A 113,045-nucleotide genomic window follows, 5' to 3' on the forward strand; every position below is an offset into this window, starting at 1 on the left:
CGGGGGGGTTTGTTTCGCGGGGGGGCTGGTGGTGCCGGCCCCGTAGGGCGCGCCCACCGGGCCCGCCCTCGACCGGTTCGCCGCGTCCGCCGCCGCCGACGGCGCCACGCTGGTGGCCTTCCCGGAGTACGCCACGTACGAGAAGAAGATCGTGGACGCCTCGTTCCCGGCGATGGCCGAGCCGCTTGACGGCCCGGTCTGCCGGGAACTTGCCGCCACCGCCGCCCGCCACGGCATCACGCTGGTGGCGGGCGTGGTGGAAACGTCCGACGAGGAGGGCCGGGCATACAACACCCTGGTGGCCTTCGGGCCTTCCGGTGCACGGCTGGCCGTGTACCGGAAGATCCACCTGTTCGACGCGCAGGGCTTCGGGGAGTCGACCTACATCAAGCCGGGGCCGTCCACCGAGCCCGTGGTATTCGAGGCCGGGGGAGCACGGTTCGGCCTGATGACCTGCTACGACCTGCGGTTCCCGGAGCTGGCCCGGTCCCTGGCCGACGCCGGCGCGCAGGTGCTCCTGGTCTGCTCGTCCTGGGTGCCGGGCACGCACAAGACGGAGCAGTGGCTTTCTTTGAATGCGGCGCGGGCGATCGAGAACAGCGTCTACGTGGCCGGCGTCTGCCAGGCCCCGCCGGTGTCCGTCGGCCGCAGCCTGCTGGTGGATCCGATGGGGTACGTCGAGGCGGACCTTGGTTTGGAGCCGGGGGTGCGGGCGGTGGAGGTTTCTTTGTCGACTGTGGCGCGGGTGCGGGAGCAGTTTCCCATGTTCCGGCAGCGGCGGCTGGGGTAGCGCGGAGGCCACCGGGAGGGTTACGCCGCCTTCACGGGTGTCTTGCCGCTGGATGACGTCGCGGCCAGGTTTTCGCGGGCCAGGAACGCCGAGAGTTCACCGATGGTGCTCATCAGCGGGGCGGGGAAGACGACTGTGGTGTTCTTGTCGACGCCGATTTCCACCAGAGACTGCAGGTTCCTCAGCTGCAGGGCCAGCGGGTGGGCCATCATGGTGTCGGAGGCGTCTCCGAGGGCCGCCGCGGCGATGGCTTCGCCTTCGGCGGCGATGATCTTCGCCCTCTTTTCGCGTTCGGCTTCAGCCTGGCGGGCCATAGCGCGCTTCATGCTGTCGGGCAACTGGATGTCCTTGAGCTCCACCAAGGTGACTTCGACGCCCCATTCGACGGTGAGTACGTCGAGGATTTCACGGATGTCGACGTTGATCCGTTCGGTCTCGGCCAGGGTCTGGTCAAGGGTATGCCGGCCGACAACTTTCCGCAGGGTCGTCTGGGCGATCTGGTCGATGGCCGCGGCCACGTTTTCGATCGCGACGACGGACTTCACCGCGTCGACCACGCGGTAATATGCGACCGCTGAGACATCGACGCTCACGTTGTCCTGGGTGATGATGCCCTGGGACTGGATGGGCATGGTCACGATCCGCAGGCTCACCAGCGGGAGCCGGTCGATGACAGGGATGATCAGCCGCAGGCCGGGATCCTTGACTCCGATGACCCTGCCGAGCCGGAACAGCACGCCCTTCTCATATTGGCGCACGATCCGGATCGACATTTTCGCAACGATGAGCAGCAGTACGACGAGGACGATGACAACGATAGTGGTGGTGGGGTCCATCAGGATCCCCTCCTGGTCTTTTGAGCGGGACGTGCCGGTGCCGGGTCCGGCGCCGTGACAAGTGTCCTTGCTATATTTTCCCATGCAAAGGGTGGAAACGAGGGTCTTGAGCGTATCTGCTGGAGGATCGCAAGCTGGTGCACAGCCTCTTCAAAGGGCTTTTTGTCGTTGCCTTCATGTTCGTGGGTAACGATCAATCAATGGGGCTTTGGAGAAGGGCGGTTGCGCCCGGAACAGCAGCTTTGGCAGTCATTTTCCTGGGCGCGGCCAGCGCGTCGGGCATTGACCAGATGGCAAACGCCAAAATTCATGGTCCGACATCGGCCACCGTGTCCGCCGTCGTGGCTGACGGTCAAACCTCGCTGCATCACGTGGTCCTGCGCGGCCTTGCCAAGGGGGCGCTTCCCGGTGGCTATCCGTACGATGAACCTCGGGACGAAAGGTCGGACGAGGACTATCAGGAGACCCTGCACCAGCACCGCTCGTCGGTGACCCCTGCGGAGTAGTAATGTCCGGCAGAAGCAGGTTGCTCCGCCGCCCACATCTTCACTAGTGCAAAATGGCGCTGATCTCTGCCCTGACCAGCCGCTCGGCCAACTGGCCGAGGTCCAGGTTCAGGACGGCTTTGAGGGCGCGTGCCATGTTGGGGGCTGCGGCCAGGAATTCGGCCAGGCCCGGATCGGCTTCCAACTCCCGCCCGAGGTTGTCTCGAACCTCATCAGCGGTCCAATGGCTGTCGGTGTGCTGACTGCTGAGTACCGTCCTGGCGTTCATGGCCCTGTCCTTCCCCTGGCGGCCTGAGCTGTGGCTTTGATGTAAACCGACTATGCCCGGCTGGACTCAAGAAGCGGTCAAGCATTCAGCCAAATTTGTGCAGGATTTGTTCAGGTTTTTATGGGGACGATGGGCGCCGTGCAGTAGGCGAAATAGGTCGGTCCGCTCTGGGAACTCGCAGCCAATGCGGCCCGCCGCGGGATAACGCGGGTCGTGCGTGGTGAAACGGAGGAGAAGGAGGGCTGGCAATCGCGCTGGTTAGTCGAGAATCAAGAAAAGCGCAAGAAAGCAGCAGGTTTGGCTGAAGTAGGAAGCTGCGGTACACGGCCGCGATTAGACTTTTTGGTGTTGGCGATGTTCCTTCGCGATCCATGAGAAAGAGTCCCGAGAGTTGGAAGAGTTGTACCCGAACGGCAGTTGGGGCCCACCCCTATATCGTGCTCCCCGCCGCTGGCCCTTCATTGTTTCGATCGTCATTCTGGCGCTGGTTGCTGCAGGCTTGGGTGCTGCTTTCGCTTATTCCACGTACTCCGCCCAGGAATGGCGGAGCACCGCTAATAAGACCTCCGATGATCTTGCAAAAAAGTCCGATGACCTTGCAGCGATGACGAAGCAACGGGATAGCTTCAAGAGCGACGCTCAAGACCTGCAAAACCGCCTCGACGACGTAAACAGCCAACTGGCGGAGACGCAGAGCAAGCTCACCGGCGTTACAACTGACTACAACACGGCAACAGAGCGGGTCCGCTCCCTGGCCGACGAAAAGGCCCAGGCGGGGGATGACGCCGCTTACATGGCGACGTTGGTTGCGATGTCGCAGGGGGTGACTGCGGAAATGGACACTTGCATTAGTGACCTGCAAAAACTCCAAACGTATTTGGTGGATTTCTCGTCATATGATCCCGACGCCCTAATCGCATACGCAAGGCAGATCAACGACGGCTGCAATAAGGCCCGGGCCGACAGCGATGCACTCTCCAAGAAGTTGGCGGGTTGAGAACTCGCTCTCGCCTAGCTGGCAGGCTGCTGCTGCTGGTCACGCTCTCATCCCCAGTGCTGGTGGGCTGCGGGCTTGTGCCGGTACCCCCACCCGCTGCAACTTCCGGTTCCGCGCCGGCCGAGTCGGTGAGCGAGACATCACCGGCAGGCAGCGCGCCGGTGACGCACACGATGCCTCCGACCCACTCGGTTGATCAGGTGGAAGCGCATGGCTTTACAGATTACGAGCGGGCGGCCCTGCGCGTGCGCAATGTCGGGTGTGGAGGTGTTGCGAGGGGCTCCGGTTTTGCAATTTCCGACCACGTATTCGTTACTAATCGCCACGTCATAGGTGGCGCGGCTGTCATCCAAGTCAGTACTTATGACGGGCATGACATTGAGGTCGCCACAGCCGGCGCCGCGGTCGTAGCCGACCTAGCCTTGGTCTGGACGAAAGAAGCCTTGCCCGCGACGATTGCTCTAGCCACCGCGAACCCTGATGAGGGGACAAACGTTACCGCAGTTGGCTATCCCCTGGGTGGCCCGCTGACCACGACTCACGGACGGGTCTTGGGGTATGCTCCCGACCCTGTCGGGTGGTCGGCTATTCCCATGCTCGTGAATGATGCCCCGATCGAGCATGGCAGTTCGGGAAGCCCACTCATCAACGATGCTGGGCAGCTGGTTGGTGTCGTCTATGCGTCCGATGGCGACCGATATGCGGTGCCTGTAGAAACTCTGATACAAGTCCTGAACAACCCAGACAACTACGCCAGTTCCGCAAATTGCGATGGCGTTCTTGCCCGGTAGACCCGGAATCGTTTCTCCCGTGGAGTGCTGCCAATGAAGAGAGGGCCCGCTGCACGTAGCAGCGGGCCCTCTCCTCGGCCGATGCCGTGGTCGTCAGGTCGGATGGGCCGATTAGGCAACGAGTTTTGCGAAGACGACGTAGTTGTCGTCGAACAGTCCTGTCGCCGGATCGTAACCGTCACAGGTAATCAGCCGAAGTTCCGGCCCCTCGGTGTTCCCGTAGACGGTCTGTGTCGGGAATGCGTCCTTTGAGTACGCGTCAGCGTGATCAAAAGTGAAAACACTCGTCGTGCCATCCTGACGGGCAACCCTGATGAGGTCACCAGTCTTTAGTTCGCGGAGGTTTGCGAAGACGCCCGGACCGCCGCCGGTTGCGTTTACGTGGCCCAAAAGGACCGCCGGTCCAAGCTCACCAGGTGTCGGAGAGCCGTTGTACCATCCAGCCGGAGCGCCCGGCCCGTCCGGCGGCACTTCCACTGAACCGTCGGCTTTAAGGCCGAGGCTCAGAAGTTCAGAGTCGATGCCGGCAGATGGAACGCTGACGGAAACGGGGTCCGAAGCTGGCAGAACCTTCTGCGGCGCAGAGGTAGGCGATGATGAGGGCGCCGCAGTTTGTGTGGCAGCCGCGGTCTGGACTGGAAATGCTGGCGTAGCAGCGGCTGCCGCTGGCGCGGCGACCGACTGCGCCGAGGTGCCTGTAGCGCAGCCTGTGAGAAGGAGCACGGCGACCGCCGCAGACGCCAGTAGGTGTCTGCGGCGGGCGCTGGTTGAGCTAGTCATACGACGGCGTTGTTTCCGATCCCGCAGCTTACGCGCGGACGGACGCACGGCGGCGTACGATCATCGACCCAGCCACAGCGGCGACGGCGAGGCCGCCAAGGGCAAGGAAGTCAGTGCCCTTGTTGACAGGCTGGGCAGCGCCAGTCGCGGCTCCACCTACGGGCATCTGGGCCACCTGCGCCGGAACCTGGTTTCCCACTACCGGAGCCGGAGCGACATTCGTGGTTCCGCTGCCGGCACCGCCCCGCTCACACGCGACGCCGTCGCTGTTGCCATCGAGGTGCGGAGCATACCCCGGTGCGCCTGCCGGGATATTGACGTAGCCCGCCGCCGCTGCTGCATCGCAGTTCGGGAAGGAAAGGGTCGTTGCGTTGGCCGGGGCAGCTGTCATCGCTGACAGTCCCAGAACCGCTGCTACTGCAAGGGCAGATACACTCTTCTTCATTTTTTTGTCCCCATTCTTCTGCTGCGTCACACGGAGCGAGTGCAGGCCATCAGTGAAGGGGGAAGGCTGCAGCACGCCCCGCGGGCGAGTGATATTGGCATCTGCCTAGCAAGTTATATCAACCAAAATGGTTGAAGTGTCAATGTGACGCGGGCCTCAAAACCCTGTTTGCGCTCCAGTGCTACGCTGAGCGTTTTGCCGTCGAAGTTGTAGACCTGGCTCGGCGATGCGGAAGACTGTTGCCGTGAGCAACTCTCCCCGCACCGGCAACCGCACCGGCCTCGCCGTCGCCGGCCTCAGCCTGGGCACGTCGCTGAACCCGCTGAACTCCTCAATGATCGCTGTCGCGCTCGTGGTGCTGCGCGAGGACTTCCGGCTCGACGTCGCCACCGTGACCTGGGTCATCACCGCCTTCTACATCACTTCCGCAGCGGGCCAGCCGCTGATGGGGCGCCTCGCCGATCGGTTCGGCCCGCGGAAACTCTTCATGCTGGGCATGGCGCTGGTGATCGTGTCCTGCGCGCTGGCGCCCTTCTCGCCCAACTTTGTGTTCGTCTGCATCGCCCGGGCACTCATGGCACTGGGGACGGCGACGGCGTACCCGAGCGCCGTCGTCATGGTCGGCACCCTGGCCAGGATGGCCGACACAACCTCCACCCGTCCCCTCGGACGCATCCAGATGGCCAACACCTCCGGGGCAGCGGTCGGCCCGGTGGTCGGCGGGCTGCTGGTGAGCCTGGTCGGCTGGCAGGCGCTGTTCCTGATCAACGTGCCGCTCGCACTGGCCGCGCTGCTCATCGTCCGGAAGGTCGCCCCGCCAGACGAGCGCAGGGAACAGGGAAAGATCGCCACCCTGCTGCGCGACTCGGACATCCCCGGCATCCTCGCGTTCACGGGCGGCCTGGTGCTGCTGCTTATGGGCCTGCTGAACGCGCTGCCCGGCTACCGTTGGTGGCTGCTTGGCGGAGCGATGGTGCTGGCCGTGCTGTTTGCCTGGCGAGAGCTGCGTTTCGACAGGCCGTTCCTGGACCTGCGGCTGCTCGGCAGGAACCGGCCGCTGCTGCTGGTGTACCTCGGCTTCACGGTGTTCAGCGGCGTGTACTACTTCGCGTTCTTTGGCCTGCCCCAGCTGCTGCAGGAGGCCGCCGGCTACAACCCCGGCGTGGTGGGCGTGCTGATGCTGCCGCTGGCGGCCATGTCGGTGGTGGTCACCCCGCTCGCCGTGCGCGCGATCGACCGGTTCGGCGTGCGGCGGGTGCTGCTGGCCGGCGTCGTGCTTCTGACAGCGGCGGCAGCGGCACTCTGGCTCCTGACAGCGTCGTTCGCCGTCCTGCTGGTGCTGGCGCTGACGGCCCTGATGGGCGTGCCGTACGGCTCCGTGAGCATCGCCGCCAACCAGGGGCTGTACATCTCTGCCGCGGCGGAGGACAGGGGCGTGGCCGCCGGGATTTTCCAGACCTGCCGGTACGTCGGAGCTATCAGTGCCACGGTGATGATTGGCATCTTCTATGGCACCGGCGTGAACCAGGAGAACTGGGGCCGGGTGGTGCTGGTGATGCTGGCGCTGAGCGCGGTGACGTTCGTGGTGTCGCTGCTGTGGCGGGAGCGGAAGGCGGCGTAGGAGAACGACGGCGGAAATCGCCGTCGCCTATTATCTTTAGAGGGTTGTTGGTCCCCACACCGAGCGCGAGGCAGAGGCCCTGGCCGTATTCAGGTAGTTGAGCCGCTTGTAGGTGGCAACAGCCCGGATGAACTTGTCCCGGTCCGCCGCGGTCAGCCGGTAAGTCGACGCCGTTGCTCCTGCGATGGGGCGGCCGTCGCGCTGCCACTGCCAGGTGATTGACGTGGGGGCCGGGTAAGGCAGGGCTGTGGACGCCCTCAAGGTCTGTCCGGCGGTGAAAGACCCCCGGACTGTTACACCGCTAACGACCGGGGTGGGCAGCTTGGTAAACACTGCGAGTGGCCTGATCGCCCGGGAGGTCTGGGTGGCATTGATGGTGCCTGCGCGCTTGAACGTGACCTTGAAAGTGATCTGGTGCAACTGGTCTGCGGCGGTGAGCCGGTAGGACGTACCTGTTGCCGCGGCGATCGGTTTGCCGTCCCGGTACCACTGGTATGCGACGGCAGTGGCTGTGGGACTCGTCGGGCTAGTGCGGGCGCTCACGGTGTAGCCGGTCGCTGCGGTGCCGATGATCAGGGGAGTGGCACCCAGATAGAAGTAACCCGGCGGGGCGACAGCCGCTGAGGCAGGGCTAAGGGCGCGGTCGTAATTGGTCTTTTCATACTGGACGCGAGCGGTGATCTTGTGGCCGGCGTCATCCGTGGTGAGGCGGTAGGTGGGGTCCCCGCTGGGACCACTGATCTGGCCTCCGTCGCGGAACCAGAAATAGGTCACCGCTTCGGGAGCCGGTGAGGGGACCGGGCCGGGGACAGCAGTGAGCAGCTGGCCGGCCAGTGCCGTGCCCTTGATGGTGGGGGCGCTCATGGCGGCAAACTTGCCAAAGGCGAACACCCAGTGTTCGCTCGTCATTGGGGCGCCGACAAAGTTGGCGGAGACCGGAGTGGCGTAGACGCCAATGCGTTTGCCAACGTCCTCGGTTCGCACGGTGTAAGTAGATCCCGTGGCTCCGGGAATGGAGCCTATGCCCCGGGCCCCCTCGGCCTGCCACTGATACACGTAGGTCACAGAGGACGGTGCCGGAGCAAACGGGGTGGGAGCGCTCGTAGTTACCGCCGGCGCCGAGGCCTTCAGCACCTGCCCGGGATAAGCGGCGTAGGGTGTCTGCGTGCCGCTGCCCATCGTGATCATGGGCGCCGAAGCAGGCTGGATGTAGCCGCGGATCACAGTCCCGAAGCTGGCCGATCCGGTCCAGCTGCGGTAGCCCGGCTCGGAAACCGTTGCTTCGGCGGTGATCTCCGCGCCAACATCGGCCTCGGCCACGGTGTAGCGGTTTGCGGCACCGGCGATGGGTGTCCCGTTCCGGAACCAGGTTGTTGTGATCGTGGGGGCGACCAGGGTAGGCCGGGAATAGGTGGTCCAGACTGTCAGACCGAGTTCGGTTCCCAGAACGGGCCTGGTGTTGGGAGCGACTGATCCGGTGATGTAGCCGAGGACAGGCTCCGTCTCCGCGGACGTCAGGGCTACAGGCTCAGAGTCGGCGCTCGTGGCGGTGACCCGGACGGAGATGCGCTTGCCGAAGTCTGCTTCGGCGAGGGTGTAGTACGGCCACGTTTGTGCCGGCACCAGGGCCTCGCCGTCGCGGAGGTACTGGTAGCTCAGGATGCCGGCCAGCCGGATACCAGAGAACACCGCACTTACCCCTCCGCCGACCACCGGGGTGCCCGTCAGAGCCACTGTGGTTGCGGGTGCTGGCGTTTCCACCACCGCGCTGGCCGGCTCGTCGGCGGTGGCCGTCTGGATGGGCGAGATGAAGGTCAGCAGGCCCAGAAGGGCCCATAAAGCCGCCATGGAGCGGCGGCCTGCCCCCGGCAGGCCCGATGAAGATATTGTCACGCGCTGTTCCCCCAGCTCGGTGTGGGCCAAGCTGTGACCGCACGATTTTCCGCTGAGGATATCCGACGGGTGCCCTGTACTCCAATCATGATTGTTTTGTCAGTCGTTGCGTGGCCGGCCATCCGGTCGATTCCTCCAAATTGAAGCAGTACTGGGTGCTGCCGGGCGGCTACTGCGAGGAGCACCGGGACCCGACCAGCCGCACCAGTCGGCTGAACGCAGGATTAAGGCCACCTCGATCAGCACCATCAGCCAGTGCCCCTGGCGATGAACACGACCGCGCCGGTGGGTACCCGGATGCTAGCGAGGGCGAGGGCGTAGACCGCGAATCCGAGGGCCACCCTTGCGCTGCCCACGCCGTGCGGAGGCCAAAACCCTGCGGCAAACGCCAGGCAGTCCCTGGACGCGGTCGGTCATGATGTTTGTGGTTTCGCTGTGTGGCGGGAGCGGAATGAGGCGTAGGCGAACGACGGCGGCAGTCGCCGTGAGTGCCCTGCTCAGCTGAGGGGGGCTGACGCCATTGGGCCCGGATGTCCGAGCTTTCCTGCTCCGAACGTTAAGCACTGAACTCCCTTTGCGACGGGCATTCTCAAGATTGGCTCAAGACTGAATCAGCGTTGGCCCAAGATCAACGCACTTTCCGTTGTCCCGGTGCGGCGAGAAATAGGCTTTGAGTAGCAAGATTTCGGCTTTAGACAAAGGGCCCGGCTATCCGCCGGGCCCTTATTTAATTGGGGAAAACGATGTCGCGGTATGGAATACCTTTCGGGTCACGGGGGCCGGGCGCGGAGCCCGCTTCAGGACGGCCTAAGACGCCACGCGCTTCCACTTTCATTGTTGGAAGCATCACCGCGCTCTTCATGATCGTCGGGGCGTTCAGCGGCGGCCTTGGTGGTGCGCTTGTGTTCCTGGCCACCACGGTGGCCCTCACCGGTCTCTATGTCCTGGCGACCGGCCGCCGTTCATGGGCCTGGCTTCCGGCCAAAAGGAAGGCGGGGGCCATCACCCTCGCAGTCTCCTTTGCCCTGTTTGTCGGCGGCGCAGCCGCATTGCCGCGGACCGCTGCGACGGACATACGGGCCGCTGCATCGGAGGAAACCGCATCGCCAACGTCCGCCGTCGCGGAAGCGACCACAACTGCCACACCGACGCCGACACCGTCGGCCGCTCCAACCGTGCAGGCGACGGGCGCTCCGCTGGACCCTGGTAGCCCCTACCTCGTGGCGCAGGGCGCCAGCGTTGCGGCGCCGAAGTCGCAGCCGGCCTACGCCACCAAGGCGATCGACCTGCTGGCCACCCTTCCCGTCAAGGGCCGCGCTCCCAAGACGGGCTATAGCCGGGCAATGTTCGGGCAGGCGTGGGCTGACGTTGACCGCAACGGCTGCGACACCCGCAATGACATCCTCAAGCGCGACCTTAGGGGCATCAGCTACACCAACAGCGTGCCCTGCAAGGTGCAGTCCGGGACACTGGCGGACCCCTACACCGGCACCGCCATCAACTTTCTGCGGGGGAGTGCCACCAGCAGCGCGGTGCAGATCGACCATGTCGTTGCCCTCAGCGACGCCTGGCAGAAGGGCGCACAGCAGCTGAGCTCGGAACAGCGGACAGCCTTTGCCAACGACCCGCTGAACCTCCAGGCGACGGACGGCCCCACCAACATGAGAAAGGGCGACGGCGACGCCGCCACCTGGCTGCCGCCGAACCGGGCCTTCCGGTGCGAATACGTTGCCCGGCAGATTTCGGTGAAGGCAACGTACACCCTCTGGGTTACGCGGGCGGAACACGATGCCATGGCGCGGATCCTGGCCAACTGCTCGGGGCAAATGGCACCAACAAAGGAGAAGGCGCCAGCGGTGGCGGCACCCGCACCGGCACCCGCCGCCACGAAACCCGCACCTGCTGTGGCCGCTCCTGTCCCGGCAGCACCAGCTCCGGCTGCTGCTGGGCAGGCCCCGGCTCCCGTTGTTCCCGTACCTGTGGTGCCTGCACCGCTTCCTGCTGTGCCGGCACCGGCGGCTGTCTACTACGCCAATTGCTCAGCAGCGAAGGCCGCAGGTGCCGCACCGCTGTACGCGGGCTCACCGGGTTACCGCCCGGCGCTGGACCGCGACTCCGACGGCGTGGCCTGCGAACGCTAGACCCATTCCATCACTCCACCGTTTCAATCTTTTCCAAGGGGAAAAATGAAAAAGACACTCACACTGCTTGTGCTGACCGGCCTCATGCTCACTGGATGCGGCGGCAACCAGGCGGACAAGCAGGCGGCACCGCAGCCGACAGAGACTGCCACGGCCACGGCCACTCCAGAGACGGTCACTGTTCCGGGCGTGGTGAGCCTGACCCTGGACGAGGCCACGGATCAACTGGAAAATCTCGGGTTCGTGGTCGACTCCGTCGACATCATCGACGGCAAAACGATCATCCTGAAGAAGAACTGGCAGGTGATGTCCCAGGACGCCGGGTGTCATTTTCCGAAGCTGAATGCACAAATGTCCGAAGTCACCTGCACTAGGTGCCTGAAGGAATTTTGAGCAAACCTGACGTTCATTGCAGAGGACTACCGGGCAATAGTGATGCCTGTGCACAGGAGTAGTGACAGCCAGAGTTCAGAAGTCACCTGCGCAACCAAGCCCAGGCGTCTTTAACAGCAGCCCCGAGCCTCTGGGCTGTCTCCCTGCGGCTGGTACGACGACCCTCCCCCGTGTCGTCCCGGCTGAAGAAACTACTGCGACACGGTTGGTCGGCCCGCCGGAATGCCGTTTTGCGGCCCCGTCAGCGGACAGCCCACCGGATCGGGCTTACGGAATCCTGTCTCAAGGCGGTAGGAACTTGGACTCGGTAGCCGAGGGTAGCCAACTTCGGTTGGTGGACGCCCTGAGGGTCGGCTTACCGGCAGGCCACTCGCAGATCCATTGACAAGGGAACGAAAGCTCGTCGACAGTGGTCCATGGACACATCGGCCCAGGATAGAAGAATCCGAATCTGTGCGGGGCTGATCATGGTCGGGCTCGCCGCCACGTCGGTGATCATTGTTTTTGCCTCCGCCCCGGACATCCGAACCCAAGTCGTTACGATCATCGTCGCCTGCGTGCAGGCGCTCCTCACATTTGGCCTCGGGGCCTGGCTTGCCTCCGGCAGGCGCGGCACTGCGGCCCTGGTTCTGGTCCCTGGCATCTGGAGGAGAATCTTTCTCCTCATTACTCTTGTGCTCGGCCTTTTGCAGTTTGTGTGGCAGTCAATCGATGATCCCCGCCATGTGATGTTAACCGCGTTCTGGCCCAACTTGGTAGGCATAGGGATCGTCCTCCAGTTCGGGCCCGGCCGACATCACTTCCAGAGCGAGGAGCAATGGATCACTGCTTTGTCCCGTCAAAACACGGTGGACGCTTTGACCCGGGTGTTCGACCAGCCCGGATTGACAACGAAAGTCATGGGTTCGGACGTTTGGGTGGAAATCAGTCGAGAGTGGCAGGGCGATTGGCGCCACCGGGATGCTGCCAAACACCTGAAAGTGCGGCCCCATATCCGTTTCGTGATCGATGCCACCAACAACGGAACGCGGGTCACTGCCTTTAGCCGCGAAATCCGACTGGGGGCGTACGACGTGCTGAAGCTTCAGGAGGAAATGAGCGAATCCGGTGTGGCTCTAGCCAGAGAGGCCACATCATGAATTCCGCTTATTTCGACCGCCCGCGGCGTCGACCTGGCTGATGACCTTTCAGGTCCGGACAATGGAGGGACCTCGTTCTCCTAGCCGGATAGCAACGCCTATGTTCCGTATTAGGTTCCTTGATTAAGGCTCAAGTTGATAGCCCTCCACGTCCTCGCCACCTGTTTGACCGTGTTATGGGGCCCGGAATCGTATTCGAGCTGGACGCTTCGGAGGTCGTTGGCCAGGGCGGTGATTCTGGGCGTGGGTTTTTTGCTGTCGCCGAACCACTTGTGGCAGACGCCGGCGACTACCTCCGGAGTCATGGGTTGACCTTTGGCGATTAGGCGCGTGAAGTCTTCGATTTCAGGGTCGTATTCGTCGGGAGGTGCATCGTCCAAAACCCCGAGCAAGTCGTGGGCATTGACGCACTCAGTGACCGCACGCCGCAGACGTCGGTAGTCCTGCGTTCTGGCGTCCATTCGGTCATTCTAGGGGCAGACAGGTCCGGTGGAGGTTCCCGAATGCACCCAAGAAGGCGAAGTTCTCGTGCTTCCCGCCGCGTTAGCGGCCACTAAAAAGACGCTTGAGCCATGAGGGTCGACGGGCGCCGGCCATTCGCGGCGCCTCAACTACCTCGGCGCCCCACCCGTCATAATCACCGCCATGGCGCTCCACTATGGAGGACACCTCCTGAACGAACTTCTTCACGCTGTCAGGGTCGAGCGGGCTCAAGTGTTGGGCTTCCAAGAGGAAGTAGTCATCCTCTTCGTGGACTTCTGCAGAGTAGCCCAGGGCAGCAAGTTCCTCGGCGGCCTGTGATGCCCCCTTCACATTTGGGAAAACAGCGCTGTGGTCCACCGCGCGTGAACTTTCGAGGTCGTCGCCAATTTCAAGGCGCTGCTCGATTTGTTTTGCGGAAAGCGCTGTTGGGTCGACGAGCTTGTCCAAGGGGTCTGTCATGGACACAGTCTAGGACGTCGAGCAGCCGGCACTTCGCCGTCAGTAAGGGTTCTCGATGGGCGACATGGACTAGACCGGCGAACTGTACCGTGAAGGGTTCCTAATTCCGGCTATGCGGTTCCACGCCGTGATCCAACTGCGCCCAGAGGCGATCACGCGCGGGTCCGGTTACGACGGCTGCGTCGAAGGTTGCTTCCTGGCTGGTTGAAGGATCGGTAGTGACAAAGTGCCCGCGTCGCAGTTCCTCTGCGACATGCCATTCAGGACCGTAGTCCTCTTCGAGATAGTCGTGCTCACCGCTCAGCCAGTGTACTTGCGTCCACATGCGCTCCTCCTTGAGCCAGAGGAAGGGGAACGATCGCATGGGAGCGACCCCGGTAGTCACCCAACCCAGGGGCTCGCCGTTCAGGGACAGTTCCCACGCGGCATCCCTAAACTCGTCCAGGCGCGGGTCCTTTGGCCAATCCGTGTCGTCGAACCACTTATTCAGCCCTCCCATGAATTAGTTGTACCAGCCCACAACGACCCCGAACGACCGATGGCCACGCGAGCTAGCTGATTCCTCAATCCAGCCTGGTGGAGGTGCTGCTCAGTGAGCTGACTTGTCCGTCTTCACTTTTGGAGTAGACCAAGGAAACTGGCCCGGTTGAGGTTCGCCACCTGGGTCGAAGTCCCCTCCTGCCTACGGCTCACGAATGAGAACCGGAAGTCTGGCAGCGGGGGCGCCCGGCCTTCCCATCCGGGTCAGCGCCGTACCCTCCGGGCCTCGAGGATCAGATCGGCGATGATCCCGCCGATGAGCACGAGGGTAAACGGGGACTTGGCTCCTTCAGTGAACATGAACAGCATGAGGGGACGCTGTTCCTCGTCCAAGGGGAGTCCAGATCCAACCGGACTGCCAATGACGACGAAGACCACGAAGATTGTCAGAGCCACGAGACGAGCAGCGGTCGTCCGAATCAGTAGTCGGTGGACCAGAACTGCTGCCACCGCAAGTAGAACGAAGCCCAGGCGCCAGACGTACGGCAACCACTCTCCGGCTACTCCGACCGGACGGAAATTGAAACCAAGAAAACCGCCGGCATAGGCGGCCTGAAGCTGCATGGACAGATACCCCGTGAGGAGAACAGCGAGCACCGAACCGGCCGCCGCTGCGACGACAGAAATTATCGACTCCAGTTCGGGCTTTGAGTCCGGGGAGTTCTTATCCGTGCTGGCCAATTTATCCATAGCAAATCCCCCAATTTGATTGCTATGACTGTAAGCCTCCAGGCGAGATTCGGATAGGGAGCGCCGCCGTGGTTCCTGGGATTTTCTAGACGGCATGTTCGGGGCATCTGGAACTGCTGGTCCACAGAAACGGAGACAGTTCCAATAACTGTTCCGAGGGGAAACATTGGACTAAACCTACCGAACTGTGCCGTGAAGGGTTCGCCACCGTTCCGGCCGCCTGTAGCAAGAGCGCGTATCACCGCCGGCCGGGCACTGAATGGAACAATATGATCGCATGCTAGATCGGAGGCGCGCACAGCAGATGGTAGATCGCCATGATGACCCACAAGGGTGGATTTCGGCATATTTTGCAGCTGCGACCGGTCAATCTGGTTCCCCAGTTCTTTTGGAGTGGACCGATAAGCACACGGGTCTCGTGAAATGGAAGGGAACGGTCTTGGCCGAAACTCGGTTCGTAAATGGCGATACCGACTCGACCGAAGGACCGGGATTCCCGATGCGCTTGACTGTTGAAGTCGAGGGATCGGCCTTTACTTACGCTGTTGCCTTTGACGACGATCTCGCCGCCTTGGATTGGGCCCTTCTTGGCCTTGGTGAAGAAGAAGAGGTTGATGTCGACATATTGCGAGCAAGCCTTAGGAAAGGGTGGGAGAAGAGGACCGATCATTCGCGTTTGTGGCGCGGCGACGGTGTGTTCCCCATGCTTCAGAATTATGCCGAAAGCGTGGCCTCACTACCCGAAAGCAGACTGACTTTCCGGGCGGACCCTCCTTACGAAGTCCGTCTCTCGTACCAAGACAACTTCGTCCGGATGTCGACGTCAGAGCACGATACCGTAAATGTTGAGTTCATGGGCTTGCCGGTCCTTCTTGAGTGCCCAGTTTGGGTCCGTGGCCTGAACTCCTGGGTCGATGACTTTTTCCGACGTCTACGGACCGAGGACCTCTGGCTAGTTAGGACGATGCTTTTAGGGATCCCGGTTCGCAAGGACTTTCTCTTCGAGGAAGACTTGCCAGCGTTGCGCACCTGGGGCCTGGTCACGAAGTCTTCTCAACTCTTCCTGCCGGCAGTCCACAAGGAGCGTTCCAACCCGTAGAAGTTCTCGGCGCCTGAGTGATTCGTTCCGATTGGCCTAGTCCAGCGGAATCATCCCGCTTGGGGTTCGTCTCGGGACGTTTGAATTCCGTCCATGAGCATCGGAGCAGGAGAAGGACGGTAGTTCGCGGCGGATTTGCCGGGCTCTAAAGTGCCCGCCCCCGCCGGTCCCACTCGGCTCTGCGGGCTTCTTCTTCGTCCCAGAAGGGCCTGTCATTCCGGCGTACATAGAGCAGAAATGCGAGCCCGCCCAACCCGACAAGAATCATGGCGAGCCAAAGATAGCTGGCCAATTCCCACGATTTCCCTGCCACCCAAAAGAGGATCAGCACTACCAGCTGAAACAGAGCGGTGGCCGTCCAAACGGCGAATAGGAAGCGAAAACCGCCGCGGGTCATCCTGGGCTGCAACCTCCTGGGCCCCTTAGCCTCGGTCATGAGCTGAGGCTACAGTCCGTGACGATGCTTGGGAACCTGGTTGTCAGCCTCCCCCATCGCCGCATTCATTTTGCCCAGATCTCCTCGTGCTTCTTCACGGTCGGATCTGGTCCGGCTGACGTGGCGGGTTATTTCCGCTGCAGTAACTTCTGGCCGTCGGGTCGTAGTTCCCCCGTTGGTGAGACGTGCCGGTAGAGAGTTTGGCGGGTGATGCCGAGTTCCTTGCAGAGGTCGCCGACCTTGGTTCCGGGCTGACTCATGGAGGCCATGGCCAGGCGGAGTTTGGCGGGGGTCATTTTGTAGGGCCGTCCGCCGCTGCGGCCCCGAGCGCGGGCTGAGGCTAGTCCTGCGGTGGTCCGTTCGGAGATGAGTTCGCGCTCGTATTCTGCGAGGGCGGCGAAGATCCCGAAGACGAGCTTCCCGGAGGCGGTGGTGGTATCGATCGCGGCGCCCTGACCCGTGAGGACCTTCAGTCCGATGCCACGGCTGGTCAGGTCATGAACGATATTGACCAGATGGCGAAGGTCGCGGCCAAGCCGGTCGAGTTTCCAGACGACGAGGGTGTCCCCGTCTCGCAATGCTTTCAGGCAGGCAGCGAGTTCGGGCCGGTCATCCTTCTTCCCCGAGGCTTTGTCTTCGTAGAGGGAGTCCTGCTGCATGCCGGCCGCGAGGAGAGCGTCACGTTGCAGGTCGGTGGTTTGGGATCCGTCAGCCTTGGATACGCGCATGTAGCCGACCAACATGATGGCCCTCCGAAATGTCATTTATACGTTCGTTTAAATGACAAGATGCCCGGATTTAGTTTCGCTGGGCAGCATCGTCACTTTACCCGTTGTGACTGTTAGCCGAAAATGGCGGTTAACTCGTAGGTAAGGATGGCGGTTTCGACGCCAGGTTGCGAAGTCATCGGCATGGAAAGTCCGAAGTCGTCTGCGCCTGGGCAGGTCCGGCGCCGCGGCATTTGAGTCCACAAGGATCCCGCCGGGCCCGGCTTTTGACGGGGGGGTGCAATGCCGGGCCAGGCGGACTGGCCGGAGGGCGCCTCGTCGGCCAGGTAACACAGATCTTTTCGCTACGACCTTGGGGAAACCCGTCCAACCCTATAACCGATACCCCGCCCTCAGAAAGCTCTCGGGCGGCTAATCCCCGAGAGGGCCCTCCACGCCCGTACTCGCACCCCGCACCGTTCCAAGGTCCACAGGGTATTCACCATGAAGTAATGGCAGAGTCCTCAGACAGGACAGGCGGAACGAAGCGGCTCCATGGTGGTCAACATGAACTGCAACACCGCCGGTAGCGAGTGCGTATGGCCCTCGACAGGAGCGGGCGAAAGGACAGGGACGACGATGATGCTTCCCGAACCTCTCCCGTGGGCTATCCACCAGCACACCGGGCCGCCGGCCGGGCATGCCACGGCTCAATCTGTCCCGTCGAGCCCGGCCGGACCGGGCGAGCTCCTGCGGTTTCAGCTCAAGCGCCTGATTGTCGAAATCCTCGCTGCCCCGGACCTTGATCCAATCATGTACGTCTCCTTGCTCGGTCGTCTGGCCGAGTATCCCGGGCATCCCGAGCAGGCTCTGCTGGCCCATCTCGCCGACGTCCAGGGCCCGGAAGACCTGCCACCGTACAAAGCAGGCAAGCGGCCAACGGTGCAGCCGTCTCATCCCTAGTTTGCTTTCCGGGTGGGCTGGCGAAGCCGTGCGGTTCCGAGGCGAACCCGTGTTCCGCCGTATGTCGGCGGCGTAAAGTTGGAACCGGCCGGCGGCGGACCGTCGCGCTGGTGTCCCCCATGCCAGCCGACGCCCAGCTCCGTCGTCGGTCCCACGACTCCCGGCCGCTATCTGCCCTTATTCCGGCATAGTGATGGGCTCCGCGTTGGACGGGGATCAGGTGCTCTGATTCCGGCCGTGTGCGCTCAGGGGCCCAGCAGGGCAGAGCTGATTGACGGCCTCGGTGAGCTGCCGGGGATGGAATGGTTTAGTCAGATACGCTGCGGCCCCCGACGCCATACCGGCCATCTCGTCCTCGAGTTCGGCCCGCGCGGTAATGAACAGCATCGGCGCTTCGGACCTTGCCCGGATGTACCCGGCGACGTCCAGGCCATCTATGTCCGGCAGATTCAGGTCCACCGTTATGAGGTCCGGGTGGTGTTCCCATGCCGCGGCGACACCTTCAACGCCCTTGCCCACGGCATGAACCGCAAAACCCATTTGTGTCAGGATCAGTGTGAGCAGATCTCGAATGTCCTGGTCATCCTCGATGACCAGGCAAAGTCCCCGTGAACCCAAATGTGCCCCCCGGCCTTTAGTTGGTGTGCCCAGTGTAGGCCGGAAACCTCAAGCCCCTCAGGACCGCATGTCGGGGGGCGGGCCGGAACCTGTGCCGGGAGGTTGCCGGAAGAGTGCGCCCGTCAGCTGGCGGTTCGGACGGTGACGGTTCCGATGACCAGTGTGCCCAAGCCCGCGGCGGCGGTGATGTCCAGTGAAGATCCGGTGATGACCAGGTTGTCACCGCCGATGAGCAGGATGCTGCCGTTTCCTGCGGCCCGCAGCCACTCGGCATCGTCCGGACTGTCCGGGTCAAGCTGCTCCCGGTAGATGGTTTCCCCGCCCACGTCAAGGGTGAGCAGGCCCCTGCGGGTCAGGGTGAAGCGGCAGCCGTTCCCCGTTTGGCGGGCCTGGTTCAGAATGTCGGAGTAGTCGCCGCTCATCGCCAGCTGGAAGCCGTGGGAGAGTAGAATCGCCACGAGCGCGGAGGTCAGTTCGCCGCCGGTCTCCCGGAAGCTCACGACCGGTACCAGGGTGTATGCGAGCATCGGAACGGTCCGTGCCGGGCCGGTACCGCTCCTGTCGACGAGGATCACCCGCGCGGCAAGAGGCGCCAGGCCTTCGGGCCTGTGAGGGGAATCGTGCACCGTCACCGTGGGGTCTCCGCAGTGACGGTGGCAGACCCAATCAGTGAATGTCAGGTACTCGGTCCCGTCGGGGGCCGTGCTTTCTGTGATGTCCACAATCAGCGAGAGTGCTTCTTCGGCCCGCAGCGGGCGGCGGCAGCGATTACAGGTCGTGGCCACGGCGGCTGCGGTAGCCACATAAAGCGTCGTATCCCTGCCTTTGAAGGATTCCAGACGTCCGTCCCAGGCAACATTGTGTGTGACCGGCATTACATAATTCTACTCGCCGGTAACCGTGTCACCAGAGCTGGCGGGAGGATCAGGGCTGCGCTGGCCTGCCAGCCGGTCTTCCTCAGGTGTCGCGGGAGCCGGCGCCGGATCGGGATTCCGGGCGCCGGCTCCGGCAGCTCTGGTAAGTATCAGCTCCCCAGCCACGGTGAACCAGATACGCACAGTATGTCCGGCCGGACTTGGCAAAAGCAGGGACCGCCCTCCCCTTAAACGGTCCCCCTACCCGAGGAAAGCAGCGATGGTTTGATGCGCCCAAATGCCGCGCAGATCGCCGCTGGCACAGGCAGTCCGTTGCCTCACCGACCCGCCGAGCTGGCGAATTTTGTCTGACTCCTACAATGTCCAGAACCCGGCCCAGATCCTAGGAATTGGGACACCCAGTGCAGGATCTTCGAAAAATGGCGACACGCCATCGGATCCCGTTCCAAAATTATGTTCTCTTGGGCGTCCCGATCGGAGCGTGCAGGATAAGTATCGGTACAGTGGTCCCATGGAAATTGGGTACGCCCGTGTTTCGACCGCGAAACAGGACCTCGACCGGCAGATCGACGCGTTGCGCGAGCAGGGTATCCCCGCCCGGCACATCTACGTGGACAAGAAATCCGGGTCCACCACAAACCGGCCCGGACTTCATGAAGCACTCGACCACGCCCGCGAGGGCGATGTCATCGTGGTGCACACCCTGGACCGGTTAGGCCGGACGGTGAGGGACACCCTGAACCTGATCCACGACCTGGCAGGCCGCGGCGTCGGAGTCCGGAATCTGGCCGACCCGATCCGCGTTGATTCGGCCAATCCGGAGGATCCCATGTCACAGCTGGCAGTGGTGATGCTCGCGCTGTTCGGACAGATGGAACGAACCTATGCGATCGAACGCGCAGCACACGCGCGTGCCGTTGCTGCTGCCAAGGGCAAAAGAATAGGCCGGCCCAGCGTGGTCGATCCGGCGAAACTCGCCTACGCCGCACACCTTCGCGACCAGGAGGACCTATCCATCTCCGAGATTGTCCGCGCCACAGGCATCGCCCGCTCCAGCCTCTACCGTCATCTGCCGCCCCGGCCCCCAGAAACGCTGACAGCCCCAGACCAGCAGAACGCCTAAGCGAAGGCCTCAACAGCGTGGCGGTCGGCGCAGTCGATCGATTGCGGCGGCCCGCCCGCGCGGTTCCCTTGCCCACCACTGACCGCCACCATAGGTTGGAGACCAGCGGAAGATCACTTCCGCCCGGGCCCTCGTGGCCGCGGCGAAATGATGAGTTCTGTGGGAGCAACAGGCGCACATGGCAACAGGCACAGTGAAATGGTTCAACGCGGAGAAGGGCTTTGGCTTCATCGCCCCTGACGACGGGTCCGGGGATGTCTTTGCCCATTACTCCGCGATCGCCTCCGGCGGCTACCGCTCGCTCGAGGAGAACCAGAAAGTCCAGTACGACGTAGTCCAAGGACCGAAGGGTCCCCAGGCGGACAACATCCGCCCGCTCTAGACCAACACAGCGTTTAGCTGTAGGCGCCAACGGGGTGCAGGTCAGAGACGTGCGCGCAAGATCGATGCCAGTGCGGAGGCGGGCTCACTCCCGGCCTCCAGGCGGGTCTCGACCGAACCAGCTGACATTAGAAAGCATCAGGAACCTGCGGGAGGATAACCACGGGATCTCCTGCCAGGAACATCCTGCGCGGAGACGGCCCATGGAGCGTTACCCACACGATCGAGCCATCCGGCGTTAGATCGTCTATGACACCTGCGCCGCCAGCCTGGCCCGGTTCTCGGACTTCCACTTCCTGCCCCGGTTGCAGGCTCTCCCACCCAGCCCACTGCTCAGCAGCATGATCGTCAGCATCCATGCACCAATACAACCAGAGAGGCATGGACGCCTACTGCTGAACCTCGCATGTGGGCACCGGATTTGCCCAGCGCCAAAACCCACGCCTTGCGAAACCGCCATCTTGAACTGCGATTTAACCGCCATTTTCGGTTAACAGTCACAACCCGTTCCTTATTCTAAGTCCTGCAAATGCTGGCTGACCATGATTGCGTGACAGTTCCGGTGGCTATCGTCCAAGCCCAGCTGCAAGACGTACACCACCGTAGTTAGGCAGCCGGCGATCTGACTGGAAGAAAGCGGTGTCCGGACCCCGTCCGACGAGAGCGTTGGTTTCGAGCAGGCGGATGGCCGTCGCGGTTGCTTCGAGGGCAAGGATCTGTGAGCTAGGTTGGTAGTCCTCGTGGGTGTGCCAGCTCAGCGGCCCCATGCGGAAGAGATGGCCTGCTTCTACCCAGGCTTTCATCATGGTGCTTCTCGCGTTCCCGCATTCGGTGAGGGTTGCTCCAAGCTCATCAATGATGGTCCTGATAAGACGGAACCAGGTTCCAGCGCTGATCGGTAATCGAAGCAAGTCGACCGATCCTGTGGCCAAGCCTTGCCAGGTTCTGATGTCCATCGCCAGCAACGTTGGCGAGACAGTCGTTGGTGGCGGTGGTTTGCGGCGCCAGTCCCGGAAGTCAACGACCGGCCATGCATGGGCTACGAGAAGGCATCCGTGCTGAGGACAGCTCAGGGTCACCGGAAGCAGCCACAGCAGTTGGTACGGGTGCGGCGGTGTTGTCGTGGCGATGCATTGCGGGCAGGCTCTCATTGCCGGCCGCGATGGGCGCCACGGCAGCCATGGGTAGATATCGCGGATCCGGCGCCGTCCGGCCGGTAGCAGCACGGAGAACTGCCGGGTGTAGTTCGTAAACATTTGCGGGTCGGGTTCGGTGGTGTCCAGGAGCAAGGGTGACCAGCCGCTGAGGCTCATTCTCCGGATCCGGTGGGCGCCGACGCCGGTTCGATTCGAGAGCTCCTGGGCAAAACGACCGGGCGGGCAGATGTCCAGGTCAGCGGCGCTGCCCGGCCAGAACCCGAGGTCGGCCACGAGATCTTCAACCGTCGCACCGTAGGGAAACGCGACTCTGCGGAGCCAAGACGACAGTGCCTCACCCGGTAGCGGGGCCGGGTGCACGGGCCATCGTCCTGGAGTCACAGGAGTTGTTGTTCGAAAAGTCTTCGCCGCTCGGTAGGTCCTACGTAATCGGCCAGGGTCAGGGTCCGGTGGTTGATCCGCTCCTCGCCAGTCTCGACCGCGACGACAGCGGCCGCGGTCAAAAGACGGGCGAGTTCGCCGATAGTTCCTTCGCTGCGGGCGAGCAGGTATCTGGCCATGTCCTCGGTATCGATTACGGATGGCGAGTGCAAAGGGAACGAGGTAGCGAAGCTGGCCAGCAGTGATCTGGCTTCAATGCCAACTTCCCAGAGCGGCAGGATGAACGGCTCGAACCTGTTTTCAAGCTGATCATCGGACCTGACGGCGAGGTAGGCCTCCCGCGTGCCGACGCCGACCAGTGGTATGCGGAGCTCGTTGCCGAGAAAGCGCAGGAGGTTCAGGAACTCGCGCCGTTTCTCAGCACGGCCGGCCAGGACGTTGTGGAACTCATCCAGAACCAGGATCCGGACCCCCACCTGGCGCAGGAGTGAGAGCGCCAGCCGTTCTGCCTCGGGAAGACGCAAGCTGGGCCTGAAAGGCGCACCGATTGCTGACAGCAGTGCCGTGTAGAACCGCAGTTCCGCCGGCTCCGAAGGCATCTGCATGCACACAACCGGGATACTTTCGCCGTCCGGTCCCGCCACGGGCGGATGTCTCCTGCGGAACCGTTCGACAATCATGGACTTGCCGTTGTTGGTTGGACCAACCAGCAGGAGGTTGGGCATACGCTGCTTTCTCGGCCAGCCGAAGAGAACTTCCAAACGCTCAACCGCGTCCAAGGCCTTTGGATAGCCGATCCACCGGTCAGCACGAATGCGGTGCAACCGGTCCTCCGGTGGAAGCTTTGCCAGTTCCCGCGAGACGGGGTGCAGATGACTTAGGTCCGGCCAGGGGCTGTTGTCCACGGTCACCACTCCTCAATCTGTTCAAAGGCTTGAACCGGCACCCCGTCCGGGACCACGTCCCTTGGCGCATCGGGCGGCGGTGAGAGTTGTGGAGTACGGGCTTTGGGTTGGATGGGGTCCGTGGCGTGTTTGCGGCGTTCCGCTTCCCTGCGGACTCGTCTGGTTGTTTTCACCGCCGTCTCGCTGACCTCGTGCATTTGCCCGATCATCCGGAACAGCGCGGTCTCGTCAACCTGGGCGGCACCTTGTGCGCGTAACCGGGCGAGGGCTTGCCGATGTTCCCACATGCTGATGGGTGGATTGGCGATCGACCGGTACGGGACTTCCACGTAGTGACGCCCGTCAGGTTCCAAAACCCAGATCCTGCTGATGTCCCGAGGGTCCCGTCGGATGAGGAAGGGCTCCAGCTGGTCGCGCCGGCTGATCCAGGGTTTCAAGACGTTGGCAAAGTAGCGAACATAGTCGATGACGAAACCGGTGCGAGTCAGCGTGCGGCGGACGACCGGGAGGAAGTCCACCAAGAACCAGGTTTGGTTCGCGATAATTGCAGGCGTCCCGGTGGCAGTGATCCCGGCGGCCCACTTGGCGGCTGGTGTCTGTCCCAAAGTCTGGTGGACAGTGCCGTGGTAGGTGGCGACTGCCAGCACCAGCCACTTCTCCAGTTCAGACAGAGTCAGGGCGGCCAGCTTCTCCGAGTCGTAACGTCCCCGCTCTGCCGGGTTGGAGAAAGTTGTTCCGGGAAGCTCGTGGATTTTACGCATGGCAGTGCCGATGACACGTTCAACTATGCCGCCGTAGTGCGGTTGCCCGTGCGGCCTGTACGACAATCGGATGTCGTGCTGCTCGCACCCGCGCCGCAGCGCCTCACTCTTAAACTCGGCCGCGTTGTCCAGGAACAACGATTTGGGTTTGCCGCTCATCGGCCATTCCACAGCCACGCCAAGCCGTTCCAACCAAGGACGTTTGTCCCCAATGGTGTTAGCGAGGCACAGTCCCACTGACACGGCAGACGGCGGTTCCAGCGTGAGGACCAGACCCAGGATTGTCCTGCTGAAAACGTCTATGGCAACGGTCAGATACGGACGGCCGATCGACCGACGTTCACGTTCGTCCACGATGATGACGTCGATAACAGTGTGATCGATCTGCACTTGATCCAGGATCGACCGGATCACCGGCACTTCACCCCCGGCCGCTTGCAACGTCCTCACCGCCTCCTTGCCTTCTCTGCGCCGTCCGACTTCGACGGGGTTGAGCATGGAGATCCGTCGCGCCACGGTGTTCCTTGTTGGAGGCTTCACTCCCTGTAATCCGCAGGCGCGGACAATCTCGCGATGGAGTGCGGCCACGCTAAGTCGTTGTCGTGTCAGGAACCGCCTGCGGATCAGGTCACGCATGATTGCCTCGACCGGTTCTGGCAGGCGGTGACCGCCTTTACCCCCGGTCGAGCGCCGGACAGCAAGGTCCGTGACAAGACCTGTCCCTTGGCGGAATCGGCCCAGCAACACATAGATCTGGCGGCGGGAAACGCCTAGCTCCTTGGCTGCCTGTTCAACATCGCCGGCTCGTATGGTGCTTCGCTTCGCCAACGAACTGATCACCGAAGCACGGTTCTTGGCCTGCTCCCATAAGGCTTCGGACATCGTCAGCTGCCCGTCCTCAGCGATGCGACCCGGATCAGCTTCCATGCCTGCCTCCTTTGAATAGGAGTAGCGAACAAGAGCACCATAGTGCAGGGCGCTATCGACCAGCCAGTGTTCTATAGTCCTCTGCACAACTCCCGTAACCACGCGGAATTCAGTGCAGTCAGCTTCTGAAACCGACACCGGGGAAGGTGCGCTGGTGGCAAGGGGCTCCACCGTTCACCTCGGCGTCAAGTCCCTGGAAAAGCTCGCGGCGGAAAAGGCGGCCGCAGACAAGGCTGCGGCTGACAAAGCTGCGGCAGTGAAGTCGGCGGCGGTGAAGGCGGCAGCAGCCAAGAAGGCTGCGGCGGACAAGGTCGCGGCTGACAAAGCTGCCGCGGCGAAGGCTGCGGCGGACAAAGCTGCGGCAGATAACGAGGCAGCAGCTGCTGCTGCAGCAGCTGCGAAGCAGGCAGCGCAGCAGGCGGCCGTACAGCCGGCGCCGGTGGCTCCCGCCGTACCTGCCGCGCCGGCGGCTGCCTACTTCGCCAACTGCACTGCCGCCCGGGCTGCCGGCGCCGCACCGCTTTATGCGGGGCAGGCCGGCTACCGGGCCGGTCTTGACCGCGACCACGACGGCGTGGCCTGCGAGTAGTTGCCAAAACTTGTAGGGCAGTGGATGCCTCAGTCATCGGAAGTATCCACTGCCACTGCTTATTGCGTGGGTCCCGCAGAACGAGAACCGGATCCACGGCAGAAGTCCATGGTTCGCGGCCCTAACGCCGGTGCGAGCCCCGCTGAATACGGAGCAGCGGGTTCGGGACGCAGATCGACTCATTGGGCGAGCACCGGAACCGATCGGACAACCAGCTAGGCCAAGCGACAAATTCCAAGGCACCTGCAACTAGACTTTCGCTGCCGCGCCAGCGTGAGCCAATGCGAAGTGCAGTATCTCCTCGCCCGCTAGGATGCCAGATCTCGAGGTCACGCTGAGGTGATCTCGCTTGTAGGCCATCTGCTCGAGCTCACCGTGGGAGGGTCTGATGGCCCGATCGGCCAATTCGAGTATGCCTGCATCGAGTTTCGAGTCGCCCGCAGCGACCAAAATGTCGACCGGCATCCGGCGTCGGATTTCCGCCACAGCCGACTCTTTCGTCACGGGAGAAGGCACACAGTACAGTTTTCTGCCCTGGAGCGACGTACTCCATCCCCGTTCGTGGCACCAACCGGTTAAGTTCTCGAGATACTGGGGGGATAGGTCCTCGCGGTTGACGATGCTGTACACAAACACATCTTCCGCGCTTCGGACTCGAAGTATTGCCTCAACTGCACCGGCGCCGGCGAGGTGGTCCAGCACCTCGGTAAGGGGAGCGCAATGTGCTTCGACAGTTTGCCGGATGTGGTCGCCCCACTCCCGGTCCGGCCCTCCATTGTGCAGGAGAACGGCTCCGTTCGTAGTGACTGCGTAGCCTCGGCCTCGGCCGGGAATGCGCACTCGATGGAATTGCTCCTTCGTGCGCGTCGTGACTGGTACGAACATTGCTTCCCGTACAAGGTCGCCCAGTAGACCTTCAGCGGCACGGGTCATGAAGGAGAGCGGAACCCCGCCGTATACCTCGGACACCACCATTGACGGTGCGTCGTGGTCAGGAGCATCGAGCTTCATGGCGTTGGCGGAGTAGATCAGCGTGCGGTCAAGATCGCAGGCCACCATCACCGAAGGCTCGGCTACCGGATTCTCGAACAAGTCCGTGGCCTCCTCTGTCGTTGCCGTCATGATCCGACCGCTGCCGGCATGGCGGTTGCCGCGGAGTCGGATATAACTTGCAAAGGATGGATCAAGCCAACACAGCTATACGGCAGATCCGGTACATAGACCACCTCCACGTGGCGGAGTTCGGCTAACAACAGGACGTGGGCAATATCCTCGCGCGCGTCAGGCCGGGCGAGGATCTTCCACGGTACGCGCCGCAGCAGGACTCGAGTTGTTTCCCCGACGCCGGGCTTCACAAGGTTTGTGTTGTTGATACCAAATTCCTGGCTGATACGTTCGACTGCCGCCCATCCTGACCAGTTGGCCTCGGGAAGGTCCCGGCCATCTGCACCGGTACTAATCCACCCGGCAAGTGCGTCGGCCCGCACCTCGGAAAACTGTTCCGTTACCGCATCCAAAAACCTGCCCGAGACGTCCTGGTCAGCAAGATGGTCGTAGAACTTGGCCCCGTGGAAATCGTTCGGAAGAATCAATTCGCGGTTGAATACGGTCCTCGAAACCAGACCGGAGACTGTGGAATTCAGGCAAGCCGAGGGTATGAGGAAATCTTCTCTCGTGCCGAATATCTGAACGCAATGCCCCGGGTCTGCCAGCACTGCTAGGTCTGCATGGAATCGGGCGCCATCAGTCCTTTCAAACAACTCGACCGCTGATGCTAGCTCTCGGGCAATGGCACCTTTGCCCGTCCACCCGTCCACGAAAATGATGTGCTCGGGTCGGTGGTGAGATGCAAGGTAGCTCAATGCGGTTTGATCTATCCCCACGCCGCGCACAATACTCAAGGTGTAATGGGGCAAATCGATGTTGAGTGTTGCCTTCGCCCATCGTTTCATCAAGACTCCGATGGGCGTTCCGGCGCGGGCTAGTGAGACCAAAACGGGTTCGCCTCCCCGGAGGGCCAGGACTTTTTCTGTGACAGTTCCGACGGCGCGTGCCACCCTGGCCGACGAACGCATCAAGGCTTGGTGAAACAGCTCCTGATACGCCGCCGGGGGCTCATATTCTTGGGGGAGAGATTCCGCATAGTGGGCCGCGCCGGATTGGATCGCTGCCTCTCGCTCCGCTGTTGGGGCCTCCAGCTGGGCGAAGCTGATGTCCTTCAGCAGCCATTGGACCTCGTCCTTCGAATATGAACCAAAGGCGGGGCCCAGCTGCGGCTCCGGAAACGGATGATGCGCGCGTAGCAGTACGATGCGAACGTTGGTGCCCGTACTCGCGATCGCGTGAGAGATGCTTGCCGGTCCGATCAAGGCTTCCACGGCGGTGCCGGGTTCCGCCATGATCACGACTTCGTCGAAGCGTCCCGCAGGGTGAGCGAAGTTATAGGCGAATCTGGGGCCAGGACCGTCCACGGCTTCGTCGTGGCTGAGAAATCTGACCGAAGACCGTATGGCATACCCCGCTTGGTCAAGGACGGCTATGGGAGAGCGGGTACTTGTGGAATACCGAATGTCAGCGTTCGACAGGCGCGATTGAAGGCGATGGGCCGTGGCCAACGGCAAGGCCATGAACTCCTCTGTAGCGAGGACAAGAATGCGTCCGCTGCCAGGGGCTACGGCGGCGATTTCATCGGCTATGCACTGCGCTAGCTCCGATGCCTTGCCGGCATCGACGCCGAAACGGGGACTGCGGACACCAGGAACGATGTCTGAAAGGTCGAGCACCGACACGAGCCCCATTGGTAAAGGCGGGTTCTCACCGGATGGGAACTGCGCGATCATCGACGCTGCGTTACTGGGCAAATCGTCCGGAAGATGAATGGCGCCGTTTGCAAGCGCGACGACACTGATCCGGCAGCCAAGTTCGGTTGCCAGCGCATCCAGTCTTCCTTTGTCCGTTTCTGATCGCAGATCTACGAGGGAAGCCACCACGTAGTGACGATGACGAGCGACCTTATGCAGCGCGACGATGGTGTTGACAATCGTGACCCCCGTACTGAACTCGTCGTCGACGAGCACAAGAGTGCCGGCTTGGCTGACTGCCGCATGCCTCGTGGGAAGGAGCTGGTGTGAGGGTGCATGCGAATGGGGTTCTTCGAAGGTGCCGTACGGTCGCACTGACCCCTCACCAAAAGCTGCATGGCGAGTTGAGTGGATGTAGTAAGTTCCGAGCGTCTCGGCCACGAGCTGTCCCAGCCCAGTTGCTGTTTCGGCGTATCCGATCGTCGCGACTTCGGGCATGATCGAGGAATAGCTTCGGAGATCGCGGCACAGACCGTCGACGGCGCGCGTTCGGTCCGGTCCGATCCGGTCAGGCTCGTCGGGAGAAGTCAGGAACCCATGCAACCTTATGGCGGCTTCATGAATGACCTGCTGCAACTCTTCACGATGTGCGTCCATGGAGCTGCCGTCCCAAATTAGCTCTTGCCGAACGACCAGACCAAGGAGGAGGCCGGCAGCAATGGCAATTCCCGGTTCAGTGGGGACGTGCTTTGCCAACACCCGTGAAACGAGCAGATGCGCACGCTTGGGGTTCCGGCGCAATGCCAAATCCACGAGTTCTTCCACGGGCAGCAAACTGGAAAGGGGATTTGTGGTGACAGTAATTCCGAGCTCGCTGAAGACATCTGTACCACGGACGTTCATGGCGGGTCTGTCTACTGTCATCTCATGCTCGCTTCCAGAAGTTCTGCAAAACTGATGCCTGCGTTCGCCACACCGAAAGCCCTGGCCCGGAGCAGCGTGCGCTCAGCCCAGGAGCGGTGAGGTTTCAGCTCATTCATTTTGTTTCCGTACGACGAGGCTTTTACGCCTCCCGAGAGACCTGCCATTATGTCCAGCGCATCCAGGTACTCTTCGTGGCTGACAACAGACATTGAGTGGACGATCGGGACATGACTCGGATGAATGACGGTCTTGCCTACTAGGCCGTTCGCTTGGTCGAGTTCGATTTCGCGAATCAGCCCGTCAAGGTTGTCCATGAGTAGCCGCTGGCGCAGTTCGGCTTCATTGACCGTACTAAAGGGCGTCGCTCGTAAGAGCGGACGGAGCACGCGCTCACTGTTGCTGAAGTGTTCCCACACCGGGCCCGTGATGACCCAGCCCTCGTCTGTGCGCCCAAAAATGTTGACGACGTCGCCGATAGCGTTCGCGACCACGTTCACGTCATAAATGGTCAGGTCCCGTGAGCGGCGGATGCCAAAGGTGCTGGACATATCTGTAGCCCCGATCCTGACGCAGAGCACGGTGTCCCGGAAGGAGGTCATGAGGAAGAATGCATTGGCCAGTGCGCGCTGCCGAGTCTCAACGTGCATCATGAGCTTGTCTTCGATGATCGGCATTGCCAGCAACGGTGGCGCCCCGCACCTGATTTGTTCATCAGTCTTGGTGGCGGCTTTGACGGCGGCCCGAGTTACCGTGCGGCCGGTCTCCTGATTCAGTCGTTGCAGCGCTTCCAGAAAGGCGCGTCCGCGGCCCGTTTCGTTCTCGAACTTGGGCAGCACGAACCCTGTCACGACGTCGAGGCCGCTGCCAGCCCTGCGCCCGATGTCAAGCAGCTGCTCGGGGGTGCGGCACCGGACAAATAGAAACGGCAGTGATCCCTCTGGGTCGGGCAGGGAGTGTAGTTCCGCCAGCGCCGCGAGAAGGTTACATTCCGCCGATCTCACGTCGTCGTCCGGAATGGAGTCCTCCAAGCAGAGCACGATGCTGACGCAGCCTCGTTCGGTTTGTTTGAGGACGCTTTTCGCCAGGTCCGAACGACTCGCAGGTGAATACAGGGTTGCCCCCAGGGCCACCGCTAGGAGCGAGGAATCGGTGCGAACACCCAGCTTTTCCGGGGGAACGAGGAACAGCCGGTCTCTCTCGGTCTGGCTTATGGCCTTGAAGTGCTGCACGGTCCCCCAAATTTTCCAGTCATAAAGCGTCAATGCCCTGCAGGGTGGACGTGCACCGGAGTGGTCATCCGGAAGCCAAAAGTAGCCCAGGTGGCCTCATCGGTGGCATCCGCTACGTACTCGGCTCGCAGCTCAACCAGTTCACCGATTCGGGATAGGTGCAGAATAACCTTTTCGCTGTTTGACGTTGGGGCAGGGACGGCTGCGGCAGCTCCATCGAAATGTCGGATTATTAGCGGTTCGTCTGCCCCAACAAAAATGGCGCGTCGCAGATGCCGGACATGGCGAAGAGTGACGGCGACCGCACCTTCGTGAAATGCCACGAGTGGGCGGTTTCCCCGCGTAACGATGACGGTGCCCGCTCTTTGCCCGCTGGAACTTTCAGCACCCGTCGTCAGATCGGTCCCCTCCCAGGCCGTTGAACGCACGCCGGAGATGAGGAGCGTGCCGATTCCTGCCTGCCGCGAGTTCAAGCGCGCCACGGGAGTCTCCTTTGACAGATGGCGAACGCTCGTGAAACTTGGAGCCGGAAACAGGAGCGACGAAACACTATGCCGCTGTGGGGCTTGTGGTCCCACTGTCGTTCTATTGAGGAGAGGTTGTCCGCTGCTGTGCCTTTGCAGACTTACGGAATTCGGTGTTCCGGCAGTGTAGTCGGCAGGAGCCGAAGGTGCCGCACCAGCGGGCGTTCGGCGAAGCGTTAGCCCGATTTCAGGAGAAGACGATGCAGGGGTGGGGGCACTGCTGGGCGCTGCGGATCGTTCGGCGCTGCGGTGCGGGCGGGTCAGATCAAGTCCTTCGACCGCTGGGCTGCTGGGTGTACGGAAACCAGGACGATCGTTCGACTCCGGATGTCCCCTGTTCGCATCGTTCTGGTCGATGCCGGGGGCTGGCTGTTCCGGTTTTCTTCGTCGGGAAATGTAACTAATGTCTGGGCGTGGGGACCGTCGGCCAATGTCCAACTCAGAGGCTCAATCCGTAATCGGTGGCAACGCCGGCCAGCCCATTTTGATAACCCTGCCCGACAGCTCTGAACTTCCATCCGACGCCGTGTCGATAGAGCTCACCGAACATCATTGCTTTGATCTGACTTTGATTACCACCGGGAATGTCGAATCGGAGGAGTTCACGGGTCTTTTCGTCTGCCAAGCGAATGTACGAATTCTTCACCGCACCGAAGTTGCCCGGTCCGCGGACATCCGGATCGACATAGACTATGAACGCGATCTTCCGGACAGCCTCGGGGACGCGGTCCAGATCAACGTCGATTTGCTCCACATCCTGAGTACCGGCAAACTCCATGCCCCCCTCCGGGCTGGAGAGCTGATTGAAGAAAACCAGATGCTCGTCGGACAACGCTCGGCCGTCGCTGCCGCACATGATTGCCATTGGAACCAGCTCCGACTGCGGACCCCGGCTAGGTGTGACGGTCCATCCGAATCCGACGAGGACTCGACGAAGTTCCGGGTTCTCGGCTGTCAGCGGCGCGTTACTGCCGGGGATCATAGATGGCAACTAACTTCCTTCCAGATGAAGACTGCTGAGATCGAATTTGTCCTGCAGGAAACGGCCATGGACGGCTAGTTCCGTCGCGGCCCCGCTGCGGACCTGTTTGTCGAGGTCCACGGCAGTTGCATGGAGCGTGGCCAGTTGCGCAAACAGCGCAGCGGATTCCGGCGAGTCCTCGCGGCGGACCGATTTGGCAAGCTTCAGGTAGGTGCTCAGCGATGTCGGCAGATAGTCGCTCACCATGGCACCCAGCAGCACAGTCTGTTCGACGGAAGCGCCGGATTCCTGGAGATACACAGTTAACGTGGCGAGCAGGTCGTCGATCTGGCGGAACTGCGAATAGGCGAGGGTCGGGAGTTCTGCACCGTTAGCGCGCAGTATTTGGCGCAGCGCACTCAGTGCAGCTGCACAGTTCGCTAGCTCATCCTCACGTTCATCCACGTCAACGAATCGCTGTTCGGCAACAGCATGGCTTGTGGGGCCATTACCGAACAGCGATCCGAGGAACTTACCGACCATCGAAGCGCCGGAGTCGACTCACGCGCGTCATCAATTGCCTTCTTGCTGGCGCACTCGTTCAAGGTAGGGCCGGGCGCGTTCCAAGCCAGACTCAAGGGCCAATACTGTGCCCTCCATGCTCTTGTTGGCCTGTGAACGGAAGGTGTCAATCGCGTCCATCGTCTGGAAAACATTGTCGAAGGCCCTCTGCAGGGTCTCAACGCTGACGCCCGAGCTGGCTGCCTGCTGGTGAATTCTTCCGGTCTGTTCCTTCAGCATCTCGCTGGTCTTCAGGATCATATTATTGGTGGTCGTGTTTATGGCGTCGATCTGGTCGAGCACCATCTTTTGATTTGCCAAGGCCTGGGCCACAATTACAGCGGTCCGCAGGGCGGAAATCGTGGTCGTCCGCGCCCGTTCCACACCCTTGATGAGCTCAGTATTGTTCTTGCGGATCATGTCAATTGCCAGGTATCCCTGGACAGAGACGGCCAGCTGAGTCAGGATGTCTTGGTGTCGCTGGCGGATGGGGAAGAGTACATCGGAGTTCAATTTGTTGGCTTCCTCGATTTGTCCCCGAAGCTTCATCGACTCGATCTTTTCGGCTGTGGCCGTGTCAAGCGCTTTTGCGAAAACAGCATACTCGCTCAGGCCCTGCATCGTTTCCCAGAGCGTCGCCTTTTCCTGCGCAAGGCTGGCGTTATCCTTTAGCAGTTCGTCCTGGCCAGCCAGGAGCGACTTGATGATTTTATCCAGCTGCTTTTGCGAGGACTCGTACTTTTGGAAGTACTTGGCCATCTTGTTGCCGCCGGGAATCATCCCGAGAATCTTTCGGCCGACAGTAAAATCTGCTTGATTAGGTGTGAGGTCCTCGACAGTCGACCGCAACTCACCCAGCGTGGAAGCCACGTAAACCTGGGCACTGTTTCCCGACTTCTTGGCACCAGCAAGTGATGTGGACGACCGCTCGAGGAGCCGACTCGAGGTGTTCGAAGAAGCCACGAGCTGCTGACCGGCCAGCCTGTTTATGCCGTCGATCTTGCTCGTATATTCCGGGCTGAGGGGGTTTAGGGTAGCTACTTCTGCGATGTATTCCCGGGCCTGTTCGTTGATTTCCGCCTGACGTTCAGCAGGTACAGGGACCATGCCCGGTGCGTCAGCTTCCTTGACGATCTCAGGCGCCTCGGGTGCTTTTAGAATAAGGGTTGACTCTGATGCGTCCGGCGGCGTGAGCTGAATACTCATTTTTGGATCCTTCTCGTAGTGGTGTGGCTAGCTGAGTTGGACGCCGAAGTCAGCGGCCACACCCGCCAGGCCGGAAGCGTAGCCCTGTCCGACGGCCTTGAATTTCCACTCGCCATTGTGGCGGTACAGTTCAGAGAAAATCATGCAGGTTTCGGGGGCTGCATCTTCGCTGAGGTCGTAGCGAACGACTTCCGCATCCGACTCCTGATTGACTACGCGGCAGTAGGCAGATCGTACCTGGCCGAAGTTCTGACGACGGGTGTCTGCCTGATCGATCGAAACGACGAACACGATCCGGGCAACGTCGGCTGCCAGCGCCGCCAGATCCACGGTGATGACCTCGTCGTCCCCGGCCCCTTCGCCGGATCGGTTGTCCCCCTTATGGACGACCGAACTATCGGCGGTCGCCGGCTGGTTGTAAAAAATGAAGTCGGCGGAGGTTCGGACCTTCCCATCGGAGCCCAAAAGCAGGGCAGATGCATCGAGATCGAACGCATCACCCGTCGTCGTCCGTGGGTCCCAACCCAGTCCCACGTGAACCTTTGTCAGGCTCGGGTCCGACTTGGTCAAAGAGAGGTTGCTGCCCTTGGTGAGGGTGAGACCGGCCATACCCATGCTCCTTAAATTGCCTATGTCAGTGACGGAAGGTCTGTGGAACCCAAAGGAACATCCACGGACCTTACCGAAGAGTTAATTCAGAACAATACCGAAATCAGATGCAATACCGTGCAAGCCAGAGGCGTATCCCTGACCGACAGCACGGAACTTCCATTCGCCGCTATGCCGGTAGATCTCGGCGAAAATCATGCAAGTTTCAGCTGCAGCATCTTCCGACAAGTCATAGCGGACGATCTCGTTGTCAGTGTCGACGTTTACTACCCGGCAAAACGCGTCCCGAACTTGGCCGAAATTCTGACGCCGTGCCTCGGCCTGATCGATCGAAACGACAATGACGATCTTCTCAATGTCCCGCGAAACAGCGGCAAGATCGATGATGATTTGCTCGTCATCGCCTTCTCCTTCGCCCGTGCGATTGTCGCCCTGGTGCACAATAGCGCCATCCGCTGACTGCAGTTGGTTATAGAAAATGAAGTCGTCATTCGACCGGACCTTGCCAGCTGCCGTCAGAAGCAGGGCCGAGGCGTCAAGGTCAAACTGTTCACCGGCCGTCGTGCGTGGATCCCATCCAAGGCCGATTATGGCCTTTTGGAGCGCCGGGTCGGCTTTGCTCAGAGAGAGATTGCTTCCCTTGCTAAGGGTCAAAGTTGCCAACGGAATTCTCCTTAAGAGTTGTGGTTGAGTGCTAAAGGGTAGCGGCCGCAGGCCCGACCACGTCGTGCGCCGTCTTGCCGTTTGCGGGTGAACCAATAGCCTGGAAGTTCCACACGCCGCCGACGCGGGACAGCTTTGCCATAACCATGGCGGTGTAGCGACCTGATTCCGCAAGTTGGTACTTGGCTACTTCGGGGCTGCCGGGGACAGAGTCGTCGATCACACGACAGAACGCGTTTTGAACCATGTCGAAGGTTTGCTGGCTGTAGCTGGTGATGACAAAGACTATGTGCTGCACCACGGGGGAAACGGCTGCGAGGTTGACCATGATCGTTTCGTCGTCGCCGTCGCCCTCACCGGTGAGGTTGTCGCCGGTGTGTTGGATGGACCCATCCCGGCTGCGCAGTTGATTGAAGAAGACAGCCTCCAGCGGCTGCTTGTTTCCGTCGAAGAGGATTGCCGAGGCATCCAGATCGATATCAACAGGTTTAGCGTTGCCGAAGAATCCACGCTTGGCGGGAACAGCGGAGTCCCATCCGAGTCCGAGCCGGATGTGTGTCAGGGACTCACCGTTTTGTTTGGTAAGAGATAGCGACTGGCCTTTTTGCAGACTCAAGCCCATGGACTTACTCCCGTTCTTCTAATGGTTACTTGCTGTTTGCTGAAACTGGTTCTGGCGATTCCGCACCTTGGGCGGCAGTAACCTTTTTCTTGTTCCGCCACACCGAACCGGCGAACGCTGCGCCGATGAAAACAACACCGATGAGACCGGTTACGACTTCGTTGACCGGCACGGAAATAGTCACTAGGAGAATGACCGCCAGTGCACCGATGGCCCAATGTGCGCCGTGATCCAGATACTCGAACTCATCCAGCGTTCCTTGACGGACAAGGTAAACAGTCAGGGAACGGACGAACATGGCGCCAATGAGTCCCAATCCAAGAGCGATGATGATGGGATCGGCTGTGATTGCGAAGGCACCGATGACTCCGTCAAAGGAGAAGGAGGCGTCAATGACTTCAAGATACAGAAAGAGCATAAAAGCTGCCTTGCCAGCGACTTTCGCAGCGCTGCTCGGGCCTGAATGAGTAACGGCGGATGCGTCGTCGAAATCAACATCATCGTCATCGTCGACGTCGAAAAGGTTACCCAGACCGTTGACAAGGAGATAGGTGACCAAGCCCAAGAGACCTGACAAGAGGACGATGCCCTGATGTTCTCCGGACAGGAGCCCGGCGACGGCGAGTGCAACGAGGCCGACCACCATCGATGCGCCTTCGAGCTTGCCCAGCTTGGCGAGGGGAATTTCTAGCGCCTTGATCCATTTGATGTCCCGGTCCTCGAAAATGAAGTCCAGGAAGAGCATAAGCAGGAAGAGGCCGCCGAAGGCGGCGATCTGTGGATGTGCTTCATGCAACAGGTATCCGTAGGTCCCTGGCGTGTGCGGGTCACCCTTTTGAAGTGCCAGATTGACAGCTTCTACCGGATTCAATTTGGCAGTGATTCCCACGATAAGAAGAGGGAACAGGACGCGCATGCCGAATACGGCAATGACGATGCCGACGGACAAAAACATTTTCTGCCAGAACGGATTCATTCGTTCCAGAATGCGGGCGTTGACGACTGCATTGTCGAAGCTGAGGCTGACTTCAAGAATGCCCAATATGAGGCAGAGTATGAGTGCCTGCGGGCCTCCGTAGACCATTGCGATGAGGAGGGCGGCGGCGGTGACAGCGAAAGACCAGCCAAAATTTTTAAGAAACACTGTGTATTAACTCCTGTAAAACGGAACAGGCCGTGAGCCCACGGCCCGATCCAAAGGTGCGACCAGGAGTAAGTCCCCCCCTGACTTGTAGACCATCTTAGCGGGCTGCTGCCGCTTGAACACTGTTGCTGGGTCCTTAAACCGCACCCTTTGGTAAACCTTCCCCGATCTTGAGCAAATCTTGAGGAACGGGCCATTAACTCGTAACTGTCGCTTCTTCTATTGGCACCTGATGCATCGCATCGGTCGTACAGCGTCGGGTTGCGCTGCTTGGAACTGGCGGGCTGACAAGAACTCGAAATTCATGGGGGTACCAAATGTCGGAAATCGGTCGGACTATCCACGAAGTGGCTTCCACCATCCGCCGGAAAGCGCGCAACTCTGCTCTGATCAATGGCGCTATTTTCGTTGCCGGGCTCGTTGTGAGTCTAGGGACACTGTCGTCCGCGACGAGAGCCGGCGGCACCTACGTTGTTTTCTGGGGAGCGATCGTGTTTGGGCTCTACGGATGTATCCGGGGGATTGTCCGCTACGCACGAGCTGATGGAGAGGCGGCAGCTCTCGTGGCTGTGCACATGCAGCTAAACAGCCGGAACTAATGCGGCCTATCGGCCGGAACTAGACAAGTCGACTACTTGGCCGAATACATAGACGGCTGCCTCGGCAATGCTGCCGCGGGGAGCCTGTCAGATTCGTCATGGTCGACGGCTTGCAGTCTACACTCTACGAAAAGGACTAGTGATGGCACTTTCCCTCGACAAAATTAGCACCCAAGCGCCGAGTCTCCTTTCTCTGGCGAAGACCGCAGCTCATGCGGTCGACCTCTCAGGTCTGAACGGCCAGACGGCGAAAGTTGCGGTCGCCCTGGACTTCTCAGGCTCCATGAGCCCTGTCTATGGCTCAGGGGCTATGCAGCGCCTGGTCGAAAAGGTCTTGGCCTTGGGAACCCAGTTCGACGACGACGGAGCCATCGATTTCTTCGTCTTCGACTCCAGAGCCGCGTATTTGGGCGAGATCGGCATCGGTGACTTCGCGGGCTCCGTGAACCGTCTCACCAAGGGGAGGCATATGGGCACCACGAACTATGCCGATGCGTTCCTCACCATCCGCGACCACTTCGGGTTTGCACCTCCAGCCCGGCCCAAAAGAGGGTTCTTCGGGCTCGGTAAGGCACAACCAAGTCTGACCATTTCCGCAGACATTCCGGTTTATGTTCTGTTCCTAACCGACGGTGCCCCGGATAACAAGAACGCTGCTATCCAGGCTTTGACCGAAGTGTCCACCGCTCCGATCTTCTGGAAGTTCCTCTCGATCGGGCGGCAACCGATGACATTTCTCGAGCAGTTGGACACCCTCACGCAGCGCTTCGTGGACAATGCCAATTACGAGCCCATCGGAGACGTGGACTCCATCAGCGACGCCCTGCTGTTCAAGAAGATGCTGGAGGAATTCCCGGACTGGCTCAAGGAAGCGCGCACGAAAGGCCTCATCAAGTAACCCACTTAGTGAGCCAGGACGAGCCTGAAAGTGCTGTGGCGGGAGCGGATGACGGTATGGGGGAGCGCACGTTCACGCCGGGACCACCGGCGCACTCAGCCTCCCGTCCCGCATCGTGGCCACGGCGTCGGTGGGGGCGCGAACTCGGTGTCGTGGGTGACCATCACCGTCGCCACCCGGAATTCGTCCGTGACCTTGCAGGAGACGGCACTCGCGCCGAGGGTCGCCGTGCTGCTCATGGGCCGGATCGGCAGCCCCGCCCCGACGCTCACGCCGCGGGAGGTACAGCTGCTCGAGCGGCTGGCCACGGGGCTGCCCAACCGCGCCATCGCCAGGGAGATGTTCATTTCCGAGGCCACGGTGAAAACCCACCTGGTGCACATTTACGGGAAGCTCGGCGTGGACAACCGCACAGCGGCCATCGCCGTGGCGACGGAGCGGCGGATCATCCGCGGCGCGGTTCGCGCTGACCGCAAGCCCGGCAACCGGGCTTCGGGGGCGGCTACTCGGCCGAGCGCCGGTTGCGGGCCAGGCGGGCCAGGCGGCGGAACGCCAAGATAAAGATGGTCTCGATCAGCACCATCAGTCCGAGCAGCAGCCATTGCCCGCGGCTGATGAAGAAGACGGCGCCGGTGAGGACCAGCACGGTTCCCAGCGCCAGAGCGTAGACGGCGAACCCGAGGGCCACCCGTGCACTGCGCACGCCGGTGCGGAAGCCGAAGCCCTGGGGCTGCCCGCCGGGCAGTCCCTCCACGCGGTCGCGGCCTGCGGGCGGGAGCCGGTCGAACTCCTGCCACAGATCCTCGTCATGATCCCGATCGGTCATGCTTCCATTATCCCGCCTGCTTGGGTGGTGGCGGCGCCCAGTGATCGAGCGCCGACCCTAATTGGGTCGGCGCCGTCAGCCTACCGCCGGCCGCCCTGGCCCCGGCCGTTGTTGTGCTGGCCGGCGTGGTGCCCGCCGCCGTGCCGGTTGCCATCCTGACCGGCCCAGTCGTGGTGCCGTTCCCTGCCCTTCGCGTTCCCGTTGCCGGGGACCCAGCCGCCGCGCGTCCCGTCCACGGCTGGCCTGTCCGCCCGCGATGCCTGGTCACCCGAGCGGGCAGCGCCCGGCCCGGCCGGCTTTCCGCCGTGCCGCGGCACGGCCGGGTGTGGTCCGCCATTCTGCTGCGACCGCCAGCCGCGCTCAGCTCGGGGGGAGGACGCATGCCGTTCGCTGGGGGAGGGTCCCGCCGTCGGAACCGTAACCCTAACCGGCGCCGGAACGGCGGGAATGGTCCCGCCCGTCGGCGCGGCGGGGGAGGGAACGACGGCGGGACCCGGCTCCGGTGACTTCGCCGGCGGGGCGGGTGCCGGCGTCGTCGGTATTGGGGTGGTGAACGAACTGAAGATGGCCCGGACCGTCTCTTGGGCCTGGCTGCGCAGCCCGTCGTTCCCGGCGGCGGCCCCGCCGGCGATGCCGAGCGACGCTGCCACGGCCAGCGACGTGAACACGGCCCGTTTCTTCCTCCGGTGCCGGCGCGGCCAGTCCGCCAGACTGACCACCTCCGCGTCAGCGGGCCCACCCATCAGCGCGGCCACCTCGGCAGACGGCTGCGGAACCTCCGTGCCCCGGACGCTCCGCAGCTCCAGCAAGACGGCCCGCAACTCGGCGTCGTCCGGAATGCCCGACTCGGCGAGCAGCGCATCCACGCACCGCTCATCGGCGAACCGGCGCTCTGACTGCCTTCTGTCTTCAGTGGTCATGACGCGCCTTCCTTCCCTAAGGAACGGAGTTTCCTGAGCCGGCACAGCGCACGGCGTTGCAGCTGCTTGATGGCTCCCGGGGATTTGCCCATGATTTCCGCCGTCGTCTCCAGCGAGAGGTCCGCGACGATCCTCAGCGACAGGACGTCCTGCTGGTCCTGCTGCAGCGTGCCGAGCATCGCCTGCACGTTCGCCGAGCTCTCCGCCGCCAGCACCTGCTCCTCGGCCGACTCGGCACGGCGCGGATCCGCCTCGGGGTCGTAGCCGGTGGTCAGCGGGGCCTTGATGCGGTGCCGGTGCTCGTCCACGTACCGGGCGTGCGCGATGGAAAAGACCAGGTTCTTGATCCCCTTCGCCCCGCCGCGCACCCGGCCGAGCTGCGGGTACAGGGCCAGGAAGACCTCCTGCGTCATCGCCTCCGGATCCTCCACATCCCGGGCCCGGAGGTAGCTCAGCACGGCGGGCGAGAACTCCTGGTAGGCAGCGCAAAAGGCGCCCTCATCAATCTGGCCGGGCGCCTTCGCCTCATTCTTGACTTTGTGCATCCGCCCCCCGTGACAGATGCCCAGCCTCGGGCACGTTGTGGATGGCCGCCGGGCCGGGATCCCCCCCAGATCATCCCGGCCCCAGCGGTACTCCTGCTGTCAGGTTACCGGTGACCGCGGGAATGGTGATGCGAGTTTCCGGAATGGTTTCCCTGGTTGTGCGACTTTCCGGGGTTGTGCGAGTTTCCCGGGTTGTGCCAGTTTCCTTCGCGGTGCGAGTTTCCCTGCTCGTGCGTGCGGCTGCCGCCGTTGGTGGCGGGCGCCGGGCGCTGCTGTTGTTGCTGCTCAACGCGCTGGGCGCGGGAATCGTCCGTCGGGGCCCCGGTGGACCGGTGGTCCGCCCGGTCCCTGGTCCGGTCGCTGTCCTGCTTGTGATCCCGGTCCCTGTCCTCGTGCCGGTTCTGGTCCGCCCGGTCCTGGTGCTTGTTCTTGTCCCGGTCGCCGTCGTGGTCCCGGTCCTTGTCCCGGCGGTCGACGACGGCGGCGCAGTAGGTCACGATGTTGCTCTTACCGCCCGCTGCCCTCACCAGTGCGGCGTACGCCGTCGACGTGGTGTTCAGGCCACCGTGCCTGAAGGCGTTGCAGAGGCCGAAGGCCGCCGGGCCGGTCGCGTCCGGACCCTTCGCTGCGTGGGTGGCCGATGTTTTCGGTTCCTCGGACGCGGTGGGGGACGGGGCCGGCGTCGGCGTTTCAGTCTCGGTCGGCGTCGGGGTTGGGGAAGGTGACTCCGTTTCCGTTGCTGTCGGGGTTGGCGACGGCGACTCGGTTTCGGTGGCCGTCGGGCTGGGCGACGGTGATTCCGTTTCCGTCTCTGTCGGGGTGGGAGACGGCGTTTCCGTTTCGGTGGCCGTGGGCGTTGGCGACTCCGTCCCCGCGACAAAGGCCGCGGAACCGTCGGGCAGCGACAGCGTGAGCGCGGCCATCGCCGTGCCGCCGGACACCAGCGCCCCGGCGGCGAGCATGGTTATTGCAACCTTGTTTCCAGTAAGAGTGAATAACATGAGACCCTCCGTTGACGAATTTGTGGATTGCGTTCAACTTGCGGTTTCCCCCCGCACCTACTGGATCGAAATTCCGGTCACAAAGGTTACGGGTTTTGTAAAACTTTTTTTGAGCCCGCTCCCAGGCAGGGCAGGCACGCCACAAACCCATCATTGCTGCCGCGCAACACGGGTGGGAAAATGGCCCCTATGACCGAACGGCCTTTGAAAGCCCGGCGCCTCCGCGTCTCGGACATCAACATAGTCAACCACCGCACGCTGCGGAAAGCGCTCGGCGGGACCATCGTCGGGAACACCATGGAGTGGTACGACGTCGGCGTGTTCGGCTACTTGATCACCACCATGGGCCCGGTCTTCCTGCCCGAAGCGGACAAGGCCGTACAGAACCTGTTCCTGCTGGGAACGTTCGGCGCCACGTTCATCGCCCGGCCCCTTGGCGGAATCTTCTTCGGCTGGCTCGGTGACAAGATCGGCCGGCAGAAGGTCCTGGCCATGACCCTGTTGATGATGGCAGGGGCGACGTTCGTCGTCGGCCTGCTTCCCGGGTACAACGTATTGGGTATCTGGGCGGCGGTGCTGCTGGTGGTCACCAAGCTGGTGCAGGGTTTTTCCACTGGCGGCGAGTACTCCGGCGCCACCACGTTCGTGTCCGAGCACTCCCCGGACCACCGCCGCGGCTTCTTCGTCAGCTTCCTGGACATGGGCAGCTACCTGGGCTTCGCGCTGGGCGCCGCACTGGTATCAGCGCTCCAGCTGATCCTCGGGCAGGGACAGATGGAGGCGTGGGGCTGGCGCATCCCGTTCCTCATCGCCGGTCCGCTCGGCGCCGTCGCCATTTACTTCCGCATGAAAATCGAGGAGTCGCCCGCCTTCAAGGCCACCCAGGCGGCGGAAGCCGTGGCCGCCGCGCACCACGAGACCGACGACGACCTCCGTCCCGTGGGCCCGGTCGGAATCTTCAAGGACCACTGGCGCCGCATCCTGCTGGCCATGATCCTCGTGGCGGCCGGCAACACCGTGGGTTATGCCCTCACGTCGTACATGCCCACCTACCTCACCACCAACAAGGGCTACGACGAGATCCACGGAACGCTGCTTACCGTTCCGGTGCTGGTGGTCATGTCGCTGTGCATCCCGCTGACGGGGCGGCTCTCGGACAGGATCGGCCGCCGCCCCGTGCTGTGGATCGGGGCCATCAGCACCGTGGTCCTGGCGCTCCCCGCGTTCCTGCTGATCTCGGTGGGCACGGTTCCCGCCACGCTCGCCGGGCTGGCCATGGTCGCGTTTCCGGTGGCGTTCTTCGTTGCCATTCTGGCCTCGGCACTGCCGGCGCTGTTCCCCACGGCGCACCGCTACTCCGCGATGGGCATCGCCTACAACTTCGCCGTGGCGATCTTTGGCGGCACCGCCCCGTTCATTATTGCCGCTCTCATCCAAGTAACAGGCAACGACCTGATGCCGGCGTTCTACCTCATGTTGACGTCGGCCATTGCAGCGGTTGCCATCTACTTCCTGCCGGAATCCGCCCAGCGGCACCTGCCCGGCTCCATGCCCAGCGTGGACTCCGAAGCAGCCGCCCGTGAGCTGGTGGCGACGCAGGACCACAACCCGCTGCTGGAGATGGACACTCTCCCGTTCGACAGCAGTTACGAGGAGGCACAGGCGGCGCATGGGGACCGCCCCAACAGGCCGACGGTGATGTGAACACGACGGGTAACCGTCCCAATTCGCCCCTAGCAACTGAGCGTTGACTACAGCCTCGAACGGCCTACGATGTGGCGCATCGGGACATTTCGAGGAGGAGATGTGTGATGTCACGCGCTGAAGTAGAGCAACTCGACGACCGAGGCATGGCGGCCTGGGACCAGCACGACACGGCGGCGTTCGCCGGCCTACTGGCCGATGATTTCACCTTTGAGGACGTGATGGCGCCGGAGCCGTTCCGTACGCGAGAGCAGGTGAAGGCCTACATGGAGGCATGGTTCGAGGCGTTCCCGGACATGCACGCCAGAACCACCAGAAGGGTGGTCAGCGACGACGAGGTGGCGGCGGAGATCGAATTCACCGGCACCAACACCGGGCCGCTGCACATGGGAGACAAGGAAATTCCGGCCACGGGTAAGAAGGTGGTCGGCTCGGGGACGTATTTCGCCTCCGTCAGGGACGGAAAGATCGTCTCGTTCCGTGCCCATCCGGATGTCGCCTCCATGATGGGGCAGCTCGGGCTGATGCCGGGGATGTGAGCATGTGCACTAAGAAGGAGGCCGGAATACCGGCCTCCTTCTTAGTGCTTCAGCGCCGGCTCTCTTGCTTCCCGCTGGGACCATCCGTGCTCCCTGCGGCCGGGCGGGTAGGCGTGCCGCTTCCCACCCAGCGTGATGGCAATGGCGACGACGACCGGCAGCGCCGCGGCGACGGGAACCATGAGCGGCCCGGCCAGGACCAGGGCGGCGGAGCCGTAGAGGGCGCCGACGGTGATGCCGAGCTGGATCGTTAGGACGGTGAGCCCGTTGGCGGCGTCCCGGTATTCGCCGCCGGCGCGGAGGATGGCGGCCTGGTTGAAAATGCCGATCGCGCCGAGCCCGGCGCCCCAGACGGCCATCAGCACCATGGCGACCGGGAAGATTCCGCCGCCGAGTGGGAGGAGGAGCATCGCCACGGCGATGGCCGTCGTCGTGATCAGCAGCGAACGGCGGGGGCGGGTGTCCACGGTGATGCCGGCGATCCAAATGCCGATCAGGCCGGAGGCGCCGAGGACGGTGAGGGAGAGGCTGATGGCGTAGTCCGGCAGGCCGGCCTCGCGGATGAACGGCGCGATGTAGGTGAAGAGCGCGAAGTGTGCCAGGACCAGCAGCGGCCAGGCGATCGCCACGGACTTCACCCCGGGCTGGGCGATAGCCGTGCGCATGGAGGGGCGGACGGCGTCGGGGGTCCGACGGACGGCGGGCAGGAGCCAGAGGGCCAGCCCGGTCAGCAGCAGGCCGAAGCCGGCGAGGAAGAGGAAGGCCGCGCGCCAGTCGAAGAAAGTTCCCAGTGCCGTGCCCACGGGTGCGCCGATGGCCATGCCGAGGCTGTTGCCGCTGAAGACGATGGCCAGGGCTTTGCCCACTTTGTCGGCCGGGACCACCCGTGAAACGAACGGTGCCACGGTGGTCCAGAGCAGCCCGTGCGCCAGGCCGCCGACAAGTCGCCCGCCCATGGCCGCCGCGAAGTCTGGTGCGAGGCCGACGAGGACGTTGCTCAGCGCGAAGGTGAGCACGAGCGAGACGAGCAGGGTCTTCCGCGGGATCCTGGCCAGCAGCCGTGCGGCCGGGATCACGGTGACCACGATAACGGCGGCATAGGCGGCGGCGAGGTAGCCGGCCACAGGTTCGGAGACACTCAGGCCTTCGCTGATCTGCGGGAGCAGGCCGGAGGGCATGAGTTCGGTGGTGATGGCCGTGAACGTGATGGTGGCAAGGACCAGCATCGCGGCGAGCGGGAAGCGTTTGGGCGCAGGCAGGGGCAGGGCGGAAGACATGGGGGAGCGGATCCATTCAAATGGGGAGGAGCGGAAGGGACGTCGCTGGCCGGAAGTTCCAACCACAAAGGTACCCGGTTTATTCGCCGTGAGGCAGGCCCTGCCAGACCCTGTTTAGGGGCATGCCATTTAGGGCACGTAGCGAGTTAACCCGGTCGGTGATCCGCCGTGGACGCCGCGCCCGCTCGCTTACGCGCGGCTCCCTCAAAATCTGCGGCACTTACAAAAAGTGTTTAGAGTCTGCGCAATTTTTGTAAGTGCTGCAGATGTCGGTGGTGGGGGATACATTTCAGCCATGACCACAGAAGCGAAGTCCGCAAAGAAGCGAACGGCGGTCCGCAGATGTCCCGTGTGCGGGCAGGAGGCCTGGCGGATCGCGTACGGTATGATGATGCCCGACGTGGCGGAGCACCCGAAGACGGAGTTTGCCGGCTGCTGCCTGACCGAGGAAGTACGCATCTACCCCGCAACGGTCAAGGTTGAGTCCGGCGTACCCAAGTGGGCATGCCAGAACCCGGAGTGCCGGCACCGCTGGTGGTGACGGCTGGAATGCTGTTCAACTAGGAGGCCGGGACCACCCAGAAACCGGCAACGGCAGCGCGACCCGGCTCGGTGGTCATACGAGTGAAGTGGGCCGACACCGGTCCCACCTGAAGATCCACTTTCACGCTCGTTCTGGTTCCGCAGTCGAGGGCCAACTCATGCGGTGTTCCTCCCCGTCGGTCGGGCTGCGAGATGGTGAGCGATGCTTTGACTACTCCAACGCATGCAGCCGTAATTGTGTAACTACCCTCTGGTATTCCGGCCGCCGATGTCCGGAATCCGTCGTTGCCGAGCCCGCCTGATCCGGCCAAAACAAGACCGCCAGGCTGGGGGCCCAAGCGGGCGTCCAGTTGCCTCTGGTTTCTTGCCTGCGCCTTGGCAATGCCCGCGTCCGCCTTCGGCAGGGGAGGTGGTGCTGGCGGGAAGGTTTGGGTTGGCGTGCTACTCGAAGCCGGGCTATCATCCTGGTACTCACAGGCACTCAGTGCGACTCCGGAACCGGCCAAAACCAGCAAAAGCGCAATAGCCGGTGACCAACGAATTCCCCCAATTGTTGCAATGCCCCAACCCTATCGGGATCGAGGGCGGGGACGTCTGGGCCGTTCTTCAACGGCACGTCCAGCTTCGCCATCATCTCGGCGGGCGCTGCCATCGCGGCGTACTCGTTCCGGGGGGTCGACGCCGTCACCACCCTCGGGCAGCTGGAGTCCGGGACGGACATCGCAGCGAACCTTGCCGCCATCGACCGGTTCACGGCATCGGCCGCCAGCGACGGCGCCACGCTGGTGGCCTTCCCCGAGTACGCCACGTACGAGAAGAAGATCGTGGACGCCTCGTTCCCGGCGGTGGCTGAGCCGCTGGACGGGCCGATCTGTCGGGAACTCGCAGCCACCACGGCCCGCCACGGGATCACGCTCGTGGCGGGTGTGGTGGAAACGTCTGACGAACCTGGCAAGGCCTATAACACGCTGGTGGCCTTCGCGCCGTCGGATGAGCGGCTGGCCGTGTACCGGAAGATCCACCTGTTCGACGCGCAGGGCTTCGGGGAATCCACGTACATCTAGCCGGGCCCGTCACCGAGCCTGTGGTGTTCGAGGCCGGGGGAGCGGTGTTCGGCCTGATGACCTGCTACGACCTGCGGTTCCCGGAGCTGGCCAGGTCCCTGGCGGACGCCGCGCGCAGGTGCTGCTGGTCTGTTCGTCCTGGGCGCCGGCACGCATAGGACGAGCAGTAGCTGGCTTTGAATGCTCCGCGGGCGATCGAGAACAGCGTGTAAGTGGCAGGGGTGTGCCAGGCCCCGCCGGTGTCGGTGGGCCGGAGCATTCTTGTGGATCCGATGGGGTACGTCGAGGCGGACCTCGGGCTGGAGCCAGGCGTGCGGGCGGTGGAGGTTTCGCTCGGGACGGTGGCGCGAGTCAGGGAGCCGTTCCCGATGTTCAGGCAGCGGCGGCTGGAAACTTCAACCTCAAATACGGGGATTGCGCCTTGACTGGGCGTTCGCAATATATCGTGTCTTCGTGGATCACGTGGTAATGAAGAGTCAGCCCGCGGACGGGAGAACCTGGTTGGCACTACACGAGTCCAGACGGGCTAAGTGGGATACTCGAGCACCACGTACTGTGGGCCACATCGGGCGCGTTCATGAACGACTTCCATGAACTTAGAACTGGTTCCCGCCGCCTTCACAAATACTTTGAGAAACTACGTCCCTCGCTTCAGCCGGAAGTCGCGGAGGCTATGGATGCTGCAATCCGCGAGCACGCGGTAGATGCTCACTCGGCGTACATAGTCTCCGCCTCACGTGACCGGAACAGCCTCACGTTATGGCGCAATTACGGTAAACACTCGATTAGCTATTCAGTTGGGCTCGATCCTGGAGTGCCCTTGATTCCTCTGCAGGCGAGCAGCGCAGAGGAGCACCCCGCACCACCCCGCGGCTGGGGTCCGGATTACGAGTATGCCAGCGGACACAGGTTCGTGGTATCAAATCCCGACCATCCTGTCGCCGACTGTTTGCTCGACAAGGAAGGGCAGTGGCTCTCGGTGGCTTACCGGGGAGACGAAGTTCGAAAAATCATCGAATCCAGTTATGAGGACTTTCTGGAGCTATCTGCCGAACCGAAGGACGGCCGTCGGAGCTTGTACTTCAGCTGGCTTAGCCGATTGCTGCTGGTGAAGGCTAAGGGCTTCAGGGATGAACGAGAGATGCGAATCACCTACTCCCTCGTCGCGCCGGACTGGAAGTTCCTCTTTTACAGAAGCACTCCGTGGGGAATCACTCCTTATATCAAACTGACGGCGGCCCCGGAAGCACATGACCTCAGTCTTGCGTTTGGCGGCAGCGGAGATGACTTTGCCCAGGCGGCAGCAAAGCTTCCCATAAAGCACATCCGGATGGGGCCCACTCCATACCGGAAGGCAGCCAAGAAGGCATTGCGGCAACTGTTGGAGCGACACGGCTATTCCGATGTCGAGATTTCCGCGAGCAATATTCCGTACCGTTGACCATCCTCACCCCCCCACGCGAATTCCGGAAGAGTTCGATGCGCAGCACCGCTCGCCGAAGAAGGTTTGTCTTGGGCAACCTCTCCGTGCCAGGCTCGTCCTGGGCGCGTCGCTCATCCGCTGAATTATGTGCCTTCGCCCCAGCGCCCGAGTCTGCTAGGCGTATCAAATCCAAGCTTTCTAGAAAATGGTGCGCAACTTGCGGATCTCTGAACCGGACTCGTGGTCGTAATATGAGTAGTGGAATTGGGTTCATTTTTAGACTGCGTTTATGTCAGGCAATGGGGGTATCGTGGCAGGTCGAAGCGGCGCCACTTTCGTCAAGTCATTTTTTCGAGATCGCGAACTAAACCACAAGCGACATCTGAAGTTAGACAACCTGGAGGGCTTCTGGAAGTTGCTCCTCGAGGAACATCAGAGATCCGGGGACGCCAAAAGCCGCTTGGCTTCCGCCACGGCGGGCTATCCCCTCTTCTTCCGGGGGCAATCGAACGAAAGTCACGGCATATCGACCAGCCTGTACCGTTTTATTCAAAGCGAAACCAAGGACGAGATTACTGAGCCTCTTATGGCCAAGGTAGAGGCAGCCATCTTGTCTGACGCCCGAGCGCGCGGTTTGGGCAAGGGAATGTCTGACGGGCACCTCCTCATGCTTCTGCAGCACTACGGTTCCCCGACTCGTCTATTGGACGTTTCCACGGGACCCATGGAGGCGCTGTTTTTTGCGACAGAGGGAAACGATGCTTATGACGGCAGAATGTTCATCTTCAAAGTAAACAACGAACGAAACGAGTGGGTAATTGACCGGGACTTAGCCACCGACCCCCTGCCATGGACATCCCCGGGTGATAATGGACGCAAGACGCGATCTGACTGGACTGAAGAGGTCTCCCTACTCGCGCCGCTGCCCATTGATCCAAGGATGGGTGCCCAGGAGAGCCGCTTTCTTATCGGAGGCCTAATTCGAGCCAGTGCCGACAGGAACATTCATTTCGACGGTCACAACAACTTCTTGGACCGCTACGAACTGCCACAGATCACTACACTCAGCGTGGCCTTCCTCAAGGGCCCGACCAAGTTGTCCAAGACACCGTGGCATGCTTTGGGGTGGACCATTCGCATACCCGCACAATGGAAACCAAAACTGCGCCAGAGGCTTGCAGATATTCATATTTCCCGCGACTCGATGTATCCACCCTTTGCGACAGTTCAGTGGGGCTCAGCTCAGGCTGGCCGCCAGGCATTGAGTAACCCCTGATTCGCTCTTTGTCGTCACCATTTAGGATTGTCGATTTGGCGCGGCTGGCCGACACGACATCAACACGGCCGCTGGGCCGCATCCAGATGGCCAACACGTCCTGTGCAGCCGTGAGCCCGGTGGTCGGCGGGCTGCTGGTGAGGCTGGTCGGCTGGCAGGCGTAGTTCCTCATCAACGTGCCGCTTGCGCTTGCCGCGCTGCTTATCGTGCGGAAGGTCGCCGCACCGGACGAGCGCAGGGAGCAGGGCAGCATCGCTACCCTGCTGCGCGACTCGGACATCCCCGGGATTCTCGCATTCACCGGCGGGATGGTGCTGCTCATGGGGCTGCTGAATGCGCTTCCCGGTTTCCGCTGGTGGCTGCTGGGCGGGGCCATGCTGCTGGTGGTGCTGTTCGCCTGGCGCGAGCTGCGCTTCGACAGACCGTTCCTGGACCTAAGGCTGCTCGGCCGGAACCGGCCGCTGCTGCTGGTGTATCTGGGCTTCACGGTGTTCAGCGGCGTCTACTACTTCGCGTTCTTCGGGCTGCCCCAGCTGCTGCAGGAAGCCGCGGGCTACAACCCCGGCGTGGTGGGGGTGCTGATGCTGCCGCTGGCGGCGATGCCCGTCGCCGTCCGCGCGATCGACCGGTTCGGCGTGCGGCGGGTGCTGATCGCCGAAGTCGTGCTCCTGACCGTGGCGGCAGCGGCCCTGTGGCTGCTGACCACGTCCGTCGCCGTCCTGCTGCTGCTGACCGCCCTGATGGGTGTGCCCTACGGGTCGGTTAGCATCGCCTCCAACCAAGGGCTGTCCGCCGTGCCGGAGGGCCGGGGAGTGGCGGCCGGGATCTTCCAGACCTGCCGGTACGTCGGCGCCATCAGCGCCACGGTAATGATCGGCATCTTTTACGGCACCGGCGTCTCCCAGGAGAACTGGGGCCGCATGGTGCTGGTGATGCTGGGGCTCTGCGTGGTGACGTTCTTTGTGTCGCTGCTGTGGCGTGAGCGGAAGGCGGCATAGGAGAACGACGGCGTCTGTCAGCCAGACGCTGATGGCCCGGAGAATGGCAGGGGGTCGAACCCGGCGTGAAGGCCCCGGACAATGACCGTTGCGTCGCCCAGGAGCCTCGCCTTGGTCTGAAGCTGTGCAACGAGCTGGTCGGTCGGACGGCCAAGCACTTCGATCGACCGTAGCTTGACGAACGAGGCAATGGGCGGAATTTGGGCCCGGCCACCTGCATGTGAAACTCCAACGATGCCACGTCCGGATGACAGTGCAGGACGCTCATCGTCGAACCATCCGCGGAGAAATAGACGCGGTAGGCGAGGATACGGGGCTCATTCGCCTCCACGAACGCGGCCAGCTCGGCCATAGCCGCCTTGAGCTCCTCAAGCGCTCCAGCCCGGACCTCGGCTGTATCCAGATAGGCAATGAAATCATCCATGTCAGGCAGCTTTAGTGCCCCAGACGCCGGATGCGGGCCAGCCGCACCAGCCGGCTGAACGCAAGGATGAAGACTACCTCAATCAGCACCATCAGCCCGAGCATCAGCCAGTGTCCCTGACTGATGAACACGACCGCCCCGGTGAGGACCAGCACGGTTCCAAGTGCCAGGGCAAACACAGCGAACCCGAGGGCCACCTTCGCGCCGCGCACACCGGTGCGGAAGCCAAATCCCTGCGGCAGCTCGCCAGGCAGTCCCTGAATGCGGTCGCGTCCTGCGGGTGGGATCCATTCGAACTCCTGCCACAGATCCTCGTCGTGAGCCCGGTCGGACATGATCCCATTGTCCCGCGCAGCGGGGGCACCTGATCCTGCCCATGCTTCTATTCGCGACCACCACCGCCCGTCGTTACATGCGCGCAGCGTAGGCGCGGCTTCGGCCTTCATCCGGAGTACTTCGAACGGTGCTGCGTTTCCAGATCCGTTCCGGAGCGGCCCGGTCCGGCACGCTCAGACTAGGTGCACGCGAATTCGTCGCCGACGGCCATGCATCCTCGGCATTCAGGCCATTAGGACGGTCTGATCCGACGCCCTGCTGACTAGTGATATTACTTGACCATGACGGCGGACAACGAGGGCGGAAAGACGTGGCTGGGCTGGCTGCGCGAGGCGGCAAAGTCTGGCGAAGAAATCGATCTAGCCCTGGGTCTCACGGAAGACGAAGCGGAACCGCCTGATCTCGAAGAAGTGGTGTCTGCACGTCGGCTTCCGGCCGAAGGCATCCGGGCAGTGCTACTGGAGCCGAGCCTAGTGGTTGATCCGCGAGGACTACGGATACGCGGGGCACTTGTGTCCGGAACACTGGACCTCGACCATTCACGGCTTCCCTGCCGTCTGGTGTTCACTCACTGCAGGTTTGAAAATGCTCCGTCGTTCGAGCATGCGCACCTGCCGGAGTTGATACTCAAGGATGTTGTGCTGCCACGCCTGTCGCTAAGATCGACACGGGTGGACGGTAACTGCACTTTGGCCGGCCTTCGATCAAGCGGAGGGGTTGATGCTGAACACATTCAGGTGGGTGGCCGGCTTCACTTAAATGGGGCGAAGCTCAGCAACTCTGACGGGAATGCGCTGAGCCTTGACAGAGCGGAGATCACCGGCAACGCATTCCTGACGGGACTTGAGGCCACCGGGGCAGTCCGGGCAGTCGGTGCCCGCATTAACGGCCAGCTGAACCTGGCCGGGGCAAAACTCATAACCCCGGACGCCGAGGCGTTGAGCCTGGACGGGGCCGAAATCAACGGCAACGTATTGCTAGCGGGGCTGGAGGCCGCCGGTGAAGTCCGCGCCGCCGGTGCCCACATTGGCCAGTTGGACTTGAGGAGGGCGAAAGTCAACAACCCGGGCGGGGACGCGCTGAGCCTGGACGAGGGGACAATCACCGGCGGCGCCTTCCTCGACGAGCTGGAGGCTACCGGGACAGTCCGGGCACTCGGCGCCCTTATCACCGGTCGGCTGGGCTTGACCGGAGCAAAACTCACCAACCCAGGCGGAAACGCGCTGATCCTGGACAGGGCGGAAATCACCGGAACTGCCACCCTCGATGGGCTGGAGGCCGCCGGGGCAGTCCAGGCACTCCGCACCCGCATCAACGATCATCTGAGCTTGAACGGAGCAAAACTTACGAACCCCGACCGAAACGCGCTCAGCCTGGATGAGGCCCAGATCACCAGCGGTGCCTACTTGAAGGGGCTGGAGGCCACCGGTGAAGTCCGAGTACTCGGTGCACACATCAGCCAGTTGGACTTCACTGGGGCGAAACTGAACAACGCAAACGGGTACGTGCTGAACCTGGACAGGGCCGTAATATCCAATGGTCTGTTCTTGAGGGGGCTCGAGGCCACCGGAGAAGTCCGGGTGGTCAGTGCCCACATTGACGGCCAGGTGGTCTTGAACGCCGCGAAGCTGACCAACCCGGGCGGGGACGCTCTAAGCTTGGACGGAGCAGCAATCACCGGTAACGCACTCCTGGAAGGGTTGGAGACTGCCGGTGCAATCCGGGCGCTCGGTGTCCGCATCGTCGGCGAGCTGCGCCTGGCCGGAGCAATTCTGAGCAATCCTGGCGGAAGAGCGCTGGACCTCTCAAATGCAACAATTGAAACCGTCACTTTGGATGATGCCTTCACCACGGAGGGCCGAACGAATCTGTCCTTCGTGTCCATCCGCGTCCTCTCGGTGGGGGCGAAAAAATCGGCCAAAGGGTTGCCGCACCTCTCGGGTGCTCAAGGCTGGAGCGTGGGCACCTTCCACGGATTCCTGCGTATGGATCGCAACAGCGCCCGCGCATGGCTGGACAGCGTTGACGACCGGCCCCAGACCGGGGGCAGGAAGGAATTTGCGGCGCAGCCTTGGAAGGAATTGGCGAAGATCTACGACCAGATGGGACAGCCCGAAGACGGCCGTCGACTCCGTTTTTGGGCCGCCCAAAAGACAACACGGGCGGCACCGTTCACGTCGAAGTTGATCCGATGGCTATATGGTGCGGTAGTCGGTTACGGCTACTATCCGGCGAGAGTTCTTTTGTGGTTGGTCGCCCTGTGGATCTGCGTCTTCGTTCTGTGCAGCCTTAACCCCCAGGCGTTTTCCCCTACGGACGTCCGTGCTTCCACGGTCACCGTCGTGAACGGCAACCAGTCTAGACAGGTCCGTGTCACTGGGGCGGACGCGACCCCTCCGAACTACCCGAGTTTCAGCGCGGGACTCTTCGCCATGGACACTGCTATCCCGGCGGCGGCGACCGGCCAAGCCGCGGCGTGGCGCGTCACTGAAAATGCTTGGCTGCTAGGACTTTTTGCCGTCTTCAAGGGCATCGCGTGGGTAGCCACCGCACTCCTGCTGGCTGGCATCACGGGTATCCTCCGCAAGGACTAACGCTGCTCTTGCCCCCGATCTGAGTCGCCGCGGGCTGGGTGACTATTAAGCACCTTAGCTTGAACAGGAGCTAGCTATCCAGGGGGAAATTAGTGCGGGGGCTGATCTCCGTGTAAGGGCTGCGGTTTTCATTGTTGGGCCAGAACGCCAGTGGGAAGATGGTCGGAGAGTTGGGCCTCCACCGATCGGGGATGCACCCCAGACGGTGATGAGGTCCATTGTGCTGGGCCTCGCCAAATGCGTGCATCTTCGGCATGCCAGTAATGGCTAGGGCATGGTTCACGTGGGCAGCCCGGGCACCTCGCGCCTGAGAGATGCGCACACAAGACGCCTACGGCTGCTGTCACCGATGCGTCCAAACAGGCAGCTTAGGAACTTCTTGCTCCTACTGCATCAGCTCAGCCCTGACGGTTGGTCTCCTCCACCCTTTTGTCAGAAACGTATTCCGGCCATCGCTCAACGGCCCACTCAGCGAGGATCCTGCCGCGCGCGTTCACCTCTGCGGGTGTCCAGGCAGGGTACTTTCTGGCGAAGTCGCGGACAGATTTGAAGACTGAGTCGGTGGAATAGCGAGATCGCTTTGACGCGTAGGGTTCGTTGCCCACGGACGAGTTCATGCTCGGCGAAAGCGGGAGAAGATTTCCAAGGACATTGTGGAGCTCAGCATGTTGTTCTTTGGAGAATGGCCAGGAAGCGGTCGTTTTTTGCGGCAAGACATGTTCCAGGTGTGCCACAGTGGTGTGCTTGTCTCCGCCTAGGGAACGGTCATACTCCCGCACGACGTACTTGGTTATCGCACTTCCGAATAGAGGACGGGTAATTACGGCGTTGCGAACGTCCTCGTTGGAAGGCCACGCCACAGTCTTATGACCCCGTATTTTGTCGATAACCTTCGACGCCTTGACCTCGCCGGCGCAGTCCTTCCAGAGACCTTTAAACACGGCATGAAGACCCGTAGGCTCGATCCCGCATATTGCCCGACGGGTAAGGAAAGCATCAATGACGTCCAGAATTGCGATGCCGGATTTCTCAGCCATTGTCCCACTGCTGATTGCAGCGGAGATCTGCATAACAAAGGGGTAGACGGAGCTGGGAGCCCCGGCGGCGGGAAAACGGCTCAGTCGTTCCGCAACTTCCGCATTATGACCTACTCGGTTGCCACCAGCGGCTAAATCCATAAAATGCGGTTGGTAAGTCGCGAGCTCCTGTATGACTTCTCCGGGTTCCTTTCCCTGCCACGAATTACTAAGCGCCTTATAGACCTGTGACTTCGTAAGTTTAGAGTTCTGGATTAGGCCATAGGGAAAGAAGTACTCATCAAAGTAATTTTTGTCTTCAACCCAGAACCCGCGATAAAAGGGAAACCACTCCTCCTCGTTGATTCTGTTAACTTCAGATGGATCACTGTCTGCGGCGCGTGCAAAGATATCATTTCTGATCAAGTCTCCCGCCGTCATTGGCTGCTGCCGAGAATTAAGACTGTCAAAAATTTTCGGTCCATTAGTGGGGTCCTGCACTTCGATCTGAACGACCGTGAGGTGCTCAAGCATGGCACCGTAGACGGCGCTTACTCGCTCGGCCCCACCCTCGGTGAACTGCGCTTTGAAGAACCGCTTGGCGGAAGCGTAGTTGTTCTTAATCGCTTTGCCCTTGTCGCTGTCGTGTGTGTCAGCAGTAGCTAGGCGGCGAAACGTAAAACCGACGAGTTGGGCAGCGAATTGCTTGGTATCGAGAATCTCCTGTACGACCATATTGAGACGGGATCGGTCCTCGTGACTTGTATGGAGCCGCAGGTTTGACCCGCTCCCAGTACTTAGCCCGTCTACCAGGAAATTGAGGAAGAGAGCCTTGGCCTCTTCAATCTCATCATTATCTATGAGAGTTTTTACCGCCGCCAGGATGTAAAGGTAAATGGTTGTGAGTCGCTGTTGACCATCAATAACTTCTATAATGTGAGACTGGGCGGCATTTGCTCGAGGGCGTTGATGAGTGATGATTGCACCTAGAAAATGAACGTCCGTTTCCCCGCCGACTAGTTTTAGTACATCTGCCTCAAGCTGGGTGGTCCTTTCCCGGTTCCATTTATAAGGCCGTTGGAAATAAGGGATGTTGTATATGTTTCGCCCGGTGAAAAGTCCGGACGCGCGCACCTCGTCAGTACTGAGTGTGAGCTTCGATTCAGCCGGCATAGGGATCCTTTCATAGTCGCTGCCTTACTCTAACCGAACGCAATTCCATCACAGGATCCTCTGGCAAATGCGTCGTGACGCCGAGATGGATGCGCTCTATGATCTTGGCAGTCGTCAACAAATATGACGAGTGGGGCTCCATTGCGTTCGTGGAGTGGAAGGGTCGCCTTTCCAAGCCTGCACTTTTGTTTCCGGTCTCGCCGTCTGGGGCTGGAGCGCCGCCTCCTTGATTCCTCGCTCCGTCCAGCCGCGCTCCTTGCGGCCCGGCGGGTAGGCGTGCCTCCGGCCCGCCAGCGTGATGAAAAGCGCGACGGCGACCGGCAGCGCGGCGGCGACGGGACCATGAGCGGGCCGGCCATGACCAGGGCGGCGGAACCGTACACAGCACCGATGGTGATGCCAAGCTGGATGGTGCGGGGCCGGGAATCCACGGTGATGCCGGCGAGCCAGATGCCGATGAGGCCGGGTGCGCCGAGGACGGTGAGGGAGCGGACGGCGTCGGGGGGCCGGCGGACTCCGGGCAGGAGCCAGAGGGCCAGTCCGGTCAGCAGCAGGCCGAAGCCGGCGAGGAAGAGGAAGGCCGCGCGCCAGTCGAAGAGAGTTCCGAGTGCCGTGCCGAGGGGTGCGCCGATGGCCATGCCGAGGCTGTTGCCGCTGAAGACGATGGCCAGGGCTTTGCCCACTTTGTCGGCCGGGACCACGCGCGAGACGAATGGCGCCATGGTGGTCCAGAGCAGGCCGTGCGCCAGGCCGCCGACGAGTCGGGCACCCATGGCCGCCGCGAAGTCTGGTGCGAGGCCGACGAGGACGTTGCTCAGCGCGAAGGTCAGGACGAGCGAGACGAGCAGGGTCTTCCGCGGGATCCTGGCCAGCAGCCGTGCGGCCGGGATCACGGTGACCACGATAACGGCGGCATAGGCGGCGGCGAGGTAGCCGGCCACAGGTTCGGAGACACTCAGGCCTTCGCTGATCTGCGGGAGCAGGCCGGAGGGCATGAGTTCGGTGGTGATGGCCGTGAACGTGATGGTGGCAAGGACCAGCATCGCGGCGAGCGGGAAGCGTTTGGGCGCAGGCAGGGGCAGGGCGGAAGACATGGGGGAGCGGATCCATTCAAACGGGGAGGAGCGGAAGGGACGTCGCTGGCCGGAAGTTCCAACCACAAAGGTACCGGCTTTATTATCCGTGAGGCAGGGTCTGTCAGTCCCTGTTCGGGAGCACTCCGTGTACGGCACCTCACGAGAGTAGTCACGGAAATTGCATAGCACTAAGAGTTTTTTGTAACGGCTGCAGTTGTCCGTACCCAGAGATACATTGCAGCCATGACCAATGAAGCGAAGCCCGCAAAGAAGCGGGAAGGAGCTCGGAAGTGCCCCATGTGTGGCCACGAGTCGTAGCGGATCGCCTACGGCACGATGACATCCGACGCAAGGGCCGAGCATCCGAAGACGGCGTTCGCCGGGTGCTGCGTGATAGTCGAGGGAAGGATCTATCGCGCCTCAGGCAAGGTCGAGACCGGCGTGCGGGAGTGGGCATGCCAGAATCCGGAGTGCCGCCACCGCTGGTGGTGAGGATCAGTCTCCTGACACGGAATTAAGAAGTCCGTAAAGGGAGCACAAAGTGGCCACAGATTGGCATGAGTGCCTGCATGCAGCCCGGCTGCCATTCCTAGGCCGAAAATGTCAGAGGCGCGCTTCATCATGGCAGCGTAAGTAATTGTGAAAGGGGCAAAGATGCTGAAGACCAAAGCGGCGGAAACAGCCATAGAGACCAACACTGAACTGGAGCGGATTCTGCTTCTTCAGCCAGAGAAGTCATTGGAGTCGCAGGGGCGAAGTGGGCCATGCACCGGCTGGCATTATTAGGAGTCCTCTTCCCACATGGTGTCCCTCCTGAAAAGAATCTCGCATAAAGGTGACTGGTTGACTGTGCAGACTAAGCGCGTGGGCGCGCGGGGCCCTGGGCCGGTACGGCCAGGCAATGAACATGGGCAAGGGATACCATGTGGAGGTTGCCCGGGTGAGTCGAGGAGCCACGCATGACTGGCGGATCGGAGCCGGCCGCTCAGCGGATGACGCTGGCAATAAACCGAATCAAGTTGTGTCCCTGTCCCAGCACCTTAGCTTGGCTGTCGCGTCCGAGGTTCTGGTGTCTTGGCTGAACGGGCACGGGCTGCCGCTGGGCTACGGTGCTGCGTTACCGTACTTCGGCTAAGCCGCTGCACCTTCAGTGTGCCCCACGTTGGGCGGCCTCCTCTTCAGCAATCTCGTAAAAGATGGCCCAGCGCCGAGAAATGGATCAGCGTCCGCAGCACCGACTTGCCGGTGGCGGATTTGACGGCCGTCTAAGTCACGGCAGCCGAGAGTGGCGCGGAATATCGGTCCAGGTCTGCGGTCTCTGGCCGTTCGTGGGCGGGCCCAGTATGTATGACTGTTCCTGTACTCTGCCGCGACTCGCTGACAGCCCTGAATACTAGACGGTCGATGGATTCATGGCTTCAGCAGAGGCAGTTTTCCCTCTTTTGCGAGGTATCCAAGAACGACTATCCCGACTGCCACGGATGTACCGATCGTTGCGATCCTTGCGAAGGAACGCTCGTTTGCCTGCCGAACATCCTTCTCATTTCCCCGAACCTGTCCAAGCACGCGCTCTTCGGCTTCGATCAAGCGGTACCGGTCCTCAGGGCTCAGGCCCTCGCGTGCAAGCTCGCTCTCTATTGAATCAATGATCTTGTGGGCGGTGTCCTTCACCCGCTCCGCGGCCCGGTCATTGACGGTCAGGAATTCACTGAATCCCTCTCGAACCGATCGGTAGCCCGCCGCGAGGTGGTCAAGCATCTCGGGGCGGTTCTGAATCATTCCGACCAAGCGAGCCGGGTGCTCTAGAATCTCCTCCGCGAGTCCGGACGAAGGCGAGGACAAGTCGTTCTTGACCTGCTCGGGCGTGTTGGCCTTCTTACTCTCATCGGTCATCGTGTCCCCAATCGTGGCTCCTGCTGTCTAATGGTAGCGGCGGCTGGTCGAGTGGCGAGGCCGACGAGGAGGTGCCGCACAACATCGCCTCACAGTTCTCGGCGTATGAGTGAGAGACGGGGGCAGGTTGACTTCCCAGCAAAACTACTTCGGGGCCACCCTGAGAGGGATCGGGGGAGCAGTGGCCGGTCCGGCGCACTGTTCCGCCCCGCCGACCTTGGTCCAAAAAGATCGTTCAGTTGCTCGGCCGCCCTGTCCGGTCACGAGCAAGCGGTTGGACGAAGCCAGTCAAGGAGCACATTGCTGGGTAGGCCTTGACGCCTTAACGCGCCCGACCTATCACCCCCCTCCTCTACGCCCGCAAGGTTGTCCGGGGAACTCTGCCTCACGAGTTAGGAAACCAGCCCTGAATCTTCACTGTGGGCTGGTTCCCTAACTCGAGGCAGCCGGACTCCTGGACCAACCCGGCGGGCAGTGGGCGTACGCGCCGGTGCATCGCCACCTGCCCCTCCCATGCTTTTTGGCAATGTGCTTCCCGCCCCGCGTGGCGGCCGCGGGGGCGCCTGCAGATAAAAGAATTCAGCCCGAAGGCGGCGACATAGCGGACAATCCTGGCCTGTTCTCGGATGGCGATGTCCACTCCTAGCAGAGAGCCCGGCCCGAAACGGGAGTCTTTGGCTGCCTGGAGACCGCAAAGGACCGCTGGAATGGTTTGGTTCCACACTTGGGCCAAATTCGGGGATTGCTGGACCACAACGCGTCAGGGATCGCGGCAGGTAATTTTGGCCACCCAAATGCGGCTCGTCTCCGGGCCGGAACCGCCAAAATGCCCCGGAAGCCCTCGCTGTCTTGGAGCCCTCTGTGCCTTAGAACGCAAGCCAGTGTGCTGGTAGCGGGGTCGTCACGTTTGCGGGTGTGTCAAGACCGAGACGCGGATCACTGGCGACCCGGTCCAGGATTCATGCGGATGTTTCCGGCTTACTCGCTGTTGCCGGCTACAATCCTAGGCATGGCCAAACCACTACGACTCATTGATCTTTTTGCTGGTGCAGGCGGGATGACAGAAGGGTTCGAGTCCACCGGTAAGTTTAAGACGATTGTCGCAGTTGAACATGACCAGCACGCTGCTGCCACCTATGCGTTGAATCACCAGGCGAAGCGCGTCTACGCGGGCAAGATCGAGGATTGGCTTGAGGAGGGGCTGGTGCCTGAAGCCGATGTGATCATCGGAGGGCCCCCTTGCCAAGGATTTTCGGCCTTGGGTAAGCAAGACGTGCTGGACGAACGAAACTTCTTATGGCGGAAATATGCAGAGACTATAATTGCCGCCAAGCCTAAGTACTTCGTTGTCGAAAATGTTCGGCAATTCTTGAAGTCTGATCAATATGAAGAATTTGAACGATGGACTCGTCCCGGGAAACCCTTGGATAAATACGTCCTGCAGCCGTACCTCTTGAACGCAGCGGACTTTGGTGCTTACCAGTCGCGGGTGCGGAGCATCGTCATTGGTCGTCTGAAGGAGCTCCCTGAGGTGCCAGCGCCGGTAGGTGCCTACAGTGAGCGTCATCGGACCGTCGGAGAAGCGTTTGCTTCGATTGGTTCACACGTAGTGGCAACTGATCTTCCACAGGTGTCCTTTGAGCACAACGGGCAACGAATGCCTGGGCCGTACAGCTCGCAGGATCTGCATGTTACCCGGAATTACACCCAGCTTTCGCTGAACAGATTCAAAGAGATTCCCGCGGGGGGCAATCGGTTCAACATACCTAACGAGTTGCTGGCTGACTGCTGGAAAAAACACAAGACAGGGTCCGGTGATGTTATGGGTCGGCTGCGCAATGATCGACCCTCCGTGACGATTCGAACAGAGTTCTTCAAGCCAGAAAAGGGTCGATATCTCCACCCTGACCCGAGCGTGCATCGGGCAATCACGCATTATGAGGCAGCAAGGCTCCAGGGCTTCCCGGATGAGTACAAGTGGGCTGGGTCGAAAACTTCCATAGCTCGGCAAATTGGCAACGCCGTGCCGGTGCAGCTCGCTCGTTACCTGGCGGACCTAGTTGCCGATCAATTCGATACCGAGGTCGTCGTGCCTCGCACAGATTTTTTGGGTTCAGCAGCCTCGGATTCGGTAAAACCGGCTTTCGTGGGGCATTCAACCTGATAGAACTGTCTTACAACAGCGTTGTTTATGACACCGGACCTCTGGGGGAACAACTTGCCGGACGATTTTTGGGCGGACACGGATAGTGACCTGAGTCGCTTCGTGGCAGGCGAAACACTTCAAGCGCTGAACGCATACGAGGCTCGCCCAGACTTGATTCGCGAACACAGCAATATCGAACAGGCCATCACCCAAAGCGGCTACGGCCGGAAGCAGTTGAATGAGCTGATCCAGAACGCGGCAGATGCTGTGGATCTTCCCAATGGCAGGATACGTATTGTTCTCACAAACGGGGCGTTGTATTGCGCGAATGAAGGCGCACCGTTTACCGAGGCTGGCTACCGCACATTGATGCTGTCGCATTCCTCTGAAAAGAGGGATGACCAGATAGGGCGGTTCGGGCTTGGATTTAAGTCTGTCATTCAAATTTCAGACTCCCCTCAGATCTTCAGCAGGAGCTGCTCCGTCAAGTGGGACCGGAGGCATAGCACCGAACTTCTGGAACCGCTTCGGCCAGGGTTACCTTCATATCCGGTCTTGCGAATCGCTACCCCAGTGAATCCTGTCGATGCCGCCAGCTCGGATCCGATTCTTGAAGAGCTCATGGCGTGGGCCACTACTGTCGTGAAACTTCCACTTGTTCAGCAGGCAGCATGGCTCAGTGAAGAAATGCGCAAATTCCCGCACGAGTTCTTGCTCTTCTCCCAGAACATAGGACTGCTGGAGTTTGACAACCGAGTCGAAGGAACTCTTACTGCTTGGACTGCCCGGCGCGATGGCTCCGATGTCGTCCTCGAAAACGGCGAAGTGCAAGAGGAATGGCGGATCTTCCGGTACAAGCATCAGGTCAGCCCCCAGGCCGCTGTCGAAGCAGGATCAATCGCAGCTCGAGACACCGTTGACGTCACCTGGGCCGTCCCCATCAAGGGAAACCCACGCCGTCAACGTGGTTCCTTCTGGAACTACTTTCCAACGAGCCACACAACTTCTCTCCGAGGAATCGTGAACGCGGCCTTCAAAATGAACGAAGACCGCCACAGCATGCTTCACACGCTCTACAACAAAGAAATCCTCAAAAAAGCCGTCCCGATGATGGTTGCGGGATCGTTGGCATCCTTCCAAGACAACGCTGACCCTGCCGGATTCCTGGACCTACTACCCGCACGCGGCCGAGAAGCTCCTTCATGGGCTGACTCAGTCATCAATGAACCTATCTTCGCCGCACTATCGGCGGTCCCATGCTTACCCGACAGGGCCGGGGAGCTACAGCTCATTTCGAATCTTTGGTTCCCGCCGGATCTGGAAGACGCCACCCGCCTCGAGGAGATGTGGGATGCCTGGGTCGGACTCGACCGGCCCTGGTTGCATCGCTCAGCTTCCACCACAAAAGAGCGACGGCTTATGGTACGCCGTCTCCTGGCGCTGGCGAACAAGGGAACGGCCCCGCTTGAACAATGGCTTGAAGAGCTCACCTACAGCAAGCGGCTCGACGACTTCGAAAATGCCCTGCGGATGGCGGTCGAAATAGACAAACACCATCCGGACCATCGCGCCGCAATGCGCCGTAGCCGAATCGTGCTCATGCATGATGGCACCGCTCGGCCACCCATCACGTCCAAGGTCTTCCTGCCCATCGACGAAGAGGACGAGGGAGATAACCTCGTATCTTATGAGCTGCTGCATCACGGGGAGGTCAGCACCCTTCTCAAGGCGCTGGACTTTCAAGCCCTTGACGACAGGGGCAAAGTCGACCGCATCGCACGCCAAGTCGCGAAAGACTACGAGGACGAAGGCGCAGCCGAATCTCTTTGGCGGCTTTCTCGAGCGCTGCCCGTTCCGGAGATGCTCGCCATCTTTGGCGACCGGATAGATATCGGCAAGCTCCGCGTCCGGTCAAAGGACGGCCGCTGGCGTCCGACCGCCGACGTTTGGCTTCCCAACGGCCTCATTCCCAGTACCAGTATTGGCGACGAGCACCTTCTAGTAGACGACCTTTTTCATCGGCAGGACCTTAACCTACTGAAAAACTTGGAAGTGAAAAGCGCCCTGCCGGAAGCCGCAACCGTAAAAAGTGGTCCATTCTACGACCTCTGGAAGTCGGCCGAAGCCGGGAGAATTTCCGCTGAATCGAGAAATTCGCCCGTGCCCGTGTCAGAAGCATCCCTTCGCTTCAACCCCACTTTAGCCACTTCGGGTCTTCACCTCTTGTGCAAAGCATCCGTCCGGACCCGGGAAAAAGTCACGCAGAGAATTCTCTCTGATACCCAGTACAAGACCAAAGTTGAGTTCAGCAGCGCCTATAAGAGCCCACAGATCCTAGATGGGCCAGATATGTGGTGGGTGCGGAACTATGGTGTCCTGCAAACCCGACTCGACCTGGTCGATGTGAAGTATTGTGCTGGGGCCGTGGAGGGAATCCCTGTTGGCTTCCTTCCGTACCCAGGGCCGGCCCACGCCGAAAAGCTGGAGCTTCCCGACTCCGTCGAAACAGTTAATTGGGGCTTCTCCTTGCCGCTAGCGGAAAGGAAGCTCCCGTGCGGGAGGGTTCATGAGCTGTATGGATTGCTGGCAAAATATGGAGTTCGTCGACCGACGGAAATGTTGGTTCAGCAGGCGGACGGCAGCACGACACGGTACCCTGCCGAGTTCATCGTCGTAGCTGAAGACGACGAGACCTATCAGTTCCTTCTGAAGTCTGCCAAGGTTCCCGCCCTTTACACCGGGCACCCGGAACTGACACAACCCCTTACCGAGCGATGGAAACTCAAGGCAGTCAAGATTGAGTTTTTTAGCGCCTTCGAACACATAAATGACGAAGAGTCGGAAACTGAGACGATCAGCGCGCTGTATCCGTTCCTTCACCAAGTCGAGTCGAAAATCAAGCGAAGCACCAAGTGCATACCATGTCAGTCCCTACAGACGGTCTGCTCCAACAGCTACAACGACCAGCAAGACGTGGATATTCACGAGACGTATCGCGATGGATCAAATTTTTACTACGCCTCCACGCTGTCCAGCCGGAGATTACTCACCGCGCTGCTTCAAGATGCCGGCAGCTCTCGCCGCGCTGCTGACGTAGAAGCAGAGATGAGACGACTGGCTGAGGTAGAACGCACGCCGCCGGGAGGCGACCCAGTGCCGGACCCAGAGCCTGAGCACTTCAAGACTCATGCCAGCGGATTCATCCCGCTTGACGCCTCCAGAAACCTGGGTGAGCAAATGAAGCTGATTGAACGAGCCGTCCTTCGCTACCTGGATAGCCCGGATGCAAATGTTTTTGATCTCAGGCTTAATTTCGAGGTCGATGTCTCCCAAGGCATCGCCAGTGACACGGTGGATAAGGTCACTGAAAATGTATCGAAGCTCGGTGGTCAAGCAAGGTTTGAAGACTGACGTGCCCGCCGGATATGACCTTGACGAACGGCAGTGGTTCACTGAAACTGTCTTGCCCGATCCCTCAACTATTGCGGCAATCGGCATGCACCACAATCTCACGACTGCGCTGGCGGACCTCGTTGACAACTCAATTGATGCCACCGCCAGCCGCATTCGGATTCGCTTCGTTCAGCGCGGAACCAACATTCTCGGGCTCCAAATCATTGACAACGGGCGTGGCCTGACGGCTGACGGAATCAAGCGGGCGATGACCTTCGGCGCGCGACGCGAGTACGGGTCGGATGATCTTGGGCATTTTGGGCTCGGCCTCAAGGCGGCCTCGCTGTCACAGGCGACCTCCTTCGAAATATATTCTCGCCAGCAATGGGGACCAGCCGTCGGGCGCCGGATGGATCAGACTGTGAGCCAAAACTTCAGCGTCGGGGTTATGGAACCGGGAGCCGCTAATGAGCGTCTTGACGGTATTGCAGGTTTCGACCTGACAAGCGGCACCTTGGTGGAGTGGCGGGGCCTGAAGGACGTCATACACACTTCCGACCAAGGCGAACTCACCGAGTGGAGATCAGCCAAGCTTCGCTCCATTCGCGAACATCTGGGCATCACGTTCCACCGGCACCTGCGCCGGGGCACCGTGAAGATAGACATCGACACGTTCGACGTAGAACGAAATAGGGCTCTTCCTCCACTGCAGGTTGATCCCATCGACCCCTTCGACGATTCAATACAGCAGGGAGACTACCCGCGAAGCTTTGTCGTCGACCTTCCGGACGGGGCTTCGTGCACGATCGAGGCTCACCTGTTTCCTCCCCGTCTAACCTCTCCCGCTTTCGATTTATACGGGGAGCCAGGGGAAGCAAGACAGGGAATCTACTTGTATCGACGAGGCCGGCTCCTATCAGGCGGCCAAAACTGGGGAGGTCTCCGTCTCCCCAAGAAGGAGTTAGGACTCGGCCGAATCAAAATCGACCTTGATGCAACCAATGAGCATTACATAGCACTGAACCCCGAGAAGGTCACACCCATCTACTCCGCTGACTTTGCGAAGGCAATGGCGCAAGCCCATACAGCAGGTCCTTCACCTGTTCTATTGGATTCGTACTTTGGTGACCTTCAAAGAGCGCACAGAGACTCTAAAAAGACCAAACGGCAAGGGATAAGGCTCGTTGAACCGTCTCTCGGGCTGAATCCCACGGTTCTCTCCCGCCTCACTGATCTTCAGGATTTTGCCGATTTCGACCCCATCGATCTGCGCTTCGTCACCTTGCCATCCACGGAACTATTCCGGGCTAATCGAACAGCGCGACGGATCGATGTCAACGTCGAACTTGTCCGAAAAATTTACGGTTCGGAAGGTCGCTTGAGCAACCGGGACGCTCAGCTGCTCAAGACCTTCCTTTATTTCCTCCTCGAAAGCGATTTCAAGGTTGAACAACGATGGAACGCCGCGCGGGAGGACAGACACCGCCTGCTAAACGACGTGCTGCTGGCCGCCTTCACCGAAGACTTCATCGAGCCGCACCAACAGGAAAACCAGGCCCACGAAAAGAACGGTAGCGACTAGCAGATGGTCCCAGATTCACCTGAAGAGCTTCGTAGGCTTGATCCCGAGACGATTCAACGATATTTCAAGTCGCCAAATACGGTTGTCCATCTGCTTTCGCAAGTTCCCCGCTGTGAGCTTCGTATCGAACCCGCTAACGAATGCTTGGAACTCCGTGTCCCGAAGGACGGATCAAATCCAGATCTCAGCCCCTTCGAAAATATCGAAATCGACTACACCACCGACCTGAGCCAAGACTGCATCGTCCTCAGACTGGCCGCCCGTGGAATGCACTACGCGGCCTACTCGTTCATAGCCAAAATCGTCGAGGAACTTCAGCAGGGCCACTTTTTTTCCACCGCTATCGCCCACAGCCTCAAAGAATACGAGCTGCTCATTCAGGGCCGCCGACTGCTGAGTTCCGAGAAGCAGACCGGGCTCGTAGGGGAGCTGCTGCTGCTGACATATCTCTGCAGCATAGACCCTCTCGCGGCCCTGACATCCTGGTTAGGACCGGAATCAGAACAGCACGATTTCTCGTTCGCCACCTTCGATCTAGAAGTCAAGACGACGAAAGCTGAACGACGAACTCACCGTATTGGATCAGCCACTCAGCTTGAACCTTCCGAAAACCGTACTCTCATGTTTCTCTCCATTCAGCTCACAGCGGCAGGCGGTGCGTACAACGCCTTCAGCCTGGTCGACCTGGTGGAGAAAACCCAAAACCTCCTTGGCCCCCACGTGATGCCGTTCAACGATTACCTTGCCGGGCTGGGATGGAGGTCGTCCGACATGGAGTCATACCGCGCAAAGTACGTACTCCGTTCCCGCCCGGCCTTCTACCCCGTGGGCGAGCGCTTCCCCGCTCTGCAGGACTCTGCGCTTCGTCGGGCGATTCCGAACTACGAGCATCTAGCGGAAGTCTCGTATCGGACCGACGTTTCACACCTGCAATCAGCGCCGGTCCCGGACGCACTCACCGGATTCGCAGACTATGCAGATTCGCTACTACGGAGGTCCTGATGGCCACTACTGAAACCCGAAAAGACGCAATCACCAGTGCCATTGCAATGATTGCCGAAAAGGGACCGAAGCCTCTTCTCAGCCGCGTCAATTTCTCCCTTGAGGAAGACGGCGTCGATCCGATCGCTCCTTCGGAGCTGACCGACCTGCTGACCTCGGAAGGGGATCCGAACGATCCTGCACAGGTCGAATTCCGGTTGGCAGTAGCCAGATGGGATCAGACAACAGACGCACACTGGCTCAGTGAAGCGCCGAACCCCGCTACCCATCCGAAAGGCCGGGAACGACGTGCCTACGTGCTCGAGAAACTTGGCTTTTCGGAGCATGAATTCGAGGTCATTAACTCCTTTTACCCCATCATCAACGCCGGCACGATTGTCGCGAACCCCACCGACGGACGATGGCCGTGGTACTCAGCGGACCGGCGAACGCGCAGTCACTACTGGGACGTTTACCAAGGGATACTCAAACGCCGCGGCTTCGGTCCTGACGCAATCGTGGCCCTGGACGAATCCACCACAGAAATCGTTAGCCGGTTCGCTGACCCCACTTGGGACGAAACGTACCAGACAAAGGGCCTCGTCGTAGGGCACGTCCAAAGCGGGAAGACCGCCAATTTCACCGGTACAGTAGCCAAGGCCATTGACGCTGGCTACAGGCTCATCATCGTACTGACCGGAACGCTTGAGCTCCTTCGAAGCCAGACCCAACGGCGCCTAGACAAGGAACTGGTGGGCTTCGAAAACATCGTTGGCGGAATCGACCTCTCGGACGAATTACTCGCGCGCGAAAACATCGACTACATAGCGAACCAAGATACAGACTGGTTGGCTGGCGACAAGTTCGTAAAGTTCGGCTACGACCCAGAGAGCGTTCCCGGAGTCCCCCACATTATTCGCCTCACGAAAAGCACGGATGACTATAAGTCCCTGAGAGCCGGCCTCAGCACTCTCGACTACAAATCGCACATCCGTAACCCTGAACAGAAGATCTACCACCCGGATAACCTGTGGGACACACCGGTCCGTCTTGTTGTGATCAAAAAGAACGCAACAGTCCTGCGCAAGCTGATCAAAGACCTCAAACAAATCCGAGGCAACACCCAGGACTATCCGGCACTGATAATCGACGACGAAGCCGACCAGGCCGGAATCAACACAAAAAAGCCCCCGGTGAAGCTCACCAAAGAGGAACAGGACGAAGAAAATAAGCAGGCCCGGGAGCGGACCGCCATCAACAAACTCTTGTCAGAACTTCTGGAAATCTTGCCGCGCGCCCAGTACGTGGGATATACAGCAACCCCCTTCGCAAACGTCTTCATTGATGCTTCCGACGTCGACGATATCTACCCCAAGGACTTCATTTTCAGCCTGACTCCGCCTGGCGCGTACATGGGCGGCCGATCCTTTCACGATCGCCACCTACTGCTTGCACCCGACGAGACCAAGACTCCGGCCACGAGTAATCAGGCAGCGTATGTGCGGAACATATCCTCAACGCCCGACACCCTCGAGCTCAGGCAGCGTGAGATGCAAAGAGCTATGGATTCCTTCGTCCTTGCCGGAGCAGTCAAACTCTGGCGCGAAGCCAGAGGCAGCAAGGGCGATTTCACGCACCACACAATGCTCTTCCATGAATCTGTCAGGCAAGTTGAGCACAATGCTCTCGCGGATGAAATCCACAGGCTATGGAAGCGATCTGATTACCTCGGCTTCGACGGATATGACCGACTAGCGGAACTTTGGGTGGACGACTTCGCAGTCGTAATGCGGGAACTCACGCAGAGGACCGACTCGGAGTTCCCCGACCCGCGGACACACCAGATCCCGTCTTCGTTCGATGACGTTGCCGTATACCTCCCCGAAGTCGTGAAGCGTGTCGAGGACGGTCTTCGCCCGATTGCTGTCGTCAACGGAGACAAAGACACCGAATATATCCAAGCCGGAGCTGACTTCCAGAAGGGGCCCGTGTGGAAGATGTTGGTGGGCGGGGCAAAGCTTTCTCGTGGCTACACAATCGAAGGCCTCACCGTGACCTGGTACTCGCGGCGGGCACTGGCAGCCGACACCTTGATGCAAATGGGCCGCTGGTTCGGTTACAGACCCGGCTACCGGGACCTCGTGCGGCTATACATCGCGCGCAACGTCCCGGCCTCGGCCAGGAACCCCAAACCTTATGACCTTTATGAGGCTTTCGAGTCGATGATCGGTGACGAGGAAGAGTTCAGAGAGCAGCTCGCACAGTTTGCTGAACTGGATGAAAACGGACAGCCACAGGTACGCCCCATCGACATTCCTCCGCTCGTTTCGCAAAGCTTGCCTTGGCTCAGGCCGACCGCACGCAGCCGCATGTATAACGCTGAAATCGTCCAGTACGCGAAAGGCGACCGCTTCAAGGACTTTTTCTACCTGCCTCCCCGGGACCCGAAGCAAAGCAAGAACCGCGAAAATCTGCTGGCCATGGTGCCCCTCCTCAACCGTCTTACGGAAACGGAATCCTTCGAATACACGACGGCCACCCAGCGAACCTCCTCCTACACGGCCAAAACGGGCCTCGTGCCAGCTCAGCTCGTCATCGAGGCTCTATCTTCGTTTGAGTGGAGCAAGCCAAGCCTTGCTGGCCCGGATCTTCAGTTCGTAAAAGAAGCGGCCAGCAAGGGAAGTATCACCCACTTCAAGGTCGTCATGCCCATTCCTTCTAAAGATCCAGTCATGAGAGGGATTGACCTTAAAGAGACAGGAACTACCGAGTTCCCTATCATCGAACGAAACAGACGCGCACGCGGAGACTTTTCCGGGTCATCTCGATGGACACGACAGCCCCTCGAAGACCAATTCACCAAGGAAAAGGAGCCGAACGACCCGGCTTCCCGTACAACAGGGGCCATCATACTTACCCTCGCCGCCGACCAGTGGAACGGCCAAACCGCGGTCTCGGAACCCAGCGCTTTGGGTGGAGGCGTAGTCGATCCAGCAGATATAGCCGCGCTCTTTTCGTGGGCCCTGCCACACGCCGCCGCACCAAAGGGAAAGGCCGGCTTCAGTGTACGAGCACCAAACCGTCGATCGTCACCAACCATTGAGGCCTTGTCCGAATGACGGGGACTGTCTGACTAACGGCGGATCCATGGTTGGCCTGACACGCCGGGCGTTGCCTGGCGGGGAGGACTGATCATGAGCGACACCATGGACCCCATGGCGACTGAGATGGATCAGCAAGAGTTAGCGCAGCAGCTGCTGGCCCAGGCTAAGGAGCAGGGAATCGATCTCGTCGGCCCGGACGAGCTGTTGAACCGGCTCACGAAAAATGTCCTGGAGACCGCGTTGGAAGCGGAAATGAACGAGAGCACCTCGGATATACCGTCTTCGTAACGAATTAGTCGCTCCGAAGCTGCGTGTAATATTCCGAGGCCATTCGTTTCATTCAGGGGGGGTGTTTAGGAGTTCAAGCGTTCCGCCAGCGTCTTTGCGACTTGGCTTTTGCTCGGGATCTTGCGTTTAGGCGTGGCTGGCGGTCCTTGCTGTAGCGCCCCCGCGCCACGAAGGCCCAGGTCGGAGATGAGAACTTATCTCGGGCCTTGCGCCCATCCATAGCTCAGCCAGGTTGCCTTTACACCTCCAGCGTAAACACCCACAGCAGCACATCCTCGCCCGGCACGTACCAGTCCCGCTCTAGGGCGCGGCGGAAGCCAAACGACTCATAAAGGCCGTGGGCCCGGTCCATAAACGTGGCACTGGTGATGCTGATCGCTTCAATGTCGGGGAGCTGCCGGGCATGCTCCACGATCTCCCGGACCACGGCGCGGCCCACCCCTGCACCCTGGTGCGCCGGGTCCACAGCCAGCATCCGGAACTCGAGCTCACCGTCCTGGGCTATCTCGGTATACGGCTGGCCGGCGAATGTCACCGTTACCGCCGCGACCACCTTGTCGGCGGACTCCGCCACCCACACCTGGGCATGCTCGGCGCGGTGCTCCACATCCTCCAGCACGCTCATGTACGGATGGTCGGCCGCGAAGTGTCCGGCTCGGAGGTACGCATCACGGGTGATGCGGCGAACCTCTGGAAAGTCCGACGGCGCCGCTCGCCGAAACGCAACACTCACAGAGCGCTTTCCTCAGCGGCGGCTGTTCGCTCGACGTAGTGGCCCAGCTGTGCCAACGACGGCTGCGACGATGGATCGCCCACCGCATCGGCCCCCACGGCATTGGCCACTGCCAGCGCCCGCGTGTAGTCCAGCCCGCTCCGCAGTGCCAGGACCACCGCCGCGCAGAACGCGTCGCCCGCGCCAATCGTGTTCGCCACAGCCACGGAAACAGCAGGTGCCTCCGCGACCTTCCGGCCGTGCTCGAACATCGCCGAGCCGTCCTTGCCGTACGTCACCGCAACGAGCTTCGCCTCAGCCAGCGCCGGGATCAGCTCATACTCAGTCTCGTTGACGATCACCAGGTCGCACCGCTCCAGCAGCTCCGCAGGCAGGTCCATCGCCGGCGCCGCGTTCAGCACAAAGAAGCCCTGCGCCTTCCGGGCCGCCTCGAGCACTACGTCCAGGCCGACCTCGAACTGGCACAGCACCGTCTCGTCCGGCGCAAACGAAACGCCCTCAAGCGAAAACCCAGAGTTAGCCCCAGGGCACACCACGATCTGGTTCTCGCCGTCGCGGTCCACCACTATTAGCGCGGTGCCCGTCGCGTCGCCGTCGAGCATTGCCACATCCGAGGTGTCCAAGCCGGCGGCGGAAAGCGCCTCCAGCATGAGGCGCCCCTGGGCGTCGTCGCCCACCGCGCCGATCATCCGGGAACTCCCGCCCAGGCGTGCGGCGGCCACGGCCTGGTTCGCTCCCTTGCCGCCGGGCTGCTGGCTTAGGGTGCCGCCGCCGATGGTTTCCCCTGCGCTGGGGAGCCGGTCCGTGGTGGCGATCATGTCGAGATTGATGCTGCCGACGACGGTGACGGCAGGAAGCTGAGTGCTCATGAGGAAGTCCTATCAGGTCGAGCCAGAAGCGGCTGAATTAGGAAATAGTGTACGGCATGGTTGTACTTGTCCGTCATACATGGTTGTATAACAACTAATTTTCCCAAAGGCAGGACCTCCTGCAGAGAACAATGGAGTTTGATGTGAACACCCCAGCCACGGCCAGTACCTCGCCGCCCGCCGCCGTCGAAAGCGAAACCGACGTGAACAAACTGGCCGGCCGTCCGGCCGCACTGCTGATTACCACCCTGCTGCTCGGCGTACTGTCCTTCCAGCTCAACGCCAGCATGGTCACCCCGGCGCTGCCGCAAATCGCCGCTAGCTTCGGCCAATCTGCCGACGCCGCCGCCCCCGTACAGTCCATGTTCTTCCTGGCTGGCGCCATCGCCGGGCCGGTGATCGGGAGGTGGAGCGACTTCATCGGCCGCCGCCCCGCGCTCCTGCTGGTGCTGGCCATCATGGGCATAGGAACCATCCTCTGCATCGCCGCGCCCACGCTGCCTCTGCTCATCGCCGGCCGCTTCCTGCAGGGTGTGTCCAGCGCCGTCTTCGCCCTGTCCTATATCGTGCTCAGCGAGAACCTGCAGCCCCGGGTCTTCGGCACCTCCGTGGGCATCATCGCCGCCATCAACGGCGGCATCGGGGGAGTGGACGGCTACGTCGGCGGCCTGATGTCTGAGACCCTCGGCTTCCGGTCCATCTTCGCCGTCGTCCTGGTGCTCACGGCTATCGCCGCCGGATGCATCGTCAAGACCGTCCCGAAGGGCCGGCCGCAGCACGTCCGCGGCTCCATGGACTGGTGGGGAGCGGGCTCGCTCTCGGTGTTCCTGGTGTTCATCACGTACTTTGTCTCAGGCGGATCGGCCGCGGGCTGGACCGCGCCCGGCACCCTGGCCCTGCTCGCCGGCACCGTCGCATCCTTCGCCGCCTTCTGGATGATCGAGAAGCGCCGCAGCCACCCGCTCATCGCCGTCCACCATTTGCGCTCCCGCCAGGTGTGGCCCGTCATCGCGAGCACCGTCCTGACCCTCGCCGGCATCTTCGCCATCATGAACTTCACCGTGGTGCTGCTCAGCCAGGACAAGGGCTCCGGCTTCGGGCTCAGCCCGTCCCTCTCCGCGCTGCTGTTCCTTACCCCTGCCGCCCTAATCGGCGTCTTCGCCGCCCCGCTCGCCGGCTGGCTCGCCGGCCGCCGAGGCTGGATCAAGGTCCTCCGCACCGGCACCGCCCTGAGCCTGGCCTGCGCCGCGGCGGCCGCCGCGTTCTCAAGCAACCAGATCGCGGTGATGGTCGCCGTCGCGGCCCTCGGCATCTTCTACAACGGCCTCTTCCTCACCGCCATCAACGGGCTCTCCGTCCTGCTCTCGCCCAAGGAAGCACCCGCTTCCCTGCCTAGCATCAACGGTGCCTCCTTCGGCATCGGGGCGAGCCTCGGCGTCGTAATTGTGGCGCCGTTCGCCGCGCAGGCGACCAGTGCCGGGTACGCCACCGCCCTCTGGATCTCGGTGGGCATCACCGCCGCCGCGTTCATCGTCAGCCTCTTCGTCCCCGCCCCCAAGGGCGAAACCCGCTAGACCTTCCGCACCAACCGAAAGAAGAACCACCCATGACCAGCTTCCCGTTCTACCTCGACTGCGACACCGGCATCGACGACGCCCTCGCCCTGGCCTACCTGCTCGCCTCCCCGCAGGCGGACGTGCGCGGGATCGGCGCCGTCAGCGGCAACGTCAGTGCCGCCGTCGGCGCCCGCAACACTCTGGACCTGCTGGAGCTCGCCGGGCATGCGCACATCCCCGTCGCCCTCGGCGCGCACGACCCCCTTGCCGGTTCCTTCGGCGGGGGAGCGCCGTGGGTGCATGGCGCCAACGGCATCGGCGAGGTTGAGCTTTCGACGGCGGCCGCTGAGCTGGCGCCGGAGACCGCAGCGGAGATGCTGGTGCGGCTCGTGCACGAGCACCCCGGCACGCTGCGGGTCCTGGCCATCGGCCCGCTGACCAACATCGCCGAGGCGCTGCGGCTGGAGCCCTCTCTGCCACAGCTGGTCGCGGAGATCACGATCATGGGCGGCGCCGCCCTGGCCCCGGGGAACCTCACGCCCGTGGCGGAGGCGAACATCGCCAACGACCCCGAGGCTGCCGCCCTGGTGCTGTCCGCCAGCTGGAAGGTGACCCTGGTGCCCCTGGACGTGACGATGACCAACGTGCTGGAGGAGAACCACCGGCAGGAGCTGCTGGCTTCACCCGGTGCCGTGCCGCGGGCACTGGGGGAGATGCTGGGCTACTACTTCCGGTTCTACGAGGGACTGTTCGGCCGCGCCTGCTCCGCCATGCATGATCCCTTGGCGGCGGCGCTCGCTGTAGGTTCCGTCAAGGCTGCCGTTGCGCCGGTGGTGCACGTCGACGTCGACACCACGTCAGGCCCGGGCCGCGGGCAGACCGTCTGCGACATGCGCGGCCTGTACATGGACTACCCGGAGCAGCCCGGCGCCCGCTGCCGCGTGGTGCTGTCGCTTGAGGACGACTTCGCGCCGCATTTGGTGGAGACGCTGCTGGCGCCCGTGGTTGAGTCTGCCGTTATCGGTGGTTGAGCCGGGTGGCAAGTATGACGAACCCGGCGGAGAGAGGCGGGTGGCCCAGCGGCGGACGTCAGGCCACGAGCCGGTCCGCCAGTTCAGTGACACTCGACGCCACCAGGTCCCAGTCGCCTTCCGGGGCCAGGTCCGCCACCTGGCCGGGGCCGTATTCGGTGGGGCGGGCCACGAACGCCGTGGCCAGCCCGGACTCCCGGGCAGCCCGCAGGTCCGTATTGTGGGCCGCCGCCAGCATCACCTCGCCTGGCTCGAGGTCCAGGAACTCCGCAGTCCGGAGGTAGGCCTGGGGCAACGGCTTGTAGGTGCGCGTCATGTCCGAACCGATGATGACATCCCACGGCAGGCCCGCGTTCCTGGCCATCTCCAGCAACAGTGAGGTGTTGCCGTTGGAAAGTGGCCCCACGATGTAGTGGCGGCGGATCGTTGCCAGACCCTCCACGCTGTCCGGCCACGCCGGCAGCCGGTGCCAGGATCTGTTCAGTTCCTCCAGGCTCTCCCTGGAAACGAGTTCCGGATTGATGCCGTGATGGCGGAGGGCCTCGTCGAGGTTTTCGCGGTGGAGGGTGTCGAGCTTCGTGAAGCCGCGCTGTCCGGAGCGGATGGCTTCCATGGCCGGCTGGTAGAGGGCCCGCCAGCGGTCGGCGAAGGCGTGCGCGTCAAGGGCAACACCATGTGCCGCGGCGAACGCTGCCACCTCCCGTGCAACGCCGGTGCGCCAGTCCACTACGGTCCCGAAGGTGTCGAACAGGACGGCGCGCACCAGCCGCCCGGTTGATGGTGAACGGTAGGGCTCGAAGCTCATGAGTTGTCTCCTTCCTTGCTGCCATGACCGTTAGTCTGGCAACATGCGAACTGATTTCAGTCCCACGGCGACGTCCGCCCGCGATTTCTACCGGTTGCTCACCGCAGTGGTGGTGCCCCGGCCCATCGCTTGGGTTTCGAGCGTTTCTCCGGAGGGCATCGACAACGTGGCCCCTCACTCCTTCTTCACCGTAGCCTCAACCAACCCGCCCATCGTGCAGTTCACGTCGGTAGGCGAGAAGGATTCGCTCCGCAACATCACCGCGTCCGGAGAATTCGTGGTCAACCTGGCCCCGGCCGCACTCCTGGAAGAGGTTAACGCCACCGGCACCAACTTCCCGCCGGACGTCAGCGAGTTCGACGCCGCCGGCCTGACCCGTGAGCCGAGCCTGACCGTGGCCGCGCCGCGCGTCAAGGAATCACCGGCGGTGCTGGAATGCCGCCTCCATTCCGTGCTGCCGGTGGGGGACTCCACGCTGGTTTTCGGCGAAGTGGCCCATGCCGCCGTGAGCGATGCCGTACTCGACGGCAGCCACCCCCGGATCGACCTGCTGGAGCCACTGGCCCGGCTGGGGCTGGATGAGTGGGGCACACTCGGCGACATCCAGGACCTGACCCGGATCCGGCTGAAGGACTGGCCCGGCCATTTCCGTCCCAGGGTCTAGGGCCAGCCGGCCCGCGTTGCGTGGGAAAGAGAAAAGGGAAAGGGACGCCCGGCCAGGACGTCCCTTCCCTTCAGCCCGGGGCTCTTAGCCGAGGCCGAGCTGGACGAACAGGAACCAGACGAGGAGCGGCACCACACCGATCATCGCGATGGCCCACAGCAGCAGTGCGCGGAAGAACATCCGCTCGTCCTTGGGCTGGGCGCTCGCCATCAGCAGGGCCCCGCTGGTGGACATGGGGCTGACATCAACCACTGAGGAGCTGATGGCGATGGCCGTTATGACGCCCACGGGGGTGAGCAGCGGGTCCATGGCTATCGAATGGACAACAGGGCTGATGACACCCAGCGTTCCGGTGGTGGAGGCGAAGGCTGAAACGATGGCCACCACGTAGCTTGCAATCAGCGCAGCGAGCGAACTGTTGCCCAGGCCCGCGATGCCTTCCTGGAGTTCCTTCAGCGCACCCATTTTCTCCAGCATGCCCACGTAGGTGACGATGCCGGTGACCAGGATAATGGCCGACCACGGCATGCTTTCCACCGCCGGCTTCTGCACGCTGGAGTCCAGGACGATCAGTACCGCGGCGATGACCAGCGAGGCAACTCCCACATCAATTCCCAGGACGGTGGTGAGCACCAGCAGGGAGGCGATGCCCACCAGCGTGAGGATACGCATGGGGGTTGCGGCCACCTTCTCCGGGCGAGTCCTGGTTCCGGCGGCAACAGCGGTCTGTGCCGGTGCGGTGAGTACGGCCGTCCCGGCGCCGCCGGGACCTGAAACGCCGCCCCCTTCGGGTGCGTCAGCGCCGCCGTCGTTCTTAATGGCACTGTCACCGCGGTCCGTTTGAAGTACCGCCCTGGCTGCCCGGCGCTTCATGATGGCCTGCACCAGGACATAGGCGATCACGGCCAGGATGGCGTTGAAGATGAAGCAGTAGGCGTAGAGCCTGAATGAACCGTCACCGGCTCCGGCGCCTTCCAGCATCTTGTTGGCGAGGACACCGAAGGGGTTGACGGGAGAGAAGGCGCCGGCGTTGGCGCCCTGGACGATGACCAGGCCCATGGCCAGGGTGCTGATGCCAAACCGCATGCCCAGCGCCAGGCCCACCGGGGCGACGATGGCGATGGCGGCGGGCGTGAATGCGCCGGCGGAGGCCAGGGCTGCTGTCAGCAGGAACATCAGGATGGGGACCAGGATCTTCCGGTCGCCGGCGAGCCGTTCAGCCCAATAGGCCAGCAGGTCGATGGTGCCGTTGATCCGTACGATGGCGAACAACAGGGTGGCGCCCACCAGGATGAAGAAGAGGCCGGCGGGGAATTGTCCGATAACGTCCTTGATGGACATGCCGGCCAGGAGGGTGCCCACGCCGAATGCGGCGACGGTGGCCAGCAGCCCGGCGTTGATCTTGGTGAAGGACCCGACGGCGAAGGCCGCCACCAGCACCAGGAACGCGATGAGTGACAGCGACATGGTGCCAGCCGCCTAGGCGTTCGCCGGAGTGAGGACGCCGGCGCCGGACAGCAGGCTGCCCGCTCCCGTGATGGCGGGTTTGTGGCCGAGCGCCTTGAGGATCTCGTACGTGGTGGCGGTGGCTGCCGTGATGACGGGGAGTCCGAGCTCGTCCTCCACCGCCTGGACCGCGGCGAGTGACGGCATCTGGACGCAGGCGGACAGGACGACGGCGTCCGCGCCTTCGCGCTGCAGGCTGCGGGCCAGTGCGGGCAGGTTCTGCGGGTCAAGGCAGCCGACTTCGAGGTTGTCTGCTACTTCGAGGCTGATGGCGTCCAGCACCGTGATGCCCGATCCCTCGATGTAGTCCACCACCATCTTGGTCAGCGGCTTCATGTAGGGGGTGATCATGGCGACCTTGAGGGCGCCGATTTCGTGCAGGGTCCGGACCAGGGCACCGGCGCTGCTGGTGACCGGGGCGGGGTGTCCGTTGCCGGCGGCGGCGTCGGCGATGACCTTCTCGGAGCCCTCGTGGGCTTCGGGGCCCTGGGCCATGACGGCCACCAGGCAGGCGTAGGCGATGACGTCCACGTCGGCGTCGGAGACCGCTTCGGCGCAGTGGGCTGCCTTGCCCACCATGGCCAGCAGTTCTTCCCGCGTGACCTTCTTCATGCCGGCGCGGGCGGAGTGGAAGGTGTACTTGTGGCCGGTTGCCTCGGCCTGGCGCCGGAACAGTTCCGGCAGTTCGGTCTCCATGGTGGTGTTGGAACTGGGGACGATCAGTCCCACACGGCTCATCCCGGGGCGCTTGGGCTCGGGGGCGGTTTCGCAGGTTGTTTCCGGGGTGCTCATGGATTCTCCACGTCGTTGTGCTTGGGGTTTATTTGGGTAAACCCATAAAGTGGGTTCTGGTCCCATGATGTGGGTTACTCGGTTCGGATCTCAAATGGATCACATCCTGGGACTGCTCCCGGCTCACTAAGCTGGAGGCTGCCGGCGTAAGAAGATTGAAGGGGCGTTTGAACAGTGGTGAAGGAACCGGGAGCTGGGGCTTCCCCCTTGTTGGTCCTGCACAAGGTGGCGGAGATTCTGGACTGTTTCTCGGTGGAGGAGCCCGAGCCGACGCTGCAGCAGATCATCCGCAAGACGGGGCTGCCGTCCAGCACCTGCCAGCGGCTGGCGCAGAACATGCTCCGTGAAGGTTTTTTGGACCGCGACGGCGACCGGTACCGGATCGGTATCGGACTGGTGCGCTGGGCTACTCCGGGAACGTTCGGGCTGGACGTGGTCCGGCTCGTGAAGCCGGTCCTGCAGCAGCTGCGCGACGAAACCGGCGAAACGGCCTGCCTGTACGTCAGGGACGGGGCCTTCCGGACCATCGTTGCGGTGGCCGAGACGCGGCACGTGGTGATGCGGCCGTTCATGGTGGGCATGGTCATGCCGCTGCATGCAGGCGCCCCCGGCAAAATTTTCCTGGCGTTCGACCCCGGGGCCTGGGATGCTTTGGACGAGCATGGGCTTGAGAGCTTTACGCCGGATACCCCGGTGTCCCTGGAGGCGCTCCGGGAGCAGGCGGCTGTTGCCCGCCGGCAGGGGTTTTATGCCGCCTTCGGGGAACGCAACCAGGACGTGGGCTCCATCAGTGCGCCGGTGTTCGACCATGCTGGACGGCTTGCGTGTGCTGTGGGCCTGGGGTTCCCCACCCAGCGGATCGGGCCCGCCGATGTTGAGCGGCTGGGCCCGGTCGTGGCCCGTGCGGGACTGGAAGCCAGCCGTGCACTGGGGTACGACAGCAGCCAAGCCATCGGGTGATCGCGCCGAAGCAGGCATGGCTGCGGGGCCGCGGGTGCTGGGGGAGGTGCTGGGCTACTAATTCCGGTCCTACCAGGCATCAACAGCCGGCTACCGGACGAAGAGTCGGCCACCGAGCTGCGGGACAGCCGTGAGTTCGCCTGGGTGATGGGCGGCAAGTTGGTCCGCTGGAGCTTCACCATGGCTCCGGCTGATACCGGGACGACGCTGACCTGCTTCCGGGACTTCGGTTTTGCACGTTTGTGCAGGCGCGCTGGGCGGTTTTCCTTGAACACCAGGCCCGCGAAAATCCCGTACTGACCAGTAACTTCATGTCGCGGCGGAAGCGTTCGGCCAGCACAGGCCGCTTCGCTCCGGCAGCCGATTTCAGCGCACGTCCGTGCAAAACCATGGCGGCGTCGGGCGCCGGGCTGCCTACATTAATTACCCGGGCAACCCTGGCTCACCCCGCTGACTACGGATTACTGCCAGGCCCGCACTCCTGACACGCGAACAAAGAGGTTTCTATGTCACTGCTCACCAAAGCCATGTCCGCCGCTGCCATTGCCGTCCTTGCCGGCGCGCTGGCCGTTGCTCCGGCCCAAGCGGGAACGGTGCAGGTTTCCCCGCCCGGAGCCAATGACTGGTCCTGCAAACCAAGCGCCCAGCATCCGTATCCGGTGGTTCTGGTGCCCGGAACGTTCGAGAGCATGGAAAAGAACTGGTCCACCCTCTCGCCGTACCTCAAGAGCGCCGGGTACTGCGTCTTCGCCCTGAACTACGGCGAGACGAACGGTGTGTACGCCACCGCGCCGGTGGCCAAATCGGCGCAGGAACTCGCCCCCTTCGTGGACTCAGTGCGCGCCGCCACCGGCGCCAAGAAAGTGGACCTCGTGGGCCACAGCCAGGGCGGCATGATGCCCCGCTACTACATGGGCTTCCTGGGCGGCGCCAAGTACGTCCGCCAGCTCATCGGGATCGCGCCCTCCAACCACGGCACCGAAGGTGTGATCGTCCCCGCACCGGGCGTCGTCCCGGATCCCAACTACACCGGACTGGGCTGTGCCGCCTGCGCCGATCAGCAGGCGGGGTCGGCCTTCATGCAGAAGCTCAACTCCATCGGCGACACCGTAGCGGGACCCTCCTACACTGTCATCTCCACGGTCCACGACGAAGTGGTGGTTCCCTACAACAGCCAGTTCCTCAACGGTCCGGCGCGGCAGGTCACCAACATCACCATCCAGGACAAGTGCCCGGCCGACGCCTTCGAACACGACCAGACGCCGAACGACCCGGTGGTGCACCAGATCGTAGGCCACGCCCTGGGCAGGGCGTCCGGTCCCGCGGATCCGGCCTACCAGCCCAAGTGCATTTAGCGGCCTGGCCGCAACCCTTACTCAGCCCAGCCTGCACCGCATGACCGGCCTGGGCCGGCACGAACGGCCGGGGCCCGGCCGGTCACGCGGGGGAGGGCCGCCCAAGCCCGGCCGGACCCGGCCGGGCTTAGGCCTGGAGCGACTGCATCAGCGAGAGGTGGCCGTTTTCACGGCAGTAACCGGAACTGGATCCTGAAAGTTGAAGTACCCGAGGCGCTTCCGGGCATGCTGGCGGCGATGACTTCGGACTTAAGGCCTCCAGCGAACGCGTGCCCTCATGCCGCCCGCCGGGGTCTGATGACCAGTCCGGCGACGGCTGCCAGCGCGAGGGCGGACAGGATGGTCGCCGACCAGAACCCGGCCCGTCCGCCGGTCAGGAAGTCGCCTGGGACTGCGAAGGCCGCGTAGGTCGAAGCCACGATGGCCAGCCCAACAGCGCCGCCAAGCTGCTGCATTGTCTGGAAAAGCCCGGAGGTGGATCCTGCGTGCTCGGGTTCGACGTTGCGTAGCGCGAGAGTGGTGAGCGGCATGAACGTCATGCCGGCTGAGATCCCCGTCAAGAGCAGGGCAACCATGACGATGGCGAAGGGAGTGTCCGGACTCAGTTGCGTGAGTGGCAGGAAGGCGACGACGCGAAGGGCGGCGCCGAGCATGACGAGGCGGACCGCCCCGAAGCGCTCGACGAGCCGCGGGACGATCCGCGACATCGCGAAGATGCTCAGGGGCATCGGCAGGAACGCCAGCCCCGTCAACAGTGGCGTGAGGTGCAGATCGTTTTCGAGGTACTGGACCATGAGGAAGAACATCGCCAGCATCCCGCCATAGGTGGCCGCCATCGCCGCCAGCGCCGCCACCCGGCTCGGGCTGCGGAGCAGCTGCGGTTGGAGCAGGGGGTGGGCCACTCTCCGCTCGGTGAGGGCAAGCACGGTGATCAGCGCTGCGCCGACCACGAACCCGCCGATCGTGCGGGGACTGGACCAGCCGTCGTCGCCCGCCTGAATGAGAGCCCACACAATGGCGACGGCGCCGCCCGTTGCGGTCACCGCACCGAGCACGTCGAAGCGCCCGGATCTCCGGGGGGTTTCGGCGACGAGGCGGGGCACGGCAACGAGGACGGCGACGCCGATCGGCACGTTGATGAAGAGCGTCCACCGCCAGTTGGCCATGTCGGTGAGCAGGCCGCCAAGAATGAGCCCGAGTGCGCCGCCCATCGAGGCGACGGCGGAGAACAATGCAAGCGCCCGGTTCCGTGCGCCGTCGTCCCGTGCGCTCGTAGTGATGAGCGCGAGCACGCTCGGGGCGGCGAACGCGGCACCGAGGCCTTGGAGTGCGCGTGCGATGACGAGGAGAAGGGGTGAGGTGGCCAGGCCGCCGAGCAGCGAGAAGACCGTGAAGACTGCGACGCCCATCAGGAACGTGCGGCGACGGCCGAAGACGTCTCCGATCCTTCCGCCGAGCAGCAAGAGGCCGCCGAAGGCTACGGCGTAGCCGTTCAAGACCCAGCTGAGCTGGGCGCGGGTGAAATGGAGGTCGGTGGCAATGTGGGGGAGTGCGACGTTGACGACGGTCGCGTCGAGGACAAGCATGAGTTGGGCAAGCATGACCAGCCAGAGGCCAATGCTGCCTACGCGGCGGCCGGATGTCGCGGTCCCGGCGGGCGCCCGTGTGGCGATTGTGGATGTCATGGGGTGGTGTCCTGTTCTAGCCGAAGGGCTGACGTACACTAAGAGGAGAGATACTCCGCTTAGAACTATACGGAGACACTCTCCGTTTGGCAACAACGTTTTGAAAGGTGTTTCTGTGCGCGCTGATGCTCAACGCAACCGCGGCCGGATCGTGGAGACTGCACGTGCGTTCTTCCGCGCTAAAGGCTTCGACGCCGTCTCAATGGACGAGGTCGCCAAAGGGGCCGGGGTGGGCACCGGAACGCTGTACCGGCACTTCCCGACCAAAGAATCCCTGTACGACGCTGTCCTTGAGGCCTGGGCAGAGAAGGTGAACGAGGCAGTCGACAGGGCGCTTTCGCTCGATGCGCCGGCGCGGGAGCAGCTGTTGACGTGGCTGCGTGACTACGCAGCAATGCTGACAGAGCACAAAGGTGCAGCCGCCCGGATCACTGCTGCACTGGGCGACCCCGAGTCTCCATTCGCGGCGAAGTGCACGACCTACATCAACGCGAACCAGCGCGTGATTGACGCGTTGGACTCGGCCCTGCGCCCCGGGGTCGAGGCAATGCAGATCAGTCGGCTTGTTGGTGGGGCGGCCGCAGTCGCAGACAACAGCGAGCTTCCCGCCGACGCAGTGGCATCGATGCTTGCGATCGTCGCTGACGGACTGCTCGCTCGCTGACAGGGCCGTCCGGCAGCTGGACCCCTAGCGAAAAGACTGCACCGGCTCAGATAGCTGCCTCTGCTTAATTGGCGGCTGCAGGTTTAGGACTGGAGCGACTGCATCACCGAGAGGTGCCCGGCGCGGTCGGCGATCAGGCACTTGGCCAGGTAGAAGGGCCGGTTGGCGTGCCGGACGTACTGGGTGAGGACCAGGACCGGATCCGTGGCGCGCAGGTCCAGCAGCTTGGCACGGCTCGGGCCCACCTGGCTCAGGCTGATCTGGCACTCGCCCGGCCCCAGTCCCCGGCCGCCCGCTTTGTTGAGCGCCGTGAGCAGGGTGGTGCCGCTGTCGTAGTTAACTTCCAAAGGCGCGGCGGCGGCGCCGCCGAAGCTGACGGGGAGGGCGGAGATGTTTTCCTGGAGGTGGGCGATGGGCTCGCCGTCGCGGATGAGGACGGACTCCCAGAGCCAGACGTCGGCGCCGGGGTCGACGCCGACGCCGGGGGCGACGAATTCGGAGGCCGGCTGCTTCTCCACTTGGATGCGCTTGATCTGGACCTGGTGTCCGGGGCCGCCGAGGACTTCTTCGAAGGGGCGGATGCGTTCGATGCCGATGCGGGGGAGGGTGTCGGAGACGAACCGGCCGACGCCCCGCCGGGCGCGGATGAGGCCGTCCTCCTCGAGCAGCATCAGGGCCTCGCGGACCACGGTGCGGCTGACCAACATGCTCGTGCCGAGCTCTGTCTCGGTGGGGAGCATGGAGCCGGGCTGCAGCAGGTTGTTGCGGATGGCCTCGGCGATGCGTGAGTAGACGGCGACCCGGAGCGGTGAGCCGGGCTGGGCCTCCACGGGCTGGGACAGGAACCGGACGGCGTCGTCGTGCACGTTATGCCTCGCTTGCGTGTTTCTCGGGAGAGTCCCAGCGTAGCAAGTGGTACGGGCTTGTTGGACAAGGGGAAATTCTGCAGACTGTATTGACACAAACTTCGGATGGTCCGGCTCAAACGTCTCAGGGGATGTTATTCAGGTCCGTCGCCCACAGCATCTGGAGCCATGGACGACGGACCTGCTTCCGATGGACTATTACGCCGCTACTCGCACCCTACGCCGTCGCCGTCCCTGTCGAGACCGTAGACGTCGGATCCGACGACGGTGACCGGTCCGCCTACGTACGCTGGACCGTTGCCGCTTCCGCCCGCGCAATCTACGTCCGATGCAATGGGCACGCAGGGCCCTGCGTAGTTTGGATCGCATCCTGACGGAGCTGCGGGGACGGCGGGCTGGGCGGGTGGCTGTGCCTGTGCTGCGGCCGCAGCCGCCGCGGCAGCGGCTGCGGCCGCCTGCTGCTGGCGCCTCACTTCCTCGGCTGCAGCCTGTTGCCCGGCCGCCTCAGCGGCTGCCTGCTTCTGTGCGGCTTTAGCCGCAGCTTCTCGCGCAGCCTTGTCGGCAGCCGCCTTCTTGGCGGCGGCCTTCTTAGCCGCGGCTTTTTCGGCAGCAATCTTCGCGGCCGCCGCGCGTGCGTCCGTTACTCGTTTCGAGTCTGACTGTTCCATCCACAGCAGCTCCCCAGCTTCGCTCTTCGTGCAGATGAAGACCTTCGGCGAGTACTCTTCGGTCGCATTTTCGGTGACGCAGTCTGATGACGCCGGTGCAGTCTGAGTGGGTGTCGGCGTAGCGCTCGGGGATGCGGACTCGGCGGCCAGAGGCGTCGTAACTGAGGCGGCCGGTTGACCTCCGCATGCTGTCGCTGAGAGCAGGACGCCGACAGCTATGGCCACACCTCCAGCTCGGTGGTGAGAAGCCCATTGACGTGGCTCGGCGTCGACACCATTGGAGACCTCGCGGCTGATAGTCTTCCGTGCTTCGCTGCGGCGAAAGATCGAATTCATGTATACCCCCCCATAAATCAGGTTTAGATGCGAATTGCTCGCCGAGCTTAACACTAAAACTTGCACCAAATATGCGTATTGACGTGACAGAATCGGTCAAGGACGCAACTGCAGCCGTAGCGCAGTATCAGGTACGGATTCAAGAGTGGACGTGACGGCCGGCGCGATCTGCAGGGCGGCAGACTGCGAGAATTTCGCGTGCCCGCAGGCGGTGCTAGCAGTTTGGCACGGCTCGCACCGACCTGGCTCAGGCTGATTGGGCACTCGCCCGGCCTGAGTCGCCGGCCCGCAGGGCCGTGAGCAAGGTGGTGCCGCCGTCGTCGTTAATTCCAAAGGCGCGGCGCCGCCGCGGGCGAAGCTGACGGGGAGGGCGGAGATGTTCCTGGAGGTGTGCGATGGGTTCTCGTCGCGGGTGAGAACGGACTTCCCGAGTCAGACCTCGGTGCCGGGGGCGACGAATTCGGAAGCGTAGCAACCGTGAACGTGGTCGTATCCCTCAGCAGTGTGTTCGACCATTTGGAGAGTGCCATGTGGCCGCCAACGGAGACGCATGGCCGTTGGCGGCCGCGGCATCAGGACTCCAGAACCAGCAGCTGGGCTTTGTCCGCGTCCCAGCCCACCCACAGCTCCCCGTCCGGCACGAGCCGTTCGGCCCTGTCGGAGCTGAGCTCACGAAGCTGGAGTTCGTGGCCGCCGGCCGTGAGGCGGTGGCGCACCGTGGCTCCCAGGTTTGTGGAGGACACCAGAGTCGCAGCGCATCCATTGTCCGCGGAAGCCCGCGTCCTGAACTTGAGGTGCTCGGGGCGGATGGAGACGGCGTAGTTCTCGCCGCTGGCCCCGCGGTCCCGGACCCTTGCCAGACCAAGTCCGCCGAGGTCCACAACTGCTTCCTCGCCGTTGCGCTCCACGACAGTGCACGGGATCAGGTTCGTGTCGCCGAGGAAGCTGGCCACCCAGTCGGTGAGGGGGTGGTTGTACACCTCCTCCGGGGGCCCGGACTGCACGATCTTCCCGTCCCTCATCACCACGATCCGGTCCGACATGGCCATGGCCTCGTCCTGGTCGTGCGTCACGAACAGCACGGTAATGCCCAGGCCCTTCTGCAGGGTCTTGATTTCCTCTTGCATCTGTTCACGCAGCCGCTTGTCCAGGGCTGCCATCGGCTCATCCAGCAGCAGGGCGGCGGGGTTGAATACCAGTGCCCGGGCCAGGGCCACCCGCTGTTGCTGTCCGCCGGAGAGCTGCCGCGGCTTCCGGCCACCCATCTTTCCCAGCCCCACACGGTCCAGGGCAACCTCCGCTCGCCGGCGCCGTTCCGCGCGCGGCACCTTGCGCATCCGGAGCGCGAACTCCACGTTTTCCAGCGCGCTCATGTGCGGGAAGAGAGCGTAGTTCTGAAACACCACACCGAGGTTGCGGTCCCGTGGCGGCAGCGTGTCCACGGGCTTGGCGTCAATGAGGACGGTCCCGGCGGTGTGTTCTTCAAACCCCGCCACCATCATCATGGTGGTCGTCTTGCCGGAGCCGCTGGGGCCCAGGAGGGTCACGAACTCTCCGGGCTGAACCGTCAGGTCCAGTTGATCAACGGCCACGACGTCGCCGTAGTGCTTGCTGACCCGGCGGAGCTCAATGGCGCCCTGGGCGGCCCTCCCCGTCCCCGGAACTGACTCCCTGGAAATCACTGATGCGGTCATCGACTTTCCTTACGTTTGTGCGGATACGGCCAGCGGCAGCATCCGGGTTGAAGAACGGTGCTTGAGGACAAACAGGACCTGAAGCAGTAGCCCGATGGTGGCGACGCTGACCAGCAGGGCCGACGACACCGCGATCTTCGGGGTCAGGTTGAACTGGATATCCGTGAACATCTTGACCGGCAAAGTAGTGGCCCCCGGGGACTGCAGGAACAGGGACATCACCGTCTCATCGATGGAGACCGAGAACGCGAAGAGCGCCCCGGAGATAAGGCCGGGCAGGATGATGGGCAGATACACGTGCCGCAGGATCGAGAGCGGCCCTGCCCCCAGGCTCTGCGCCGACCGGACCAGCGCGGGGTTAAGCCCGGCGAGGCTGGCACGGGTGGTCAGGTACACATAGGGGGTCGCGATGACCGCGTGCGCCAGGCCGATGGGAACGATGCTGCCCACCATCCCGACCGAGATGAAGAACTGGTAGAACGCCAGCGCGAGCACCACGGTTGGCACGATCATCGGCGCGAGGATCAGGCCCACGACGGCGGGCTGTCCCGGGAATTTGCGGCCGTGAAGCCCGATCGCCGCGGTGGCCCCCAGGACCACACCGATCACGACGGCGATCGCGGCCGACTGGAGGCTGGCCGTCAGGGCGGAGGTCCACGCCTGGTCGGCGAAGAACCCGGCCACGGCGGCAAAGGAGACTCCCTCCGGCGGGAACGTGATGTAGCGGCTGTCGTTCAGCGCGACCGGCACCACAATCGCCGTCGGTATGACGAGGAACAGGAAGGCCGGGATGGAAAGAAGCGCCAGGAGGCGGTGCTGCGGATTAGTTGTCTTCATGTTGGCCTCCTGCCTTGAGGACGCGCTGGTAGACAGCCACGAGGATGCTGACCATTACCGTCAGGATGACGGCCAGGGCAGCGGCCCCGGAGAAGTCCGTGAGCTGTCGGGCGTAGTAGTCGATCTGGTTGGCGATCATCATGTCGCCGGGCCCGCCCATCACCACGGGTGTGATGAAGAAGCCCGTGCTGATGATGAAGACCAGCAGCCCGGCGGCGGAAATGCCGGGCATGCTCAGCGGCAGGGTGATCCTGCGGAACACGGATCCTTCCCGCGCGCCAAGCGAGCGGGCCGCCAGCCCGAGCCGGTCATCGATCGACGTCAGCGAGGAGAAGATCGGGAACACCGCGTAGGGCAGGAGGCAGTGCACCATGCCGACGATCACGGCGAACCGGTTGTGCAGCAACGGGATCGGCGCACCCGTAAGCCCGATTCCCTGAAGGAATGCGTTGACGATGCCGTTGTCCTGGAGCAGAACCGCCCAGGCGAAGTTCTTCACCAGGATGCCGGTCCAGAACGGCAGGAGCACGACGGCGAACAGGATCACCCGGGCGACGTTTCCGGCACGCCACAGCACCATGGCGATGATGTAGCCCAGCGCCACAGTGACAATGGTGCTCACCAGGCTGATGGTCAGGGTGTTGGCCAGCGCGCGCAGTACGAGCGGGTCCTCGAGGACACGCTGGTAGGCGTTGTCGGCGAAGCTCGCGCCGACCAGTTTGCCCAGCGGCGTCAGGAACAGCACGACGTCGAAGGCAAGGACCGGGGCCAGCAGCAGCCACCATCCGCTGCGCCGCCGTCGGGGTGCTGCTTCAGCAGGAGGCGCGCCGCGGCCCCGTGGCCGTTCCAGAGTTGCGTTGCTCATATCAGCTGGCCTGCCAGAGCTTGAACTGCTGCTCGGTCTTCTTCAGGTTCTGCGACCACCACTTGTCGTCGCGGACCAGGATCTTGTCTGCGAGCCGGGGGCTGGTGGGAAGTGTGTCCGCGATGCCCTTGGGCAGCTTGGAGAGCGCCGGGGTGTTGGCGAGGGTCAGGTTGGTGACCTTGTCGAACGCTGCGCCGGCCTCGGCGTCGTTGGACATGAAATTCATGAGCTTGAAGGCGGCTTCCTTGTTTTTGGCACCCTTCGGCACCACGAAGTAGTCGCCGGCCAGGACGGCGTTTTCTGCGGAGAAGTTCAGTTTGGCGCCGTCGTTGCGGGCTGCGTTGATCCGGTTGTTGAAGCTGGTGGAGAGGGAGACCTCGCCGGAGGTGAGCTGCTGGATGGGCTCCTGGTTGGCAGAGTGGTACAGCAGCCGGTCCTTGCCCGGGTGCTGGCCCAGGACCCTCAGTGCGCGGTCGACGTCGAGGGGGTAGATCTTGTCGAAGGGGACACCGTCAGCCAGCAGGGCAGCTTCCAGGACGGAGCTGTCGGACAGCTGGTTGTAGATCGAGCGCTTGGTGCTGTACTTGTTCTGGTCGAAGAACTGCGCCCAGTCTTTGGGTGCCTGCGCGTCAGAAATGACCTTCTGGTCCCACGCCATGACGAACAGGAAGCTCAGGTACTTGATGCCGTATTCGGCCTTGGCGTAGCCGGGCAGGCCCTTGTCGCTGATGATGTCGTAGTCGAACTTCTCCAGCAGCCCCTCGGCCACGGCCACCTCATATTCGGGCGCCGTGATTTCCACGAGGTCCCACTGCACGTCGCCGGACTGAACCTGCGCCTTGAGTGCCGCCAGGCTGGTGTTGGCCAACAGCGTGGTCTTTATCCCCGACTGCTTGGAGAACGGATCCAGGATCGTCTGGGTCAGCTGGTCGTTGTAGGACCCGCCGTAGGACGTCACTGTCACAGCCTTGTTGGGTGCCGAACCTTCGGCCGGCTTCGCTGTACCGCATCCAGAGAGCGCCAGGCCGGCGAAAGGGGTCAGCGCTGCCGCCTTGAGGAGCTGCCTGCGGTCGAACGGAGCGGAACTGAAATGCGTCAAGGAAACTCCCTCTCAATGGTGCCCGCGCCACGGCACGCCAAAAGAGGCCGTGTCGGTGGGCATTGTGCGTTGACTGATCGGCGCCAGATGCCATGCACGCCGGCGACGGCGGGTTCCGCCGGCGACGGTCCACACAGCATTGAGCGGATCCGGAACGGGGCCATTAGTGCGGCCCTTCGCTGCCGTCACTCTAGCTGTGATGTCGCTCACTAGTCAACGGTTGTAGTTCAGGAAGAAACATTGCGTCTGTTTGGTGCGCCGATCCAGTTTCCGCCGTAGCCTTGGATGCGGCCTGTCGCTGCCTTGGGCGGGGGGCCTTAAGGGCCATTGTTACATGTAACATGGACTTATGAGCGTGAGGGATCGGGTTGCCCGGCACCGGCTTGCCATGCGTGAGCGGGGGTTCCGGCAGGTTCAGATGTGGGTGCCGGACGTACGCACGGAGAAGTTTCGGCAAGAGGCGCAGCGCCAGGCGTTGGCGGTTGCCGCTTCGGACCGTGCCGGTGACGACCAGGATTTCGTCGAACAGATTTCGGAAGACTGGCCGGAGTGAATCGTGGCGAGCTGTGGACGGTGTCCGGCGGAACATACGCGCAAAAGCCCAGGCCTGCACTCATCATTCAGGATGACCTATTTGCAGAATCGGTGTCAGTCACCCTCCTGCCCCTGACCTCCCAGCTCACGGACGCCCCGTTGCTGAGACTGACGGTTGAACCGGGAGAGCTCACCGGCTTGGATCGCGTAAGCCAGATCATGGTGGACAAGCTAACAACGGTCCGCCGCTCCAATTTGGGGCGGCGGGTGGGCCGAGTAGATTCCAAGACGATGGTTGCGGTTGAGCAATCGCTTGCCGTCTTTCTCGGGCTGGGGCGCTGACGCCTTAGCGTTTGAGCCTCTCCAGCGCCCAGTCCCAGCGGATAAGCTCCTGTTCCAACCGGACGGCTTCACCGTAGGTATCATTTCCGAGCGCTTCGTAGAGTGCAGCCTCCTCCGTCGTCAGCTTGGTCAACACCGCCCTCGACGGTGACGGCTCCATTCCCCACACGTCGCGGTGTTCGAGCAGTGTTTCTTCGTCCATCAGAACGCTCTCCACGTGCGGGTGCACCGCGCGGAGCTGATCGAGCATACGGAAGCCGTGCGTGTCGATGTCGCCCCAGTACAGAATCTCGCACTTGCGGAGCCAGGCCGCGTCCCGCAGGGACGAAAATCCATAGCCTGCCCCGTAAAGCGCCAGCGTTGCGGGACGCTCTGGCAGGGCTAGGAAGTTGACCTGGTTCTCCGTCGCGATCACGGTGTGCACCGGCAGCTGCAAGGTGCTGAACGCGTCTGCAGTGATCGTGATGTCTCTGGCGCTGCCCAGTGTAGGAATCGACGGGTCGAGGATGCGGAACCGGACGAGCTCGGGCGGATGCAGGAACCCGTGCCTGCGGGCAAAGCGTGCTGCCGACGTACGGCCGGCGCCGCTTTCCAAGGCCGCATCCGATTCGGCCACGTCCGGTTCCGCGACTTCCGCGGTAGCCTCAGGCTCGGCATCCGCCGCGCTCACATCGGAAGCGGACTTGAGAGCGCCAAGCAGCTGATCGATATCCTGCCGGTGCCGCTCGATGAACTTTGTGTGCACGCCAGGAAGTCCAAGTTGCCGGACATAGATTCCCGGCGAGGGATTGTCCCGCAGCCACAGCGCCACCCGCGCCGCCGTCAAGGCGTCAGACCCCAGCTCCAAAAGCCTCAGTGGCCGCCGCACCGACCAGCCGAGCAGCAGCGGATCCAGCTCGCCCAGCTGAGAGGCCAGCTCCCGGAATCGCGCGGCCTCCCGGGACTTCGCGACAAACCCGATCTCGTCCTCCACCGTGGCAAACACTGCCACCGCCGGGATCCGGTTGGAGCCAACCGTCCGGCGCCCCACCTCAGCTGTCTCCAGTTCGTACGGGCCAACACCGGCGATCAAGTCAGCCGCCCACCGCTGAGCCGCCGCATAATCGCTCAACAGGGCCGCCGCCGTCGGGCGTTTCAGTGAACGGCGGCGCGGGTATGCGCCGGACGGTCCCAGCAATTCCCGCAGTAGCGCACCGCTGTTCCACGCCCTCAGCGACAGCGCCCGCAGCCCCACCACCGTTGTCCACGACTCAGCCGGCACGCCGGTCCCGTTCGTCGCGGTACTCCTGGATGGTCATGTTGCGCAGCTGCGAGTCGTCGCCGTTGGTGTTCGCCGCGAACCCCACGTGTGAGACGAACGGCTCGATCACGTGGATCTTCTGCAGCGGCGTGACGATCAGCAGCTGCAGCTTCATCCGCTGGAACAGCTGCAGCCCGTACCGCGCTGATTCGTCGGACCCGCGGCCGAACGCCTCGTCGATCACCACGAACCGGAAACTCCGGCCGGGCTTCTTGCCGGCACCGGCAGCACCGGACCCCAGCCCGAACTGGAACGCCAGCGCCGCCGCGAGGATGGTGTACGCCAGCTTCTCCTTCTGGCCGCCGGACTTGCCGCCGGAATCCGTGAAGTGCTCGAACTCCTCGCCGGTCTCGGTCCACTTCTCCGACGCTGAGAACGTGAACCAGTTCCGCACATCCGTGACCTTGGCCGTCCACCGCTCATCCAGCGCGGTCAGGCCCTCGCGTCCCCTGAAACGCTCGATCAGGCGCTCCACCTGGAGGTACTTCTGCTCCGAGTACTGGTCCTCGTCGCCGATGGTCCCCTCCGAGCACGCCCGCAGATCCACGCCGAACTCGCGCACGTCCTGGTCCGAGCTGTTCTGGTGCTCCAGCTGGATGTGCCGGCCCGGGTTGTACTGGATATCCGCCAGCGACTGGTTGATCTCGCCGATCCGGTTCACGATGTCCTGCCGCCGGCTGTCAAGGAATGCGTTGAACGCCACCACCTCGTGGATGGTGTTCTGGTTCAGCGACTCCTTGAAGTGCGCCTCGAACCTGGGCAGGTCGTTGCTGACCAGCTGCTCCAGCAGCCGGTTGTAGTCCGGCGAGGCCTCGAGCGCGGCGTCGATGTCCGTGGTCTCGTTCGGGTACTTGTTGCGGAAGTCAGCCATCAGCCGCACGGTGCCCTCCGCCGCCCGGGCGATCCGCTTGGACAGCGCGTCGATGGTGTCCGTCAGCCCGGCACGGACCGTGCTCTCCGCCGGGCCGGTGTTCTTGTACGTCAGCGTCCTGTCCCCAAGGGCCGCTTTGGTGAGATGTTCGACGGCGGCCAGCACCCCGCCGTCGTCCGTCAGGGGAGTCTCAGCCAGAATCCCGCGGCACTCCTCAATCGCCTCCGCGATGTCCCTGGCGTCCTTCTCGTTCGCGCCCAGGCGCTCGCGCAGCTTGCCGGACTTTTCCTCCAGCCGCTCCAGCTCATGTGTGACCGCGGACTCCTTGGCCGTCAGCTGCTGCAGCACGTCGCTGGCGGTCTCCAGCTCGGCCTTCTCGGCCTTGAGCTCCTCGATCCTTCGGGCCGTGAGCTGCCAGCTGATCTCGCCGAAGTCCGCCACCGACCGGACGGTGCCCAGCTGCTGGTTCTGCCGGCCCAGCGCGCCGAGGTTCTCCATCACCTTGGCCAGCTGGGCGTCAGTGACCTTCAGCTGGCCCCTGACCTCGTCCTGCTCCGCGAGGAAGCGGCTGATCTTGTCGTGGTTGTCCCAGCCGAGGACGTAGTTGCGCCGGTCTGTGAGCTCGCGCCGGTCATCCTTTTCGTGCCGGCCGCGGCCGCCCTTGAGCTGCCCGTTGACGGTGAGCGCCTTGGGGTAGCGGCGGAAGTCCTCGAGGGTGTCGCAGCAGTAGTGGTCGAACCGGGTGGCGAGCTCGTCCAGCAGGAAGCTGCGGAACGGCGTGTTCGGCTTGATGGCGATCTTCGCGGCCAGCGTGCCCTGCTCCGCCGCCCTGGCCGCGGGGGATTCGCCGATCCGCAGGTAGACCAGCCGGCCCTTCAGGTTGTTGGCATCCACCCAACTGCTCACGGCCGGGTAATGCTCGGCCGGCACCAGCAGGGAAAGTGCGAAGCCATGCAGCGTGCGTTCCGCCGCACCCTCCCATGCGCCCTCTCCGTCGCGGACCCGCAGCAGTTCGCCGGCGTACGGCAGGGCCGCTTCCGCGATCCCCGTGCCATCACACAGCCGACGGCGGAGGTCCAGCTGGGCGGTTGGCAACAGGTTGGCGCGGGACTGCAGGCTGCGCAGTTCCTTGCCGATTTCGGCCAGGCGCTCGTTGAGTCCGGTGCGCGCGATGGTCAGCTGGGTCCGGCTGTCCTGCAGCTCGTTGGACTGCTCGCCCAGCTGCCTCTCAACCTCGCCGAGCCGTGCACGGTTTCCGTCGAAGAGCACCTTGTCCTCGGGCGGGCGGAGGCCCAGGTCCTTCGCGGCCTCGGCGTAGGTGTCGAAGCGCTGCCTCTGGGTCCGCGATTCAACAGCGAGGCGTGCGATATCCGCGTCGATCGCCGCGAGCCGGCCGCCGCCGTTGGTGCGGATGTCCTCCTGGACGGCGGACAGTTCGTGCCGCTTTTCGCTGATCTCCGTGCGCAGCTTGGTGCTGTCCTCCCGCAGCCGTTCGCCGGTGCGTTCCAGCTCGCTTTGGTGTTCCAGGCTCAGGTGCAGCTTGCGGTCCGTGAACCAGGGGTGCAGCTGGTCGCGCTGCTGGCGGGCCAGCTCGTCCTCGCGGCTCAGGTTCGCGTGCTGGGCAGCGCCGTCCCTGATCGGCGTCAGCAGGGCGATCTGGTCCTTCGCCCGGAGCACCGCTGCGTGGGCCTTTTTCAGGTCGTCGAAGTGGTGGATGAGCTTGCCGATGCGCTCGGCGACGTTGTCCTCCTCCAACATGTTGGTCCGCACGAACGAGGTGATGTTCTCCACCTGCTTCATGGACACCGTGCGGTGGAACAGCTCCATGGCCTGGTTGCCGGTGATCCCGAACTGCCGCTTGAAGGCCGCGGCATAGGGCTCGAAGGTGTCGTGCACCGCGGCGCCGGCGGCACGCAGCTTCTTCTTCAGCTTCGCCGGGTCCTGGCCGAAGTTGGAGAAGTCGGCCGCGATGGACTGGTCCGCCTCGGCGAGGGAGTAGAAGCGGCTGGGCTGGCCGGCCTCCTGCGTGGCCCAAAGCGTGATGGCCAGGGTGATCGACTTGCCCAGCACCGCGTTGTGGAAGACCGCCAGCACCACGGTCAGTGCGCCCGTGCTCCGGAGCGCCACCGGTCTGGAGTACTCGCCGCCGGTGCTGCGGGTGCTCTTGTGGAAGCCGCGCACGTACGACATCAGCGAGCGTTCCTTCTTCTGCGCGCCGGCTGCCTTGTTGTACTCGATCTTGTTGGCTGGCAGCAGCAGCGTGGTGATCGCGTCCACGACGGTCGACTTCCCTGAGCCGATGTCCCCGGTGAGGAGGCTGTTGGCCCCGTCCAGCCGGAACGTGCGCACCCCCTGGTGGAACGTGCCCCAGTTGAGCAGCTCCAGACGGTGCAGCCGGAAGCCTGGGGGAGTCCCGCCGTCGTCCGTCTTTTCCTCCAGGCTGAAGAGGGTGTCCTGAACTTCAGCGCTCACTTGCTCTCCTCACCAGCGGTCTCGGCGCCCAGCGTTCCGGTGAGGGTCGCCCGATAGTCCGCCAGCCGCGTGTCGAACTCCTCCAGCCACTGGGCGTCCACGAATGCCTTAAGGATGCGGGCCACCTCGTACGTGTCTGCCTGTCCCTTGAGCTTCCGAAGAAAGCCGAGCTCCACCACTTTCTTGATGTCGGCCCGGAGCCGGTCCAAAGTCCGGGCCTCGTTGCTGGATTCCGGCCGGAACAGGGAGACCATGTCCACGATGTCCTGCTCTGTCATGATGAGCCTGACCTCGCTGCTGTTGATGTCGAACTCGAGCATGCGGCGGCGGAGGAGCACCAGCAGGAGGCTGACGTTGAAGGTGAGCGTGCGGCGCGCGATGAGCCGGGGGAGCGTGCCATCCGGATCCTCACGCGACTTCAGGAACGCGTAGCCCTCGGACTCGTCCAGGATCAGGTCCAGGCCCAGCACGGAGACGTAGTCGCGGACCTGGGAGGAGAGACCCAGCAGCGACTGCCAGAGCTTCTCGTCCCCCTCTGCGTACAGCACGCCCTTGAAGAGCCGGGTGACGACGCCGGGAAGTTCCTCGGGCGTGCGGCTCTCCGTTTCCGCTGTGGATGGGGAATTCGCTGCCGGATTCATGCGGGCCTTCCGAAGATGATCTGTTCGAGGGTGGCTTCGCGGATGCTGCCGTCCTCCAGCTGCCAGGCTATGTGCTGCTCAGTCTCCGCATTGATGGTGGCCCAGTCCGACTCCGTGGCCAGCTGGTAGTAGGCCACGATTTCCGCCAGCCCTTGCGTGACGGGGTGTTTGTTTGTGATGTCCGCCAGCGTGGCCTGTTCCGCCTCGGCCAGGACGGCGTCGATATTGGCTTTCAGCCGTTCTTTGTCCACGTGGAACTGGCTGAACAGGGCGCCGGCGTCCACGTCCGCGTCGTCGGCGGTTTCGATGTGGTCCTCGACCATGACCCGCCGGCTCGGCTCATACAGCGGGCGTTCGAACGGCAAGGTGATGTCCACCTGTGGGCCGTCGATGGCGATGAACTCGCCCGACGGCGGTTGTTCCCTTGAGGCGAGGGCGCCGGACTCCACGCTCCGGATCAGTTGCATAATGCGCTTGTTCTCGAGGAACACCTTGTCGTCCAGCAGCCTTCGCATCTGCTGCGACAGCTGGCGGACAGTGCCCTGGGTCTGCTCGACGGCGGGCAGCCAGTCCTGGTGCAGGTTGGTGACGGTGTGGAGGTTCTCGGTCTGGGCGAGGGCTTCGATCTGGGTGGCACGCTGGAGGAGGTCCTGCAGTTTCTTCCTGGATTCGGGCGACATGAGGTAGTCCCAGAAGCCCTGGAACGTCCTCCCTTGAAGGGAGCTGCTTATGTCCTGCTGGTTGGCGAAGATCGACTCGAGCAGCTCGCCCTGGGTGCCGTCCCAGGTGGCGATCTGCTCGCGGACCTGGCGGTCCAGCTTCCGGAAGTTCTGCTCGACCTCGCGGAAGTCGGAGAGGAGGTCTTTCGCCAAGATTTGTAGCTGCTGGAAGTGATCCAGCGCTTCAGGAGCTGTCATGACACGGATGTTGCCGTCCCGGATGCGCTGCATCTCGGCGTCGATGGCGTCCCGTTGGTTTTGGAGCTCATTCAGGCGCACCTCGGGGTCCGTCTCGGACTGCTGGACCAGCCGCTCGAGGACGGCGAAGATGCTGGTGAGCCGCGACTGGGTGGCGACGAAGTCCCTGCCCTTGAGGCTCTCCACCCAGCGGACCACGTCCTCTGCCGCCGGGGTGAGATCGTAGCGGGGCTCGTCCTGGCCCTGGATGTAGTACTTGCGGAGCCATGCCCTTTCGGGGGCGGCCCAGTCGTCCAGGTATTCGGCTGCTTGGCGGGGGAACTTGTCCTCGCCGTAGGCATCCCGCAGGCCGAAGAGCACGTCGTCGAGGCTGTCGATGAGCTGCTGCCGGCCCAAGTTGCGCTGGTTGGGTCCGGTGAAGGCGGCCATGAAAAACGAGATGGCGAGCGGAGCGTTCTGGGCGCGCAGCAGGGACCAGCCTGCATGGTTCTCACGCAGGGCATTGATTGCGTAGTAGTCCATCGGGTCCTCGGTGTTTCGCCTCACTTACCGTCAGTTCACTCTAAGGGGCACCTCTGACATCCGAAGAAGCAACGCGGGGTCACTTACCGCCCAATTCCGGGCCTCAATGCGGCGCTAGTGACCCCGCGTTGCAGTAACGGTGAGCCTTCCCGGCCGGGCTCCAATTGCACCCACAAGAACTTTGCCGATCTTGACTAAAACTTTCGGTGACCTTGCCCGAACGGGGTCACTATCAGTTCATAGCTTGGAAGGAATGGACATCATGAACGACTTTGTTCCCCGTCCGCACGAACCGTATGACGCGCATTGGGTGATCAAACACGACCTGGCGAACATCATCGCCAAGTACACCGACAGGGGCGATTACGAAACGGCCGCCGTCTACATCGAGGCACTTGCCCGCTACGGCGACGACTGAAGCTGCTTTCGACGGGCTCCGTCAGCGGGGCTGGATAAGCGGCGGGCGCTCGCCGGGGCCCGAGTTTTTGTCCAGATAATGGCCGCTAAGAGGCCTCCGGAAGCCATTATCTGTACGAAAATTCCACGCACACTGCGGCGGCCACGCCCCTGCCCTGGCGTCAGGCCTTCTGATTTTCGGAGCGTTGAGCCTTCCTTCGCTCCAAACTCCTGCGGGCCCTCCCTTTGCCAGAAGCCCTGCCGCGAAGGAACAGGTGCTCGGCGAAGGTCAGCGCGCCCTCGACGAGAAACAGGACGAAGTCAAAAACCATGAGGCCCCCTCTGCGGCTTCTGTTTGAAGCGCCTATGCCCCAGTCTGCCCTAGTGTCTGTAGACTTCACCGGTTGGTGGGGGTCGTTGTCAAAGGTCTGACACGGTCAACGTGCCGGACTCAGCAACGTGCCAGAATTCCGCATCCACTCCGGCCGAGGCATCATGTCCCGCAAGGGCGATAATCGGACCATCGTCACCGACCCCGGCGCCGGCATGTTCGCCGTCGTCAAGGGTGACGACCTCACCCACAAGGACGCCCACCTCGCCGCCGCCCGTTACACCGGCTGGCTCCTGACCCGCTGGTTCTCAGCCCATTGGAGCCCGCCGGCAACCGTCCCGATATAAGGAACACGCATTGCAGATCAACAGGCAGACGCTAAAAGACGACGGGTTCGCTGGATTCAGATCTTTTGATCAGCTGGATATCAACCGGGTTCCACGGGCCCCCGGAATCTATGTGGTGCTCAAACCCGAGGGCTTCGAGCGGGTGTTCCTTGCGAAGAGCTTGGGAGCCCGCTTTAAGAAGCGGGATCCATCCCTGCCCCAAGCCGCCTTGGATGCGGAGTGGATCGAGAACGCGGATGTCCTGTATATCGGAAAAGCCGGCCCAGGAAGCACGGGCAACCGCGGACTGCGAAAGCATATTCAGGAGTTCACTGACTTCGGCCGCGGGAAGCCTGTCGCCCTTTGGGACGGGCGGCTCATCTGGCAACTCGCCGACTCCCAGTCGCTGGTTATCGCGTGGAAGGAGTTGGCACCAGAGGAGGTGAATCCTGCCGAAGCCGCCTACCACGCGGAGTTCGTCAGGATCTACGGAAAGCTGCCCTTCGCCAACCTGGTCCAGGCCAGGACAAAGGGAGTTTAACCGTCGGAAGCGGTCGCCCGATTTGCAAGCCGCGGTTGGGGCCGGGGCACCTATGAGCCGGGCACCTGCAAGCGAGGAGGCGCTATCCGGGACCGCGGGGCGCATACTGGGCTCAGCGCCAGAAGGCGTGGTTGTTTCGGAGTGGTGAGGGTGATGGCTGATTCAAACTTTGATGGCGTGGTCGAGCGTCTGGGTGCCGCACTTGGCGAGATCGTGAAGGGTGACCCTGCGCCCTTTCAGGCGCTGTTCGCCAAGAATGACGAGGTGACTTTGGCCAATCCCTTCGGCGGCGTTTCCCGAGGGTGGGACAACGTCACCACCACTGTCGCCAAGGCAGCGGCGATTTACCGTGACGGAGAGGTCATCTCCCTGGAAAACCAGGCCACCGCCGTCGTAGGGGACCTTGCCTACGTGGTGCTCATCGAGCGGTTCAGGGTTCGGGTTGCGGGACGGGCGGATCTGGACGACGTGGCCCTCCGCACGACGAACATCTACCGGCGGGAGGGCAACGAATGGCTCCTTGTCCACCGCCAGGCTGACCCACGAGTGGGTGAACAGACGCCCGAGTCTGTGGTCCAGTAAGTGGCCCTGCGTCGACCCAGCCGTTTTATTTGCTGGGTTCTGCTTCAGGGCGGACTGCACTACCTTTTTTCTATGGCCATGGGCAGCGTTGCCCTGACCCTTTATAGGAATTTCTACTCAGTGAGGAGTGGGAAAAGGTCATGCCTCTACGGACCAAAATCTTTCTGGGTGTCCTGGTCTTGTTGCTGGTTGTCGGCGGGGGAGTGTTTTTGTACAACGACAACGTGAAAAGGAGCCGGGCCGGGGAGTACAACCCCGAGATCAGTCCGGCAGATTTCAGCACCAACATAACCAATAAGTACTTCGCACTCCCCGTCGGCAAGAAAATGACGTATGAGACGGCCGGCCAGGGAGGAGCCACCGAACGGATCGAGATTGAGATCCTGCCGGAGAAAAAGCGGATCGAGGGCTTCGAGACCGTCGTATATCTGGACAAGGAATACAAAAACGGCCAGCTGGTGGAGGAAACCAGGGATTACCTTGCGCAACACAAGAACGGTGACGTGTGGTACTTCGGGGAAGATGTGAATAACTACTGGAACGGGTTCCTGCTACACCATGGGGGCAGCTTCCTCCACGGAAAAGACGGGGCAAAAGCCGGGATTTGGATAAAGGCCGACCAGCGCGTTGGCGATTCCTACCGGCAGGAATTCTACATTGGCAACGCGGAGGACATGAGGGACACCGTCGCCACCGGTCAGAGCGTCTCCACGAAAGCCGGCAAATACACCGACTGCGTCAAGGTGTTGGATTGGTCGCCGCTTGAGAATGCGCGGGAGCACAAGTATTACTGCCCCGAGGTCAAAACATTGGTCCTGACCGAGGATCTCCAGTCGGGTGCCAGGTCGGAACTCGTGAATGTTGTCCAGCCCTAGGCTCTACAGGGAAGCAACGCTGTGGAGGAAGAGCTTCGCCCTTCTTGCCTGAAACTTTCGCCGATCTTGCCTTAACAGGTTCACCGTCAATCCATAACCTGGAAGGGTCGAACATCATGGCTGACGACAAAGAAGCGCTGGACTGGTTCTCCCCGCGCCAACAGCGGGAAACCGACAATCAGGCGGCATTTCTGCGCTGTCTGCTGGAGCGTGAAGAGGCGCAAGTGGACGCGGCATCATGAACGATTACGTTCCCCGTCCCAGTGAACCGTACGACGCGCATTGGGTCATCAAACGCGACCTGGCGAATATCATCGCCAAGTACAGGGACGGGGGCGACCAGGAAACCGCTGCTGTCTACATCGAAGCACTTGCCCGTTACGACGAGGGCCGAGTCTGGATTCGGCGGGCTCAACGGGCGGCCGAATGACAGGAAAACGGTCTTGGGACGCGCGGATTTGCGTGTCCCGTGACCGGTTCGGTGTCCCGTTACGGCAATTCTCGGCGCTCGCCGACGCGGACCGCATCCTCGGACAAAACGTAGGCCCTCCGCCGTCGTTCAAGTCGTGCCTGCTGGGCCGGCGACGGGATCCGCGCACCCTTCCCCCGGTTGCACCTGCTGCATGCCGCGACGAAGTTCTGCAGGCTGGTCGAGCCGCCCTTGGACCACGGGTAGAAATGGTCACCATGCTCTGCGGGACGGGAGCAACGGCGGCTGAAGCCCGTCTCCATCTCGCACTGTCCCCCGGCCCGGGCCATCCCTTCGCGGCGCTGCTGGCGCGTGAAACGGCGGACCGGGTCCCGCCGTCGGACGTCCCGGAAGCGGAGGAAAAGCGCGGTGGCGACCAGGGCAAGCATGGCCAGGGCCGGGGCTGTGATTGCCTCCAGGACGCCGTCGAACATCGCCCGCAGGATGTCGGAGACCGCGGGGCCGCCCGTGCCGAAGGTTGTGTGGACCGTGTTGGGGTGAAAGGAAAAGACCACGGCGGCGGCCAGCCAAATGGTGGCGGCGGCGTTTGCCAGCCGCAGGGCAACCCGCGTCCAGTAGATGCGCTCCAATTCCAGCACGGTATGTTCCCCCAATAATGGCCGCGACGTTTCTCTAACCGGGCGATTCTACGATGCGCCCCTTGAGTTTTCGTCCAGATAATGGCGGCTTAAAGCCCTCCAGAAGCCATTATCTGGACAAAAACTCCCCCCAATATGCCGCGCGCGGGAAGGCCGTCAGCCGGCGACCTTCTCCTTTTCAGCCTCCTTGGCCTGCATCCATTCGGTCAGCCACGGGGCGCGGACGCTTGAGGTGATGCGGCAGTCGGCCACGAAGGTGCCCTTGGCGCCGGCGTCGATCCAGTCCGTGAGCGCGGAGAGGTCCGACAGTTTGCGGATGATCGCGGATTCCGCCCCGATCGCGCGGGCAATCCCGCTGAAGTCCACCTCGGGGATCAGCATGGGCTTCTCGGTCAGGCCCTGCGAGCCGTACTGATGGATCTCGGCCCCGTAGGCGGCGTCGTTGTAAATCACGACGACGGCACTGCTCGCCGCGCCCACCAGCGACTCCAGGTCGGACAGGCCCATCAGGAAACCGCCGTCGCCCGCGGCCAGCACCAAGGTGTTGCCAGCGTCCACGGCGCGGGCGGCCCCCACGGCGCTGGCCAGGCCGAGGCCGATCGACTGGAACGCCGTTCCCACCATGACCAGGTCCTGCGGGCGCGGGATGCGCCAGTACATGGGTGCCCAGCCCAGGAAGTGCCCGCCATCCTGGACCACGGTGCGGCGTTCCGGCAGCACGGCATCCAGCGCCGTGGCCAGCGCCCGGGGGTCGAGCCGGCCGTCCGCGGTCTCCGCGTTCCCGGGGTGGTGGCCCGGTCCTTCGGCCAGACGCGTGAGTGCTTCCCCGCGCCAGCCCTTCGAGGCATTGGCCCGGGCGGACTGCGACGGCGCGGCATTGTCCAGCAGCCGGAGGAGCCCACCTGCGGCGGCCTTCGCGTCCGCACTGACGAACAGGTCCACCCGCGGGTTGGTCGGCTCCAAGGCGGCGTCGATCTGGATCACGGTGGCGTCCGGGCCGATCAGGTGCCCAAAGCGCATGGTGAAGGGGCTCAGGCTTGCGCCCGCCACGAGCACCACGTCCGCCTCGCCCATGAGCCCGGCGGCGGTATCCGTGCCGAAGCCGCCCGCGACGCCGAGGTAACCCTCGCCCTGCAGCAGGTTCAGCGCCAGCGCGGTCCCGGCCGTAAGCGCGCCGAGGCGGTCCGCGAGTTCCCGGAGTTCGGGACCGGCGCCGGCGAGGTGCGCACCGCGGCCGGCCAGAATGAGCGGCCGCTTCGCGGCGGCGAGCAGTTCGGCCGCCCGTCCGAGTCCGCCGTCGGCCCCGTCCCTCACGGCAGCCGCCGCCGGCGGCACTTGAAGCTCTTCCTCCGCCGCATCAACGGCCGCCAGGTCGTACGGAACGGCAATGACGACGGCGGTCCGCCGGGCAAGTGCGTACTCCACCGCCTCCTGGGTGATGGAGCCGGCGGCGTCACGGGTGACGGTGAAGGTCGCCGCGCCCAGCCCTGCGGCGATCGCCGCCTGGTCCACGTCCCAGGGGCGGGCGCCGCTGCTCGGTGCGTCGCCGGTGACGAGCACCACCGGGATCTGCGCCTGGACCGCTTCCGCGAGGGCCGTCAGGGCGTTGGTGTAGCCGGGGCCGTAGGTGGTGGTCCCCACGGCGAGGCGCCCTGATGCCCGGTAGTAGGCGTCCGCCGCCGCGATGGCGGCACCTTCATGGCGAACGGCGGTGAAGCGGAGGCCCTCCTTCTCGGCAGCATCCAGGAAGTACACGTTGCCGTTGCCCATCACACCGAACACATCGCTGACATAGCTGCTGAGAACCTGCGCCACCCGGCCGGACACTGTAAGAGAAGTCATGCAGGAATCGTCGGATCTGGATCCTCGATAGGCAAGAGACTGGATTTTGGCTGGGATATTTGTCAGTAGTCACACAGTTCTACTGAAAATATGACCACAAGTGGTGTGGGTCACCCCTGCCCTAGCCGGACTGGCGGCTCTCCTGCTGTGACAGCCGGGCAAGCAGGCCGTCGTAGCGGGGCGGCATGAGCTCCACGACGGAGATGGCCGTGCTGGTCCGCTGGATCCCGTCGATTTCCAGGATCTGGTTGGTGATGCGGTAGAGATCGGCCGTATCCCGGGCCACCACCTTGGCCATGAGGTCCGCATCTCCCGTGGTGGCATGCACCTCGATGACCTCCGGAATCGCCTCGAGACCGCTTTCCACCGATTTGGCGCGGGCCTGGCTGATGGCCAGGGAAAGGAAAGCCAGCAGGCCGTAGCCGAGCGCCGCCGGGTCCAGTCTCCGGCTGAAGGACCTGAGGGCGCCGCCGCTCTCCAGCTTCGCCAGGCGTGCGTGCACGGTGTTGCGTGCGACGCCGAGCGTCCGGGACAGTGCCAGGGCGCTGGCTTCAGGGTCCTTGTCGAGCGCGAGGATGATCCTGGCGTCCAGGGAATCGAAGGTGCGGGGAGCCGGGATGGTCATATTTTCACCACAGACGATAGAAGTTGAGCAGAAATCCCAAGGTGTCCACAGTATCTTGCAATGTGGCCCGGGTCACTTCCATGATCAACACCCATGACCAGTGATCAGATACTGATGGCTCCGGAAACCGCGCACCCCACCCTGCGTGCAGCGGTCTCCGGCCTGCCGTCCTATGTTCCGGGCCGGCGCAGTGCCGGCGAGGACATCGCAGCCCTCGCCAGCAACGAAAGCCACTACGAACCCCTGCCCGCGGCAGCCGCTGCGGTGGCTGAAGCGGCCGGCAAGATGAACCGCTACCCGGACATGGCCGCCGTCGAACTCCGGGAACGGATCGCCGGGCACCTTGCTGTCACCGCCGGCGAGATCGCGGTGGGACCCGGCAGCGTCGGCGTTCTGCAGCAGATCATCACCGGGGTTTGCGACGCGGGGGATGAAGTGATCTTCGCGTGGCGGAGCTTCGAGGCCTACCCCATCCTGGTGGAGCTGGCCGGTGCGAGGCCGGTTCGGATCCCGCTGGATGACGCCGAGGGCCACGACCTCGACGCCATGGCCGCCGCCGTCACCGACCGGACCAGGATTGTCCTGCTCTGCACCCCCAACAACCCGACCGGCGTCCCCATCAGCCATGAACGCATCGAGGCGTTTCTCCGGTCCATCCGCTCGGACGTCCTCGTGGTGATCGACGAGGCCTACGTGGAATACGCCGAGGCGGGCACCGGGCCCGACTCCCTGGCGCTCTACCGTGAGTACCCCAACGTGTGCATCCTCCGCACCTTCTCGAAGGCCTACGGACTCGCCGGCCTGCGCGTGGGATACGCCGTGGCCGCGCCGGCAATCGCCGAGGGACTGCGCAGGACTGCCATTCCGTTCGCCGTGACGGCCCTGGCCCAGAAGGCTGCCATCGCCTCGCTGGACGCGGCCGACGAGATGCAGGCGAGGGTCGCCGTCGTCAAGCAGGAGCGCTCGCGGCTGGCCGCACAGCTGGCGGCCCAGGGCTGGAAGCTGCAGCCGAGCCAGGGCAACTTCCTGTGGATCCGGGCCGACGATGACCTCCGGGCGAGGCTCGTGGCCGCATTCGACCAGGCGGACATCATGGTCCGCGCCTACCAGGGCGACGGCGTCCGGATCACCGTTGCCGACCCCGCCTCCAACGACCGCGTGCTCCAGGTTATGACAGCCGTCCTGGCAGCCTGCGCGGCCTGAAGCCCCTACCCGTTCCACCCTTACCCGTTCCGCCTTTACCCGTCCCACTCTCACCGTTCGACAGACAACCCAGAGGACTCTTCATGGAACAACGGACAATGACGTCTGCCCCGGCGCTTGGCGCCGCCCTCAAACCCCGCCAGCTCACGATGATGGGACTCGGCAGCGCCATCGGCGCTGGTCTCTTCATCGGTTCTGGCGCCGGCATTCAGGCCGCCGGCCCGGCGGTGCTGATCTCATACCTGGTGGCCGGCACCCTCATCATCCTCGTGATGTGGGCCCTTGGTGAGATGGCCGCCGCCAACCCGGACAGCGGCGCCTTCTCGGTCTATACCGCCCGCGCCTTCGGACCCGTGGCCGGTGCCACGGTGGGCTGGCTCTGGTGGCTGCAGCTGGTGGTGGTCATCGCCGCTGAAGCGCTGGGTGCGGCTGGCCTGCTTGCCACGATCTTCCCGGCCCTGCCGGTATGGCTCATGGCCTTCGTGTTCATCGCCGTGCTCACCGCCGTGAACCTCACCCACGTGAAGAACTTCGGCGAATTCGAGTTCTGGTTCGCGCTGCTCAAGGTGGCCGCCATCGTCGGGTTCCTGCTCATCGGCGCCGCGCTCCTCTTCGGCTGGCTGCCGGGCGTCGCGTCGCCGGGCCTGGCCACCTTCACCGGGGCCGATTTCGCTCCGCACGGTTTCGCGGGGATCGCCACGGCGCTGTTCGTGGTGGCATTCGCCTTCGGCGGCACCGAGATTGTCTCCGTGGCCGCCGCCGAAACCAAGGATCCTGCCCGCAGCGTCGGCAAGGCCGTCCGCACGGTCCTCTGGCGCATCCTCATCTTCTACATCGGCGCCATCTTCATCATCGCGGCCGTGGTTCCTGTGGGGTCGGCCGGCCTGAAGAGCCCGTTCGCTGCCGTGCTGGACGCCGCAGGCATGCCCGGTGCAGCCACCGCCATCACCTTCGTTGCCGTCGCGGCACTGCTCTCCGCCCTCAACGCCAACCTCTACGGCGCCTCCCGGATGGCGTTCTCCCTCGCCGAACGCGGTGAAGCGCCGCGCGTCCTCGCCTCCCTGTCCAAAGCCCGGGTCCCGGTGGTGGCAGTCCTGGCCAGCGTCTCCTTCGGCGTCGTGACGGCGGTGCTCGAGGTGGCCTTCCCGGAGAAGGTCCTTCCCCTCCTGCTGAACATCGTGGGCTCGACGTCCCTGCTGGTGTGGACGTCCGCCCTCCTCGCCCAGCTTGCCCTGCGCCTCCGCGCGGACCGCGAGGGAATTGCCCTTCCGCTGCGGATGGCTGGCTTCCCCTGGCTGACGGGCCTCGGCCTGCTCATCCTCGCGGCCATCTTCACGGTCGGCTTCATCGGCGAGGACTCCCGTCCCCAGCTCCTGAGCACGTTCGGCCTCGTGGCCCTCCTGGCGGTGGCGAACTGGCTGCACCACCGCTCCGCCCGGACTTCGGCGGGCGTGTCGTCCTCGGATCGCGTTGCTTCTGCGGACCGCGCCGAGCCTGCGGACCGCGTCGAGCCCCCGGTGCTCATCGACTGAGCCCCGGCTTGAAGGCTCCGCGCAATTGCTTGGGGGTTCCGCGGAAAGGGGAGGGTGCGTCCGGCAGACCGGGCGCGCCCTCTTTTCCGTTCCGCCACCCACCCCGAGTTTTTGTCCAGATAATCGTCGTTTGGCACGATTCAAGTCGCGACATCTGCCCAAAAACTGGGGTGGTGTGGGCCCCGGCCGGGTGGGTGGGGCCTATGAGGCGGCCGAATTGAAGCCGGGGTCCGTTGTCACGGTTTCGAGGAGCCGGTCGAAACTGTGGATGCCGTAGTCCGGTGGCGTGGCCGTGATGACGATCCGCGTTGTGGTGACCACCTCGGCCTTCGGCTTGGCATTCTGCTTCGGCTTGGGGGAGGCCTGCCGGACCGCCTTCAGGTGCAGGCCGGACACCCCGTTCACCAGCAGTGGGAGGCTCCCGCCCTCGACGAGGAGTGAGCGGAGGCCATCCGGCGAGAGCTGGCTGGTCCGGCCCGCCGTCAGTTCAAGAATCACCTCATTGACGGTCCCGGTCAGCCGCTGCAGGAACGCCCGCTCGCTCGTCTTCCTGCCGACAATGGCCAGGACCGTGAACAATGTGGCGAAGCCCGCGACGAACATCATCGTGGCCCCGACGTCCCTGAGGGCAGGCGTGAAGGTCATCAGCAGCAGGCAAATGACGAAGCCGATGACGGAGAACCCGCCGAACGCGGCGCCCGCGCCGTCGGCCGGCCTGCCGCTCCATTGCCTGGAGGTGAAACTGCAGACTTCCCGGGATTGGGTCCGTGGAGTTGGCATGATCAGATCCCTTTCACTTCCAGCAGGGCCTCGGCCAGAATGATTGCCTCGCGGGCTTCCCGAAGGCTTTCCCGGAGATCGGGATCCGGGAAGCCGAGGCCGGTGCCCTCCGGGGAGAGGGAAAGATCATCGGCCACCTTCCGGAGGTTTTCCCGTTCCAGCGCGAGCATCCGGGACGACGTCAGTTTGACTCTGCTCTTCTCCAGCTCGAACAGCGACGTGTTGATCTGGTCCCGGCGTTCCCGGATCGAATGGCAAACGTCCCGGATGCGCTGGGTGCGGCTGGAGAACATCCGCTCCATCTTGGCTGCCACGTCCTGGAGTTCCCTCAGGGTGCTGTATCTCCGCGCCTCGTCGGCTCCGCCGTGCCGGGCCAGGAGCTGGCTGATGAGCGAGAGGCGCTGGCCCCACAGCCCGAGCCCTGTCTGGTTCTGGGCGAGGAGCAGTTCCGCAGCGCCGAGGGCCGTGGCCAGGGCATCGCGGCGCGGAGTGAGTTTGCCGGCCGCGGCGTCCAGCCGTGCGATGAACTCGGCATAGTTGTCCAGCGCCTGTGCGGGACTTTCCTCCCTGCTCACCACCGCCATGGTGGGCGGGGCAGGCGGCCCGCTGGCCGCCGTCGTACTTTCCCTGCCTGACCCGACGCGTGGGGGATTGGACGGCTTACGCGGCCCGACGGCGCGGGGCTCCGGTCCGGAGTCAGGTGCGCCGTCGCTCATGATCAGTCATCCCCATTCATGATCCGTCCGGGGCGGCGTTCCACCGTCCACGAACGAAGCAGGAGCGCCCGCGCACCTGCCTGTGGATGCCCATTGTAGATCTAGGGGCCGGCGTTGTCTGCGGCCCCGACTCCACCCCGAGTTTTTGTCCAGATAATCGTCGCTTGGCTCGATTCAAGTCGCGATACGTGCCCAAAAACTCGGGGTGGCAGTGAGGTCACGTCCCCGGCGGGAACAGCGGCCGGTAGACCGGCGGGAAGGCGTTCGCGGGCAGGGTGTCACGCCTGGGCGGGTCCGCGGTGATGGGGTCGTTGGTCCGCAGGTTGGCCACCGCGTACTGGACCATCATGTCGTGGTCCTCGTGCACCAGGTTGTGGCAGTGGATCATGTACCGCCCTCCCTCCTGCGGCGTGGCATCGAACTGCATCAGCGCCGTGATGGACTCGTTCTCCCCGGCGTAGAAGACGTCCTTGGGGCCGAGCTCCCAGGCGAACGGTTTGCCGCCGTTGGTGTTGCGGGCGATGATCCTGGCGTCGATCAGGTGGATGTGCACCGGGTGGAACCATCCTCCGGACTGGTTGGTGATGGTCCACTGCTCGACGGCGAAGGGCTGCGGATTGCCGAACAGCTTGGTGAACCCGGACCGCTCAATGTCGTCCCAGATGACCCCGTTGATGGTCCACAGGCCGTTCTGGCGCTCGAACCTGAGCTGCCTTTTCACCGTGGCCATCTGCGGGGTCAGGCTCATCGTGTCGATGCCGCCCTGGGCCGCCCGGGGCGACCCTCCGTTGTCCAGCCTGGACGGGATGGCGGAGATCGACCCTGCCCCGGAGCCCGAATCGGCGACCACCTGGAACCGCATGATCTTGTTCGTGTTGGCAAAGTCGATGTTGTTTTTGTTGCTGAGGTTCCGCAGGTCGACGGTCTGCCCGGGCCTGTACTTGCGGAAGTCGATCAGGATTTCGGTGCGTTCAGCGGTGCCCATCCGCCATGACGACACGGCCTGGACGACCGGTGTCAGCCCGGCGTCGGTGGCCACGATGTAGACGGGTTCCCCGTTGGAGAGGGTAGGCCGGTAGGAGCGTGAAATGGACGCGTCGAGCACGCGGAAACGGTAGATGCGCGGCTTGACCTTCATGGTGGGCCACGGCACCCCGTTGACCAGGATGATGTCGCCCCACAGCCCCTTTTGCCCGTTGTCGTTGTAGCCGAGCGAGCCGTCCGACCGGAACAGAGCGTCGGAAAGCATCAGCGGCACGTCGAACTCGCCCTGCGGCAGCTGCGCCTTCTCAAACCGGTCGGACAGCGGGTAGAACGCCGCCAGCCCCGAATACACATTCTGGGCCGTGATGTGGTGCTTGTGGTCGTGGTACCAAAGCGTCCGCGCCGCCTGCCTGTTGGGATAGCGGTAGTTCTTGAAGAAGCCGGAAACGGTGATGTCATTGGCATAGCCGTCGTATTGGGGCAGGGACGCCGAGCCATGCAGGTGTGTGGACGTGCTGAATGGGCCCGGCTGGACCAGGCCCTGCTGCGGGAACGCGTTGCGGATCCGCACCTCGATCCTGGTGCCCTGCTTCGCCCGGATCGTGGGGCCCGGGAAGATGCCGTTGTACCCGGCCAAAGTGGTGGTGAGGCCCGGCAGGAAGTGGGCCTGTCCGAGTTTCTGGGTGAGGGCGTAGCGCTCGAATGGCCGTTTCGGGTCGCCGCCATCGAAGCCCTTCTGAAACGGCACGAGCTCCGGGGGCCGCCGAAAGACACCCCTGAACGGGACCGGGGTGTTCTGCGGCGCCAGCTGGCTCTGGCTTATGGGTTCCGGTGTCGCCGCCTCGGCGCTTCCGGCCAACGCTCCCGTCATGGCAGCGCCGACCACACCTAGTTTCAGTACTTCCCTGCGAGACGCCATTGTCTCCTCCAGCCATTGGGATCCTATGGGTTGACATGCAACGGACCCGCGAGAAGCGCCGCGAGTTCGTTCTCCCCCTTGGAGATGCCGAGACCTGAGGTGTAACGGGCCCTAGTGTGGGCTGGAGTCACTGGGAAAACCTTGCCGGAATGCCCGCACTTCCCCCAAATGGGGCGTTAGCCCCCTTTAGGGAAAACCGAACTGACGGCCGACGGCGGTCGCCTTACGTCCCGCCGTCGGGCATCCGTGGCTGGCTTCCGGAATGAATGTTCTGGCTTCCAGGTGGAGATTGGCCGGAAACGGCGGTTTGCGCCTGAAAGCCGTGGATAGGGTGGCAGGCATGGAACCAGTAATGAAGTTTGCACGGCGTTGGGGCGCCCCGGTGGCGGCCGTCATTTTCTTCTCCCTGTGGTGCGTGGCCGAAGCCGGCCGGATGGCACCGATCGTGGGCTTCGGAACGGGTGGATTGGTGACGTGGCCCGGGACCTGGCCGCTCGTGCTGGTCACGTTGGCGATTGCGGTGGCCGCCTGGCAGCCGGCGGCGTCGCTGGCACTCGTTTCCCTGCTGCTCGCCGGCCAGCTGGCACACCTGATCCCGCCGATGTACGACAACAACTGGGCGATTTACATCGGCTCCTTTGTGGCACTGGTGTTCATCGCCTGGCTGCACCAGGGACGGATGCGGCTGGTCGCGGCCGGGGCCAATGTGCTCTTCGCAGCCACCATGGCATTCCTCCTGCTTTCGTGGAGGTACGGCGCCGGCGTCGGGTGGTTCCTCCATTTCGACGGCGACTTGGGCATGCTTCGCCGCAACGGCTGGCAGCTTTTTGCCCTCTTCGTTGTGATCGCAGCGGCATGCTTCGCCGTGGGGCTCCTGCTGGCCCTTTACCAGGAGCGGGGCACCCTGTTCCGCGCACGGGACCTTGCCCAGAGCACGCTTGAGGCGGCCGAGGTGGACCTGATCGTGGAACAGGAACGGACTCGCATCGCCCGGGATCTCCACGACGTTCTCGCCCATTCCCTCGCGGTCATAGCAGCGCAGGCCGACGGCACCCGGTACCTGAGCAAGGATCAGCCGAAGGCCGTCCTCAGCGCACTGGAAAACATCGCGCGGTCCGCCCGAACTGCGCTGGTGGACGCCCAACGCGTCATCGAGGGGGTGCGCGACGACGGCCTGGCCGTCCCGCAGCCACGGCTCAGTGACATTGTGGTGCTGATCGAGGGAATGCAGCGGGGCAGCCTGAAAATCGAATCCAGTGAATCGGGAACCCGCGTTGAACTGTCAGGCGGACAGCAGGTGGCGGTCTACCGCATCGTCCAGGAATGCCTGACCAACGCCCTCAAACACGGCGGGAGGGGAACGGCCGTCCGTCTCCACTTCGATTGGAGCGGCCCCGGACTGACCTTGCACGCCGCCTCGGCAACAGTGGCCGCAAAACCCGGACAACCGGAGGAGGCGGCACCGCAGCGGTCCGGCCGCGGCCTACCCGGAATGCGCGAGCGCGCCCACATGGCGGGCGGCTGGCTGACGGCCGGACCCGACGGCGAGCAATTCCGGGTGACAGTGTTCATTCCCTACACGGGAGGAAACCTCAGCACGACGGAGGACGACGGCGGCCGGCTTAGCCAGCAGACCGATCTCGTGGCCGTCTCGGCCGGGGCGGTGTCCGCCGTTGCGGTGGAGGCCGGCACCCGTGGGTGAGGCCGCAGCGCGCATCAAGGTGGCCCTGGTGGATGACCAGCCCCTGTTCCGGGCGGGCATCCGGATGCTCATCGAAAGCCAGCAGGACATGGCGTTCTCCGGAGACGCCGCCGACGGGGAGCAGGCCGTGGCGCTCGCCGCCGAGCGCCGTCCGGACGTGATGCTGATGGACCTGCGCATGCCTGTCCTGGACGGCGTCACCGCCACCAACCGGATCATCAGCCAGGCCGACGCCGCGAACACGGACAAGCCAAAGATCATCGCGCTGACCACCTTCAACCGGGACCAGGCAGTCGTGGAGGCCGTCCAGGCCGGGGCCAGCGGATATCTGCTCAAGAGCGCCGAGCCGGAGTTCCTCCTCGCTGCCATACGGACCGTCCACTCCGGATATTCCGTGATCGCGCCCGGCTCTGTGCACTCCTTGTTCGAACACGCGGCACGGCAGGCTCCGGTTGCCGGGCCCGATCTGTCAGTCCTTGATGTCCTCTCGGCCCGGGAGCGGGACGTGTTCCTCCTCGCCGCGAAGGGACTCACCAACGGAGAGATGGCCGAGGGCCTGTTCGTCTCCGAGGCCACCGTCAAGACGCACCTGCGCAGCGTGCTGGACAAGCTTCAGCTCCGAACGCGACTGCAACTGATCGCGTTTGCCCACGAACGCCGGCTTCTCGGCAACTGAAGTCGCCCTGCCGTTGACGCCATACGTGGGAAGTGCCACTCTGGCGGCAAAGCCCCGAAGGGCACGGCGCGACGCCTCGGCCGGCGAAGGAGACGGACATGAGCGAGCTCGACGATTTCCTCACCGCCATGCTGGACCGGCAGATAGCAGCGGAAACGGCGATCCACAACGGCGAGGTGGAGCCGAGAATGGCCCTGTGGTCCCGCTCCGATCCGGTCACCTTGTTGGGTGCGATGGGCATGTCAAACGTGGGATGGGACACCGTCAGCCAGACGTTCCGCTGGGTGGCCTCACGGTTCTCGAACTGCACCGCCTACAGTTTCGAGCTGCTGGCAGCCGGGGCCAGCGGGGACCTTGCGTACACCGTCGGGTTTGAGCGCGCTGACCTGTCGGTCGACGGCGGTCCGCCCCAGTCCACCAAGGTCCGCGTCACCCACGTCTACCGCCGCGAAGGCGGACAGTGGAAGATCGTCCACCGGCACGGCGACTACGTTCCTGTCGATGATGTCCCGCCCGAGCCCGGCAGGGGCACCGCCACAGCCGGGGAATGAACGCCGCCTACATCACGGTAGGTATGGTCAAGAGGACCGGTCAGCGGTTCACGTATCCCAGGTGCGGGTCCACAGGGAGTACTCGCTCTGGACCGCCGTCACCGGCTGGACCCCGTGCGCGCGACGGATGGTCCCTGCAGATGCTTCCGACAGACCGAAGTGCCGGACCTTGCCTTCCGCGATCAGCTCACCGACGGTGCCGGCGACGTCCTCGATGGGAACGCCGGGGTCGACGCGGTGCTGGTAGAACAGGTC

General features: G+C 62.8%; 104 protein-coding genes and 6 pseudogenes (1 of these 110 only partly in view). 49 read left to right on the plus strand and 61 right to left on the minus strand.

Going from position 1 to position 113,045, the window contains the following annotated elements:
* Window positions 1–85: 85 nt before the first annotated feature.
* Window positions 86–790, plus strand: a pseudogene (locus tag ACFTSA_RS06570) (carbon-nitrogen hydrolase family protein); the annotation flags it as partial.
* A gap of 20 nt (window positions 791–810) precedes the next feature.
* Here ACFTSA_RS06570 and ACFTSA_RS06575 read toward each other — a convergent pair.
* Complete coding sequence (locus ACFTSA_RS06575; protein WP_377950619.1) at window positions 811–1,626, minus strand: slipin family protein; 816 nt, start codon at window positions 1,624–1,626, stop codon at window positions 811–813.
* Between the two features lie 137 nt (window positions 1,627–1,763).
* On the opposite strand from ACFTSA_RS06575, the gene ACFTSA_RS06580 reads away from it, so the two are divergent.
* Window positions 1,764–2,132, plus strand: coding sequence for a hypothetical protein (locus ACFTSA_RS06580; RefSeq protein WP_377950473.1), 369 nt, complete (start codon window positions 1,764–1,766; stop codon window positions 2,130–2,132).
* Window positions 2,133–2,175: 43 nt separating this feature from the next.
* On the opposite strand, the gene ACFTSA_RS06585 is transcribed toward ACFTSA_RS06580, so the two are convergent.
* Window positions 2,176–2,400, minus strand: coding sequence for a hypothetical protein (locus ACFTSA_RS06585; protein ID WP_377950474.1), 225 nt, complete (start codon window positions 2,398–2,400; stop codon window positions 2,176–2,178).
* Between the two features lie 391 nt (window positions 2,401–2,791).
* Between ACFTSA_RS06585 and ACFTSA_RS06590 the strand changes: the two genes are divergently transcribed.
* Together ACFTSA_RS06590 and ACFTSA_RS06595 are read left to right on the plus strand one after the other, a co-directional pair.
* Window positions 2,792–3,397: a hypothetical protein gene (locus ACFTSA_RS06590; RefSeq protein WP_377922948.1), complete on the plus strand. Its 606-nt coding sequence runs from the start codon at window positions 2,792–2,794 to the stop codon at window positions 3,395–3,397.
* A gap of 200 nt (window positions 3,398–3,597) precedes the next feature.
* A complete protein-coding gene (locus tag ACFTSA_RS06595) occupies window positions 3,598–4,188 on the plus strand; it encodes a serine protease (protein ID WP_377950475.1) in 591 nt (196 codons plus the stop codon).
* 111 nt (window positions 4,189–4,299) lie between these two features.
* On the opposite strand, the gene ACFTSA_RS06600 is transcribed toward ACFTSA_RS06595, so the two are convergent.
* On the minus strand, window positions 4,300–4,968 hold the full coding sequence (locus ACFTSA_RS06600; protein WP_377950476.1) for a class F sortase: 669 nt from the start codon (window positions 4,966–4,968) through the stop codon (window positions 4,300–4,302).
* 28 nt (window positions 4,969–4,996) lie between these two features.
* The gene (locus tag ACFTSA_RS06605) at window positions 4,997–5,413 is read right to left on the minus strand and encodes an excalibur calcium-binding domain-containing protein (RefSeq protein ID WP_377950477.1); all 417 of its coding nucleotides are present in this window, start codon (window positions 5,411–5,413) and stop codon (window positions 4,997–4,999) included.
* 226 nt (window positions 5,414–5,639) lie between these two features.
* Between ACFTSA_RS06605 and ACFTSA_RS06610 the strand changes: the two genes are divergently transcribed.
* Entirely contained in the window at window positions 5,640–7,034 is a 1,395-nt protein-coding gene (locus tag ACFTSA_RS06610) for an MFS transporter (protein ID WP_377950478.1), read from the plus strand.
* A 36-nt stretch (window positions 7,035–7,070) separates the two neighbouring features.
* Here the strand turns inward: ACFTSA_RS06610 and ACFTSA_RS06615 are convergent, their stop codons facing one another.
* Window positions 7,071–8,927: a hypothetical protein gene (locus ACFTSA_RS06615; protein WP_377950479.1), complete on the minus strand. Its 1,857-nt coding sequence runs from the start codon at window positions 8,925–8,927 to the stop codon at window positions 7,071–7,073.
* 860 nt (window positions 8,928–9,787) lie between these two features.
* Here ACFTSA_RS06615 and ACFTSA_RS06620 point away from each other — a divergent pair.
* From ACFTSA_RS06620 to ACFTSA_RS06630, 3 genes are all read left to right on the plus strand, one after another.
* Entirely contained in the window at window positions 9,788–11,068 is a 1,281-nt protein-coding gene (locus ACFTSA_RS06620) for a DUF1524 domain-containing protein (RefSeq protein ID WP_377950480.1), read from the plus strand.
* 45 nt (window positions 11,069–11,113) lie between these two features.
* Window positions 11,114–11,461, plus strand: coding sequence for a PASTA domain-containing protein (locus tag ACFTSA_RS06625; protein ID WP_377950481.1), 348 nt, complete (start codon window positions 11,114–11,116; stop codon window positions 11,459–11,461).
* Window positions 11,462–11,877: 416 nt separating this feature from the next.
* Complete coding sequence (locus tag ACFTSA_RS06630; protein WP_377950482.1) at window positions 11,878–12,600, plus strand: hypothetical protein; 723 nt, start codon at window positions 11,878–11,880, stop codon at window positions 12,598–12,600.
* A 110-nt stretch (window positions 12,601–12,710) separates the two neighbouring features.
* Here the strand turns inward: ACFTSA_RS06630 and ACFTSA_RS06635 are convergent, their stop codons facing one another.
* The 4 genes from ACFTSA_RS06635 to ACFTSA_RS06650 form a co-directional block, all read right to left on the minus strand.
* Window positions 12,711–13,061: a hypothetical protein gene (locus tag ACFTSA_RS06635; protein ID WP_377950483.1), complete on the minus strand. Its 351-nt coding sequence runs from the start codon at window positions 13,059–13,061 to the stop codon at window positions 12,711–12,713.
* Window positions 13,062–13,143: 82 nt separating this feature from the next.
* The gene (locus ACFTSA_RS06640; protein ID WP_377950484.1) at window positions 13,144–13,542 is read right to left on the minus strand and encodes a ribonuclease E inhibitor RraB; all 399 of its coding nucleotides are present in this window, start codon (window positions 13,540–13,542) and stop codon (window positions 13,144–13,146) included.
* A 100-nt stretch (window positions 13,543–13,642) separates the two neighbouring features.
* Window positions 13,643–14,041 carry a hypothetical protein gene (locus ACFTSA_RS06645; RefSeq protein WP_377950485.1) on the minus strand — a complete coding sequence of 133 codons (399 nt, stop codon included), beginning with the start codon at window positions 14,039–14,041 and terminating at the stop codon, window positions 13,643–13,645.
* A 245-nt stretch (window positions 14,042–14,286) separates the two neighbouring features.
* Complete coding sequence (locus tag ACFTSA_RS06650; RefSeq protein ID WP_377950486.1) at window positions 14,287–14,763, minus strand: hypothetical protein; 477 nt, start codon at window positions 14,761–14,763, stop codon at window positions 14,287–14,289.
* Window positions 14,764–15,211: 448 nt separating this feature from the next.
* Between ACFTSA_RS06650 and ACFTSA_RS06655 the strand changes: the two genes are divergently transcribed.
* A complete protein-coding gene (locus ACFTSA_RS06655; RefSeq protein ID WP_377950487.1) occupies window positions 15,212–15,871 on the plus strand; it encodes a hypothetical protein in 660 nt (219 codons plus the stop codon).
* A 145-nt stretch (window positions 15,872–16,016) separates the two neighbouring features.
* Here ACFTSA_RS06655 and ACFTSA_RS06660 read toward each other — a convergent pair whose 3' ends face one another.
* Both ACFTSA_RS06660 and ACFTSA_RS06665 read right to left on the minus strand, forming a co-directional pair.
* On the minus strand, window positions 16,017–16,307 hold the full coding sequence (locus tag ACFTSA_RS06660) for a hypothetical protein (RefSeq protein ID WP_377950488.1): 291 nt from the start codon (window positions 16,305–16,307) through the stop codon (window positions 16,017–16,019).
* A gap of 128 nt (window positions 16,308–16,435) precedes the next feature.
* Window positions 16,436–17,050 (minus strand): recombinase family protein, encoded by a 615-nt coding sequence (locus tag ACFTSA_RS06665; protein WP_377950489.1) that lies wholly within the window; start codon window positions 17,048–17,050, stop codon window positions 16,436–16,438.
* 603 nt (window positions 17,051–17,653) lie between these two features.
* On the opposite strand from ACFTSA_RS06665, the gene ACFTSA_RS06670 reads away from it, so the two are divergent.
* Window positions 17,654–17,977, plus strand: a complete 324-nt coding sequence (locus ACFTSA_RS06670) for a hypothetical protein (RefSeq protein WP_377950490.1) — start codon at window positions 17,654–17,656, stop codon at window positions 17,975–17,977.
* Between the two features lie 216 nt (window positions 17,978–18,193).
* Here the strand turns inward: ACFTSA_RS06670 and ACFTSA_RS06675 are convergent, their stop codons facing one another.
* Together ACFTSA_RS06675 and ACFTSA_RS06680 are read right to left on the minus strand one after the other, a co-directional pair.
* On the minus strand, window positions 18,194–18,517 hold the full coding sequence (locus ACFTSA_RS06675) for a response regulator transcription factor (protein ID WP_377950491.1): 324 nt from the start codon (window positions 18,515–18,517) through the stop codon (window positions 18,194–18,196).
* Window positions 18,518–18,717: 200 nt separating this feature from the next.
* Window positions 18,718–19,470, minus strand: coding sequence for a hypothetical protein (locus tag ACFTSA_RS06680; protein ID WP_377950492.1), 753 nt, complete (start codon window positions 19,468–19,470; stop codon window positions 18,718–18,720).
* A 511-nt stretch (window positions 19,471–19,981) separates the two neighbouring features.
* Between ACFTSA_RS06680 and ACFTSA_RS06685 the strand changes: the two genes are divergently transcribed.
* Window positions 19,982–20,593: a recombinase family protein gene (locus ACFTSA_RS06685; RefSeq protein WP_377950493.1), complete on the plus strand. Its 612-nt coding sequence runs from the start codon at window positions 19,982–19,984 to the stop codon at window positions 20,591–20,593.
* Between the two features lie 178 nt (window positions 20,594–20,771).
* Window positions 20,772–20,975 (plus strand): cold-shock protein, encoded by a 204-nt coding sequence (locus tag ACFTSA_RS06690; protein WP_377950494.1) that lies wholly within the window; start codon window positions 20,772–20,774, stop codon window positions 20,973–20,975.
* A 565-nt stretch (window positions 20,976–21,540) separates the two neighbouring features.
* Here the strand turns inward: ACFTSA_RS06690 and ACFTSA_RS06695 are convergent.
* Genes ACFTSA_RS06695 through ACFTSA_RS06705 form a run of 3 tightly spaced genes read right to left on the minus strand, consistent with a single transcriptional unit; the run spans window position 21,541 to window position 25,105 of the window.
* Window positions 21,541–22,512 (minus strand): TniQ family protein, encoded by a 972-nt coding sequence (locus ACFTSA_RS06695; protein WP_377950495.1) that lies wholly within the window; start codon window positions 22,510–22,512, stop codon window positions 21,541–21,543.
* Complete coding sequence (locus ACFTSA_RS06700) at window positions 22,509–23,417, minus strand: TniB family NTP-binding protein (protein ID WP_377923061.1); 909 nt, start codon at window positions 23,415–23,417, stop codon at window positions 22,509–22,511. The genes ACFTSA_RS06695 and ACFTSA_RS06700 overlap by 4 nt, the downstream gene beginning before the upstream one ends.
* Before the next feature lie 2 nt (window positions 23,418–23,419).
* Window positions 23,420–25,105, minus strand: a complete 1,686-nt coding sequence (locus ACFTSA_RS06705; RefSeq protein WP_377950496.1) for a Mu transposase C-terminal domain-containing protein — start codon at window positions 25,103–25,105, stop codon at window positions 23,420–23,422.
* Window positions 25,106–25,217: 112 nt separating this feature from the next.
* On the opposite strand from ACFTSA_RS06705, the gene ACFTSA_RS06710 reads away from it, so the two are divergent.
* On the plus strand, window positions 25,218–25,694 hold the full coding sequence (locus tag ACFTSA_RS06710) for an excalibur calcium-binding domain-containing protein (protein WP_377950497.1): 477 nt from the start codon (window positions 25,218–25,220) through the stop codon (window positions 25,692–25,694).
* A gap of 249 nt (window positions 25,695–25,943) precedes the next feature.
* On the opposite strand, the gene ACFTSA_RS06715 is transcribed toward ACFTSA_RS06710, so the two are convergent.
* From ACFTSA_RS06715 to ACFTSA_RS06765, 11 genes are all read right to left on the minus strand, one after another.
* Entirely contained in the window at window positions 25,944–26,786 is an 843-nt protein-coding gene (locus tag ACFTSA_RS06715) for an HAD family hydrolase (RefSeq protein WP_377950498.1), read from the minus strand.
* 26 nt (window positions 26,787–26,812) lie between these two features.
* Window positions 26,813–29,398, minus strand: a complete 2,586-nt coding sequence (locus ACFTSA_RS06720; RefSeq protein WP_377950499.1) for a phosphoribosyltransferase domain-containing protein — start codon at window positions 29,396–29,398, stop codon at window positions 26,813–26,815.
* A 17-nt stretch (window positions 29,399–29,415) separates the two neighbouring features.
* The gene (locus ACFTSA_RS06725; RefSeq protein ID WP_377950500.1) at window positions 29,416–30,648 is read right to left on the minus strand and encodes an HpcH/HpaI aldolase/citrate lyase family protein; all 1,233 of its coding nucleotides are present in this window, start codon (window positions 30,646–30,648) and stop codon (window positions 29,416–29,418) included.
* A 29-nt stretch (window positions 30,649–30,677) separates the two neighbouring features.
* Entirely contained in the window at window positions 30,678–31,130 is a 453-nt protein-coding gene (locus ACFTSA_RS06730; protein ID WP_377950501.1) for a hypothetical protein, read from the minus strand.
* A gap of 481 nt (window positions 31,131–31,611) precedes the next feature.
* Entirely contained in the window at window positions 31,612–32,154 is a 543-nt protein-coding gene (locus ACFTSA_RS06735; protein WP_377950502.1) for a TerD family protein, read from the minus strand.
* 9 nt (window positions 32,155–32,163) lie between these two features.
* Window positions 32,164–32,676, minus strand: a complete 513-nt coding sequence (locus ACFTSA_RS06740) for a hypothetical protein (RefSeq protein ID WP_377950503.1) — start codon at window positions 32,674–32,676, stop codon at window positions 32,164–32,166.
* A 30-nt stretch (window positions 32,677–32,706) separates the two neighbouring features.
* Window positions 32,707–33,900, minus strand: coding sequence for a toxic anion resistance protein (locus ACFTSA_RS06745; protein WP_377950504.1), 1,194 nt, complete (start codon window positions 33,898–33,900; stop codon window positions 32,707–32,709).
* A gap of 27 nt (window positions 33,901–33,927) precedes the next feature.
* Window positions 33,928–34,509 carry a TerD family protein gene (locus ACFTSA_RS06750; RefSeq protein WP_377950505.1) on the minus strand — a complete coding sequence of 194 codons (582 nt, stop codon included), beginning with the start codon at window positions 34,507–34,509 and terminating at the stop codon, window positions 33,928–33,930.
* Window positions 34,510–34,590: 81 nt separating this feature from the next.
* A complete protein-coding gene (locus ACFTSA_RS06755; RefSeq protein ID WP_377950506.1) occupies window positions 34,591–35,172 on the minus strand; it encodes a TerD family protein in 582 nt (193 codons plus the stop codon).
* A 31-nt stretch (window positions 35,173–35,203) separates the two neighbouring features.
* On the minus strand, window positions 35,204–35,794 hold the full coding sequence (locus ACFTSA_RS06760; RefSeq protein ID WP_377950507.1) for a TerD family protein: 591 nt from the start codon (window positions 35,792–35,794) through the stop codon (window positions 35,204–35,206).
* A gap of 25 nt (window positions 35,795–35,819) precedes the next feature.
* Entirely contained in the window at window positions 35,820–36,938 is a 1,119-nt protein-coding gene (locus ACFTSA_RS06765; protein ID WP_377950508.1) for a DUF475 domain-containing protein, read from the minus strand.
* Window positions 36,939–37,679: 741 nt separating this feature from the next.
* Between ACFTSA_RS06765 and ACFTSA_RS06770 the strand changes: the two genes are divergently transcribed.
* On the plus strand, window positions 37,680–38,435 hold the full coding sequence (locus ACFTSA_RS06770; RefSeq protein ID WP_377950509.1) for a VWA domain-containing protein: 756 nt from the start codon (window positions 37,680–37,682) through the stop codon (window positions 38,433–38,435).
* A 72-nt stretch (window positions 38,436–38,507) separates the two neighbouring features.
* On the opposite strand, the pseudogene ACFTSA_RS06775 reads toward ACFTSA_RS06770, so the two are convergent.
* Window positions 38,508–38,632, minus strand: a pseudogene (locus tag ACFTSA_RS06775) (ABC transporter ATP-binding protein); the annotation flags it as partial.
* Window positions 38,633–38,636: 4 nt separating this feature from the next.
* On the opposite strand from ACFTSA_RS06775, the pseudogene ACFTSA_RS06780 reads away from it, so the two are divergent.
* Window positions 38,637–38,888: pseudogene (locus ACFTSA_RS06780) on the plus strand (response regulator transcription factor); the annotation flags it as partial.
* Window positions 38,889–38,937: 49 nt separating this feature from the next.
* Here the strand turns inward: ACFTSA_RS06780 and ACFTSA_RS06785 are convergent.
* From ACFTSA_RS06785 to ACFTSA_RS06800, 4 genes are all read right to left on the minus strand, one after another.
* Window positions 38,938–39,261 (minus strand): hypothetical protein, encoded by a 324-nt coding sequence (locus tag ACFTSA_RS06785; protein WP_377950510.1) that lies wholly within the window; start codon window positions 39,259–39,261, stop codon window positions 38,938–38,940.
* A gap of 80 nt (window positions 39,262–39,341) precedes the next feature.
* Window positions 39,342–40,181 carry a hypothetical protein gene (locus ACFTSA_RS06790; RefSeq protein WP_377950511.1) on the minus strand — a complete coding sequence of 280 codons (840 nt, stop codon included), beginning with the start codon at window positions 40,179–40,181 and terminating at the stop codon, window positions 39,342–39,344.
* On the minus strand, window positions 40,178–40,726 hold the full coding sequence (locus tag ACFTSA_RS06795) for an RNA polymerase sigma factor (protein ID WP_377923048.1): 549 nt from the start codon (window positions 40,724–40,726) through the stop codon (window positions 40,178–40,180). The genes ACFTSA_RS06790 and ACFTSA_RS06795 overlap by 4 nt, the downstream gene beginning before the upstream one ends.
* Window positions 40,727–40,830: 104 nt before the next feature.
* A complete protein-coding gene (locus ACFTSA_RS06800) occupies window positions 40,831–41,727 on the minus strand; it encodes a hypothetical protein (protein WP_377950512.1) in 897 nt (298 codons plus the stop codon).
* 189 nt (window positions 41,728–41,916) lie between these two features.
* On the opposite strand from ACFTSA_RS06800, the gene ACFTSA_RS06805 reads away from it, so the two are divergent.
* Both ACFTSA_RS06805 and ACFTSA_RS06810 read left to right on the plus strand, forming a co-directional pair.
* Entirely contained in the window at window positions 41,917–43,431 is a 1,515-nt protein-coding gene (locus ACFTSA_RS06805; protein WP_377950513.1) for an MFS transporter, read from the plus strand.
* Between the two features lie 107 nt (window positions 43,432–43,538).
* Window positions 43,539–43,970, plus strand: coding sequence for an ester cyclase (locus ACFTSA_RS06810; RefSeq protein ID WP_377950514.1), 432 nt, complete (start codon window positions 43,539–43,541; stop codon window positions 43,968–43,970).
* A gap of 41 nt (window positions 43,971–44,011) precedes the next feature.
* Here ACFTSA_RS06810 and ACFTSA_RS06815 read toward each other — a convergent pair whose 3' ends face one another.
* Window positions 44,012–45,247 (minus strand): MFS transporter, encoded by a 1,236-nt coding sequence (locus ACFTSA_RS06815; protein ID WP_377950515.1) that lies wholly within the window; start codon window positions 45,245–45,247, stop codon window positions 44,012–44,014.
* Between the two features lie 295 nt (window positions 45,248–45,542).
* On the opposite strand from ACFTSA_RS06815, the gene ACFTSA_RS06820 reads away from it, so the two are divergent.
* Both ACFTSA_RS06820 and ACFTSA_RS06825 read left to right on the plus strand, forming a co-directional pair.
* Complete coding sequence (locus ACFTSA_RS06820; RefSeq protein WP_377950516.1) at window positions 45,543–45,788, plus strand: hypothetical protein; 246 nt, start codon at window positions 45,543–45,545, stop codon at window positions 45,786–45,788.
* A 742-nt stretch (window positions 45,789–46,530) separates the two neighbouring features.
* Complete coding sequence (locus tag ACFTSA_RS06825; protein ID WP_377950620.1) at window positions 46,531–46,854, plus strand: nitrilase-related carbon-nitrogen hydrolase; 324 nt, start codon at window positions 46,531–46,533, stop codon at window positions 46,852–46,854.
* Between the two features lie 64 nt (window positions 46,855–46,918).
* Here the strand turns inward: ACFTSA_RS06825 and ACFTSA_RS06830 are convergent, their stop codons facing one another.
* Window positions 46,919–47,293, minus strand: a complete 375-nt coding sequence (locus ACFTSA_RS06830; protein ID WP_377950517.1) for a hypothetical protein — start codon at window positions 47,291–47,293, stop codon at window positions 46,919–46,921.
* A 138-nt stretch (window positions 47,294–47,431) separates the two neighbouring features.
* Between ACFTSA_RS06830 and ACFTSA_RS06835 the strand changes: the two genes are divergently transcribed.
* The 3 genes and pseudogenes from ACFTSA_RS06835 to ACFTSA_RS06845 all read left to right on the plus strand — a co-directional run.
* On the plus strand, window positions 47,432–48,295 hold the full coding sequence (locus tag ACFTSA_RS06835; RefSeq protein WP_377950518.1) for a hypothetical protein: 864 nt from the start codon (window positions 47,432–47,434) through the stop codon (window positions 48,293–48,295).
* A 271-nt stretch (window positions 48,296–48,566) separates the two neighbouring features.
* Window positions 48,567–49,553 (plus strand): FRG domain-containing protein, encoded by a 987-nt coding sequence (locus ACFTSA_RS06840; RefSeq protein WP_377950519.1) that lies wholly within the window; start codon window positions 48,567–48,569, stop codon window positions 49,551–49,553.
* 35 nt (window positions 49,554–49,588) lie between these two features.
* Window positions 49,589–50,551 (plus strand): annotated as a pseudogene (locus tag ACFTSA_RS06845) (MFS transporter); the annotation flags it as partial.
* 435 nt (window positions 50,552–50,986) lie between these two features.
* On the opposite strand, the gene ACFTSA_RS06850 reads toward ACFTSA_RS06845, so the two are convergent.
* Window positions 50,987–51,310 carry a hypothetical protein gene (locus tag ACFTSA_RS06850; protein ID WP_377950520.1) on the minus strand — a complete coding sequence of 108 codons (324 nt, stop codon included), beginning with the start codon at window positions 51,308–51,310 and terminating at the stop codon, window positions 50,987–50,989.
* A 282-nt stretch (window positions 51,311–51,592) separates the two neighbouring features.
* On the opposite strand from ACFTSA_RS06850, the gene ACFTSA_RS06855 reads away from it, so the two are divergent.
* Window positions 51,593–53,905 carry a hypothetical protein gene (locus ACFTSA_RS06855; protein ID WP_377950521.1) on the plus strand — a complete coding sequence of 771 codons (2,313 nt, stop codon included), beginning with the start codon at window positions 51,593–51,595 and terminating at the stop codon, window positions 53,903–53,905.
* A 398-nt stretch (window positions 53,906–54,303) separates the two neighbouring features.
* Here the strand turns inward: ACFTSA_RS06855 and ACFTSA_RS06860 are convergent, their stop codons facing one another.
* From ACFTSA_RS06860 to ACFTSA_RS06870, 3 genes and pseudogenes are all read right to left on the minus strand, one after another.
* Window positions 54,304–56,094 (minus strand): DUF262 domain-containing protein, encoded by a 1,791-nt coding sequence (locus tag ACFTSA_RS06860; protein WP_377950522.1) that lies wholly within the window; start codon window positions 56,092–56,094, stop codon window positions 54,304–54,306.
* 114 nt (window positions 56,095–56,208) lie between these two features.
* Window positions 56,209–57,188, minus strand: a pseudogene (locus tag ACFTSA_RS06865) (MFS transporter).
* 1,392 nt (window positions 57,189–58,580) lie between these two features.
* Entirely contained in the window at window positions 58,581–59,063 is a 483-nt protein-coding gene (locus tag ACFTSA_RS06870; protein ID WP_377950523.1) for a hypothetical protein, read from the minus strand.
* 1,009 nt (window positions 59,064–60,072) lie between these two features.
* On the opposite strand from ACFTSA_RS06870, the gene ACFTSA_RS06875 reads away from it, so the two are divergent.
* The 6 genes from ACFTSA_RS06875 to ACFTSA_RS06900 all read left to right on the plus strand — a co-directional run bounded on the left by ACFTSA_RS06875 (window position 60,073) and on the right by ACFTSA_RS06900 (window position 70,557).
* Window positions 60,073–61,227 carry a DNA cytosine methyltransferase gene (locus ACFTSA_RS06875; protein ID WP_377950524.1) on the plus strand — a complete coding sequence of 385 codons (1,155 nt, stop codon included), beginning with the start codon at window positions 60,073–60,075 and terminating at the stop codon, window positions 61,225–61,227.
* 102 nt (window positions 61,228–61,329) lie between these two features.
* Complete coding sequence (locus ACFTSA_RS06880; RefSeq protein ID WP_377950525.1) at window positions 61,330–64,620, plus strand: sacsin N-terminal ATP-binding-like domain-containing protein; 3,291 nt, start codon at window positions 61,330–61,332, stop codon at window positions 64,618–64,620.
* Window positions 64,595–66,184, plus strand: a complete 1,590-nt coding sequence (locus tag ACFTSA_RS06885; protein ID WP_377950526.1) for an ATP-binding protein — start codon at window positions 64,595–64,597, stop codon at window positions 66,182–66,184. Before ACFTSA_RS06880 ends, ACFTSA_RS06885 begins: the two co-directional genes overlap by 26 nt.
* A 3-nt stretch (window positions 66,185–66,187) precedes the next feature.
* Complete coding sequence (locus tag ACFTSA_RS06890; RefSeq protein WP_377950527.1) at window positions 66,188–67,186, plus strand: PD-(D/E)XK motif protein; 999 nt, start codon at window positions 66,188–66,190, stop codon at window positions 67,184–67,186.
* Window positions 67,186–70,284, plus strand: coding sequence for a Z1 domain-containing protein (locus tag ACFTSA_RS06895; RefSeq protein WP_377950528.1), 3,099 nt, complete (start codon window positions 67,186–67,188; stop codon window positions 70,282–70,284). The genes ACFTSA_RS06890 and ACFTSA_RS06895 overlap by 1 nt, the downstream gene beginning before the upstream one ends.
* A gap of 75 nt (window positions 70,285–70,359) precedes the next feature.
* Entirely contained in the window at window positions 70,360–70,557 is a 198-nt protein-coding gene (locus ACFTSA_RS06900; protein WP_377950529.1) for a hypothetical protein, read from the plus strand.
* Between the two features lie 238 nt (window positions 70,558–70,795).
* Here ACFTSA_RS06900 and ACFTSA_RS06905 read toward each other — a convergent pair whose 3' ends face one another.
* Both ACFTSA_RS06905 and ACFTSA_RS06910 read right to left on the minus strand, forming a co-directional pair.
* Window positions 70,796–71,182, minus strand: a complete 387-nt coding sequence (locus tag ACFTSA_RS06905; protein ID WP_377950530.1) for a GNAT family N-acetyltransferase — start codon at window positions 71,180–71,182, stop codon at window positions 70,796–70,798.
* Window positions 71,183–71,286: 104 nt separating this feature from the next.
* Window positions 71,287–72,159: a ribokinase gene (locus tag ACFTSA_RS06910; protein ID WP_377950531.1), complete on the minus strand. Its 873-nt coding sequence runs from the start codon at window positions 72,157–72,159 to the stop codon at window positions 71,287–71,289.
* 143 nt (window positions 72,160–72,302) lie between these two features.
* On the opposite strand from ACFTSA_RS06910, the gene ACFTSA_RS06915 reads away from it, so the two are divergent.
* On the plus strand, window positions 72,303–73,733 hold the full coding sequence (locus ACFTSA_RS06915) for an MFS transporter (RefSeq protein ID WP_377950532.1): 1,431 nt from the start codon (window positions 72,303–72,305) through the stop codon (window positions 73,731–73,733).
* Window positions 73,734–73,765: 32 nt separating this feature from the next.
* Entirely contained in the window at window positions 73,766–74,746 is a 981-nt protein-coding gene (locus ACFTSA_RS06920; RefSeq protein WP_377950533.1) for a nucleoside hydrolase, read from the plus strand.
* Window positions 74,747–74,804: 58 nt separating this feature from the next.
* Here the strand turns inward: ACFTSA_RS06920 and ACFTSA_RS06925 are convergent, their stop codons facing one another.
* Window positions 74,805–75,551 (minus strand): haloacid dehalogenase type II, encoded by a 747-nt coding sequence (locus ACFTSA_RS06925; RefSeq protein WP_377950534.1) that lies wholly within the window; start codon window positions 75,549–75,551, stop codon window positions 74,805–74,807.
* Between the two features lie 43 nt (window positions 75,552–75,594).
* Here ACFTSA_RS06925 and ACFTSA_RS06930 point away from each other — a divergent pair, with 43 nt between their 5' ends.
* Complete coding sequence (locus tag ACFTSA_RS06930; protein WP_377950535.1) at window positions 75,595–76,215, plus strand: flavin reductase family protein; 621 nt, start codon at window positions 75,595–75,597, stop codon at window positions 76,213–76,215.
* 84 nt (window positions 76,216–76,299) lie between these two features.
* On the opposite strand, the gene ACFTSA_RS06935 is transcribed toward ACFTSA_RS06930, so the two are convergent.
* Window positions 76,300–77,682 (minus strand): SLC13 family permease, encoded by a 1,383-nt coding sequence (locus ACFTSA_RS06935; RefSeq protein WP_377950536.1) that lies wholly within the window; start codon window positions 77,680–77,682, stop codon window positions 76,300–76,302.
* Window positions 77,683–77,694: 12 nt separating this feature from the next.
* A complete protein-coding gene (locus ACFTSA_RS06940) occupies window positions 77,695–78,513 on the minus strand; it encodes an Asp/Glu racemase (RefSeq protein WP_377950537.1) in 819 nt (272 codons plus the stop codon).
* 174 nt (window positions 78,514–78,687) lie between these two features.
* On the opposite strand from ACFTSA_RS06940, the gene ACFTSA_RS06945 reads away from it, so the two are divergent.
* A complete protein-coding gene (locus ACFTSA_RS06945) occupies window positions 78,688–79,473 on the plus strand; it encodes an IclR family transcriptional regulator (RefSeq protein ID WP_377950538.1) in 786 nt (261 codons plus the stop codon).
* Window positions 79,474–79,979: 506 nt separating this feature from the next.
* Window positions 79,980–80,828 carry an esterase/lipase family protein gene (locus tag ACFTSA_RS06950; RefSeq protein ID WP_377950539.1) on the plus strand — a complete coding sequence of 283 codons (849 nt, stop codon included), beginning with the start codon at window positions 79,980–79,982 and terminating at the stop codon, window positions 80,826–80,828.
* A 275-nt stretch (window positions 80,829–81,103) separates the two neighbouring features.
* Here ACFTSA_RS06950 and ACFTSA_RS06955 read toward each other — a convergent pair whose 3' ends face one another.
* Complete coding sequence (locus ACFTSA_RS06955) at window positions 81,104–82,513, minus strand: MFS transporter (protein ID WP_377950540.1); 1,410 nt, start codon at window positions 82,511–82,513, stop codon at window positions 81,104–81,106.
* Window positions 82,514–82,628: 115 nt separating this feature from the next.
* Between ACFTSA_RS06955 and ACFTSA_RS06960 the strand changes: the two genes are divergently transcribed.
* A complete protein-coding gene (locus ACFTSA_RS06960; RefSeq protein WP_377950541.1) occupies window positions 82,629–83,177 on the plus strand; it encodes a TetR/AcrR family transcriptional regulator in 549 nt (182 codons plus the stop codon).
* An 83-nt stretch (window positions 83,178–83,260) separates the two neighbouring features.
* On the opposite strand, the gene ACFTSA_RS06965 is transcribed toward ACFTSA_RS06960, so the two are convergent.
* From ACFTSA_RS06965 to ACFTSA_RS06990, 6 genes are all read right to left on the minus strand, one after another.
* Window positions 83,261–84,043 carry a GntR family transcriptional regulator gene (locus tag ACFTSA_RS06965; RefSeq protein WP_377950542.1) on the minus strand — a complete coding sequence of 261 codons (783 nt, stop codon included), beginning with the start codon at window positions 84,041–84,043 and terminating at the stop codon, window positions 83,261–83,263.
* 206 nt (window positions 84,044–84,249) lie between these two features.
* Window positions 84,250–84,711, minus strand: coding sequence for a hypothetical protein (locus ACFTSA_RS06970; protein WP_377950543.1), 462 nt, complete (start codon window positions 84,709–84,711; stop codon window positions 84,250–84,252).
* Window positions 84,712–85,619: 908 nt separating this feature from the next.
* A complete protein-coding gene (locus tag ACFTSA_RS06975) occupies window positions 85,620–86,741 on the minus strand; it encodes an ABC transporter ATP-binding protein (protein ID WP_377950544.1) in 1,122 nt (373 codons plus the stop codon).
* A 9-nt stretch (window positions 86,742–86,750) separates the two neighbouring features.
* Complete coding sequence (locus tag ACFTSA_RS06980; protein ID WP_377950545.1) at window positions 86,751–87,578, minus strand: ABC transporter permease; 828 nt, start codon at window positions 87,576–87,578, stop codon at window positions 86,751–86,753.
* On the minus strand, window positions 87,565–88,443 hold the full coding sequence (locus tag ACFTSA_RS06985) for an ABC transporter permease (protein ID WP_377950546.1): 879 nt from the start codon (window positions 88,441–88,443) through the stop codon (window positions 87,565–87,567). The genes ACFTSA_RS06980 and ACFTSA_RS06985 overlap by 14 nt, the downstream gene beginning before the upstream one ends.
* A gap of 1 nt (window position 88,444) precedes the next feature.
* Window positions 88,445–89,542: an extracellular solute-binding protein gene (locus ACFTSA_RS06990; protein ID WP_377950547.1), complete on the minus strand. Its 1,098-nt coding sequence runs from the start codon at window positions 89,540–89,542 to the stop codon at window positions 88,445–88,447.
* A gap of 349 nt (window positions 89,543–89,891) precedes the next feature.
* Here ACFTSA_RS06990 and ACFTSA_RS06995 point away from each other — a divergent pair, with 349 nt between their 5' ends.
* Both ACFTSA_RS06995 and ACFTSA_RS07000 read left to right on the plus strand, forming a co-directional pair.
* The gene (locus ACFTSA_RS06995; protein WP_377950548.1) at window positions 89,892–90,095 is read left to right on the plus strand and encodes an antitoxin MazE family protein; all 204 of its coding nucleotides are present in this window, start codon (window positions 89,892–89,894) and stop codon (window positions 90,093–90,095) included.
* Window positions 90,092–90,418 carry a type II toxin-antitoxin system PemK/MazF family toxin gene (locus ACFTSA_RS07000; protein WP_377950549.1) on the plus strand — a complete coding sequence of 109 codons (327 nt, stop codon included), beginning with the start codon at window positions 90,092–90,094 and terminating at the stop codon, window positions 90,416–90,418. Before ACFTSA_RS06995 ends, ACFTSA_RS07000 begins: the two co-directional genes overlap by 4 nt.
* A 4-nt stretch (window positions 90,419–90,422) precedes the next feature.
* Here ACFTSA_RS07000 and ACFTSA_RS07005 read toward each other — a convergent pair whose 3' ends face one another.
* The 4 genes from ACFTSA_RS07005 to ACFTSA_RS07020 are packed head-to-tail and all read right to left on the minus strand — an operon-like array spanning window position 90,423 to window position 97,165.
* Window positions 90,423–91,652: a Wadjet anti-phage system protein JetD domain-containing protein gene (locus ACFTSA_RS07005; RefSeq protein WP_377950550.1), complete on the minus strand. Its 1,230-nt coding sequence runs from the start codon at window positions 91,650–91,652 to the stop codon at window positions 90,423–90,425.
* A gap of 16 nt (window positions 91,653–91,668) precedes the next feature.
* Window positions 91,669–95,061: an ATP-binding protein gene (locus ACFTSA_RS07010; protein WP_377950551.1), complete on the minus strand. Its 3,393-nt coding sequence runs from the start codon at window positions 95,059–95,061 to the stop codon at window positions 91,669–91,671.
* A complete protein-coding gene (locus ACFTSA_RS07015) occupies window positions 95,058–95,702 on the minus strand; it encodes a DUF4194 domain-containing protein (protein WP_377950552.1) in 645 nt (214 codons plus the stop codon). The genes ACFTSA_RS07010 and ACFTSA_RS07015 overlap by 4 nt, the downstream gene beginning before the upstream one ends.
* Complete coding sequence (locus tag ACFTSA_RS07020) at window positions 95,699–97,165, minus strand: DUF3375 domain-containing protein (protein WP_377950553.1); 1,467 nt, start codon at window positions 97,163–97,165, stop codon at window positions 95,699–95,701. Before ACFTSA_RS07020 ends, ACFTSA_RS07015 begins: the two co-directional genes overlap by 4 nt.
* Before the next feature lie 238 nt (window positions 97,166–97,403).
* Here ACFTSA_RS07020 and ACFTSA_RS07025 point away from each other — a divergent pair, with 238 nt between their 5' ends.
* From ACFTSA_RS07025 to ACFTSA_RS07055, 7 genes are all read left to right on the plus strand, one after another.
* On the plus strand, window positions 97,404–97,559 hold the full coding sequence (locus ACFTSA_RS07025) for a hypothetical protein (RefSeq protein WP_377950554.1): 156 nt from the start codon (window positions 97,404–97,406) through the stop codon (window positions 97,557–97,559).
* Window positions 97,560–97,996: 437 nt separating this feature from the next.
* Window positions 97,997–98,215: a hypothetical protein gene (locus ACFTSA_RS07030; protein WP_377950555.1), complete on the plus strand. Its 219-nt coding sequence runs from the start codon at window positions 97,997–97,999 to the stop codon at window positions 98,213–98,215.
* A gap of 10 nt (window positions 98,216–98,225) precedes the next feature.
* A complete protein-coding gene (locus ACFTSA_RS07035) occupies window positions 98,226–98,735 on the plus strand; it encodes a hypothetical protein (RefSeq protein WP_377950556.1) in 510 nt (169 codons plus the stop codon).
* Window positions 98,736–98,888: 153 nt separating this feature from the next.
* On the plus strand, window positions 98,889–99,317 hold the full coding sequence (locus ACFTSA_RS07040; protein WP_377950557.1) for a YybH family protein: 429 nt from the start codon (window positions 98,889–98,891) through the stop codon (window positions 99,315–99,317).
* A 140-nt stretch (window positions 99,318–99,457) separates the two neighbouring features.
* Entirely contained in the window at window positions 99,458–100,192 is a 735-nt protein-coding gene (locus ACFTSA_RS07045) for a hypothetical protein (RefSeq protein ID WP_377950558.1), read from the plus strand.
* Window positions 100,193–100,236: 44 nt separating this feature from the next.
* Window positions 100,237–100,434, plus strand: a complete 198-nt coding sequence (locus tag ACFTSA_RS07050; RefSeq protein ID WP_377950559.1) for a hypothetical protein — start codon at window positions 100,237–100,239, stop codon at window positions 100,432–100,434.
* Entirely contained in the window at window positions 100,431–100,622 is a 192-nt protein-coding gene (locus ACFTSA_RS07055) for a hypothetical protein (protein ID WP_377950560.1), read from the plus strand. Before ACFTSA_RS07050 ends, ACFTSA_RS07055 begins: the two co-directional genes overlap by 4 nt.
* Window positions 100,623–100,681: 59 nt before the next feature.
* Here the strand turns inward: ACFTSA_RS07055 and ACFTSA_RS07060 are convergent, their stop codons facing one another.
* The 3 genes from ACFTSA_RS07060 to ACFTSA_RS07070 all read right to left on the minus strand — a co-directional run bounded on the left by ACFTSA_RS07060 (window position 100,682) and on the right by ACFTSA_RS07070 (window position 103,727).
* Entirely contained in the window at window positions 100,682–101,260 is a 579-nt protein-coding gene (locus ACFTSA_RS07060; protein WP_377950561.1) for an HNH endonuclease, read from the minus strand.
* 156 nt (window positions 101,261–101,416) lie between these two features.
* Window positions 101,417–103,102 carry a thiamine pyrophosphate-binding protein gene (locus tag ACFTSA_RS07065; RefSeq protein WP_377950562.1) on the minus strand — a complete coding sequence of 562 codons (1,686 nt, stop codon included), beginning with the start codon at window positions 103,100–103,102 and terminating at the stop codon, window positions 101,417–101,419.
* A gap of 121 nt (window positions 103,103–103,223) precedes the next feature.
* The gene (locus ACFTSA_RS07070; RefSeq protein WP_377950563.1) at window positions 103,224–103,727 is read right to left on the minus strand and encodes an Lrp/AsnC family transcriptional regulator; all 504 of its coding nucleotides are present in this window, start codon (window positions 103,725–103,727) and stop codon (window positions 103,224–103,226) included.
* 93 nt (window positions 103,728–103,820) lie between these two features.
* Here ACFTSA_RS07070 and hisC point away from each other — a divergent pair, with 93 nt between their 5' ends.
* Window positions 103,821–104,930 (plus strand): histidinol-phosphate transaminase, encoded by a 1,110-nt coding sequence (gene hisC / locus ACFTSA_RS07075; protein ID WP_377950564.1) that lies wholly within the window; start codon window positions 103,821–103,823, stop codon window positions 104,928–104,930.
* Window positions 104,931–105,013: 83 nt separating this feature from the next.
* Entirely contained in the window at window positions 105,014–106,462 is a 1,449-nt protein-coding gene (locus ACFTSA_RS07080; protein ID WP_377950565.1) for an amino acid permease, read from the plus strand.
* 201 nt (window positions 106,463–106,663) lie between these two features.
* Here ACFTSA_RS07080 and ACFTSA_RS07085 read toward each other — a convergent pair whose 3' ends face one another.
* From ACFTSA_RS07085 to ACFTSA_RS07095, 3 genes are all read right to left on the minus strand, one after another.
* Window positions 106,664–107,242: a hypothetical protein gene (locus ACFTSA_RS07085; protein ID WP_377950566.1), complete on the minus strand. Its 579-nt coding sequence runs from the start codon at window positions 107,240–107,242 to the stop codon at window positions 106,664–106,666.
* Between the two features lie 2 nt (window positions 107,243–107,244).
* Window positions 107,245–107,958, minus strand: a complete 714-nt coding sequence (locus ACFTSA_RS07090; RefSeq protein ID WP_377950567.1) for a hypothetical protein — start codon at window positions 107,956–107,958, stop codon at window positions 107,245–107,247.
* 217 nt (window positions 107,959–108,175) lie between these two features.
* Window positions 108,176–109,861 (minus strand): multicopper oxidase family protein, encoded by a 1,686-nt coding sequence (locus tag ACFTSA_RS07095; RefSeq protein ID WP_377950568.1) that lies wholly within the window; start codon window positions 109,859–109,861, stop codon window positions 108,176–108,178.
* 352 nt (window positions 109,862–110,213) lie between these two features.
* Here ACFTSA_RS07095 and ACFTSA_RS07100 point away from each other — a divergent pair, with 352 nt between their 5' ends.
* The 3 genes from ACFTSA_RS07100 (at window position 110,214) to ACFTSA_RS07110 (ending at window position 112,790) form a co-directional block, all read left to right on the plus strand.
* Window positions 110,214–111,563 carry a sensor histidine kinase gene (locus tag ACFTSA_RS07100; RefSeq protein WP_377950569.1) on the plus strand — a complete coding sequence of 450 codons (1,350 nt, stop codon included), beginning with the start codon at window positions 110,214–110,216 and terminating at the stop codon, window positions 111,561–111,563.
* The gene (locus ACFTSA_RS07105) at window positions 111,556–112,239 is read left to right on the plus strand and encodes a response regulator (protein ID WP_377950570.1); all 684 of its coding nucleotides are present in this window, start codon (window positions 111,556–111,558) and stop codon (window positions 112,237–112,239) included. Before ACFTSA_RS07100 ends, ACFTSA_RS07105 begins: the two co-directional genes overlap by 8 nt.
* A gap of 98 nt (window positions 112,240–112,337) precedes the next feature.
* A complete protein-coding gene (locus ACFTSA_RS07110) occupies window positions 112,338–112,790 on the plus strand; it encodes a YybH family protein (RefSeq protein WP_377950571.1) in 453 nt (150 codons plus the stop codon).
* Window positions 112,791–112,853: 63 nt separating this feature from the next.
* On the opposite strand, the pseudogene ACFTSA_RS07115 reads toward ACFTSA_RS07110, so the two are convergent.
* Window positions 112,854–113,045: pseudogene (locus ACFTSA_RS07115) on the minus strand (aldo/keto reductase); its annotated part runs 215 nt beyond the window's last position; the annotation flags it as partial.

Source organism: Arthrobacter sp. NPDC057013 (genome assembly GCF_042674585.1).
GTDB lineage: Bacteria > Actinomycetota > Actinomycetes > Actinomycetales > Micrococcaceae > Arthrobacter.

Excerpts from the sequence above, each read along its gene's own strand:
- ACFTSA_RS06680 (WP_377950492.1), bottom strand. The coding sequence starts at position 19,470 with ATGCCGGTCACACACAATGTTGCCTGGGACGGACGTCTGGAATCCTTC.
- ACFTSA_RS07100 (WP_377950569.1), top strand. The coding sequence starts at position 110,214 with ATGAAGTTTGCACGGCGTTGGGGCGCCCCGGTGGCGGCCGTCATTTTC.
- ACFTSA_RS07040 (WP_377950557.1), top strand. The coding sequence starts at position 98,889 with ATGGCTGATTCAAACTTTGATGGCGTGGTCGAGCGTCTGGGTGCCGCA.
- ACFTSA_RS06975 (WP_377950544.1), bottom strand. The coding sequence starts at position 86,741 with ATGACCGCATCAGTGATTTCCAGGGAGTCAGTTCCGGGGACGGGGAGG.
- ACFTSA_RS06790 (WP_377950511.1), bottom strand. The coding sequence starts at position 40,181 with ATGACCACTGAAGACAGAAGGCAGTCAGAGCGCCGGTTCGCCGATGAG.
- ACFTSA_RS07045 (WP_377950558.1), top strand. The coding sequence starts at position 99,458 with ATGCCTCTACGGACCAAAATCTTTCTGGGTGTCCTGGTCTTGTTGCTG.
- ACFTSA_RS06665 (WP_377950489.1), bottom strand. The coding sequence starts at position 17,050 with ATGTTGGTCGGCTACATGCGCGTATCCAAGGCTGACGGATCCCAAACC.
- ACFTSA_RS06980 (WP_377950545.1), bottom strand. The coding sequence starts at position 87,578 with ATGAAGACAACTAATCCGCAGCACCGCCTCCTGGCGCTTCTTTCCATC.
- ACFTSA_RS06890 (WP_377950527.1), top strand. The coding sequence starts at position 66,188 with ATGGTCCCAGATTCACCTGAAGAGCTTCGTAGGCTTGATCCCGAGACG.
- ACFTSA_RS06690 (WP_377950494.1), top strand. The coding sequence starts at position 20,772 with ATGGCAACAGGCACAGTGAAATGGTTCAACGCGGAGAAGGGCTTTGGC.
- ACFTSA_RS06875 (WP_377950524.1), top strand. The coding sequence starts at position 60,073 with ATGGCCAAACCACTACGACTCATTGATCTTTTTGCTGGTGCAGGCGGG.
- ACFTSA_RS06855 (WP_377950521.1), top strand. The coding sequence starts at position 51,593 with ATGACGGCGGACAACGAGGGCGGAAAGACGTGGCTGGGCTGGCTGCGC.
- ACFTSA_RS06805 (WP_377950513.1), top strand. The coding sequence starts at position 41,917 with ATGACCGAACGGCCTTTGAAAGCCCGGCGCCTCCGCGTCTCGGACATC.
- ACFTSA_RS06720 (WP_377950499.1), bottom strand. The coding sequence starts at position 29,398 with ATGAACGTCCGTGGTACAGATGTCTTCAGCGAGCTCGGAATTACTGTC.
- ACFTSA_RS06940 (WP_377950537.1), bottom strand. The coding sequence starts at position 78,513 with ATGAGCACCCCGGAAACAACCTGCGAAACCGCCCCCGAGCCCAAGCGC.
- ACFTSA_RS06735 (WP_377950502.1), bottom strand. The coding sequence starts at position 32,154 with ATGATCCCCGGCAGTAACGCGCCGCTGACAGCCGAGAACCCGGAACTT.
- ACFTSA_RS06835 (WP_377950518.1), top strand. The coding sequence starts at position 47,432 with ATGAACGACTTCCATGAACTTAGAACTGGTTCCCGCCGCCTTCACAAA.
- ACFTSA_RS06820 (WP_377950516.1), top strand. The coding sequence starts at position 45,543 with ATGACCACAGAAGCGAAGTCCGCAAAGAAGCGAACGGCGGTCCGCAGA.
- ACFTSA_RS06645 (WP_377950485.1), bottom strand. The coding sequence starts at position 14,041 with ATGGGAGGGCTGAATAAGTGGTTCGACGACACGGATTGGCCAAAGGAC.
- ACFTSA_RS06575 (WP_377950619.1), bottom strand. The coding sequence starts at position 1,626 with ATGGACCCCACCACCACTATCGTTGTCATCGTCCTCGTCGTACTGCTG.
- ACFTSA_RS06860 (WP_377950522.1), bottom strand. The coding sequence starts at position 56,094 with ATGCCGGCTGAATCGAAGCTCACACTCAGTACTGACGAGGTGCGCGCG.
- ACFTSA_RS06840 (WP_377950519.1), top strand. The coding sequence starts at position 48,567 with ATGTCAGGCAATGGGGGTATCGTGGCAGGTCGAAGCGGCGCCACTTTC.
- ACFTSA_RS07025 (WP_377950554.1), top strand. The coding sequence starts at position 97,404 with ATGAACGACTTTGTTCCCCGTCCGCACGAACCGTATGACGCGCATTGG.
- ACFTSA_RS06970 (WP_377950543.1), bottom strand. The coding sequence starts at position 84,711 with ATGGAACAGTCAGACTCGAAACGAGTAACGGACGCACGCGCGGCGGCC.
- ACFTSA_RS07065 (WP_377950562.1), bottom strand. The coding sequence starts at position 103,102 with ATGACTTCTCTTACAGTGTCCGGCCGGGTGGCGCAGGTTCTCAGCAGC.
- ACFTSA_RS07015 (WP_377950552.1), bottom strand. The coding sequence starts at position 95,702 with ATGAATCCGGCAGCGAATTCCCCATCCACAGCGGAAACGGAGAGCCGC.
- ACFTSA_RS06930 (WP_377950535.1), top strand. The coding sequence starts at position 75,595 with ATGCGAACTGATTTCAGTCCCACGGCGACGTCCGCCCGCGATTTCTAC.
- ACFTSA_RS07090 (WP_377950567.1), bottom strand. The coding sequence starts at position 107,958 with ATGAGCGACGGCGCACCTGACTCCGGACCGGAGCCCCGCGCCGTCGGG.
- ACFTSA_RS06750 (WP_377950505.1), bottom strand. The coding sequence starts at position 34,509 with ATGGCCGGTCTCACCCTCACCAAGGGCAGCAACCTCTCTTTGACCAAG.
- ACFTSA_RS06605 (WP_377950477.1), bottom strand. The coding sequence starts at position 5,413 with ATGAAGAAGAGTGTATCTGCCCTTGCAGTAGCAGCGGTTCTGGGACTG.
- ACFTSA_RS06870 (WP_377950523.1), bottom strand. The coding sequence starts at position 59,063 with ATGACCGATGAGAGTAAGAAGGCCAACACGCCCGAGCAGGTCAAGAAC.
- ACFTSA_RS06685 (WP_377950493.1), top strand. The coding sequence starts at position 19,982 with ATGGAAATTGGGTACGCCCGTGTTTCGACCGCGAAACAGGACCTCGAC.
- ACFTSA_RS06905 (WP_377950530.1), bottom strand. The coding sequence starts at position 71,182 with ATGAGCGTGCTGGAGGATGTGGAGCACCGCGCCGAGCATGCCCAGGTG.
- ACFTSA_RS06900 (WP_377950529.1), top strand. The coding sequence starts at position 70,360 with ATGAGCGACACCATGGACCCCATGGCGACTGAGATGGATCAGCAAGAG.
- ACFTSA_RS06910 (WP_377950531.1), bottom strand. The coding sequence starts at position 72,159 with ATGAGCACTCAGCTTCCTGCCGTCACCGTCGTCGGCAGCATCAATCTC.
- ACFTSA_RS06815 (WP_377950515.1), bottom strand. The coding sequence starts at position 45,247 with ATGTCTTCCGCCCTGCCCCTGCCTGCGCCCAAACGCTTCCCGCTCGCC.
- ACFTSA_RS06800 (WP_377950512.1), bottom strand. The coding sequence starts at position 41,727 with ATGTTATTCACTCTTACTGGAAACAAGGTTGCAATAACCATGCTCGCC.
- ACFTSA_RS06770 (WP_377950509.1), top strand. The coding sequence starts at position 37,680 with ATGGCACTTTCCCTCGACAAAATTAGCACCCAAGCGCCGAGTCTCCTT.
- ACFTSA_RS06760 (WP_377950507.1), bottom strand. The coding sequence starts at position 35,794 with ATGGGCTTGAGTCTGCAAAAAGGCCAGTCGCTATCTCTTACCAAACAA.
- ACFTSA_RS06660 (WP_377950488.1), bottom strand. The coding sequence starts at position 16,307 with ATGACCGAGGCTAAGGGGCCCAGGAGGTTGCAGCCCAGGATGACCCGC.
- ACFTSA_RS06670 (WP_377950490.1), top strand. The coding sequence starts at position 17,654 with ATGATGCTTCCCGAACCTCTCCCGTGGGCTATCCACCAGCACACCGGG.
- ACFTSA_RS06955 (WP_377950540.1), bottom strand. The coding sequence starts at position 82,513 with ATGACATCCACAATCGCCACACGGGCGCCCGCCGGGACCGCGACATCC.
- ACFTSA_RS06745 (WP_377950504.1), bottom strand. The coding sequence starts at position 33,900 with ATGAGTATTCAGCTCACGCCGCCGGACGCATCAGAGTCAACCCTTATT.
- ACFTSA_RS06895 (WP_377950528.1), top strand. The coding sequence starts at position 67,186 with ATGGCCACTACTGAAACCCGAAAAGACGCAATCACCAGTGCCATTGCA.
- ACFTSA_RS06705 (WP_377950496.1), bottom strand. The coding sequence starts at position 25,105 with ATGGAAGCTGATCCGGGTCGCATCGCTGAGGACGGGCAGCTGACGATG.
- ACFTSA_RS07055 (WP_377950560.1), top strand. The coding sequence starts at position 100,431 with ATGAACGATTACGTTCCCCGTCCCAGTGAACCGTACGACGCGCATTGG.
- ACFTSA_RS06640 (WP_377950484.1), bottom strand. The coding sequence starts at position 13,542 with ATGACAGACCCCTTGGACAAGCTCGTCGACCCAACAGCGCTTTCCGCA.
- ACFTSA_RS06675 (WP_377950491.1), bottom strand. The coding sequence starts at position 18,517 with ATGGGTTTTGCGGTTCATGCCGTGGGCAAGGGCGTTGAAGGTGTCGCC.
- ACFTSA_RS06600 (WP_377950476.1), bottom strand. The coding sequence starts at position 4,968 with ATGACTAGCTCAACCAGCGCCCGCCGCAGACACCTACTGGCGTCTGCG.
- ACFTSA_RS06635 (WP_377950483.1), bottom strand. The coding sequence starts at position 13,061 with ATGGACGCCAGAACGCAGGACTACCGACGTCTGCGGCGTGCGGTCACT.
- ACFTSA_RS06995 (WP_377950548.1), top strand. The coding sequence starts at position 89,892 with ATGAGCGTGAGGGATCGGGTTGCCCGGCACCGGCTTGCCATGCGTGAG.
- ACFTSA_RS07070 (WP_377950563.1), bottom strand. The coding sequence starts at position 103,727 with ATGACCATCCCGGCTCCCCGCACCTTCGATTCCCTGGACGCCAGGATC.
- ACFTSA_RS06850 (WP_377950520.1), bottom strand. The coding sequence starts at position 51,310 with ATGTCCGACCGGGCTCACGACGAGGATCTGTGGCAGGAGTTCGAATGG.
- ACFTSA_RS06950 (WP_377950539.1), top strand. The coding sequence starts at position 79,980 with ATGTCACTGCTCACCAAAGCCATGTCCGCCGCTGCCATTGCCGTCCTT.
- ACFTSA_RS06585 (WP_377950474.1), bottom strand. The coding sequence starts at position 2,400 with ATGAACGCCAGGACGGTACTCAGCAGTCAGCACACCGACAGCCATTGG.
- ACFTSA_RS06740 (WP_377950503.1), bottom strand. The coding sequence starts at position 32,676 with ATGGTCGGTAAGTTCCTCGGATCGCTGTTCGGTAATGGCCCCACAAGC.
- ACFTSA_RS06795 (WP_377923048.1), bottom strand. The coding sequence starts at position 40,726 with ATGCACAAAGTCAAGAATGAGGCGAAGGCGCCCGGCCAGATTGATGAG.
- ACFTSA_RS06785 (WP_377950510.1), bottom strand. The coding sequence starts at position 39,261 with ATGACCGATCGGGATCATGACGAGGATCTGTGGCAGGAGTTCGACCGG.
- ACFTSA_RS07095 (WP_377950568.1), bottom strand. The coding sequence starts at position 109,861 with ATGGCGTCTCGCAGGGAAGTACTGAAACTAGGTGTGGTCGGCGCTGCC.
- ACFTSA_RS07110 (WP_377950571.1), top strand. The coding sequence starts at position 112,338 with ATGAGCGAGCTCGACGATTTCCTCACCGCCATGCTGGACCGGCAGATA.
- ACFTSA_RS07085 (WP_377950566.1), bottom strand. The coding sequence starts at position 107,242 with ATGCCAACTCCACGGACCCAATCCCGGGAAGTCTGCAGTTTCACCTCC.
- ACFTSA_RS06920 (WP_377950533.1), top strand. The coding sequence starts at position 73,766 with ATGACCAGCTTCCCGTTCTACCTCGACTGCGACACCGGCATCGACGAC.
- ACFTSA_RS06625 (WP_377950481.1), top strand. The coding sequence starts at position 11,114 with ATGAAAAAGACACTCACACTGCTTGTGCTGACCGGCCTCATGCTCACT.
- ACFTSA_RS06925 (WP_377950534.1), bottom strand. The coding sequence starts at position 75,551 with ATGAGCTTCGAGCCCTACCGTTCACCATCAACCGGGCGGCTGGTGCGC.
- ACFTSA_RS06630 (WP_377950482.1), top strand. The coding sequence starts at position 11,878 with ATGGACACATCGGCCCAGGATAGAAGAATCCGAATCTGTGCGGGGCTG.
- ACFTSA_RS06620 (WP_377950480.1), top strand. The coding sequence starts at position 9,788 with ATGATCGTCGGGGCGTTCAGCGGCGGCCTTGGTGGTGCGCTTGTGTTC.
- hisC (WP_377950564.1), top strand. The coding sequence starts at position 103,821 with ATGACCAGTGATCAGATACTGATGGCTCCGGAAACCGCGCACCCCACC.
- ACFTSA_RS06985 (WP_377950546.1), bottom strand. The coding sequence starts at position 88,443 with ATGAGCAACGCAACTCTGGAACGGCCACGGGGCCGCGGCGCGCCTCCT.
- ACFTSA_RS07080 (WP_377950565.1), top strand. The coding sequence starts at position 105,014 with ATGGAACAACGGACAATGACGTCTGCCCCGGCGCTTGGCGCCGCCCTC.
- ACFTSA_RS06610 (WP_377950478.1), top strand. The coding sequence starts at position 5,640 with ATGCGGAAGACTGTTGCCGTGAGCAACTCTCCCCGCACCGGCAACCGC.
- ACFTSA_RS06810 (WP_377950514.1), top strand. The coding sequence starts at position 43,539 with ATGTCACGCGCTGAAGTAGAGCAACTCGACGACCGAGGCATGGCGGCC.
- ACFTSA_RS06935 (WP_377950536.1), bottom strand. The coding sequence starts at position 77,682 with ATGTCGCTGTCACTCATCGCGTTCCTGGTGCTGGTGGCGGCCTTCGCC.